The following is a 112,612-nucleotide window of genomic DNA, read 5'->3' as shown; positions in this document are numbered from 1 at the left end:
GTTGCCGCCGCTGATCCGATGGCTCTCGTCGGCGATGGTCCGGGCGACCGGAACGCCGAGTCGCCGGGCGAGCAGTTGGAACGTTCCGTCGGCGGTGAGCTGCGGCAGCCGGATGCGCTGCAGTCGCGCGGGTTGCAGCAGCTCGGCGTGCACGTCGGGCCGCCACGGCCGGGTGCGCGGCGCTTCCGTCAGGATGATCAGCACGGGCAGCCCGGAGATCCGTCGGGCCACGTAGTCGAGGCAACGCAGCGACGGCACGTCGGCGTGGTGGACGTCGTCGACCGCGATGACCAACGGCCCCTGCGCGGTCATCTCCAGCAGGGCACCACCGATCGCGGCGGTGGCCAGGGCGGTGTCCTCGTGGTCCGTGTCGTCGGCGTCGGTCCAGGTGAGGGCACCCGCGTCCAGCAGCCGCCCGAGGCGGGCCCAGAGGTCGGGGTTGCCGGCTCCACTCAACGGCGCCGCCCGCACGAGCTGCCGGATGACCTCCAGCGGGACGGTGCGTTCGGCGCGGGAGGCACTCGCGCCGAGGACCCGTGCCCCGGAGTCGCAGGCCTGCCGGGCGAAGGTCTGCAACAGCGTGGTCTTGCCGGAGCCGACCGGGCCGGTCAGCACGGCGACGGTCCGGTTGGTCGGGGAGGCCTCGCTGCTGAACAGGTCCGTCAGCCGGCGTTCCAGCATGCTGAGCAGGCACGACCGCTCGGTCAGCTCCATCGACGCGGCCCCCGGAGGAACGTGCGGTCCGCGGTCACCGGAGGGGCCGCCCGCCCTGCGCGCCCCTCGAGCTCGACGAAATCGGAGACCGGCAATTCTTGACCCATTCCATTATTAGCAAATATAGACGACCGTCGAGCATGGCCGGAGAGCCATCGACCGACTTGGCCGGCTGGCGACTCCGGGTCGCGCCCCCATCAGCGTCGGTGATAATTCCCCAGCCTCTCCGGGCCGGCCTTCCCCCTATCGACCACTGTGATGGCGAGAGTATGGCAGTTCGGCAATTGGGCGGCAAGCCGAGGTTTGTAAAGGATGGGCAAACATCGGTTCTGTCTCGCGTCGGCCCGAGCCGGCTTCGCGCGTGTGGTCGACAGCGGAAAGTCGCCGGGTGGTCCCGTAACGTGACAGTATGCCGCCGTGGCCCATTGGTCGCGCCTTTTCCGGCCCGCTCGGCGATTGGCGGACGCGTTCTTGCGTGCTAAGCGTCCGGTGCGTGTCCACGTCGTCACCGCGACGGAACTCCCGTCGTCGGCCCGTCGGCGGCGAAGCCGCCTCCCGTCGGCGGCCGTCCCGCGTCGGGTGGGCCGGAAGCCCTCGACGTCATCCCGTGTAAGCGCTGCTCAACTGAGTGTCAACATGGCCGGCGGGCGGCCCGGTGGCCATGGGCGCGGTGCGGCCCGGCGTGGGAGCGCTGACGGTCGGAAGGGGGTCGGGGGTGCCTGTCGGCCCGCGGGCCCGGACCGGCGACGGGAGGCTCCAGGGCGCGGGCGGGCGGCTCGACAATTGTTAAAGGTTCCCGATTGTTGCGGCGTGCGACATCGCCTGCCCGAAGTGCGACTGCGGGCCGCCGGGTCGCCCGGGATCGGGACTCGGCGGGCGTCGCCGATGTGCCGCCCGATTCGGACCTTTGGGAAATTCACCGATTATGTTGTTAAAAAAGAATTATGCGTCCAGGGGCCTGTCGGCGGGCGCCGGTGTCGCTGCGTGGGCGACGGAATGCGGTCGGACAACTGTAACCGACATCAATGTCTTGGTGCTTCATTACTGCTGATCTACAATTTCCCGTCAAAAGTCGACTCCAATGTCCGACACTGTCGGCGAGTCGTCGTCCATCCATAGTGTCGGCCACGGGAAAGGGTGGTCCGGCCCGCCGCTGCCGAAAGCCGGACGAGATCCTGTCCTACCTGGCCTGTCGGCCTTGCAGGGGACCCGGTCCGGGCAGCTAGGGGTTGTGCCGGGCCGATAGCCCGGCCTAATTTCGGGGCACCCGTTTCCACCATCGGGATAGTCGGATATGGGGCCGTGCCCCGTGACCTGAAGGGTTCTGTGGCCGTCGTGATGTTCCACCTGCCGCCGCGACTCGTTGCCGCCCTCCGCAGGGGATAGCGCAGATGACACTGCTGCCGGCGCTGCGGGGATTCGGCGCGGACCGGGCCGATGCTGTCACGGTGGCCGGCGGCACGCTCTCCAGCGAGGCCCTGCTCGGCTGCGTCACCGCGGTCGCCGACCGGATCAGGGGTGCGGTCGCGGTCGCCGTCGACGGCACACCGACCCTGGAGACGGTGGTGGGAATGCTCGGCGCCGTCCACGCGGGCGTCCCGCTCGTACCGCTGCCCCCCGACGCGGACGAGTGCGAACGGGGCCGCATCCTGCGGCAGTCCGGGGCGACGGTGCTCCTCGGCCGTAACTGGTCCGACACCCACCGGCTGCCCACCGTCCCGGTCGACCTGCGGGAGCGCTCCTCGACACCGCACCCCGAGCCGGCGCCGGGCACCGACGCGGTCATCCTCTACACCGGTGGCGCCGGCGGGCCGTCGCGCGGGGTACGCATCTCGCGTCGCGCCATCGCCGCCGACCTCGACCTGCTGGCCGACGCGTGGCGGTGGAGCGAGGAGGACGTCGTGGTCCAGGGCGCGCCGCTGTTCCGGGCGTACGGCCTGGTCGTCGGCCTGCTCGGCGCGTTACGGGTCGGCAGCCGCTTCGTCCACCTCGACCGCAACGCCGCCGCCGGACCGGTCGGCACCATGTACCTGGGGTTGCCCGAGCAGTGGGCGAAGATCGCGCTGAACGCCGGCTGGGCCCGGTCGCTGTCGGCGGCGCGGATCCTCATCTCCGCGGACGCCCCACTGGCCTGCGCCGTGGCCGAACGCCTCCGGCTGCTCACCTCGCACACGCCGGTCCAGGCGTACGGCACCACCGAGACGCTCATCGCGCTGACCGGGCGGGCCGACGACCCCACGGTCGCCGGTGCCGTCGGCACCCCCCTGCCCGGGGTGGAGACCCGGGTGCTGGACCGCGAGGCCCGACCGGTGCCGGCCGACGGCGAGTCGGTCGGCGAGCTGAGCATCTGCGGGCCGACGCTGTTCAGCGGCTACGTCGAGGGCGGGCGGGGCCATGCCGCCGGTCACTGGCACGCCACCGGCGACCTGGCCACCGTGGCCGCCGACGGCTCGTACCGGATCATCGGTCGGCGCGGGCTCGACGTGCTGCACTGCCGGGGCCGGCGGATGCACGCCGGGCAGATCGAGGAGGCGTTGCTGAGCCATCCCGGCGTCCGGGAGGCCGCCGTCGTCGGCACGCCGCACGACGCGCTCGGCGAGCAGGTCACCGCGTACGTCGTCGCCGAGGGGTTGACCGCGCAGGTGCTCATCGACCACGTCGGCCGGTACCTCTCCGCGGGTCAACGGCCCCGGCGGGTGCACTTCGTCGACGAGCTGCCGCGCAGCGCGCTCGGCCGGATCAGGAAGTCCCTGCTGATCGCCGCCGGTTGAGCCGGCCGGGCCGTGGGCGGCGGTCCACCGACGCCCGCCCCGCGGTCAGCCCTCCACCCAGCCGTGCCGTCGGGCCAGGTCCAGCATCCGGGCACGCACCGCCACGATCTGGGCCCCGGTCAGGTCCGACACGGAGGTGACCAGTGCCTCGGTGGTCTCCGTGCAGAAGGCCCGCTCGGAGAGCACGTCACACAGGCCCTCGTCGTCCTCCGCACCGCCCGTGGCCGGCCCGCCGTCCCTGCTGCGCCCTCCGGCGAACGCCACGCCGGCCCGGGAGGGCGCCGCGGTGCCGGCCGCCCCGTTGCGCTCCGCGCCCACGGCAGCGCCCACCACCCGCACCAGCACGGCCTTGGGGCCGCGGTCGGTCCCCACCGCCTCGTACTCCACCGGGACACCGGGCGTCAGCGCCCACTTGTCGCCGTCCAGCATGTTCGCGTGCACGAACACGTCGTCGCTGCCGTCGTCCGGGGCGATGAACCCGTAGCCCCGCACCTCGTCGAACCGCACCACCTTGCCAGTGAGCATCGCTTTTCCCGCATCCATCCGACCAAAATCCGCGTACCCCGCCCATGGAACCGGAGCCCGCCCCCAGACTGGCAGCCGCCCGCGCGGCCCGGCACCCGTACCCGACCCCTATGGTGCACCGTACCGTCGGTGCCGGCGCGGCGCGGCTCGCCGCAGCGCCTAGCATCGGCGGACGTGATCGAGCAGATCCTGCCCCCCGCCGTGGCGGTGGCCGAGGCCTTCACGGACCCCGCCGGCCTGACCCTGTTCCCCGAGGAAGAGGCGCTGGTGGCCCGGTCGGTGGAGAAGCGTCGCCGGGAGTTCACCACCGTGCGGCACTGCGCCCGCACGGCCCTCGGCGAGCTGGGCCTCGCGCCGGTGCCGATCGTCTCCGGCGCCCGCGGCGCCCCGGTCTGGCCGGCCGGCGTGGTCGGCAGCATGACGCACTGCGACGGCTACCGGGCGGCGGTCCTCGGCCGTACGACCGCGTTCGCCACCCTCGGCGTGGACGCCGAGCCGCACGCGCCGCTGCCCGACGGGGTGCTCGACGCGATCGCCCTGCCGGCCGAGCGGGTACGCACCGCCACGCTGGGCGCGGCCCGCCCCGCCGTCTGCTGGGACCGCCTGCTGTTCAGCGCGAAGGAGGCGGTGTACAAGGCGTGGTTCCCGCTCACCGGCCGGTGGCTGGACTTCTCGGAGGCGGACATCGTGATCGATCCGGCCGGCACGTTCGAGGCCCGGCTGCTGGTGCCTGGCCCGGTCCTCGACGGGATCCCGGTGACGGCCTTCGCCGGCAGGTTCCTGGTCGAGCGGGGACTGGTCGCCACCGCGATCAGCATCCCGGCCGTCCGGCCCTAGTCCGCCGTCAGCCTGGTCTTCTGCACCTTGCCGAGGGCGTTGCGGGGCAGCGCGTCGACCAGGCGCACCTCGCGTGGCCGCTTGTGCGCCGACAGGTGCCGGGCCACGAAGTCGATCAGTTCGGCCCCGTCCACCCCGTCGCCCACCACGTACGCGGTGACCTGCTGGCCGAGGTCGGGGTGCGGGGTGCCCACCACGGCGGCCTCGCGGACCCCCGGGTGCGCCAGCAGGGCGTCCTCCACCTCGCCGGCGCCGATCCGGTAGCCACCGCTCTTGATCAGGTCGGTGGACGCCCGCCCGACGATCCGGTGCCAGCCGTCCGGGTCGACGGTGGCGACGTCCCCGGTGCGGAACCAGCCGTCCGGGGTGCGGCTCGCCGCGTCGGCGTCCGGACGGTTCAGGTAGCCGTCGAACAGGGTGGGACCGTCGACCTGGAGCTCGCCCATCGCCGCCCCGTCGGCGGGGAGCGTGGCGCCGTTCTCGTCGACCAGCCGCGTACGCACCCCGGGCAGCGGCAGCCCGACGGTGCCCGGCCGGCGCGGGCCGTCCGCCCGGGCGCTTACCGTGATCAGGGTCTCGGTCATCCCGTACCGCTCGACGGGCCGGTGCCCGGTGAGGGTGGCGAGGTCCGCGAAGACGGCCGCCGGCAGCGCCGCGCTGCCCGAGACGAGCAGTCGCGCCGGACGCAGCGCCCGTGCCGACTCCGGGTCGGCGGCGATCCGGGACCACACGGTCGGCACGCCGAAGTACATCGAGCCGTTGGCGGCGGCGTACCGTTCGGGTCGCGGCCGGCCCACGTGGTGCAGCCGGCCACCCAGCCGCAGCGGCCCGAGCACGCCGAGCACCAGCCCGTGCACGTGGAACAGCGGCAGGCCGTGCACCAGCAGGTCGTCCGGCGTCCACGCCCAGGCGTCGGCCAGCCCGTCCAGGCAGGCGGCGACGGCACGTCGGGAGATCACGGCGCCCTTCGGGGCGCCGGTGGTGCCGCTAGTGTAGAGGATCACCGCGGTGCTGGCCGGGTCCGGCTCGGGATGGACGGTGTCCGAGCGCCGGCTCAGGTCGACGGGCACGACGGCCCGGCCCGTGCCCTCGGTGGTGCGCCCCGCGCCGGCCGGGACCAGTAGTGCCGTCGCGCGCGAGTCGCGCAGGATGTGGTCGCGCTCCATCGGCCCGGCGTCCGGCGGGACCGGCACGACCGCCGCCCCGGCGGTGAGGGCGCCGACCACCCCGACCACCGTCTCCAGGGTCGCCGTGGCCTCGATGGCGACCCGGTCGACGCCGTGCAGCTCGTCGGCCACCGCCGCGGCCAGGCGGCGCAGCTCCACCCAGGACACCGAGCGGTCGTCGACGCGGATGGCGTCCGGACGCTCGTCGGTGCCTCCCGCGAGCGCGCTCAACAGCGGCATGGTGCGACCCCTCTCCAGCGGCTCGGGCCCGGGCCGGTCCGGCCGGGCGTGCCGCGGCGGCCGGACGACGGGCACCCGGGACGCCGGTAGGGTCGGTGGGGCGCCGGCGGATCCAGGTGAACGCGGTGCGCCGCGCCGGCGGGCCCGGAACGACGGTCCTGACCGTAGTCGGGGGCACCCCGGCCTGCCACCCCTACCGGGCGGCGCGCCGGATCGGACGGGCGGGAGGTGACGTCGGTGGTCGCGGACGCGACGGCGTGGACGGCGGTACCGGGCGGCGTCCGGGCCGTGGTGCTCGACCTCGACGGGGTGCTGGTCGACAGCCTCGCCGTGGCCAGGGAAGCGTTCGCCCTCGCGTACGCCGAGGTGGTCGGCGACGGCGTCGCCCCGGTCGAGGAGTACTGCCGCCACCCGGGCCGGTACCTGCCGGAGGTGCTGGAGCTGATGGGCCTGCCGGCGACGCTGGCCGGGCCGTTCGTGCGGGAGAGCAACCGCCTCGCGCACCGGGTCACCCCCGTCGACGGGGTGCCGGAGCTGCTTCGTACCCTGCGCCGGCGGGGGATCGGGCTGGCCGTGGCCACCGGCCGCAGCGGGGTCCGCGCCCGCGATCTGCTCGGCCGGCTCGGCCTGCTGCCGCTGGTCGACCACGTGGTGGGCTCGGACGAGGTGCCCCGGCCGAAGCCCGCTCCGGACATCGTCCGGCGGGCGCTGCGCCTGCTCGGGGCCCGCCCCGGGGAGGCGCTGATGGTCGGCGACGCCCCCAGCGACCTGGCCAGCGCGCGGGCGGCCGGGGTGCTGGCGGTGGCCGCGCTGTGGGGCGAATCCGACGAGGAGACCCTGCGCGCCGCCGGCCCCGACGTCGTCCTGACCCGACTCGACGAGCTGCTGCCGTGCTGCCCGGCCCGCCGGTGACCGACCCGCGTGGACGGACACCTGCGGTGACCGAGCGGCACCCCTGCCCCCGCGCCGCGTTCGCGGTCGGCACCCCTGTCCCGGGCCGATTCCCGGTTCGATACCCCCGATTTGTCAGCTGATCAGTTGATCGGCACATCGGTTGGCCGGATGATGTCGGGCGTCGGTCGGCCTGGCGCCGGCCGGCCGGCCCGTTCCCGCAAGCCGACGCCGCGATCAGCCGAGGGGTCCGCCCTTCTCGACGGCAACCCGCACGTGAAGGAGGACCACCCCCAATGCCGGTCATCGAAGTCGATCATCTGCAGAAACGGTACGGCGAGAAGATCGCGGTCGACGACGTCTCCTTCACCGTGGAACAGGGCGAGATCTTCGGCGTGCTCGGCCCGAACGGGGCCGGCAAGACCACCACGGTCGAGTGCGTGCAGGGGTTGCGTCGTCCCGACGGCGGCACCATCCGGGTGCTCGGGCTCGACCCGGTCCGCGACCGCACCGAGGTTCGGCAGCGCGTCGGCGCCCAGCTCCAGGAGAGCCAGCTGCCGGACAAGGTACGGGTGTGGGAGGCGCTGGACCTGTACCGGTCCTTCTACCGCAACCGGGCCGACATCGACGAGCTGCTGACCGACCTCGGCCTGGCCGAGCAGCGCAACACCTACTTCCAGAAGCTCTCCGGCGGTCAGAAGCAGCGGCTGTCGGTGGCCCTGGCGCTGGTCGGCAGGCCGGAGGTCGCCATCCTCGACGAGCTGACCACCGGCCTCGACCCGCAGGGTCGCCGGGACACCTGGGACCTGGTCGAGCGGATCCGCGACCGGGGCGTCACCGTCGTGCTCGTCACCCACTTCATGGAGGAGGCGCAACGCCTCTGCGACCGGCTCGCGATCATCGACAAGGGTCGGGTGGTGGCCATCGACAGCCCCGCCGGCCTGCTCACCCGGGTCGGCAGCGAGCACCGGGTGCACTTCCGTCCCGCCGAGCCGGTCGAGGACGCCCTGCTGCTCGCGGCGCCCGACGTGACGGGGGTTTCCCGCTACCGCGACGAGGTGACGGTGACCGGCACGAAGGACGTGCTCCAGTCGGTCCTGTCCGTGCTCAACGGGCGCGGGATCCGCTACGACGCGCTGCGGGTCGAGCAGCCCACCCTCGACGACGCGTTCGTCTCCCTCACCGGCCGTTCGGGCCGGACCGCCGCGCAGTCCCCGACCGACGGGAGGTCGTCGTGAGCGCCCTGTCCAAGCTGATCGCCGTCGAGACGAAGCTGTTCCTGCGGGAACCGGTGTCGTTGTTCTTCGTGTTCGCCCTGCCGATCGGCCTGATGCTCGTCTTCGGGTTGCCGCAGCGCGCCGGCACGGCCGCCGACACCGGGCAGCACGCCGAGCAGACCTTCCTGCCGTCGCTGGCGCTTGCCCTCACCATCGGCATGCTCGCGCTCTTCACCCTGCCGATGGCGCTCGGCATCTACCGGGAACGCCGGGTGCTGCGCCGCCTGGCGACCACCCCGGTGCAGCCCGCGCTCCTGCTGGTGGCGCAGGTGGTGGTCAACCTGGTGATGGGCGTCCTCGGCGCGGTGGTCACCGCGATCGCCGTACGGTTCCTGCTGGACCAGCCGGCGCCGGCCAACGTTCCCGGTTTCGTGCTGGCCTTCCTGCTCGGGGTGGCGTGCCTCTTCGCCGTCGGTCTGCTGATCGCGGCGCTGGCGCCCTCCGCCCGGGCGGCGCAGTCGATCGGTCCCGCGCTGTTCTTCCCGCTGCTCTTCCTGGCGGGCGCCTGGCTGCCCCGTGACCGGATGCCGAGCGCGCTGGCCGCCATCGCCGACTACTCGCCGCTGGGTGCCACGGTGGACACCCTCGGTGCGGCGTGGGCGGGCGCCAACCCGGAGCTGCCGCAGCTGATCGCCCTGGCGGTGACGGCCGTGGTCGGCTCCGTGGCGGCCACCCGGTTCTTCCGCTGGGAGTGATCCTCCGCACCCCCCATGGCGGGTGCGGGGGACGTCGTCGCTGCCCAGGGCCGTTCCTAGGGGTGGCCTAAGGGTGTCCGCCGAATGTGATCTGGATTACGTTCGGAGCAGAACGGGCGCCCGGTCACCGGACAAGGACGTTCGACCGCGAAGCGTCCGTTCACCCGGCAACGGGTGTCGTCAGGCCTGTGTGGACGTGTCCGCCGCCATGCGGCGGCTCGTCCGAGGAGTGCGGAATGCGACGGAGGTCGTGCCATGAAGGACGTTTCGCAAGCTGATCCGGTCACCCGGGACGCAGTCGGCGTCATCGACGTCGTCCTGGAGGGCGGTCCGGTCGATCTGCCGGCCGACCTGCGCAGCCGCCAGGTGGCGCGGGCGGAGGAGAAGATCAAGGTCCTGCACTACGGCGGGTACGAGCACTTCGAACGGGGCGCCACCCCGCTGGCGGTCGACCTTCCGGTGGTCTTCCGCTGGACCGGTCGGACCCGGATCGCCGAGTAGGGGAAGGGCGGCACCAGTCACATGAGGGCACAGAACCACCGGCCGGGTCCCCACCTGACGGTCAGCGACACGAACGAGGCCATCGCCTTCTACACGGATGTCTTCGACGCCGTCGCGATCGTGCGGGAGTGTCTGCTCGACGGGCACGTCCTGCACGCGGAGCTGGCCGTCGGCGGCCACCGCCTGACCGTCAGCGAGTGGTACGAGGCGGGCGCGCCGTCGGCGGTGGAGAGCCGCGACGACGTGCTGACCATCGAGCGGACCGACCCCGAGTCGGTGCTGCGGCGGGCGGTGGCCGCCGGTGCCCGCGTCGAGACGCCGGCGGATCCGTCGCGCCAGGTGACGCTGCGCGATCCCGCCGGCCTGTGCTGGACCGTCGTCGGCCCGCAGCGGGCGGCGTAGGCGAACACCCGCGACGCCCACCGCTCCGTCGGTCATCGCACCGCGCGGGAGCGGTGGGCGTTGCGGGTGCGCAGGGCGAAGAAGAGCGCCGCGGCCCGGCGGACCTCACCCGGTCGTTGCGGATCCGCGGCGATCTCGTGCAGCAGGTCCCGGTCGGCGCGGTCCGCCGCCAGGGTGGTCAACAGCGAGAAGCACTCCCGGGCGGCGTCCCGGCCGCCGGGACCGTCCGCGCCGTCGGACCAGTGGGTGAGCAGCGCCGCCAGCACGTCCGCCCGGAACGCCGGCGCGCCGGCGGCGGCCGTGCCCCGGCCGGCGAGCAGGTGACCCGCGGCGATCGCCCCGACCGGCGCGGTCAGCCGGGCGCGCAGGAAGGCCGGGGTGACGGCGGCCCGGCTGATCGCCTGCAGCGCGACGAACCGCGCCGAGCCGGTGTTCATCAGCGTCACCCACTCGTCGGGCCGCCAGTCGCGGGCGAGCGGCCCGGCCGCCAGGTACTCCACCAGGCTGGGCCAGACCGAGGCCAGGGCGTGGCGGTCGGCCCGGAACAGGTCGGTGGCGAGCAGGATCTGCCGTACCCGCGCGGGCCAATCGGGCAGCACCGCCGCCGGGGGAGCCGGGGCGTGGGCCGCCGACCAGTCGACGACGGCCGCCACCGGGTCGCCGCCGGCGACGGCGGCGGTCGCCGCCACCTCGACGAGGTCGGTGTGCCGGGTGTCCAGCCAGGCGGCGACCGCCTCGCCGTCGGGCGGGTGGCGCCGCAGCGCCGCGCAGGCGGCGTCGAGCCTGGCCCGGCCGCCGCGCAGCAGGGCGCGGACGAACTCGTCGAGCAGGGCGGCCGGGCCCGTCGGCGTGGCCGCCTCCGCCTGCCCGCCCTCCCAGACCAGCACCGCGACGGTGGCGGTGAGCGGATTGTGCACCGGCCCGGTGATGCGCTGGGCGTGGGTCCAGTCCAGGAACCTGCGGGCCGTGGCGCCGTCGGGGAACCAGTGGGCCGCCAGCAGCGCCACGTCCGCGTCGGTGAAGTGCGCCAGGTGGTACGCCGGATAGTCGTCGCCCAGCACGGCCAGTTCGTCCTCCGCCAGGTGCCGTGTGGTCACCAGGACCCGCCAGGGCCTCGGCGGGCCGGCCGGTCCGGGGGAGCGGGCCAGCTCCGCGAGGCGGTTCAGGACGACGGCCCGCTCGTCCGGGTCGGTCACGGCGTCGAGAGCGTCGACGCAGACCAGCCACCGCCGGCCGGGGGCGGGGGCCTGCTCGACGTCGAGCGGGGCGCCGTCGCGCGGGTACGCCTCGGCGAGCGCCGCGGACAGCGGCTGGCGCACCAGGGCGGCGGCCGGCAGGCTCACCAGCACCGGCCCGGGCGGGCAGCGCCGTCGCCGCCCGCGCCCGGCGAGCCACCGTCGCGCCGAGCGGGCGCTCTCGTAGCGCACGAGCGCCGTCTTCCCGCTGCCCGGCTCTCCGATCAGCAGCACGTTGCCGGCGCCGGTGAGCAGGTCCGCCACGTCGACGCTGTCGCCGTCGCCGGACGGGGCGAGCCGTGGCACCGCGCGGCGCGGCACGTACACCTCGGACAGCGGCTTGACGTAGCCGCCGAAGCGGTGCGGGTGGACGATGCCGGCGTCGGCCTCGCCGCGCCAGACCGGGCGCAGCGCGGCCCACCAGCCGCGCCGGCCCCGGGCGCGGTGGCGGAGGGCGACGGTCGCGGTGACGAGCGCGGTGGCGAGCGTCACCGTGCCGCCGACGACACTGGCGACCTTGTCCGAGACGTCCAGGTCCATCGCCGGTCAGGACTGCCCGGCGGGCTGGTCCGCGGACAGGTGGTGGGTGCCGCATCCCTGGCAGTACGCGCCGGTCTGCTCCTCGCGGCAGTGCCGCCACGGCGCGGGCGGTCCGGCCGGCGCGACCCGCTGGGCCGGCGGCTCCTGCGGTCCCCAGCGGGACGTGTGGTGGGCCACGACCAGGGAGGACTGCGTGAGTCGGGCGTCGACGTCGGGCTTGAGGCGGACCCGGCCGTCGGCGGCGTCCAGGACGTCCACGACGCGGGCGAGCAGGGCGACGTCGTCGTCGCGGCCCGTGGCGTGGGCGAGCGCCACCGCGCGCCCGAGGTGCTCCTCCGCCTCGACGACCCGGCCCGCCCGGGCGGCGGCCAGCCCGCGCTGGACCGCCGCCGCGTAGTCCTGCTGACGGGTGTAGTACGCGACGCTCTCGTTGATCTCCGAGTACCGCAGGGCGTCCTCGGTCCACTCCACGTCGAGCGGCACCTCGACCGGCGTGGTGGCCGCACCCGCGTGGACGCTCAACCAGCCGATGCGCCGGCTCGCCCCGGGCGCCATCGCGTCGACCTCCAGGGCGACGTGGTAGTCCCGCTGGTCGTGCGGGCTCCACGCGCCGACCGGGTAGTCGGTGCCCAGCTCGCCGGCCGGCTCGCCGCGCCCGCTCAGGTCGGCCAGCGCCGGGTACACCTGCTTGACGAAGCGGACCCGGGCCAGCCCGGTGGTACGCACCCGGAGCCGGACGTCGGGGACCCGCCGGGACATCGCGCGGGTCAGCACCGCCCGGAAGTCGTCGGCGAGCCCGTTGAGGTCCTCGACCGGCACGACGGGGTTGGCGCCCAACGCCTCCGCGATGCCGAGCAGTTCCGCCGCGTCCCAGTCGTGCACGCCGTCGGCGGAGCCGATGGCGCGACAGTCGACGGTGAACCGGCCCACGCAGTCGTCCACCGCCGCCCGCAGGTCGGCGGGGAGCTGGGACTCGTTGCGCCCGTCGGTGAGCAGGATGACGTGCCCGATCGCGTCCGGCCGCGTGGCCAGCAGGTGGCGGGCCAGCAGCAGCCACGTGCCGATGGCGGTGCCGCCGTGCGGCGTCACGTGCCGCAGCGCCCTGCGGGCGGCGGCCCGGGTGGCCTCGTCGGCGACCGCCAGCCGCCGGTCGACCGGGTAGACCATCGTGGCGCGGGCGGTGCCGGCCACCACCGCGAACGCGACCCCGTCGGGCAGGGCGTCGATGGCCGCGGCGGTGGCCCGCCAGGCGGCGCGCATCTTGACCTGGGGCGCGCCCATCGAGCCCGAGGAGTCGAGCAGGATCACCTCCGCGAGGTCGTCGTGCCGGACGTCGGCGTGGACGGGTTCCTCGCCCCGGACGGTGGCGACCACGTCGAGGACCGCCCCGTCGGCGGAGACGCACTCGGTGTGGTGCGCGCGCAGCCGCAGCGGCAGATCGTTGGCGGGGGACACGGGTGACCTCTTTCCGTCGGGGCCGGCGGCCGGGATCACCACCACGTCACCGGCCGGTACGCGTTGGCCAGCTCGACGAGCGCGATCCGCTCGCGCCGGTCGGCGGTGCGCCGGGCGCGGGAGCGGCAGCGGCGCTCGAAGGCGCGGCGGAGGGCGTCCTCGTCGAGCCGGTGACCGAACAGCCGCCGGCCACCGTGGCGCTCCTCGGTCAGGTCGCAGTCCAGCGCGATCCGCAGGATGTGCGCCTCCACCTCCTCGCGTTCGCCGAACGGGGGCAGCTTGTCGACGATCGCGGCGGCGTCGAGCGCCGTGTCGAGCCGGTGCCCGTCGTCCGGCGCGTCGAGCAGGATGCGCACCGCACAGGTCACCGCCGCCGTCGAGGCGCGGGAGGACTCCGGCACCCGCAGCAGGGCGTCCGCCGCGCTGCGCGCGTCCGCCGTCTCCAGCAGGCAGCGGGCCAGCCCGAACGCCGCGCCCACCACGCCCGGGTCGGCGTCCCACACCCCCCGGTAGTGGTCGGCCGCCGTGCGCGGGTCACCGTCGAGTTCGCAGGCCACCGCGTACGCGAGCCGCGTGGACACCTCGCCGGGCAGCCAGCCGTAGACCTGCGCGAACCAGCGCCGGGCGGTGCCGGTGTCCCGCCCCACCAGGGCCAACAGGGCGCGGTGCCACCACAGCGCCCAGTCCCGCGACTCCTCGGGGAAGTCGGCGAGCAGCGGGCCGGCCTCGTCCACCCGCCCGGTGGCGAGGTGGGCCCGGACGGCGCGGTAGGTCACCTGCGCGGTGCGCTCCGGGGCGGTCCGCAACAGCTCGATGAGCTCGGCCGGGTCGGCGGCGCCGAGCGAGGCGAGGAACCCGGCGGCCGGGTCGGCGCCGTCGACCAGGGGCACGGGCAGGCCGAGCATGATCTCCACGACGTCCAGGGCGTCGCGGTCGGTGTGCAGGGCGAAGGCGCACGCGGACGGGCTGAACAGGGTGGACCGGGTCGGCCGGGGCACGCCGTCGGTCGCCGAGCTGACCTGCCGTCGCACGCCCCGGACCTGTTCGCGCATCTCGGCGGCGGCGGCGAACCGGTCCTCCGGCTCGGCGGCGGTGGCCCGGGCGAGCAGCCGCAGGAACGGGTCGAGCCGCGCGGGCACGGGCAGCCGCAGCACGTCCTGCCCCGGCGGGATCCGGGTCACCTCGGTGGACCGGGGCACCAGGGTCAGCGCGGCGAGGGTCCGGCCGACGGTGTAGAGGTCCGACCGCACGCTCGGGCCGGCAGGCCCCAGCCGCTCCACCTCCGGAGCGGTGTAGCCCGCGGTGCCCCACGCCGGGCTCACCGTGTTGTCGATGCGGCGGGCCGCGCCGAAGTCGACCAGCTTGATCGGGTCGTTGGTGCCCTGGCCGCCGACCCGCATCACGTTCTCGGGCTTCAGGTCGCAGTAGAGCCAGCCCTGGTCGTGCAGGTACTCGAAGGCGTCGAGGATCTGCACGGCGTATCCCAGTGCCTGCGCCACGTCCACGGCGGTGGAACCGCCGCCCGGGCCGGCCGCGCTGCGGGCCTCCTCCAGGGTGCCGCCGTTGACGTACTCCATCACCAGGTAGCCGGCGTCCCGGTCGGACTCGGGCCGCAGCGCGTGGGTGATGGTGACGATCCTCGGGTGGTTCAGCGCGATCAGCGCCTGCCGCTCGGCGACGAACGCCGCGATGGCCTCCCGGTCCTCCGGGTTGCGTTGCCCCTTCAGCACCCGCCAGGCGCCGTCCATGTCCTCGTCCCGGGCGAGGAACACCCAGCCGACGCCGCCGTTGCCGAGGCAGCCCTCGATCCGGTACCGCCCGGCGCGCAGGTCGCCGTCGGCCAGGGGCGGGGTGAAGGAGTACCGGGTGCCGCAGTCGGGGCAGAAACCGGCGACCCGGGGCAGCCGGGGACCGCGGTGGCGGGGGCACCTCGTGTTGCCGCAGTAGCGGGAGTGCTCGGGCACCACCGCCTGCGACACCACCGCCGTCAGAGGGTCGTGGGGCCGGGCGGTCGGCAGCACGGCCGGTCGCTCCCAGGGCCGGGACGTCGTGCGCAGCGGCCGTGGGCCGGCCTCCGCAGCCGGCACCGGCCCGCCGGGGGCGCTGAGCCCGGCGCCGGCCCCGACGCACTCGTGCCCCCACAGCCGGCAGAACCCGTCCTGGTCGACGGTGCCGGGGCAGTTGCGTTCCGCGCAGCCGCGGCTCGCCGTCATCGCGTACCCCCGTTCACGGCCTGCTGGTAGGCGCGCACCGCGCGGCTCGCGGCGGTCACGGTGAAGGCGTCGGGGCGCAGCGCGGCCAGCGCCTCCCGGTAGGCCAGCTCGACCCGCGGGTGCTCGGCCCGGCCCTCGTCGGCGGCCTTCTGCCGGTACGCCTCCAGCCGGCCGGTCAGCTCCGCGTGGCAGCCCCGGCGCAGCCGGCGCCGCGCGGTGTCGGTCCGCTCGACGGCGCGGTCGACGGCGGCCCGCAACGAGCCGTCGTCGCGTTCCGGCTGGACGTCCCCCCGCCACCACTGGCCACGGCCCGCCGCCTCGGCGGCGGTGAGCCGGTCCAGCAGCCCGTCGAGCGCGAGCGCCGCCAGGGGATCCGTCCCGTCGCCCAGCCCTTCGCCGGCGGCCTCCGTCGCGAGCTGCCGGAGCCGCTCCACCGAGGAGCGCAGCCGCTGCGCCCGGACCGCCAGCCGGTCCCGGCCGTACGCGTCGACGATCCGGCGGATCCGGGCCACGTGCTCGCGGGCCGCGACCAGGATCTCCTGGACGTCCATCGCCTGCACCTGCACCGGCTCGCCGGTGGCGGCGGTGAACCGGACCTCGCACGGGCCGGTCAGCAGCCGGGCCAGGGCCTCCTCGCCCGCGTCCGTCGACCGGTCGGTCCCGTCGAGGTCGTCGACCAGCCGGTCGAGGGCCAGCGACAGGCAGCCGAGCCGGTGCAGCAGGTCCTGGGCCTCCTGCGCGGGCGCGGCGGCCGGGCCGTCGGGCTGCCGGAAGGCGTCCGTGACCAGCTGCTGCACGTCGAGCAGGTGCTCGCAGACCCAGGCGTGCGCGGCCAGGGTGGCGTCGAGGCGTTCCCGCACGGCCATCCGCCCACCGCCCATCAGTCGGCCGGCCGGGGGGCGGCCGGCGCGGGGTCGGGGGGCGGCCAGCCGGTGGTGACCGGCCCGGGCGACGGCATGCCCCGGTCCCGGTGGCCGGCGAGCCACCGGTCGTGGGCCTGCTGCCACACCACCGCCGTACGCGGCTGCGCCAGCACGTGGTTGACGAACGCGACCAGCTCCCGGCCGTCGGTCAGGCGGAACGCGAAGGCGTGCGGCTCGTCGGTGAACCAGGTGCATTCCTCGTCCCGGTGCTGGTCGCAGGAGCGCCTCTCCGGCCGGGGCGCCTCGGTCACCAGCGTCGTGTCCGGGGCCATCCGGGCGAAGCCCAGCAGGATGTTGTCGTCGGTGCTGACCCCGTCGACCTGCTTCTGACGCAGCATGACCAGGCAGTCGACCGGGTGCGGGGCGTGCACCGGGACCGGCTGCAGGCCGCCCGCGGTGCGGTAGCCGGCGATCATCGCCAGCGAGGTGGTGTCCGTGGCGGCGCAGACCCGCCGGCCGCCGAGCTGTTCCATGCCCGCGAACTCGGGCGTGCCGTCGGCGTTCCGGCGGACCAGCACCGTCTGCCCGGAGTCGAGGTAGTCGTTGGAGAACAGCACCCGCCGGGCCCGCTCGCAGGACGCGGTCAGCGACGTGGCGACGACGTCGATCTCCCCCTTGTCGAGCATGGCGAAGGCGCCCTGACCGGGCGGCACCGCCTTGAAGGTGAGCCGGTTGCGTGGGTCGTCGGCCGGCCAGAGGGCGCGGGCCACGGCCAGCATCAGCTCGATGTTGAACCCCTCGAACCGCTGGGTGCTGGCGTCCCAGTGGCTCATGGTGGCGTCGGACGGGTCCACCCCGGCGACCAGCTCGCCCTTGTCGAGGATCCGGCGCGGGGGCGTCGGGTCGGGCGGGAGGCTGCGGCGCACCGGGCAGACCCCGCCGGTCGCGTCGGTGGTCGGCGTCGTGGCCACCCCCGGCGGCCGCGCGGGGGGCGCGGGAGCGGGTGCCGCTGGCGCGGCGCACCCGGCCAGCGCCGCCAGGAGCGCGAGCGACGCGGCCCGGCGCCGCGTCGGGGTCCGCCGGGGTGTGGTCACTGGTACTCCAGGTGGCGCTGGCGCAGCCCGGCGACCACACCGGCGGCGGCGAGCAGGGTGACCCAGGCGGCGGCGCCGCCCAGGTGGCGGCGTGCCTCGGGCAGCCCGTCGACCATCCGGGTGACCTCCTCGTTGCGGGTGGTCAGTTCGGTCAGCAGGTGGCCCTCCGCCGCGACGAACGCCCGGCCCGCCGATCCCTCGGCGAGCACGGTGTCGACCGCGTCGCGGAACGCGTCGGGCGTCTTGATCTGCCGGGCCGGCCAGACGTCCCGCTCCAGCGCGGTGCAGTCGATCCGGTCCTTCGGCGGTTCCCGCCCTGCGGCGGGCCCGGAGCAGAGGTCCCGGCTGTCGAAGTCCGCCTTGTGCCCGGCCGGGTCGACGCTCGCGCCGAGCCCCAGGTAGACGTCGGCCCGGCCGGCCAGCAGGGCGCCGAGCCGCTGCTGGGTGGCGCTCTGCGCGTCGATCGCCCGTTCCAGCTCCGGGAACCCCCGGTCGGCGTCCGGCCAGTGCCACCACGAGGAGACCAGCATGGCCAGCACGGCCGTGGTGGCCACCGAGGCCAGCAGCAGGCCCGCGTTCAGCCGGCGCCGGGTCCGCCGGCGCAGCCACACCTGCACCACCACCAGGGTGGCGAGGGCGCCCAGCGGCACCAGTACGGACGCGGCCAGCCAGGGCCGGGCGTCGGCGCGGGCGTCGAGCAGCAGCCTGGTGTCGTAGTTCCACAGGCCCTGGGCGGCGGTGAGCAGCTCGGTGGACATGTAGTGCGACGCCTCCCGCGCGTAGGCCGAGGCGAGCACCGCGCGGGCCGCCGGACTGCCCGTCCCGGCCTGCTCCGCCGCCCCGGCCGGCGGGCAGGGCTGCCGGTCGCCCGGGGCCGTCGCGGAGAGCGGACCGGCGACCCGCAGGGCGGCGCACACCACGTCGCGGTAGACCTTCAACCGGGCGGCGATGGTCGCCAGCCGGGTGAGGCGGTCCGGGTCGCCGACGGCGTTGCCCATCGAGTCGGTCAGCGTGCGCTCCACCTCGTGGACGGACGCGTCGTAGGCGGCCACCAGCGGGGCCCGCCGCTCCTCGGCCGGCGGCAGCAGGAAGACGGCGCTGGCCGCGACGTCGGCGTCGGCGAGGCCCTGGTAGATCTGGCGGGCGGTCGTGCTGGTGCCCACGGCGGTCGCCGCGGACCGCTCGCCCAGCGTGGTGGCCGACGCGCGGGACTGCACGGCGACGGCGGCGGTGGCGGCCAACGCGGCGACCAGTACGGCGCCGCTGAGCACGATCAGCGCCGGGGTCGTCCGGAGCGCGTCGCGGAGCCGGCCGGTGCCCACGGTGCGGGTCGGCCCGCTGGCCACGACGGGCCGGTCGGCCCCGGGCTCGTCCCCCGTGTGCGACGCCATGCCCGTCCTCCCGCTCGCCGGGGCCCTCCGGCGGCCTCCTGGCGGAAGGCGTCGCGGTACCGGAGGCGGCCCCGTCCGCCCCGCCGGGCGGTCACCCGGGCGGCCTGCGGTGGAGTCCGGTGGCCGGGTGGGTGATCGCGGGCGGGGGAGGACCAGGGTGGCACCGCGGGTGCACGGGTGGCACGCGTTTGTCCGGTATCTGACCTGAGCGTCACCGGTCGGCCACGCAGGGGAGCGGCCGGTCCGGTCAGAGGGCTGGGTCGTCGGCCTCGGTCCGGGGTGGGAAGGCCAGGGCGAGGGTGAGGTCGAGGACGGTCGCCGGGTCGGTCAGGCGCTCGCCGTACAGCTCGCGGAGCTTGCCCATCCGGTAGCGGACGGTCTGCGCGTGCACGAAGAGGTCGGCGGCCACGTCGTCGCGCCGGCCCTGGTGCAGCAGCCAGGAGCGCAGGGTCTCGGCGAGCCGGTCGGCGGTGCCGGGCGGCAGCGACGCGAGCGGCGCCAGGACCCGGGCGCGCAGGTCGGCGAGCCCTTCCGGGTCGGTGCTCAGCACCAGCTCGGCCAGGTGCTCCTCGGTGTCCAGCGCCGGCCCGTCGTCGGCCGGGCGCAGGCCGAGCGACAGGGCCCGGACCGCCCGCTGGTAGGAGGAGGCGACCAGGGCCCAGGGCCGGGCGGGGCCGAGCAGGGCACGGCGGCCGTGCAGCACCCGGGCGAGCTGCCGCCGCCGGTCACCGTGCGTGTCGGGCACCAGCAGCACCGCCAGGTCCTCGCCCGCCCCGCCCGCCGGAAGGTCGTCGCCGCTCTCCAGGGTGTGCGGGTGCAGCCGGGCGAGCGCCGCGCGGAGGTTGGCCCGGGGCAGCAGGACGACGGTGAGGGTCTGCGGCGGCGGCCAGTCGGCCCGCTCGGCGCTGCGCAGCAGCGCCTCCTCGGGCTCCCCGGCGAGCAGCCGCTGGGTGAGCCGCTCCAGGTTGCGTCGCCGGGCCCGCCCGGCGCTGGCCAGCTCGTCGGCGTGCCCGGCCACGCTGGCGGCGGAAAGCTCGTCGATGTACGCGAACATCAGCTCGGCGAACTCGGCGACGGTGGCGGCGGACGACCCGCCCTGCACGGTGGTGGTGGACATCTCCCGCCAGGAGACCCGGGCGCCGACGCGGTACGCGGCGAGCAGGGCGTCCATGCTCCGGCCGGAGCGCGCCTCGCCGCTGCCGAGGGCGTACGCGGCCTCCAGCGCGCCGACCAGCGGGGTGCTCGGATCGCCGCCCTGGGAACGGCCGATGAGCTGGAGGAACGTGCCGAGCGCGATCTGCACCGCGGTCTCGATCTTCTCGCGCATCTGACCGGTCAGGGCACCGGAGTAGCTGGGCACCTCGGCGGTGATGGCGGTCACCGTGCGCTCGGCGAGCAGGGGCAGCCGGGCGTGCAGCGCGCCGGCCACCCGGGCGTCCAACTCGAGGCGGGCCGCGCGCCGCGTGGCCTCCGAGCGTTCGGACACGTTTGTTCCCTCCGCACAAAAAGCCTCGTCCGGTTCACCTTCGCAGGTCAAGATTTTATGCCATTCTGCCGGCGACCATCGAATCATGACCACCACCGTCCCGAACCCCTCCGGGAAGGCGGCCCTGCGGGGCCGGATCCTTCGGCTGGCCACGTCGGTCACCACCCCGTTGCTGCCCGACGACTACCTCGACATGGTCGCCCCGCTGCGCTCCGGCGCCGATCTGCGCGGCCGGATCCTCGCCGTGCGCCCCGAGACCGCCGACGCGGCGACGCTGGTGATCCGGCCCGGCCGGGACTGGCGCGGGCACACCCCCGGGCAGTACGTCCGCCTCGGCGTCGACGTCGACGGCGTACGCCAGTGGCGGGCCTACTCGGTCACCTCGCCCCCCGCGCGCCGGGGCGGGCCGATCTCGGTCACCGTGAAGGCCATCCCCGACGGGGTCGTCAGCAACCATCTCGTCCGGCGCACCCGGCCCGGGACGCTGGTCCAGCTCGACCAGGCCCAGGGCGACTTCGTGCTGCCGGGCCGGCCGCCGGCCCGGGTGCTCTTCGTGACCGCGGGCAGCGGCGTCACCCCCGTGATGGGGATGCTGCGCGCCGACCGGCTGAGCGGCGCCGACGTCGTCGTGGTGCACTCGGCGCCCACCCCCGCCGACGTGATCTTCGGCGCCGAGCTGCGGGACCTGGCCGCGCGGGGCGCGATCCGGCTGGTCGAGCGGCACACCGACACCGACGGGCTGCTCACCGTGGCCGACCTCGACCGCCTCGTGCCCGACCACCTCGACCGGGAGACCTGGGCCTGCGGCCCGCTCGGCCTGCTCGACGCCCTGGAGGAGCACTGGACGGCCGGGGGGCGCGGCGACCGGCTGCACACCGAGCGGTTCCGGCCGACCGTCATCTCGCCCGGCGAGGGCGGCGCGGTCACCTTCGTCCGTTCGGGCGTGACCGTCGCCGCCGACGGGGCGACCCCGCTGCTCGACGCCGGCGAGAACGCCGGGGTGCTGATGCCCTCGGGCTGCCGGATGGGCATCTGCTTCGGCTGCGTCCTGCCGCTGCGCCAGGGCGCGGTTCGGGACCTGCGAAACGGGGAACTGACCACGGCGGTGCCCGGCGACGGCGTCCGCATCCAGACCTGCGTGTCGGCGGCGGCCGGCCCCTGCGACATCGACCACTGACCGGAGTACCTGACGTGACCGTGATCCAGAACAAGCCCGTGAACCCGATCGCCCACCTCACCGCCGAGGACATCGAGACCATCGGCAGGGAACTCGACGCGATCCGCGAACGGGTGGTCGCCAGCAGGGGCGAGCACGACGCCGCCTACATCCGCCGGGTCATCTCCACCCAGCGCAAGCTGGAGATCGGCAGCCGGGTGGTGCTGCTGTTCTCCCTCTTCCCGCCCGCCTGGATCGTGGGCACGGCCGGCCTGACCGTGGCCAAGATCCTGGAGAACATGGAGGTCGGCCACAACGTCCTGCACGGCCAGTGGGACTGGATGCGCGACCCGAAGATCCACTCCACCACCTGGGAGTGGGACCACGTCTCGCCCGCCGACCAGTGGAAGCACTCGCACAACGAGCTGCACCACACGTACACGAACGTCCTCGGCAAGGACAACGACCTCGGCTACGGCATCATGCGCGTCGACGAGGACCAGCGGTGGCACCCGTTCCACCTGGGGCAGCCGCTGTGGAACTTCATCAACGCCTGCTTCTTCGAGTACGGCATCGCCGCGTACGACCTGGAACTGGGGCGCAACCTGCGCAAGGGCCGGCACAAGAAGCCCGAGTTCCGGGCCCGGGCCCGGGCAGTGGGCCGCAAGATCCGCCGGCAGGTGCTCAAGGACTACGTGGTGCACCCGCTGCTGTCGGGGCCCTCGTTCCTGCACACGCTGGCCGCCACCTTCACCGCCAATCTCCTGCGCAACCTGTGGAGCCACTCGGTGATCATGTGCGGGCACTTCCCGGAGGGCGTGGAGACCTTCTCCCGGCGCTCGATCGAGGGCGAGACCCGCGGCGAGTGGTACGTGCGCCAGATGCTCGGCTCGGCCAACATCAGCGGCAGCCGGCTGATGCACATCATGACCGGCAACCTGTCGTTCCAGATCGAGCACCACCTCTTCCCGGACCTGCCCAGCAACCGCTACCAGGAGATCGCCCCCGAGGTGCGGGCACTGTTCGACCGCTACGGGCTGAAGTACACCACCGGCTCGCTGCCCCGGCAGGTCTTCTCCGCGTGGCGGAAGGTCGTCCGGCTGTCGTTGCCGAACCGGAAGGCGCCCCGCCGGGTCGACGACCGCCCCGCGCCGGCGCTCGCCACGTCCGGCGTCTGACCCGCCCCCGACGCCGCCGCCCGCCGCGAAACGCGCTGGGCGGCGGCGAGGTGTCCCCGTACAGTCGGGGCATGGAGATCAGGCACCCCTTCGCCGCCGCGGCCGCGCGAGCTTCGCGCTCGTCGGTCGCCGCCGCCTGACCTCACCATCACCCGCCGGCGACCGGAAACGGTCTGCCGGCTTTCTCGTCCCCGTCGGCCCGCCGGTCCCCGGCGGCGGACCCTTTCCGGTCGTCCCACCCGGAAAGGCCACCGCCATGACGTACGACCCGATCAGCCGCACCTTCCTCGACTTCTTCCGCGAGCGCGGCCACGAACTCGTGCCCGACGGCTCCCTGATCCCGCCGCCGGGCGACCCGGTGCTCTTCACCACCTCCGGGATGCACCCCCTGACCCCCTACCTGGAGGGTCGGCCCCACCCGCTGGGCCGGCGGCTGGTGAACGTGCAGCGCTGCCTGCGCACCACCGACCTGGACGAGGTGGGCGACTCCACCCACCTGACCCTGTTCCGGATGCTGGGCTCCTGGTCGCTCGGCGACTACGACCTGCCCCGCAGCCTGCGGTGGGGCTACGAGCTGCTGCGCGACGGCTTCGGCGTGCCGCACGACCGGATGCACGCGACGGTCTTCGGCGGCGACGACCGGGTCGGCCCGGACGAACAGTCGCTGCGCACGTGGGGCGAGCTGGGCGTGCCCGTGGAGCTGACGGGGGAGGAGAACTGGTGGTCCAACGGCCCGACGGGGCCGTGCGGACCCGACACCGAGATCTTCGTCTGGACCGGCGACGGCCCGCCCCACGGCACCCCCGGCACCGACGAGCGGTGGATGGAGGTCTGGAACCACGTGGGGATGCGCTACCACCGGCACCCCGACGGCCGACTGACGCCGCTGCGCCAGCCCAACGTGGACACCGGGATGGGCCTCGAACGGCTGGAGATGGTGCTGCGCGGGCACCGCTCGGTCCACGAGGGCGAGGGCCTCGTGCCGTGGGTGCGCGACGTGTCCGACGTGTGGGGCCTGCGCGACGCGTCGCTGCGCGTGGTCGGCGACCACCTGCGTACGGGCGTGGCGGTGGTCGGCGACGGCGTACGGCCCTCGAACACCGGCCGCGGCTACGTGCTGCGCCGGCTGTTGCGCCGGACGCTCACCATGCTGTGGCGCGACGACGCGTCCAGGACCCTGTCCGACCTGCCGACCGGGCCGGTACGGCACACCCTCGACGGGTTCCGGCAGCCCGTCGGCGTGGACGAGGTGCGGGACGTGTTCTCCGGCGAGGAACGGCGGTTCCGGGAGCTGCTGCGGCGCGGGCGGCCGGTGGTCTCCCGGCGCCGGTCCCGGGGACCGCTGACCGAGGCGGACTACCGCGATCTGCACGACACCCACGGGCTGCCGCGCGACCTCGTCGACGGCCTGCTCGCCGAGGTGGCCTGACCTTCTGGCCCGTCGCCGGGGACCGGTGGCGGCGGTGCGCGCCGCGCCGACGCCGCTGCCGCCCGGGACCGGGGTCGCCGCTGCCGTCCGGGGACCGGGGTCGCCGCTGCCGTCCGGGGACCGGGCCGCCGCTGCCGTCCGGGGACCGGGCCGCCGCTGCCGCCCGGGACCGGGACGCCGGTCCCGGACGGCAGGGGGAGCGGGGAAACTAGCTGGCGTAGGTCTCGAACTCGGCGACCTTCGGCGCGCCGCTCGAACCGGTGATCCTGAACGTGATCTTGGTCAGGGACGTCGAGGGGAAGGTGATGACGCCCGCCCCGCTGCCGGAGGCCAGGACGGCACCGGTGCCGTGGTTGACGAGCTGCCAGGACCCGATGCTGCCCTGGGTGCCCGACGGCTCACGGATGACGACCCGGGCCACGCTGGTGGCGGAACCCCACTTGATCGAGATGTCGCCGGTCGCGCCCGACGGCGACCAGTGGGTGCTCAGGCTGCCGTCGCGCACGTTGCCGTAGCTCGTGCCGTCGGCCTTGCTGGAGCCGTCGGAGCCGGCGCCGATGCTGAGGTTGCTCCCGCTGGGCGGGTTCGTCGGCCCAGGGGTGGGGCTGCTGGTCGGCCCGGGCGTCGGGCTGGTGGTCGGCCCCGGCGTGGGGGTGGTCGGCGTCGGTGCCGGCGTCTGCGGCGAGCAGCTGCCGTTCGACTCCCGCAGGCCGGTGTTGGCGCCGGCCGTCTGGCGGACGATGTCCGGCACGCAGGCGGCCCCGTCCAGGCTGTACGAGTACGGGATGCTGACGCTGGTGTTGGACACCGGGTTCGGGCCGGCCGGGTTGTTGTCGCCGCTGCGGCTGGACCAGGTCACGTTGTCGAAGACGTTTCCGGCGACCTGCCAGTAGCCGGCCTCGCTGGTGTAGAAGGTGCCGAGGACGTCCTTGGAGTTCCGGAAGTAGTTGTTCTCCACCTTGGCCCTGGCTCCGGCCCGCGAGTTGATGCCGGACTCGTGCAGGCTCACGTAGTGGTTGTTGTAGATGTGCGCGATGCCGCCGCGCAGCAGGGGCGTACGGGAGTCGATGTTCTCGTACAGGTTGTGGTGGAACGTGACGAAGCCGTTCGAGCGGTCGCTCTCGCTGGACCCGATGAGGCCGCCACGGCCGGAGTTGCGCAGGATGCTGTACGACAGCGTCACGTACTGGACGTTGTCCTTCATGTCGAAGAGGCCGTCGTACCCCTCCGACTCCCCGCCCGAGGCCTCCAGGGTGGCGTGGTCGACCCAGACGTTGCGGACGGTGCTCTCCATGCCGATGGCGTCACCGCCGTTGGACGTGGGCGAGCCCGACTTCTTGACGTTCCGGACCGTCACGTTCCGGATGATGATGTTGCTGGAATCGCGGATGTGGATGCCCAGCTGGTCGAAGACGGCTCCGGTGCCGACCCCGATGATCGTGACGTTGCTGATCTGCTTGAGCTCGATCACGCCGGCGGCGGTGTTGCAGCTGTCGCCCGACACCTTGGCGGTGTTGCCGTGGTTGATGGTCCCCTGCACCTCGATGATGATCGGGGTGCTGCTGCTGGCCCGGGTGCACAGGGCCGTGTGGATCCCGGTGCCCGTGCTGACCCGTACCGTCTGCCCGCCCGCGCCGCCGGTCGTGCCGCCGTTCTGGGTCGCGTAGCCGGTGGCGGCGCCGGCGGCTGCCGACGCCTGCGGCATCGGCAGGGCCGCCACGCCGAGCGCGGCCCCGACGGCTGTCGTGGCCAGTGCCACCTGGAGTCGCAGTGCGACTGGTCGTCTCATCCTTGCCTCACCTTCGTATGAAATTTCGGGTGTCGCTGTCACGTGCCGTGGTCGGGCCGTCGAGGCTGCCGACGTGTCGCCGGCCGCCGGACGGGTCGCTCGTCGACCCGGCTGTGGAGGTGTTCTTCTCGATGTGGAGCGGGTCGGCGGTTCCGCCTCGGCCTCGACCGTCGAGGTCGTCGGCGTCGGCCGCGAGGCCGCCAAGATCCGCTCTGGTGGTGCCGTCGCCCGTGCCCGGAAAGCGCTTTCCAGCGAGGATAGGGACCTGTCTATCGATATGGCAAGAACCTGTCCGGATTGCGGTGTGATGCCCTGCTCCGCCCGCCCCGACAGCGGCCGCCCGCGCCGCCGCCGGTAGCGGGGGCACGGGCATCGGGTGGTGCGGTGGCCGGCCGGATCAGACAGGATGACCTGCGCGAGGGCGTCGCCGGGCCGCGCCGCGGCCGACGGCCCGCCCGTCGACGGAAGGAGACCCGTGTCGTCCACCCTGCTCTCCCGTCGCGACCTGCGCTTCCTGCTGCACGACTGGCTGGACGTGACCCGGCTGACCGAGCGGCACCGCTACGCCGAGCACTCCCGGGAGACCTTCGACGCCGTGCTGGAACTCGCCGAGCGGGTCGCGGTCGAGCGGTTCGCCCCGCACAACCGGGCCGCCGACCTCGCCGAGCCCACCTTCGACGGCCGCCGGGTGCACACCATCGCGCAGGTCAAGCAGGCCCTCGACGTCTTCGCCGAGACCGGGCTGCTGGGCGCCGGCATGGACGCGTCCGTCGGCGGCATGCAACTGCCGCACGTCGTACGGGCCGCCTGCTTCGCCTGGCTCCAGGCCGCCAACGCCGGCACCTCGGCGTACCCGCTGCTGACCCTCGGCAACGCCAACCTGCTGCTGGCGCACGGCAGCCCCGAGCAGATCGACACCTGGGTCCGCCCGATGGTGCAGGGGCGTTTCTTCGGCACGATGTGCCTGTCCGAGCCGCAGGCCGGCAGCTCGCTGGCCGACATCACCACCCGCGCCGAGCCGCAGGACGACGGGACGTACCGGCTGCACGGCACCAAGATGTGGATCTCCGGCGGCGACCACGAGCTGTCGGAGAACATCGTCCACCTGGTGCTCGCCCGGATCCCCGGCGGCCCGCCCGGGGTCAAGGGGATCTCGCTGTTCATCGTCCCGAAGGTGCTGCTGGGCGACGACGGCGCGCTCGGCGCCCGCAACGACGTCGTGCTGGTCGGCCTCAACCACAAGATGGGCTACCGGGGCACCACCAACACGCTGCTCAACTTCGGCGAGGGCGTGCACCGGCCCGGCGGGCGCCCCGGCGCGGTCGGCTACCTGGTCGGTGAGCCGCACCAGGGCCTGGCGCAGATGTTCCACATGATGAACGAGGCGCGCGTCGGGGTGGGTGCCGGCGCCACCGCCCTCGGCTACACCGGCTACCTCAAGTCCCTCGCGTACGCCCGCCAGCGGCCACAGGGCCGACCGCTGGCCGACAAGGACCCGGCGACGCCGCAGGTGCCCATCGTCGCCCACCCGGACGTGCGCCGGATGCTGCTGGCGCAGAAGAGCTACGTGGAGGGCGCCCTGGCGTTCGTCCTCTACTGCGGTCGGCTGCTCGACGAGGAGAAGACCGCGCCGGACGCGGCGGACCGGGAGCGGGCGCGGCTGCTGCTGGACGTGCTCACCCCGATCGCGAAGAGCTGGCCGTCACAGTGGTGCCTGGCCGCCAACGACCTGGCCATCCAGGTGCACGGCGGCTCCGGCTACACCCGCGACTACGACGTCGAGCAGCACTGGCGCGACAACCGGCTCAACCCGATCCACGAGGGCACCCACGGCATCCAGGCGCTGGACCTGCTGGGGCGCAAGGTCACCATGCGCGACGGGGCCGGGCTGGCGCTGCTGGTGGAGACGGTCCGGGCCACGACCACCCGCGCGTGGCGGGCCGGGGGCGAGGCCGCCGAGCTGGCCGCCCCGCTCGGCGCCGCCCTCGACCGGGTCGCCCTGGTCACCCGGCGACTGTGGAGCACCGGCGACCCGGAGGTGGCGCTGGCCAACGCCAGCGTCTACCTGGAGGCGGTCGGCCACGTGGTGATCGCGTGGATGTGGCTGGAGCAGCTTCTCGTCGTCGAGGCGGCCGGCGACCCCGGCGACGGCCCGGACGCCGACCTGCACGCCGGCAAGCGGCAGGCCGCCCGGTACTTCTTCCGGCACGAGCTGCCTCGCACCGGCCCCCAGTTCGACCTGCTGGACAGCCTCGACCGGACCACGCTGGAGATGCGCGACGACTGGTTCTGACCCGCCCCCGCCGGTTCCGCTGCCCCCGGCCGGTTCCGCCGCCCTCTGCCGGTCCCGCTGCCCCGCCGGTCCGGCTGCCCTCACCGGTCCCGCCGGCCCCAGCGGGGTGCCCTGTCCCACCGGGATCGTTGGTGCGCGGCCCGCCTATCCTTGCCAGCCATGAACCCCGGTGACGTGACCGTTCCGCCGCCCGCAGACGGAGCCGGGGAACGGCTGGAGACCCTGCGGCGCTGGTGGCGGCTGCCGGCTCCCGCGCGACGCGAGGTACGGCTGCTCAGCCGCTCCGGACGGCACCACCCGGACCGGGAGATCGCCTGGGTGGCCTGGCGGTGGGCGCAGGTCGTGCTGCCACCGGGAGCGCCGGAGCCGGGCCGCGCCCGCAACATGCTCAGCGCGGCCGGCTTCTGGGCGCTCATCCTGCTGGACCTGGTCACCGGCGTCGATCCGACGGACCCGCCCGAGCCCCGGTGGCTCGACCGCCGCCGGGCCCGGCGCGTCCTGCGGGCCGGCCCGCCCGTCGCCTGACCGGTCGGCGGCCGGGGCGACGGCGCCGCCCGACGGGGTGCCGCCCGTCGGGGTGCCGCCCGTCGGGGTGCCGCCCGACGGGGTGCCGGCCGTCGGGGTGCCGGCCGACCCGATCCGCACTACCCGCCGCTGCACCGCTCGCTTGGCCCACGACACCGCCTCACCCGCCATCGCGGTGCCCGGGCCCGGCGGTCTCAGCCGTCGGCGAGCAACCGGTCGCGGACCTCGCGGCGCAGGACCTTGCCGATCTGGGACCGGGGCAGGTCCTCGACGACGACCACGCGGCGGGGCACCTTGTAGCCGGCCAGGTGCCGACGGCACGCCGCCCGCAGGCCCGCCTCGTCAGGTGGCTCGGCGCCCTCGTCCAGGACGACAGCCGCCACCACCTCCTCGCCGCCGTGCTCGCCGGGCAGGCCGACCACAGCGGCGTCGCGGACGCCGGGAACGCGGCGCAACGCGTCCTCCACCTCCGACGGGTAGACGTTGAACCCGCCGGTGATGATCAGCTCCTTGATCCGGTCGACCACGCTGACGAAGCCGTCGGCGTCGGCCACCACGACGTCCCCGGTACGCAGCCAGCCGTCGGGCAGCAGCGCCGCCGCCGTCTCCGCCGGGCGGTTCCAGTAGCCGGCGAACACCTGCGGCCCCCGGATCAGCAGCTCGCCCGCCTCACCCGGGGCGCGGTCGCGCGACGGATCCTCGGGGTCGACGATGCGGATGTCGGTGGACGGGAACGGCACGCCGACCGTGCCCGGCCGGCGGGCGGGGGAGACCGGGTTGCCGAGCGCGACGGGGGAGGTCTCGGTCATGCCGTAGCCCTCGACGAGCAGCCCGCCGGTGACCGACTCCCACAGCTCGACCGTCGCCGGGGGCAGCGCCATGGCGCCGGAGATGGCGTACCGGGCCGAGGAGAGGTCGATCCCGCGTTCCCGGGCGGTCGTGGCGAGCTTTTCGTAGATCGGCGGGACGGCGGGCAGGAAGGTCGGCGGCTGGCGACGCACCGCCGCCAGCGTCTGGTCCAGGTCGAAGCGGGGGAACAGCACCAGCGTGGCGCCGATGCCCACCGAGAAGGTGAGACAGAGCGTCAGCCCGTACGCGTGGAACAGCGGCAGCACCGCGTACACCGTCTCCTCGCCGTCGCGCAGGCCCGGCACCCAGGCGCGGCCCTGCGCCGCGTTGGTCCGCAGGTTACGGTGGCTCAGGATGGCGCCCTTCGGCGTGCCGGTGGTGCCGCCCGTGTACTGCAACAGCGCCGTGTCGTCCGGGCCGGGGGCGGGGTGCGCGGCGGCTAGCGGGCCGGCCTCGGCCACCAGCCGCTCCCAGGACAGCGCTCCGGGCGCGGGCCCGGTCATCGCCGCGCGGGTGGCCCGCGCCCGGGCCAACGGCAGCCGCAGCGCCCAGCGCTTGCGCCGGGGCAGGGCCCGGGTGAGGTCCACCGCGACCACGGTCTCGACGGCCGTCGCGCCCGCGCTGTCGCGGACGAGGGGGGCCACCTTGTCCCAGACCACCGCGACCCGGGCGCCGTGGTCGGCGAGTTGCCGGGTGAGCTCCTGCGCGGTGTAGAGCGGGTTGTGCTCCACCACCACCGCGCCGAGCCGCAGCACGGCGTAGAAGGCGACCACGTGCTGCGGGCAGTTCGGCAGCACCAGCGCCACCCGGTCGCCCCGGCCGACGCCGAGCCGGCGCAGCGCCTCGGCTCCCCGGCCCACCTGGTCGTCCAGGTCGGCGTACGTGGTGGTGGCGCCGAAGAAGTCCAGGGCGATCCGGGGGCCGAAGCGGTGGGCGGCGTCGCGCAGCAGGTCGACCAGCGACTCGTTGGACGGCGCGACGGTCGCCGGCACGCCCGGGGCGTAGCTGCGCAGCCAGGGCCGCTCGGCACTCAGGTCCATGTCTCTCCTCCGCCCGTGCCGGACCATCTCCTACTTAACGGTAACCTACGGTCGCGTAGGTAGCGTTCGGGGTCCCCCCGTCCGGCCGGCTCCGGTCGTAGACTCCGACGGTGCGGGATCGACGGGTCGTGGCGCTCTGGTCCGTGTTCGTCCTGCTCGCCGCCGCGTCGTCGGCGCTCGTCACGCTCCGCCCCGACCGCCTCTCCGACCTGCACATCTATCGTGGCGCACTGCTGCACCTGCAGGCCGGCCGGCCGCTGTACGAGTTCGCCGCCGAGAACGGCGGCCCCTTCACCTACCCGCCGTTCGCCGCGCTCGTGCTCTGGCCGGTCTCGGCCGTCGCCGAGGGTGTCGTGCAGGGGGTCTGGCTGGCGCTGATCTGCCTCGCGGTGGTCGCCATCGCGGTGCCGGTCGGCCGCGTACTGGCCGGCGGGCCGCGGCGGCACCTGGTCGTGCCGGCCGTCGCCTGCGCCCTGATGCTCTCCGCGCCGGTGCAGAGCAATCTGCGCTTCGGCCAGGTAAGCGTCTTCATCGTGCTGCTCGCGCTGCTCGACGGCATGGGCGTCCCCCCGGCCCGGCTGCGGGGCGTCCTCGTGGGGGTGGCCGCCGCGATCAAACTGACCCCGCTGCTGTTCGTTGTCTACTTCCTCGTCACGGGCCGCTACCGGGACGCCGGGCGGGCCGTCGTCACGTTCCTGGCCTGCGCCGTGCTGGGCGCGGTGGTTCTCCCGGTGGAGAGCTGGACCTACTGGACCGAGGCGGTGCGCAACACGTCCCGGATCGGCAACCTGGCCTCGCTGGGCAACCAGTCGGTGCACGGCATGCTGCTGCGCCTCGGCCTCGACCAGGCGTCGCTGCCGCTGCTCTGGGCGGCCCTGGTGGCCGTCGTCTGCGCGGTGGCCCTGCTGCGGGCCCGGCACCTGGCGGCGCACGGGCGCCCCGGCCACGCCGCCGTGCTCGTCGGCTGCGCGACCGTCGCCGCGTCCCCCGTGTCCTGGACGCACCACCAGATCTGGCCGGTGCTGGCGGCGATGCTGCTGATCGGGGCCGACGGGGTCGCCCGGCGGGTCGCCGGCGGCGCCCTGCTGGTGACCATGGTGGTCTCGCTGGGGGTGGCGCTCAGGCCGGTCTCGACCACGTCCGGGGTGCAGTTCCTCCTCGAGAACGCCCGGGCCCTCGGCGTCGCTGTGCTCTGCCTCGCCGGGTTCGGCGGGGCGGTGCTGGCCGCAGCCGGCGCGGGCCGACGGACCCCGGCGACCCGCGGCTGGCTGCGGGTGGGCACGACCGCCGCGCTGGCCGTGGCGTTCTTCGCCGTGCAGCCGCTGCCCGCAGGCGCCGATCCGACCTTCAAGGCGTACGCGCTCTCCGACGTCGCCAACCCGCGCTACTTCTTCGTCTGCCGGGGCCCGGCGGAGTGCGCCGCGTACGGCACGGACGCGCCGGTCACCTTCGGCACCCGCAGGGAGAAGACCAAGGTCCGCGTCAACGGGGTGGTGTCGCCCGCCGTCGCCCGGCTGGAATACCACTCCGCCCCCGGGGGCGCGCCCCGGGTCATTCCACTGCTCGCGCCCTACCCGGGCCCCCGGACGTTCTCGTTCCGGTCGGCGACCATGACCCACGGCCGGCTGGTCGCCTACGCGGCCGACGGGCGCCCGATCGCGACCTACGACGAGGAGTTGGCCGCCGCGCTCGCCGTCAGCGGTACCCGGCGGAATGGCGCACCGCCCGCCGGCCCTTGACCACCCCCATGACGACGACCGCGACCAGCGCCACCACGCCGATGATCACCAGCCAGCGGACCGCCTCCAGCAGCAGCCCGAGCAGGATGAGCGCGCCGGCGACGACGCCGACGGCCCAGAGCATGGCTCGCATGTCCACCTCCCGTGACTCCGGCCGCGCGGCGCGGCCTGGCCGTCTGCCTTCCCGGCCCGCACCCGGCCATGCCGCCACGACCGGCGAAGTCCTCGCGCGGCACGCCGGTGGCGCACATTTTCGCTGACATCACCGTCATGGTCCGGGCCGCCGCGTCGGCCAGCACCGCGTCCAGCGCCGCCCGGCAGCCGGCGGTACGGGAGTACGCCGCGCACGCCCGGAGGACCGCGACGCTCCGCCGACCAGCCGGCTACCTGGCGCCGGAGCTGGCGGTTACGGGAGCACGCCGCGCACGCCCAGAGGGCCGCGACGCTCCGCCGACCAGCCGGCTACCTGGCGCCGGAAGCCGGCGGTACGGGAGTACGCCGCGCACGCCCGGGAGGGCAGCGACGCTCCGCCGACCATCCGACTGACCGGCGTCCGAGGAGGCCCGGCACGGTCGCCACCGCCGCGGCCGTCCGGCGCGGCCGCTCCGCCGCCGGCCGACAGCGTGGATCTTGGACAGTTGTCGTTCTCGGGTAACGACAACTGTCCAAGATCGCGAGTGGATGTCCGCGGTGCGTGCTGCGGGCGTCGGTTCCGATCAGGCGCGGCGTTCCGCTGCCAGTTTGGCGGGGTGCTCGGCGGATCCGGCCACAGGTGGAGCAGCGGGGGGCGTCCCGTTTCCGCGGGTTGCGTCCAAAAGGCGCAGCGGTCCGGTCGCCGCCCGGCGGGGCGTCCGGTGACCGCGTCAGCGCTGGGCGACGTAGACCGTGTTGGCCGACTGCCCGCCGGTCAGCGGGTTGGGGAACGGGACGACGTGCGCCCGCGCGGTGCGGAACACCTCGGCGAGGACGGCCTCGAAGTCGGCGTCGGGCGGATCGTCCGACCAGAGGGCGAACACCCCGTCCGGGTGCAAATGGGCGGCGAGCCGGCGCAGGCCGTCGGGGGTGTAGAAGGGGGCGTGGCCGGGGTGCAGCACGTTGCGCGGCGAATGGTCCACGTCGAGCAGCACGGCGTGGAACCGCCGTTCCGGCTCCCGCGGGTCGAAGCCGGTGCCCTCGGCCACCGCGGCGAAGAAGTCGGCCCGCACGAACCGGGTACGCGGGTCGGCGGCCAGCCCGGCGGCGAAGGGCAGCAGCCCCCGGCGGTGCCAGTCGATGACGTCCTCGATCGCCTCCACCACCAGCAGCGAGCCGACCCGGTCGTCGGAGAGCGCGGTGCGGGCGGTGTAGCCGAGGCCGAGGCCGCCGACGACCACGTCGAGCCCCTGCACGGACAGGGGAGCCAGGCCCAGCCGGGCCAGCTCGATCTCCGCGACGGGGAAGAGGCTGGACATCAGGTACTCGTCGTCGAGCTTGACCTCGTACACCTCGACGTCGAGCGACGGGTCGCGGCGCCGGCGCAGGCTGATGAGGCCGATCGGGGTCTCCCGCCAGGCCAGTTCCTCGAATCGCACGCCCACGGGCCCGGATGCTACCCCCCGCCGCCCCGGGCCCCGGCGGCCGGCACGCGCATTCCTCCCGCCCGGCCGGGTATGCCCACCCCGTCGAGGGCCACCCGACCGGGGGCCGGGCAGGGGGCGCGCGGTGGCGGACATGCTGGCCGGACGGCTGCACCTGACGGAACGGGCGCTGCGGATGGACCCGCCCCGGCGAGGCGGTCGGGGTGTGGGGCGTGGGTGGGCTGGGCGCGCACGCCGTCCAACTGCTGCGACTGGTGGGTGCGGCCCCGGTGATCGCGGTGGAACCGCTGGCGGTGGCGCGGGACCGGGCGGCGGTCCTGGGGGCCGACGCGGTGCTCGACCCGGCCGACGCCGCGTTCCGCGAGACCGTGCTGGAGTTGACGGGCGGGCGGGGGCTGGACGTCGCGTTCGACTTCGCCGGGGTGACCGCCGTACGCGAGCAGGCGTTGACCGTGCTGGGCCGCCGGGGCCGGCTGGTGCTCGCGGGCATCGCCAACAAGCCGGTGACGATCGCCTCGGACAGCCCGTTCACCTACTTCCAGCAGGCGGTGCTCGGCCACTACGGCTCGGAGGGCGAGCACGTCGAGCAGTTGGTGTCCCTGGCCCGGCAGCGTCGGCTCGACCTGTCGGCGTCGGTCAGCGACGTGCTGCCGCTGGCCGACGCCGAGGAGGCGGTGCGCCGGGTGCAGACCAAGCAAGGTGACCCGATCCGGCTGATCCTGCGCCCCTGACCAATTCCGCTACGTCCGGTCGGGCCGGTCCCGCCGCTCGGGCGGGCTCCGATGGTCGGGCCGGTCCCGCCGCTCGGGTGAGCTCCGATGGTCGGGTCGGTCCCGATGGTCGGGTCGGTCGAAGCGGCGGCGCCGCACGACCGCCGTAGCCGCCGTCGCCGCCGTCACCAGGGCGACGGTCCACAGCAGGGGATCCGTCCGCAGGTGCGCGGGCAGTTGCCCGGCCAGGACGAACACGCCCATCGCCGCCACGAACCAGCCGAACGCCCGGCGTAGCACGTCCTCGCGGACGCGTCCGGCCAGCCGGCCGCCGGCCAGGCTGCCGAGCACGGCCGCGGCGGTGACGGCGGTGGCCAGGCCCGGGTCGATGTCGACGGTGGACAGGTAGCCGGCCAGCCCGGCGAACGACTTCATCGCGATGACCACGAGCGAGGTGCCGACCGCGACCGGCATCGGCAGGCCGCCCAGCAGCGCGAGGGCCGGCACCACCAGGAACCCGCCGCCCGCGCCGACCAGGCCGGTGACCAGTCCGACCACGACGCCGTCGAGGAGCACCCGCGCCACGGGCAGCTCAGGCCGCTGCCGCCCGGGGCCGTCGTGCCGGCCCCGCAGCATGGCCGTCGCGGTGGCGAGCATCATGACGGCGAAGCCGGCGAGCAGGACGGCGGGCGGGACGAACGCGGCGAGGCGTCCGCCGCCGTACGCGCCGACCATGCCAGCGGCCCCGAAGAGCAGGCCGGTGCGCCACCGGACCCGGCCGGCCCGGGCGTGCGGCAGCGCGCCGACGGCACTGGTCACCCCGACGACGAGCAGCGAGGTGGCGATCGCCTCGCGGGCCGGCAGGTCGGCCACGTAGACCAGCAGCGGCACGGCGAGGATGGACCCGCCGCCGCCGAGCAGGCCGAGGCTCATCCCGATGAGGACGGCCAGCGCGACGGTCAGCGCGAGGCTGCCGGTCACGGCAGGGGCCGGGGCGTCGGGTGGTCTCCGAGCCGACCGACGACGGTCTGCACGTCGCAGCTCGCGCCGCGGTTGTAGGGGAGCCTGCCGAGCAGCATGCCCATCGCGCAGGTGTCGGTGACGGCGGCGAAGGTGAGGCCGGCGCCGATGAGGCCGGCGACCCACTTCAGGCCGGGTACGAACACCGAACCGAGGATGCTGAGCAGGACGATCGAGCCGGCGACGAGGCGGACCTGCCGCTCCAGCTCCCAGCGAGGCGTGCCCCGGCGGACCGGTCCCTGGGCGGCCTGCCACGCGGTCATCCCGCCGTCGAGGATCCTGAGGTCGGGCAGCCCGACACCAGCGAGGGCCTGCCCGGCCCGGGTGGCGCGAGCCCCGGAGCGGCAGATGAGCACCACCGTCTCGTCGAGGTGCCGCCGCAGCTCCTCGCGGTGCTCCCTGAGCACGTCGAGCGGCACGTTGTGGGCGCCGGGGACGTGGGCCGTCTCGAACTCCGCGGGGGTGCGCACGTCCAGCATGCGCGGAGCGCGGCCGGAGTCGATCAGCTCGCGCAGCGTGGCGGCGTCGAGGGTGGGCGGGGCGCTCGGTGAAGTGGTCATCTCTCCTCGTTCAGTGCTCGATCGCCCGTGGAAGGGCAGGGTGGGTCGGCCCGGCGCCGATCGGCGGCGGGCGCGCGTCGCCGTGCGGACGACCGGTGGCGTACGCAGGGGGCGGGGCCGGCGGTGCGTGGGTCGGTCAGGCGTCGCCGGGGCTCATGGCGACCCCGGCGGCTTCGGCCCGGCCGAACTTGTCGTCGATCACGACGACCTCGCGGCCCGCGTTGGCCAGCAGGGACGCGGCGACCGTGGCCCGGTAGCCGGAGCCGCAGTGCACCCAGACGGTGCCGGCGGGCACCTCGGCGAGGCGCCCGGGCAGGTCGGGCAGGGGGATGTGCACGGCGCCCTCGACGTGACCGGCGGTCCACTCGTTGGTCATCCGGACGTCGAGCACCACGTCCGGGGCGGGCAGCCCCGCCGGGGTGTCGCCGGCCCGGGCGGCGGCCAGCGCGGGAAAGTCGGTCATCCGCAGCTCGCGGAGCTGTCCCGGCCCGGTGGACCACCGGTCGGGGTCGCCGGTGGCCTGGGCGGCCGGCCGGTCGATGCCGATGCGGACCAGTTCGCGCTGGGCGTCGGCGACCTGCTCCTCGGTCTCCGCCAGCAGGGTGAGCGGTGCGCCCCAGTCGATGAGCCAGCCGAGCCAGGTCGACATCGGGCCGTCGAGTCCGAGGGCGACCGTGCCCGCCAGGTGCGACGTGGCGTACGCCTTGCGGTGGCGCAGGTCGACGACCCACTGGCCGGCGGCGATCCGCTCCCGCAGCTCGGCGGCGTCGGCCCGGGCGACCGGGGTGAGGTCCACCGGCGCCGGGCCGGCGAGGTTCGCCACCCCCATGTGGGCGTAGTACGCCGGGTAGGCGTCGAGCCCGGCGAGGGTCTCGGTGACGAACTCGTCGGCGGCGAGCCGCAGCACGGGGTTCGCCCGCTTCTCCCGGCCGATCGTCGACTCGGGCGCGTCGGCCTGGCTGGCGGAGCAGAAGCTGCCGAAGCCGTGGGTGGGCCACACCTCGGCGCCGTCGGGCAGCAGGTCGGCCAGGCGCCGGGCCGAGGCGTGCTGGTGGTGGGCGAGTTCGTGGGCGTGCTCCCCGCCGAGCAGGTCGGTGCGCCCGGTGGTGCCGAAGAGCAGCGAGCCGCCGGTGAAGACGCCGACCGGGCGCCAGCCGGAGTCGTCGGCCTCGTCGAGCACGTACGACAGGTGGTGGAACGTGTGTCCCGGCGTGGCGAGCACCCGCAGCCGCAGCGCGCCGGAAACGGGCACGGTATCGCCGTCGGCGACCGGCGTCCGGTCGAAGTCGACCTCGTCGTCCGCGGCGACGAGGTAGCGGGCGCCGGTCAGCCGGGCCAGCTCCAGGCCGCCGGAGACGTAGTCGTTGTGGATGTGGGTCTCCACCACGTGCGTGACGCGTACGCCCTTCTCGCCCGCGAGGTACAGGATCCGGTCGATGTCGCGCTGCGGGTCGACCACGATCGCCACCGTGCCGTCGGAGGCCAGATAGCTGCGGTCGCCGAGCGAGGACGTCGCGATGACGGACACCTCAACTGCCATTGCCGTGCTCCTTGTGGGATCAAATACCCCGGGGGGTATGTGGCGGGCACACGCCGGGGTGTTGACGTGTGCAATCTGTCTACCCGCACACGCCGCTGCCACGCAACGTGTGCGGTGCGTTTCTTCAGGTGGCGGGTCAGGCGAGGGCGAGGAAGAGCTTCTCCAGCTCCTCCTCGGTCATCTCCGGGGAGTCGCCCCGCTCGCGGGCGGCGGTGCAGTGCCGCATGCCGGAGGCGATGATCTTGAAGCCGGCCCGGTCGATCGCCTTCGACACCGCCGCGAGCTGGGTCAGCGCCTCGCGGCAGTCCTGACCGGTCTCCATCATCTCGATGACCGCGTTCAGCTGACCTCGGGCCCGCTTCAGGCGGGTCAGGGCCTCGCTCGTCATCTCGGGTCGAAGCTTCACCGCGCACCTCCTCGTGTTCCTCACGATACCCCCGGGGGTACCTGGATGCCATGCTACCCCCTAGCCGGGCGGGCGGGCACGTCCGCGCGGTGATCCTGTTCGCACCGGCGGAGGCACCCCGCCGGGAATGGGGAGGCGAGGACCGCCTCCGGCCGCCTCCGCCCGCAGCACCGCGACGCAGGGTCGTCGGGCCGTCGACGCAACGCTTATCCTGTGCCCCGACCGCCACACCGGGAAGGGTTGCGATGCCGTCGCGGCAGGACCAGCTGCACTCGTACCAGTTCACCGTCCAGCGGGCCGTCGCCGCCCTGGTGATGCGGGAGACCGACCCGGCGCAGTCGCCGTTCCGGCGGCTCGCCGGCGCCGGCCTTGCCAGCGTGCTGGTCGCGGCCATCGGCCTGGGCGGTTTCGCCCTCTACGGCCTCTTCACCGGGGGCGGCAGCACGTGGCGCGACACGGGCGCGGTGATCGTGGAGAAGGAGTCCGGGGCCCGGTTCGTCTACCGGGAGGAGAAGCTGCACCCGGTGCTCAACTACGCCTCGGCCCTGCTGATCATCGGTGCCGAGCGGCCGAAGACGGTGCTCGTCTCCCGGCGCGCCATCGACGGGGTGCCGCGCGGGCTGCCGCTGGGCATCGCCGACGCCCCCGACTCGCTGCCCGCCAGGGGCCGGCTCTCCACCGCGCCGTGGACGGTCTGCTCCGCCGCCGGCGAGGCCGACCGGACGACGCCCCGCTCGGCGCTGCTGATCGGCGTGACCGCCGGAGGAGGCCGGGCCCTCGGCGAGGACGCGCTGCTGCTGCGCCACCCCGACGGCGGGCTGCATCTCGTCTGGCACCAGCGCCGCTACCTGGTGCGCGACACCAACCGGGTGCTGGCCGCCCTGGCGGCCACCCGGGCACGGGCGGTCCCGGCGGCCCCGGCCCTGCTCAACAGCCTGCCCGCCGGCGCCGACCTCGCCCCGCTCGCCCTGCCGGCCGAGGGGGAGCGCTCCGCGCGGGTGTCCGGGGCGCGCATCGGCGACGTCTACCTGGTACGTAACTCGGGCGGTGGCCGCCAGTACGCCGTCGCGCTGCGGGACGGCCTGGCCGGCATCACCGAGTTGCAGGCCGGCCTGCTGCTGGCCCGCACCGGCCAGGGCGAGCCGGAGCCGATCACGCTCGGGCGGTTCGCGGCGCTGCCCAAGCTGCCCGACCTGGCCCCGACGGGGCCCACCGCCCCGCCGACCGCGCCGCCCCGGCTGGCCGCCTCCGACGGGGTGGGGCTCTGCGCCCGGGTGGGCGACGACGGCGGCGTCACGGAGGTCCGGCTCGGCGTACGGCTGCCCGACCTCGCCGCCGCGCCGCGCACCGTCCAGGCGGCCGGGGGTGGGGTGCGCGCCGACCACGTCGTGGTGGAGCCGGGCCGTGGCGCGGTGGTCGAGGCGGTCGCGGCGCCCGGTGCGACCGGCGGCGCGGTCTCCGTGGTCACCGACCTGGGCCGACGCTACGTCCTCGCCGGCGGCGAGGTGCTCGGCACGCTCGGCTACCGCGACGTGCGGCCGGTGCGGCTGCCGGCCAGCCTGGTCGCCCTGGTGCCCGCCGGCGCCACGCTCGACCCGGCCGCCGCGCGGGTCGTCGCCGCCCCCGCCTGAGCGCGCCCTTGCCTGAGCCCGTGCTCGCCTGAGCGCGCTCCCGCCTGAGCGCGCCGCCGGCTGGGCCGGTGCCGCGCCGCTACCTCGGGTGGCCTCGGCGAGGGCGAAGCGGTCGGGCTCGGCCGGGCGGGGCTCAGCCGGCGGGGCGGCGCAGCACGGTGACGGCGAAGTCGGCGTCGTCGCGCCACGGGCGCAGGTCCCAGGTGGCGAAGCGGTGCTCCAGCCGCAGGCCGGCGGCCACCGCGTCGGCGTCGAACCCGGTCAGCGGGTAGCCCCGGTCGGTGCCGAAGCCGACCGCCAGCACGCCGTCGGGGCGCAGGTGGGCGGCGACGCGGCGCAGCACCTCCCGCTCGGTGCCGGGGGCGACGAAGGCCAGCACGTTCCCGGCCACGACCGCCGCGTCGAACGGCTCCGGCTCGCCGGCCGCCGCCAGGTCCAGCTCGCTCAGGTCGGCGACCAGCCAGCGCGGGCCCGGGTGGTCGGTGCGGGCGGCCTCCACCAGCGCCGGGTCGGCGTCCACCCCGATCACGGTGTGGCCCCGGGCGGCCAGCGCCGCGCCCACCCGGCCGGTGCCGCAGCCGGCGTCGAGGATCCGGGACCCGGGCGCGACCAGCGCGTCCAGCAGGCGGGCCTCGCCGGCCAGGTCGGCCCCCTCGGCAGCCAGCCGGCGGAACCGGTCGATGTACCACTGCGAGTGCTCCGGACCGGTCTCGGTCTCCCAACGGGTCGGGTTTGCCATGCCGCCACCGTAGCCGGGTCCCCGGTGCTCCCCGGGGGGTGGGGCGGACGGGGCGATGCCCCGCCGGTGCCGTGGACCGGGGATACCGTGGCCGCTCAGGCCGGCGGGACGTCGCCGCCCGGGCCTCCCGCCGACGAGCCGGCAGCGCCGGGCGACGGATCGACGACCCAGTGGTTGGTGCGGAAGAGGCGGCCGGCGAACTCCGTCTGCTCCTCGCCGACGAGGGCGAAGCCGACCGATCGGCAGATCGCGTTCGACGCGGCGTTGGTCGTGGCGGGGAAGGCGTGGATGAGGCCCCACCGGCCGTCCGCCCGGGCCAGGGCGAGCACGGCGCGGACGGCTCTGCCCGCCAGGCCCCTGCCCTGGAACTCCGGCACGACCATCCAGCCGATCTCGGAGAGGCCCCCGTGGGAGTACACCGTCACCGTCCCCGCCACCTGCGCGGAGTCGCCGGTAATGATCATCTTGATCCAGGCGCTACCGTCGCGGACGGTCTCGAGGTCACGCCGGAGCTGGGCGGGCACGCGCTCACGCGGCTGCGGGCCGCCCAACTCCGCCATCACGGCCGGATCGCAGCGCATCCGCACGTACGCGTCGAGGTCGCCCGGCTCCACGTCGCGCAGCCGCATCCCGACCGCGGGCGGGGCAGCCGTGGGCACGTCGTCGGGGACCGCGCCGGGGGAGGCATCCACCCGGCACATCCTCGACCAGCGCCCACCGCGCGGCAACCCCGCCCGCCGCCTCAGCCCTTCTCCGCGCCGCTGGTGAGCCCCTCGGTGAGCAGGCGCTCGCTGGCGAAGAAGAGGATCACGATGGGCAGGGTGAGGATCACCGAGCCGGCCATCAGCACCGTCTTGGGCACCTCGACGCCGTCCGCGAGCTGCGCCAGCCCCAGCGACACCGTCCACCGGTGCGGCTTGTCGACCAGGAACAGCAGGGCGAACAGGAACTCGTTCCAGGCGATCATGAAGTCGTACAGGGCGACGGCCATGATGGACGGCGCCGCCAGGGGGAGGCTGACCCGGCGGATGATGCCGAGCCGCCCGGCGCCGTCGATGGCGGCCGACTCCTCCAGGCTGACCGGGATCGTCTCGAAATAGTTGCGCAGCATGTAGACCGAGACCGGCAGGGTCTGCGAGATGTAGACCAGCACCAGGCCGAGCAGCGAGCCGCGCAGCCCGGCCCGGGTGAAGACCACGAAGAGCGGGATGGCGATGACGATCGACGGGAACAGGTAGACCGCCAGGAAGAGGAAGTCGACCTGCCGCCGGCCGAAGAACCGCAGCCGGGCGACCGCGTACGCGCCGGGGATCGCCACGGCCAGCGTCAGCAGCGTCGCCGCGACGGCGACCAGGCCGCTGTTGCGCATGAAGGTCAGGAATCCCTGGCCGCCGTCGTCGACGGCCTTCACCACCTCGGCGTACGTGTCGAAGGTCAGCTCGCCCAGCCCCACGACCAGCGAGCCGGGGTCGAGCAGCAGCCGCTCGATGGGGCGCACCGAGAGCACCAGCATGTAGTAGAAGGGAAAGACGGTGACCAGCAGGAACGCGGCGATCACCAGCCGGCGCAGCCAGCGCAGGCCCACCGTCTCGATCCGGTCCCGGTCCATCAGCCGTCCCTCCGTCCGCCGAAGAAGCGCAGGTACACCACCACGAACACGATGAGCACCACGGCGAGCACGACCGCCTGCGCCGCCGCCGCGCCGATGTCCGTACGCGCGGTCAGGAACTCGTAGACCCGGACGCTCACCACCTCGGTGCCGGCGGCCCCGCCGGTGAGCAGGTAGACGTCGTCGAACTTGTTGAACGTCATGATGAAGCGCAGCACCCCCAGCAGGCCGATCACGGGCAGCAGCTGCGGCAGCAGGATGTGCCGGAACCGCTGGGTCGGCGTGGCCCCGTCGACCCGGGCCGCCTCCTCCAGTTCGCCCGGCACCGCCTGGAGCCGGGCGAGCAGGAACAGGAACGCGAAGGGGAAGTAGCGCCACGCCTCGAAGGCGACGACCGTGGCCAGGGCCGTCGACTCCTGGGACAGGAACGGCACCGGGGTGTCCCAGCCGAGGAACCGCCGCCCCCAGTCGTTGACGATGCCGAGCTGCGGGTCGAGCATCACCTGCCAGACGAAGGTGACCGCGACGACCGGCGCCACGTACGGCAGCAGCATCGACGCGCGCACCAGGGTGCGGCCCCGGAACGGCCGGCGTACGACCAGCGCCGCCACCAGGCCGAGCACGATCGAGCCGGCGGTGCTGGCCACGGCGTAGACCAGCGTGGTCCACAGCGTGTCGGCGAAGCCGGGGGTGTTCAGCACCCGCTCGACGTTGTCCATCGTGAACTCGCCGAACAGCCCGGTACGCCGCAGCGTCGCCAGGCGTACCCGCTGGAAGGCCAGCACGACGGTCCAGACGATGGGGATGCCGATCACGGCGACCACGACGAGCAGGGTCGGGGCGACCAGCGCGAGCCCGGCGCGGGACTCGCGGCGGCGCAGGGTCAGTGGTCTGCGGCGGCGGGCCGGGGCCGGCCGCTCCCGGGCGGGGGAGCGGCCGGTGTCCGGTGGGGCGGTGGTCAATTGACGCCCGCCTTGATCGCCTCCACGTCCTTCTTCGCCCGTCCGGCGGCCGCGGCGGCGTCGGTCTTGCCGGCGACCACGTCGTTCAGGGCCTTGGGCACCGGCAGCTCGCCGAGGATCGCGCCGACGAGTTTGCCCTGGCCCTGGGTGAGCCCCCACCGCTGGAAGGTGTCGGGGCTGCGGCGCAGACTGGCGAGCACCTCCTCGCCGTAGACCTCGGCGAGCGGCTTGCGGGTGTCGACGCCGGCCTGGCTGGTGTTCCAGGCGGTGAGGAACTTCTCCGGCTCCTGCCCGGTGCCCTTGCGGACGGGGAAGCGCCCTTCGGGGGACATGCCGAACCAGCGCGGGTAGCCGTCGCCGAGCATGTGCTCCACGAAGGACCTCGCCGGGTCGGCGGCGGCGCCGTCGAGCACGGCCCAGGAGCTGATCTCGCCGTACTGGGCGGGTTCGACGCCGTTCGGGCCCTTGATCGCGGTGACGAAGCCGCTGTTCTTCGCGAGGAACGCCGGGTCGGCCTGGCACTGCGGGCAGGTCGGCCTGGCGTCGTCGCGCAGGCCGGCCAGCTCGTCGAGGATGAACGGCGACCAGACCAGCATGGCCGCCTTGCCGGCGAAGTAGGTGGCCCGGGTGGTGTCGACGTCCTGCGCGCCCCTGACCGAGCTGGTGCGCATCAGGTCGCCGTAGAACCGGAACGCCTCGACGCACTCCGGGGAGTCCAGCTTCACGGCCCCGGAGTCGTCGGTGAGCTGGCAGTTGTTGGCCAGCGCGAGATGCTCGAAGGTCTGCTGGGTGAACACGTCGCCGGGGGCGGTGGCGGCGGTGACGCCCGCGACGCCGCCGGCGTTGAGCCTCGTCGCGGCGGTGGCGATCCTCTCGTACGTGTCGGGGGCGGGCAGCCCTGCGGCGGCGAACAGGTCCTTGCGGTAGACGAGCAGCTGGCCCCAGCCGTCGCTGGGCACGGCGAGCTGCCTGCCGTCGTCCGCGGTCAGCTCCAGGGCCCGCGGCGAGAAGGTCTGCCTGCCGAGCTTGTCGACGACCTCCGCGTTCGCCGAGGAGTGCAGCAGTTCGTTGCCGGCGAGGGTACGCACGCCGGCGAGCGACACCGAACCGACCACGTCGGGCAGTTCGCCGGCGGCAGCGCTGGTGGCGATCAGGGCGGGGAACTGGTCCTCGTTGACGGTGACCAGGTCGACGGCGATCCCGGTGCTGGCGGTGAAGTCCGCGATGATCGCCTTGGTGGCGGTGACCCGGTCGGCCACGTCCTCCAGGCTCCACACGGTGATCTTCCTGCTGTCGCTGTCGGATCCTTCGTCGCCGCAGCCCAGCAGAGTGGCCCCGGTGACTGCCATGATCAGGGTGGCGGCGAGTATCCGCATCGGAGGTGCTGGCATCGGTGGCACTCCTCTCGAAGGGTATACAAGGGATTCAACCCCTTCGATTGATCAATTACAAGACATATGCCGATTTATTGCCTACACTGGAGCCCAGTGCTACCGGGATGTGACTCATGGTCAACTGGGTTGTCTCACTCGCCGGGCCCCGACGGATCAGCCTCGAGCCCTGCCCCCCGGACCCGCTCGGCCCCGGTCGGGTCCGCGTCCGCACCTGCTACTCCGGCATCTCGGCCGGCACGGAGCTCACCCTCTACCGGGGCAGCAACCCCCGGCTGAGCAAGGACTGGGACGACGTCAGCCGGATGTTCGTGCCCCGGCAGACCGCCGTGCCGTACCCGCTGGTGGGCTTCGGCTACGAGGAGGTCGGCGAGATCGTCGAGGTCGCGCCCGACGTGGCCGACCGCCGGGCCGGGCAGGTCGTCTGGGGCATCTGGGGGCACCGCGCCGAGGCCGTCGTGCCCGCCGACACGGTGCACCCGCTGCCCGCCGGGCTGGATCCCCTCGCGGCGGTCTTCGCCCGTCCGGGGGCGATCGCCCTCACCGCCGTACTCGCCGGCGACCTGCACCTGGGCGACTGGGTCGCGGTCTTCGGGCAGGGCGTCATCGGCCTGCTCGCCACCCGCCTCGCCGCCCTCTCCGGCGCGCGCGTGGTCGCCGTCGACCGGGTGCCCGCCCGGCTGGCGCACGCCACCCGACTCGGCGCCCGGCTCGTCGTCGACGCGGGCGCCGAGTCCGCCGCGGCCGTGCTGCGCCGGGCCACCGGCGGCCGGGGCGCGGACGTCTGCCTGGAACTGTCCGGGGCGTACCCGGCGCTGCACGAGGCGATCCGCTCCACCGCCCACGCCGGTCGCGTCGTGGCCGCCGGCTTCTACCAGGGACAGGCCGACGCGCTCGGCCTCGGTGAGGAGTTCCACCACAACCGGATCCAGCTGGTGGCGGCCCAGGTCTCCGGGCCGACCCCGGCGCCCGGCATGGCCGGCCGGTGGACCGGGGCCCGCGTCGCACACACCTTCATGGCCCTGGTGGCCGAGGGCAGCGTCGACCCGCTGCCGCTCGTGAGCCACGTCGTCGACGCGAGCGCGGTGGCCGACGCGTTGGCGCTGCTCGACCGCGGTGACGCGGACGCCCTCCAAGTGGTGCTGAGGTTCCCATGACGATTCCCCTGGCCTGCCAGGAACAACTCCTGCCGGGCACCGACCTGATCCAGAAGTACGCGCTCGCCACCGCGCTCGGCTACGACGCGATCGAGCTGCGCGGCTCCGGCGACCTCGGCCTCGCCCGCCGGCTGCCCGAGCTGCGCCGGGCCCGCGCCGCCGGGGTGGTCATGCCCACCGTCTGCGTGGAGATGGACCACTTCATCGGCGACTTCGACCCCGAGCGCTCCCGCGACGCCGTACGCAACCTGCGCTCCCAGCTCTCCGTAATCGCCGAGCTGGGCGGCGTCGGCGCGATGACCCCGGCCGCGTGGGGAATGTTCTCCCGGCGGCTGCCGCCGTTCGAGCCGCCCCGCCCACCCGCCGCCGACCGGCAGGTGCTCGTCGACGCCCTGGGCGAGCTGGGGGAGCACGCGCGCGCCGAGGGGGTCACCCTCTTCCTGGAACCGCTCAACCGGTACGAGGACCACATGGTCAACCGGCTCGCCGACGCGGTCGCCCTCTGCGCGGCCGTCGGGCTGCCCACGGTGCGGGTGGTGGCGGACACCTTCCACATGAACATCGAGGAGGACGACGTGCACCGGGCGCTGCGCGCCGCCGCCCCGTACCTCGGGCACGTGCAGGTCAGCGACTCCAACCGCTACCAGCCCGGCGCCGGGCACCTCGCCTGGCCGGCGCTGCTCCGCACCCTGCTGGAGATCGACTACCGGGGCTGGCTGGCGCTGGAGTGCCGGCTGCGCGGCGACCCCGTACGCGCCCTGCACCAGGCCGCCGCCGTGCTGCGCCACGCCCAGCCCCGGCAGGCGGCGGCGTGAGCACCGGGACCGCCGGCGGCCCGCCCACCGCCGTCGACCCCGGCGCCCACGACCGGGGGGCCCTGCGCCGCCTCGCCGTCGCCACCCTCGACGCCAACTGGGAACACGACCACACGGTGCCCTCGCGCACCCTCTACCCGCACCAGTGGAGCTGGGACTCGGCGTTCATCGCCATCGGCTGGTCCCACGTCCGCCCCGAGCGCGCCTGGTGCGAGCTGGCCAGCCTGTTCCGCGCCCAGTGGGTCGACGGGCGGGTGCCGCACATCGTGTTCAACCCGGCCCTGCGCGTCGGCTCGTACTTCCCGGGGCCGGAGTTCTGGGAGTCGGGGCTCGCCGAGGGCGCCCCGGCGGCCACCACCTCCGGGCTGATCCAGCCGCCCGTGCACGCGCCCGCCGCCTGGCTCGCGTACCGGCGGTGCCCCTCGGAGCAGGCGCGGGCCGCGCTGCGCCGGCTCTACCCCCGGCTGGTGGCCCAGCAGCGTTACCTCGCCACCCGCCGGGACGTCGGCGGGGGCGGGCTGGCCTGCATCGTCCACCCGTGGGAGTCTGGGCTGGACAACAGCCCCGCCTGGGACGCGCCGATGGCGGCGGTGCCCGCCGACGCGGCCGTCATGCGCGCGTACCGCCGGCACGACACCGCGCACGCCGACGCCGCGCACCGACCCACGGACCTCGACTACGCGCGCTACGTCGCGATCGTGGCGTCCTACCGCGAGCGCCGCTACCGCGACGACGACCTCGCCGGCCGGCACCCGTTCCTGGTGGAGTGCCCGCTGGTCAACGCCGCCATGGGCGCCGCCGAGCACGCCCTCGCCCGGATCGCGCCGCTGGTCGGCGCCGACCCCGGCCCGCACCGGGAGCGCGCCGCGCGGATCACCGAGGCCCTGGTGCGCCGGCTGTACGACCCGGCGACGGGCGTCTTCCACCCCCGGGACCTGCGCGCCGACCGCCTCGTGCCGGCCCGGACGGTGCTCGGCCTGGCCCCGCTGGTCCTGCCCGACCTGCCCGCGCGGCAGGTGTCGGCGCTGGTCGCCGAGGCCTGCTCGCCGCGCTTCGGGCTGGCCGCCCGGATGGACCGGCCGCTGCCCAGCCACGACCGCACCGCGCCGGACTTCGAGCCGCTGCGCTACTGGCGCGGGCCGAGCTGGATGAACGTCAACTGGCTGGTACGCCGGGGACTGCTGCGCCACGGCCGCCCCGACCTGGCCGCGGGCCTGCGCGACTCGATGATCGAGCTGGTGGCCGGCGCCGGCTGCCACGAGTACTTCCACCCCGACACCGGGGCCGGGCTGGGCTCGCCGGCGTTCGGCTGGACGGCCGCGCTGCTGCTCGACGTCCTCGCCGACGACCCGGCCGGCTGATCCCGGCCGGGCGTCCCCGGTCAGCCGGCGGGTACGACGTCCGTCGACGGCCCCGCGCCCCAGGGCCGGCCGGACGGCGGGGTCGTTTGCCGGTGCCGGGCGCGGGTAAGCGCGGGGCCGCTGACGACAGGAGGCTGCCGTGCGGTTCCCCCTCTTCGTCGACGCGGTGTCCCGCCGCGCCGGACTACCCACCGCCCAGGCCGCCACGATCGCCCGCGCCGTGTTGCAGACCATGGTGGAACGGATGAGCGGCGGCGCGACCGGTCGCCTCCCCGACGAACTCGACGGCTATCTCGCGGAGGCTGGTGCCGGCGACGGCCCGCCCGGCGCGACCGGTCCGGCGGACTTCGTGCGACGGGTGGGGGAGCGGGCCGGGACGGACGAGGCCACCGCCCGGGCGGGAACCGGTGCCGTCTTCGCCACCCTGCGGGAGGCGGTCACCGTCGACGAGTTCCGCGACATGGTGGCCCGGCTGCCCCGGGACTTCGACGGCATGACCCAACCGATCCCCCGACCCGACGACGCCTGACCGGCCACCCGCCACCGCCCGCGCACCGTTGCGGCGGCCCGCCACGTGGATCCTCGCGGGCGGGCATCGCGCCTTATGCTGCTTCCGACCCGAAGGTATAGGCAGATCATGAGGCCCCTCCTGGAGCATGGTGGTCGGCCCGAACGCGGTCGGCCCGCCGATGCCTCGGAGGGCGCCGCACCTCGGGTCGCTCCGGCACGCCGGAGCGACCCACCACCCGTTCCGGCGCCAGCGGCACCGGAGCGGCCCCTCTCGACGAAAGGCGCGCGGTGACCTGGTTCCTCTCCGCCGGCGGCTGGCACCCGGCGCCGGTCCAACTCTTCTGCCTGCCCTACGCGGGCGGGGGCGCGACCGTCTTCCGGCGCTGGCAGGACGAGCTCGGCCCCGACGTCGAGGTGCTGCCGGTGCAACTGCCCGGCCGCGAGAACCGGATCAGCGAGAACCCGGTGTTCAAGGTCGTCGACGTCGCGTACGCCATCGCCGAGCGGGCCCGTGGCCCGTACGCGATCTACGGCCACTCGATGGGCGGCAGGGTCGCCTTCGAGGTCGTCCGCGAGCTGCGCCGCGCCGGGCGTCCACTGCCGCTGCGGCTCTACGTCGGCGGCGCCCGCGCCCCGCACGTCAACGCGCCCAGCCACTTCGACGGGCTGTCCCGGGTGGACGACGACGAACTGCTGCGTCGCCTGGCGGCCGGCGGCGGACTGCCGGCGGGGCTGCTGGACTACCCGGAGCTGGTCGAGCTGCTGCTGCCCCTGCTGCGCGCCGACCTCGCCCGGGTGGACGACTACCGCTACACCCCCGAGGAGCCGCTGCCGATGCCGATCGTGGCGTTCAGCGGGCGCGGCGACGACACCGTCTACCGGGAGCACAGCGCCGGCTGGCGGGAGCACACCGCCGCCGGCTTCACCCTGCACGAGATCGACGGCGGGCACTTCTTCCTCAACGAGCGGCTGCCCGACCTGCTCGCCGTGATCCGGGCGGACCTCACCGCCGCCCGCACCGACGCGGCCCCCCGCCAGCACGGGTGAGCCGCCCACCACGGCCGCCGTCCGGGCCGCCATCCCGCTGTCCCGCGGCCGCCCGCCGCGACGGCGGGCGACGACAGGAGCGAGAGCATGAGTGACCGGATCGCCACGCTGCCGATCGTCGTCGAGAACGACGGCCGCGAGCTGACCGAGCTGATCGCCGCCCGCCGCGCGGAGCTGCGGGCGGGCCTGGTCGAGCACGGCGGGCTGCTGTTCCGCGGGTTCGACGTCGGCGGCGTCGAGGGCTTCGACCGGGCGGTGCGGGCGCTGTCCGGCGAGCCGCTGGTCTACACCGAGCGTTCGTCGCCCCGGCACGCCATCGCCGGCCGGGTCTACACCTCGACCGACTACCCGCCGGACGAGGAGATCTTCCTGCACAACGAGAACTCGTACCAGGCCCGCTGGCCGTTGACGTTGTTCTTCTACTGCATCACCGCGCCGCAGACGCGGGGCGCCACCCCGCTGGCCGACGTCCGCCGGGTGTACGCCGAGATCGATCCGGCGGTACGCGAGGAGTTCGTCCGCCGCCGCTGGATGCTGGTGCGCAACTTCCACGGTGACTTCGGCACCCCGTGGCAGCACGTCTTCGGCACCGACGACCGGGCCGAGGTCGAGGCGTACGCGGCGGCGAACCGGATCGAGCTGGAGTGGCGGGGCGCCGGCGGGCTGCGTACCCGCGCGGTGCGCGACGTCGTGCACCACCGGCCCGGCTCGGACACCCCGCGCTGGTTCAACCACGCCACGTTCTTCCACGTGAGCACCCTCGCCAAGGACCTCCAGGAGGGGCTGCTGGCCATGTTCGGCACCGACGGGCTGCCGGCCAACACGTACTACGGCGACGGCGGCGAGATACCCGCCGACGTCATGGACCACCTGCGGGCCGCGTACCGGGCGGCCAGCGTCCGCTTCGACTACCGGCGCGACGACGTGCTGGTCGTGGACAACATGACCGCCGCGCACGGCCGGGAGCCGTTCACCGGCCCTCGCAAGATCGCCGTCGCGATGGCTGAGCCGCACACCCCCTGATCCGCGTCGCGGCTACCCGTTCCCGTGGCGGCCCGCGGCGTCGGCCTCCGACAGCTCCTGCGGGTCGGTGACCCAGGCGGAGAAGACCGGCAACCCGTGCCACGGGCCGGCCGCGCCGCCGTCGCCCCGCCCGTCGGTGGCGACCGCCACCACGGCGTACGGGTGGCCGAAGCGCAGCTCCGCGACGCGGGCCACCCCCTCCGGCGGCAGGCTGACCGCCGAGGCGAAGCCGGTGACGGCCGCCGCCTCGAAGCCGTACCGGCCGTAGCTGGCCGTCGCCGCCTGGGCCGCCTCGAACTCGAGCCCCGGCGAGCCCAGCAACTCGCCGAACATACCGGCGACGGCGGGGAAGCCCAGCCCGGGGGCGGTCAGCTCGTGCCGGCTGCGGGCCGACCAGCAGGGCAGCACCGCCGTCACCCGCTCCTCCCGGCCGTCCGGCGCGTACGTGTGGGTCGGCTCCTCGCGCAGCGTCCAGAGCGGGCCCTCGCCCAGCGGCACGTCGAACAGGGAACGCCGCTGTGCGGGCAGCTCATGCTCCGGCGTGCCGGCGACGGCCGTCGTCAGCTCCTGGGCCGCCGCGAGGACGTCCCCGGCCGGCACGTCGGGTGCCGCGACGACGGAGACCACCAGCAGCCCGGCCCCGCCGCCGTCGGCCCCCGCAGACTGGGCGGGGGCGGCGTGCACGGCGACGGTGCCGGCCCGCGCGGTGTCGGCGATCCAGCAGCGGTGGCCGTACTCAGGGCTGCGCAGCACCCGGCGCAGCCCGCCGGCCCAGGCGCTGCCGGGCCCGAGCGCACCGCCCGGCGCCACCTCGAACGGGGCCGCCCACGAGACCCGGGTGGCCAGGGCGCTGGCCAGCACCAGCAGCACCCGCGGCGAGACCTTCAGCGGGAACCCCTCGACGAGGCCGAGCGTGTGCTCGCGGGCCCACGCGTCGAGCGCCGCCTGGTCCGGCAGCGCCCCGGTCGCGGTCGACGCGGGCAGGGCGGCCCGCCACCCGTCGAGCCCGTGCGTCCCGACGCCGGGCCGGTGCCAGAACGCGGTCGCCGAGGGCACCAGCGGATGCGGCGCCGCCAGCAGGGCGTCGGCGGCCGTGGCGGCGGCCTCCACGTCGGTGCCGAGCACCTCCTCCAGCGCCGTGCGGGTCGGGCCGGTGGCGGCCGGTGCGGCGAGCGCCAGCAGCAGCCACGCGCCGAGCGGGGAGGCGACGTGGTGCCCGTCGCCGATCACGGCGTGCAGGCGGTCGGCGTAGCGGGCCAGGGGGGTACGGATGTCGGTGGTCACCGCTTCACTGTGCCCGCTCGGCGGGCTGCCGTCACCACCGGTCGGTCAGCCGCACAAGCCGCGACGGCCGCGCGGGGACCACGGTCGGGGGCGTCGAGGCACCCGGGTGGGGCAGCCGCTCGGGGCGACGACCGGGCCGGTACTCGAAGTGCCACCACTCGTTGTCGTACACCCGGTGCAGGTGGTGGCGCGCGCCGTACGTCTCCAACCAGCGCGCGCCCTCGGCGGGTCGTACGTCGAGGGCCGTGCCCGCGACGTGCCGCGACTCGTGCGGCGGCAGTACCCGCAGCCGGGCCGCCTCCGGGGACCCGGCGCACCGGACCGCCTCGGCGAACAGGCGTGCCTGCTCCTCGGCGGTCCGGTGCCCGGACGTGAGCCCGATCAGCTCACCGTCGCGCCACAGGGCCTGCGCCCGGGCGGCCTCGAAGGCCGCGCGCGTGGCGGGCGTCAGGCCGGTCAGGTCCTCGGCCGGAAAACGCGTCGCCAGCGCCCACTGGCAGGCCACATGCTTCGCCCGCCCGCGCGCGACGACGAACGCCACCGGCAGGAGCACCACCGCGAGAGTCAGCGTGACGGCCTCGTACACGCGATCGCGGCGCCGGGCGGACCGGGCCGCGCTCATGATGTTCGTCTGCCGGGCCAGGCGGACGACGACGGACCTGACCCGTGGCCCGGCCGGCGCCCGCCGTCGACCAGGAAGCCGTCGCCTCGTCGATGCCCCTGACCCGTGGCACTCCACGTCATCGACCGAAATCATGGAGTCAGACTTCCGCAACCGTCACGCGTCGGCCTGAGTACGACTACTCAGCGCGCGGTCGCGGGTCGGTCGGTTTTGTCACCGGACTGTCATGAGACCGAAGGGTCACCTCCAACATCGACGCCGAGAGTGATCGCCGGTCGTCGCCGACGTCCGTGGCGGCCGAGCCCCGGCTGACCCGGACGCCCGCCGCAACGACGTCGGCACCGGCGGCGACAACTTTCCGAGTTCCCGGGCCCCGGACGGGGCGCGGGACAACCCGACATGCGGGCCGACCGGCGCGCGCGGAGCCGGGAACGCGGCCCGCGGACCGGGCAGCCCACGGAGGTCCACAGACCATGACCGTGTCCGCGACAGGTCCGGCAACCGACGACAACACCCCGCCGGGCGACGCACCACCTGAGCCTGGCCGCCCCGCGCAGGGCATCGACCGGACGGTGCTGGGCGTCGCCGCAGCGGTGACCGTTCTCTTCGTCGCGTGGGGCATCGTCGCCACCGACAACCTCGCCTCGGTCACCGACACCGCGCTCGACTGGGTGGTCCGGTCGTTCGGCTGGGTCTTCGTGCTGGCCAGCACCGGCTTCGTGGTGCTGTCGGTCTGGCTGGCGCTCAGCCGGTACGGCCGGATCAAGCTCGGCCGCGACGACGACGAGCCCGAGTTCTCCACCGTCTCCTGGGTGGCGATGATGTTCAGCGCCGGCATGGGCATCGGCCTGATGTTCTGGGGCGCCGCCGAGCCGCTGTCGCACCTGGCGACCCCGCCGCGTGGCCTCAACGAACCGAACTCCCCGCAGGCCGCGCGGGTGGCCATGGAGTACTCCTTCTTCCACTGGGCGCTGCACCCGTGGGCGATCTACGCCGTGGTGGGTCTCGCGCTGGCCTACTTCACCTTCCGCAAGGGTCGGCGCGGCCTGATCAGCAGCGCCTTCTTCCCGCTCATCGGGGAGCGCGCCAACCGGGGACCCGGCCGGGCCATCGACATCTTCGCGATCTTCGCGACGCTGTTCGGGTCGGCCGTCTCCCTCGGGCTGGGCGCCCTGCAGATCAACAGCGGCCTGACGAACCTCTGGGACGTGCCGAAGTCCACCCCACTGGCGATCGGCATCATCGCGGTGCTCACCGTGGCGTTCGTGGTCTCCGCCGTCACGGGCGTCAAGCGGGGCATCCAGTTCCTGTCGAACACCAACATGGTGCTCGCGGTGGCGCTGATGTTCTTCCTGCTCGTGGTGGGCCCGACGGTCTTCGTCCTCAACACGCTCACCGCGTCGACCGGCGGGTACCTCTACGACCTCATCCCGATGAGCTTCCGCACCGGCGCCTTCGGCGGCGAGCAGTGGATGGCGGGCTGGACCATCTTCTACTGGGCGTGGTGGATCTCCTGGACCCCGTTCGTCGGCGCCTTCATCGCCCGCATCTCCAAGGGCCGCACCATCCGCCAGTTCGTCCTCGGTGTGGTGGCCATCCCGAGCCTCGTCAGCTTCGTCTGGTTCTCGGTGTTCGGCGGTACCGCCATCAACCTGCAACTCAACGGCACCGACCTGTCGGCCGCGGTGAAGGAGAGCCCGGAGGCGGCGCTCTTCGCGGTCCTGCGGGAGTTCCCGTTCTTCACCGTCACCGCGATCCTGGTCATGGTGCTGGTGGCGCTCTTCTTCGTCAGCGGCGCCGACGCCGCCTCGGTGGTGATGGGCACGCTCTCCTCGCGCGGCAGCCTGGAGCCGAAGGCCTGGCTCGTCTCCATGTGGGGCGTGCTGACCGGCCTGGTGGCCGCGGTGCTGCTGCTCGCCGGCGGACTGTCCGCACTGCAGTCGCTGACCATCCTCGCCGCGCTGCCGTTCCTGTTCGTCATGGTCGGCATGGTCGTCGGCCTGCTCCGCGAGCTGCGTCGCGAGCCGGACAGTGCCACGATGGCCCCGGAGCTGCGGGCCCTCGTGTCCGCCAGCACGTCACCGGCCGCCACGAGGCCCGAGTCCTCCTGACCCGGCGCGTGCGGCGCGGGCCGTCCCTTCGAACCCGGGGACGGCCCGCGCCGCACGTGGGTTCCGGCCCGTGGACGTACCATCGTGGACGTCCGTACGGCGGCGACGGGCCGAGCGAGGAGGCATGTCGTGACAGAGGCCCAGCCGGCTGCCGCGCGGGCGCCGCGCCTGATCGTGCTCAACGGGCCACCCGGCTGCGGCAAGTCGACGCTGGCCCGCAGGTACGTCGAGGACCACCCCCTCGCGCTCGACCTCGACATCGACCGGATCCGTGATCTCATCGGGCGGTGGCGTGATCATGCCGGTCCCGCCGGTCTCCTCGCCCGCGCCGTCACGCTGGCGGCGGCCCGGGCACACCTGGCTGGCCGCCACGACGTGATCATCCCGCAGTTCCTCGGCCGTCCCGAGTTCATCGAGCAGGCCGAGCGCGTGGCGCACGACACCGGCGCCCGGTTCCACGAGATCGTCCTGCTCGACGGCAAGGAGAACGCGCTGTGGCGGTTCGCCGAACGTAGCCGTACCTCCACGGATCCGGCGCATCTCGACGCTCAGCGCCTGCTCGACCGGCATGGCGGGACCACCGAGCTGGCGGCGATGTACGACCGACTGCTCGCCGTCGTCGCCGCCCGGCCCGGGACGAGCGTGGTGCGCAGCGAGCACGGCAGGGAGGACGAGGCCTACCGCCAACTCCTCGCCTGTCTCAGCTAGCCGCCGGCCGCTCACGCCACCATGCGCTCCTCGGCCAGCTCTGTCAGCCGGACGGTGCACAGGCCGTTGCGTTCCGCCTTCACGTCGGTCACCGTGAGCTGCGTGCCGGGGGCCAGGATGACCTCCTCCTCGCCGGTGAAGGCGGAGAACCGCCGGATGCCCACGGCCCGCACGGGCAGCACCTCGAAGAGCGTCCGCTTGCCGCGACCGCCGAGGAACGCCTGGGCCACGCCGAGCTTCGACGTGCACGACGAGACGCCCCACCACGTGACGGTCTGCCCGATCGGGTACTGCGCCCGCAGGTCCAGCGACACCCCGCGCCACAGCGGCTCCGTGCGGGCCGGGAGCCGTGACACGGCCGAGAACAACAGCCGCAGGTACGGCAGGTACGGGACGATCCGGCCACGGTCCGGGTGGCGCAGCGTGGCGTTGATCTGCCGGTAGAAGGCCGACTCGCAGGTGTAGAGGTAGAGGGCCGCGACCTCGTCGGCCGACAGGGCGTCGGCCCCGCCGTCCACCTGCTTCTCGCCGAACCGGTGTGACTGCTCGACGTGCCAGTCGAGCCCGGGCAGCAGCGCGGCCACCGGGGCGACGGCCGCACGGAAGTCCATCAGCGGGGTGGCGGACACGCCGGTGATCGCGGGAAGGGCCAGCCCCTCGTCCTTGACGCTGGCGAGCCGCTCGAGGTAGAGCTTGTGCAACTCCATCGTGGAGGCGATGAACGCCCCCATGCGCTCGGCCGTGTCCGCGTCGGCGCCGCCCGCGTGCGCCGCCGAGCCGCTCCATCCCTTGCGGGGCAGCCAGTCGATCTCGTCGGCGCCCAGCGTCCGGAGCGCCTCGTTGACGTCGGCGAAGTGGTTCCCGTCGCAGAAGATGTCGCCCTGCGCCGCCGGATTGGGGTGGTCGAGGTGGCGGACCTCCACGTCCGGGTACTTCTTCTCGAGCCGCTGCACCACCCGCTTGAGGCTGCGCGCGTGCGCGCCCCACCACGCGAACACCACGCCCCGGTCCTCCTCGTCGGCGTGTTGCTTGGCCTTCAGGATCTCCTCGACCAGGGCCTCGACGACCGGCCGCCAGAACGCGGTGTGCCGGTCGGTGGCCATCGCCCCGTCGCCGCTGGCGGTGAGCGCCGCGTTCAACAGCAGCACGCCCTGGGTGAGCATCGCCTGGAACCACTCCGGTGGCTGCACCGTGTCGTGCTCGCGCAGCAGGGCACGGATGTCGGCGATCGGCGTCTTCTTGGCGATGCCGTGCTTCCACATCGCCGCCGCCTTGATGATGCAGCGGATGGTGACGACCCTGCCGAACTGGCTGTCGTTCCAGTCGTGGAAGGTGTTGTCGAACATGGCGATGCCGGTGGCGCTCTCGCTGCGCGGGTACGGGTTCTGCCCGAAGACGACGACCTTCCACTTGTGCGGCGGGTGGGGCTTGAGCGCCTGGAAGGTCAGTTCCCGCACGGGCACGACCATCGGGCTGCGGCCCGGGCCGATGAAGGTGGCGGCGTCCGGCTGCGCCTCGATGACCGGCTTGACCAGCGGCAGCCACGGCTCGCCGCCGCCGGTGAACAGATCGGCGAGGGCCAGCGGGTCGTTCGGGTCGGGCGGGGTGGGGGCGGTGGTGTCGCTCATCGCGGGCTCCCGGAGTGGCGGGCCGTGCCGGTCCGACGGCACGGGTGATCGAGGTGGGGGCATTCTGCCGCCAGCGGGCGACAGTTACGGCGCCGGCGACCGGCGCGGGCCCCAACGCCGGCGGTTCCGGTGCCGGGCGCCGTGCGTGGCGCGACGCCGAAGGTTGTCGGTGGGCGGGGATAGCGTGCTCCACGTCGGAGACAACCCCTTTCCCACCGGAGTGAACCATGACCCTCGACCGCGAGAAGCCGCTGCTCAGGGTGGTGCTGACGGACGTCAACGCGAATGTGGTGCAGGCGTGGCGGGCGGCGTTCGCCGACACCCCCGAGGTCGAGATCCACAAGGGGTCGATCCTCACCCGGCAGGCCGACGCCTGGGTCAGCCCGACCAACTCCCGGGGGCGGATGGACGGCGGCGTCGACGCGGTCGTCAAGCGGCACCTCGGGGCGGGGATCCAGCTGCGCGTCCAGCGGGCGATCCGCGACCAGTTCGGCGCGGCGATGCCGGTGGGCAGCGCCGTCTGCGTGCCGTCGGGGGCCACCAACCCCAGGTTCCTGATCTCGACCCCGACCATGGAGCAGTCGGCGCAGGACGTCAGCGAGACGCTGAACGTGGCGCTGGCCTGCGCCGCCGCGTTCCAGGCCATCCATACCCAGAACGAGAGGGAGCCGGGCAGCATCTCGTCGGTGGCGCTGGTCGGCATGGGCGCGGCGACCGGCCGGGTGCCGGCGCGGGTCTGCGCCAACCTGATGTGGACCGGCTACACGCTGTTCAACGACTACCACTTCCGCGACTACGACGACCTGCGGAGGACCATCCGCACGCAGCTCGACGACATCGACAGCCGCCCGCAGGAGGAGCGTGTGCGGGTGACGGTGCCGACGGCGGCCGGCTCCCGCCGGTCACGAGGCTGACGCGTCCCGCCGGCGGGGTGGGCGCCCCCGGCGCGTCCGCTGCGGTGGACCCGCCTCCTGCCCCGACGGGTCCGGGCGTTCGACGCGGGTGGGGTCGCCGCGGACGAGTTCGTCGTGGATGCGCCACCGGGCCGTGTCGGCGGCGCGCTCGGCGGTCTCGTCGCCGCGTGCGATCCGCTGCCGCAGCAGCTGGATGGCGAGGCGCCGGTTGAGGCTGAACTGCCGCTCGGTGTCGACCACCACGACGATGCCCGACGGGCGGTGGGTCGCCCGTACCGCCGTGCTGGCCTTGTTCCGGTGCTGGCCGCCGGGGCCGCCGGTACGGCAGGCCACGATGTCGACGTCCGCCTCTGCGAACGCCGTGGTCGGGCTGTCGAGCTGGCACGGTCGGGCGACGACGTACCAGTTCTTCCGGCCGGTGCCCGCCCGGTAGGGGCTGGGGGCCTGCCAGCACAGGGTGCCGGTCCACGAGGCGGCGAACGCCTCGGCGCCGTCGCCGGAGATCCGGATCAGTGCCGACCGGTAGGTGTCGGGCCGTTCGCCGGGCACGGTCCGGACCCGGTGGGTCGTCAGGCCCCGCCGGGCGGCCTCGGTCTCCAGGCGGTGCAGCAGCCGGGCCAGCGCCCAGGCGCACTCCTGCGGGCCACGCCCGGCCGACACGAGCAGGTGCAGGCTCATGCCCGGCCCCGCTTACGGCGGTCGTCGCGGCGGTCCGACCGGCTGGTGGACCCCACGTCGGGCGTCTTGTAGGTGACCAGGGGGACCGTGGTGGCCACGGGCGTGGCCAGGTCGTGGTCGACGAGATCCGTGATCACGCGTTCGATGCGCTTGTAGGCCGTGGGCGCCTCCTCGAAGAGCAGTTGGCGGTCGCCGCACACCACCAGCGACCCCACCGGCGTGCGCCGTAGTTCCTCGACGGTGTGCTTGGCCCGGCTGCGCCGCAGGGCGTCGGCGCGGGACATCTTGCGGCCCGCGCCGTGCGCCACCGAGTGGTTGGCGTCCGGGCCGGCGTGGGCGGCCACGAGGTAGGAGGCGGTGCCCCGGGTGCCGGCGACGAGCACGTCGCGGCCGTCGCCCGGCGCCGCGCCCTTGCGGTGCAGGTAGACCCCGTCGTTGACCTCCACCAGGTTGTGGCACTGGTCGACGACGGGCTCGGTGGGCTCGGCCCCCAGGGCGTGGGCGACCCGGGCGGCCAGCAGCCGCCGGTTGAGCGAGCCCCACCGTACGGCGTCGTCGTGCGCCGCCAGGTAGGCGGCGGGATCAGGGGCGGGGCCCGCGCCGTGGGCCTCGGTGTGCGCCCGCAGGATCCGCTCGCCCAGGCCCCGGGAGCCGGTGTGGACGATGAGCACGAGGTCGCCCGCGTCGAGCCCGAGCCGGCCGGCGTGACCCGGCTCGAAGACCGTGTCGACGCGCGCCAGCTCGACGAAGTGGTTGCCGCGGCCGACCGTCCCCAGTCCGTCGACATGACCGGCGGGGATGTCGCCCGTCACGACGGCCCAGGCGGGGTCGTCGGCGTCCCGCTCGGGGTCGAGGGGGCGGTCGAGGTCGGGGAACCGGGCGGCGAGCCGCTCCGGCACGGCCCGCTTGAGCCTGATGGGGAACACGGCGATGCCGCAGCCGATGTCGGAGCCCACCAGGAACGGGTACAGCACGGTCGACGCCATGGCGGCGCCGATGGGGGCACCCTTGCCCGGGTGCAGGTCCGGCATGGCGGCGACGTGGATCATGCCGGGAAGGGCGGCCACCTGCTGGCACTGCGTCAGGGCCTCGGACTCGATCCAGCTCGTGGGGGAGGCGAACACGGTGACGGTGGCGGGGGTGGACTGCGGCGGGGACTGGTGCGGAGACAAGGACGCTCGCTTCTCGCTAGAACAGCATGGACGGACGGCACCACGACACCGGTCGGTGCCGCGCGCCTCGGCGATGGGGATGCTGCCCGTCAGAACGTCATGGACGACACTGTTGCGGAGCCGACCGGGTGCGGCAACCGACTTTCCGCCGCCCCGGCAATTTGTTCGACGCCCTGCCAGGGTTGCGCCCCCTGGCTGCGGGTCGTCGCGACGGTGGGCGGACGGTCAGGGGGTGGGCAGGGCGCCGAGGCGGTGCAGCAGTTGCCGGCCCAGCGGCAGGCGCTTGTCGGCGTCGCCGTCCGTGTGGACGTCCACGTTCAGCGCGAAGCAGTACAGCCGGTCGCCGCGTTCGACCCAACCGACCCACCATCCCGTGCCCGGGTCGGTGGCGTCCGTCCAGCCGGTCTTGCCGTGGAGGGCGTACCCGGCGGTGCGCTCCAGGCGCAGGATGTCCCGGACGGTGGCCTGGTGCCCCCGGTCGGCCGGCAGCTCGCCCCGGGCCAGCCGGGCCAGCCACCGCGCCTGCTCGTCGGCCGAGATCTCCAGCGGCCCGTCCAACCAGAACCGGTCCACGGCCGGCCCGACCTCGCCGTTGCCGTAGCCGAGCCGGTGCAGCCACTTCCGCTCCCGGTCCGGTCCGATGCGGCGGGCCAGCTCCTGGAAGACCGGCACGTTGGAGACCCGGACCGCGTCGCGCAGCCCCATGTCCCGCTCCCAAGCGGCGACGCGCTGCGGCCGACCGCCGTAGGGGACCGTCTCCCGCTCGTCGCGCACCACGCCGGTCTCCAGCGCGACCAAACTGTGTGCGATCTTGAACGTCGAGGCGGGGACGAACCGCCGCTCGGCCCGCTCCCGGTCGACCATGACGACGCGGCCGGCCGCCACGTCGTACATCACGAAGGTGCCCCGCAGGCCGGCCTGCCGGAACAGGCCCGCCAGGTCGTCGCGGACCTCGATCGCCGGCGCGGTCGGCGTGGGGGACGGGTCCATCGCGGCGGTGGCGGACGCGGCGCCGGCCGGCGGCGGCTGCGGACGCCCGCTGCCGGTGCAACCGGTCGCGCCGGCCAGTAGGATCAGGGCGACGGCCGCGGCGCCCGCGACCCGCCGCCGGGCGCCCGCGCCGACCGCCGTCGGTCGCGCGGGCAGGCTCCGCGTCCGTGCCTCGAAGATCACCGCCACCGCCTCCGTCCGTGCCGGCACCGACGCCCCAGTCAAGCACGTTGCGGGGGTACGGCATCGCCCCGTCGGTCGGCTCACGGCTCAGCCGTCGCGCCGATCACGGCGGCCACGTCGGGCGGCAGCGGGTACGGGCGCTCCGGGGGCAACAGCGCCCCGGCGGCGGTGTCGTCGCCGGCGTCGAGCGCCGCGCGCACCGCGTGGGCGGTCGGGGTCACGTCGGTGAGACCGACCAGCCACTCGTCGACGTACCGGCGCACCGCCTCGCCGGAGAGCCCCACCTGTAGGGACCGGTGCGGCAGCGGCGCCAGGCGCAGCGACCGTTCCGGATCCCACTGCACCCGCACCGGGCTGGCCCGCAGCCGTCGCGACCAGTCCTCCCGGTTCTGGTGGCGGTCTCGCTCGAAGCTGCTCAGGCACGAGTTGGTCAGCGCCCACTCGAAGCCGGCGCGGGTGATCTCGACGGCCAGCACCCGCTCCTGCCCGGGCTTCGTGCCCCAGCCGCAGCGGTACATCATCCAGCGGAACGACGGCTTGATCCAGGTCATCCGTTCCCGCTTGAACGGCGGCACGAAGCGGCCGGCGGCCAGCGCCGGGCGGGCGATCTCCGGCGGGTACGCCTGGTACACGGTCACGGTGTCGGCGGTGAAGCGGGCGCGGACCTGGTGGGCGGGGACCTGCATGGCGCCGATCCTGGCCGATCGTCCGGGCCCGGTCCATCGGATTGTCCCGCCCGGGCCGGCGGCCCCGGTGGGGGATAGGCTGCCGGTCGTGGCAGGTCTTTTCAGGAGTGTGGCGGCCCGTATCGGCGGGGTGATCCCGTCGCCGCGCCGGCCCGGGCCGGGCCCGGCGCGGGTCGCCCGCCCCCGCCAGGTCGCGGCGTTGCAGCGCCGGCAGTTGGCGTACGCGCCGGAGCTCGACGGGCACGCCGATCCGGGCGAGATCGTCTGGACCTGGGTGCAGTACGAGGACGACCCGCGCCAGGGCAAGGACCGTCCCGTGCTGGTGGTGGGCCGGCACAGCCGGACGCTGTTCGGGCTGATGCTGTCCAGTCAGAGCGAGCGCGACGGGCAGCGGCACTGGCTGGCGCTCGGCCCGGGCGAGTGGGACCGGGACAACCGGCCGAGCTGGGTGCGGCTGGACCGGGTGCTGACCATGCGGGAGGACGGCATCCGCCGGGAGGGCGCGGTGCTGGACCGGGCCCGTTTCGACCGGGTCGGCCGGGCCCTGCGCGCCGGCTACGGCTGGCGCTGACCCGTCAGGCCGGCTCGCGGCTCGGGCCGATCCCGGCGTCGCGGGCGTCCGGCGGCGGGTACGGCTGCTCGGCCAGCAGCCGGGCCAGGTGCGCGCTGTTGAGCGCCAACGCCTTGGTCGTGCGTCCCGTGGTGTCGGGCTTGGGCCGGGCGTCGATGTAGTCCACCTTGTGCAGCGCCTCGCCGACCCAGTAGGTGGCGCCCGCCGCGGGGCAGGTGAAGCCGACCTCGTTGAGGGCCTGCTGGACCTCGCCGATGGTGTGGTGCGCGCCGTCCTCGTTGCCGACGACCGCGACCCCGCCCACCTTGCCGTAGGTGAGCAGCCGGCCCTCGGCGTCGGTCTCGGAGAGCTCGGCGTCGAGCCGTTCGAGGACCATCTTGCACACGGCGGACGGCTGACCGAGCCAGATCGGCGTGGCGATGACGAGGATCTGCGCGGCCATCAGCCTGGACCGGACGACTGGCCAGCCGTCGCCGTCGCCCTCGTCGGTGGAGACGCCGAAGCGCACGTCGTGGTCGACGACCCGGATCAGGTCGCCCGCCACGCCCTGGTCGGCGAGGGCGTCGAGCACCTCGCGCCCGAGCACCTCGGCGCTCGACGGGGCGGGGGACCGCTTGAGGGTGCAGTTCAGGACCAGGGCCCGGATGCTCGCCACGGTGTTCCTCCCTCGGCCGGTGCGGCGCTGATCCTGCCGGCATACCCGGCAACCGGCGCGAGACACGTCGAAACGCGTCGTGCCCCGACCGGCGGTCCGCTGGCGTGGGCCTGCGCGCTCAGCACTCCGCCAGGTGGGCGCTGTCGACGAGTTGCCGGGGCGGGCGGGCCACCCCGAGGCTCTTGGCCCGGTACATGGCGGCGTCGGCCCGGTCGAGCGCCTCGGTGAGCTGGGCGGGCCCGGTGACGGGGGCGAGCCCCACGGAGGCGGTCACCCGGACGCTGAGCCCGCCCAGCGGGATCGGCGCGGCGAGGCTGTCGCAGAGCCGCCGGGTGGCGTGCTCGATCCACCGCCGGTCGATCGTGGGGCTGGCCAGCAGGCCGGCGAACTCGTCGCCGCCGAGCCGGGCGACCAGGTTGTCCCCGGCGAAGGCGGCGAGCCGTTGGGCGACGCTGACCAGCACCTGGTCGCCGGCGGCGTGGCCGTAGCGGTCGTTGATCTGCTTGAAGTCGTCGAGGTCGAGCACCACGGCGATCAGCGGCTGCCCGGCCGCGTCGGTGAGCAGCGTGGCGGCCAGGCGGTAGAACGCGCGGCGGTTGGGCAGGCCCGTCAGGGGGTCGTGGCTGGCGGCGTGCCGCTCGGCGGCGAGCTCGGCCTGGAGGTGCCGGATCTCGACCTCGGCCTGGATCGCGCGGCGCCGCAGCTGCCAGGAGGTGACGAGTGCCCCGGCGGCACAGATGCCGGACGCGATGGTCAACGGATCCGGCACGAGACCTCCCATCAGCACGTCGCCGCCGGCCCCCGCGCGCGGCGGTCCGCGCCCGCGTGTCGGGCCCCGTCCGGCCTGGTGGCAGCCCCAGGTCGGGTCACTCAGAGTGAACAGATGGGCACTGTCCACGTGCGTTATCATGCTCGCTGTCCGGTGCAGATGCAATAGCAGATGCACGTGCAGGAAGCCCTTCGTCGATATCGTGCCCCCTCATCAGGCGCCGCTGCCCGGCATCGCGGGGCTCGCGAGAGAAAGACGTCCATGCAGCAGCCTCCGAACGGCGTTCCCACCACCCAGCTGCCCCCGCTCGCCTGGCAGAAGAGCCGCCGGAGCAATCCCAGCGGCAACTGCGTAGAGCTGGCCGAACTGCCCGGCGGCGCCGGCATCGCCCTGCGCAACTCCCGGCACCCGGAGGGGCCGGCGTTGATCTACACGGTGGACGAGATCGCCGCCTTCGTGCTCGGCGCGCGCGACGGGGACTTCGACAACCTCATCGCCTGACCGCGTCCCGCCGACCGGGACGAATTGTCCGCACCGAGGAAGTTCACCTCACTCACGGTTCATGGCATGCTTACACGTCGGCCGCGCGAGGGCACCCGGTCGACACGAACCGGCATGTGGAGGTCGGCTGTGACGATGGGCCCCGCCGAGGGCGGTCCGGGGACCGGCCCGACCGTGCTGCGCATGCTGCTCGGCGCCCAACTGCGCCGGCTGCGCGAGTCCAGCGGGGTGACCCGGGAGGGCGCCGGCTGGGAGATCCGCGCCTCCGAGTCGAAGATCAGCCGGATGGAGCTGGGCCGGGTCGGCTTCAAGGAACGCGACGTCGCGGACCTGCTCACCCTCTACGGCGTCACCGCGTCCGAGGAGCGGGAGGCGCTGCTCAAGCTCGCCCGCGACGCCAACAGCCCGGGCTGGTGGCACCGCTACGGCGACGTGCTGCCGAACTGGTTCCAGTCGTACCTCGGGCTGGAGGCGGCCGCCGCGCTCATCCGCAGCTACGAGGTCCAGTTCGTCCCCGGCCTGCTCCAGACCCGGGAGTACGCCCGGGCGGTGGTGCTGCTCGGGCACGGCCGGGCCGCACCGGCGGAGATCGAGCGACGGGTCGCACTGCGCATGCAGCGCCAGCGGTTGCTGCACCGCGAGAACCCGCCGCAGCTCTGGGCGGTGGTGGACGAGGCCGCGCTGCGCCGGCCGATCGGCGGCCCACGGGTGATGCGCGAGCAGGTGGCGGCGTTGATCGAGGCCACCAAGTCGCCGAACATCCGGCTCCAGGTCATCCCGTTCGCCGCCGGTGGGCACGCCGCCGCGGGTGGGGCCTTCACCATCCTGCGCTTCGGTGACCGGGAACTGCCCGACATCGTCTACATCGAGCAGCTCACCAGCGCGCTCTACCTCGACAAGCGCGACGACCTCGACTACTACGCGGTCGCGATGGAACGGCTCTGCGTGGAGGCCGAGCCGCCGGAGCGTACGCCGGAGATCCTCGGCGCGATCCTGGACGACCTCTACCCGGGGTGACCCCGGCGGGGCCTCGCCCGGACGGCGGTGCGGCTACCATGGTCGCCGACCGGCGACAGTGGACGGACGCCCCCGGTCGCGGGTGGCGCAGAGTCGTGGAGGCTGCCTTGACCACCGATGCCCCGGGTACGACGACCGGCCCCGCGCACCCGAGCGACCGCATCGACACCTCGGTGGCCCACCCCGCGCGCCGGTACAACTACTGGCTCGGTGGCAAGGACAACTTCCAGGCCGACCGGGACTCCGGCGACATGGTGGCGGCGTCCTTCCCGACCATCCGCACCGCCGCGCTGGAGAACCGCCGTTTCCTCCAGCGGGCCGTGCGGCACCTCGCCCGGGAGGAGGGCATCCGCCAGTTCCTCGACATCGGCACCGGCATTCCGACCGCCGACAACACCCACGAGGTCGCGCAGGCGATCGCCCCCGAGTCACGGGTGGTCTACGTCGACAACGACCCGATCGTGCTCGCGCACGCCCGGGCGCTGCTGACCAGCTCGCCCGAGGGCGCCACCGCCTACATCGACGCCGACCTGCGCGACCCGGAGCGGATCCTGCGCCACCCCGACCTGCTGCGCACCATCGACCTGTCCCGGCCGGTCGCCCTGATGCTGGTCGCGATCCTGCACTTCGTCGGCGACGACGACGACCCGTACGCCGTGGTCACGCGGCTGCTCGACGCGCTGCCGCCGGGCAGCTACCTGGCGGCCTCGCACGCCACCCACGACTACCTCCCCCCGCACGTGGCCCAGGAGGCGAAGGCGGCGGCCCGGGGCGGCAGCCCGCACGGCCTGATCAACCTGCGCACCCGGGCCGAGTTCACCCGGTTCTTCGACGGGCTGGAGCTGTTGGAGCCCGGCGTCACGTCGGTCGCCGAGTGGCGTGCCGAGGACGCGCCGCAGCCCCGCCCGGCGGCGGCCGAGGTCAGCATGTACGGCGGGGTGGCCCGCAAGGGCTGACCGCGCACCTGCGCACCCGCCGGCCCGGACCACCACGGTCCGGGCCGGCGCTGCTGCGCGGCAGCACCCTCGACGTTGCCCCGCGCTGCTGCGCGGGGCCACCCTCGACGTCTCGTGCGCTCGGCGTCACCGTGGCCGGGTCGGGCGTGGTGGGCCGCGTCGGTGTTCCTGTCGCGCGCGCTCCCGAGCCGGATCGCCGCCTGCGGCGTTGACGAGAGCGGCCCGCTCCGCCTAGTCTCTGTATCGATCCAGTCTGAATCGATACAGAGAGGCCGCGGTGAAGCCGACCCTGCAAGCCGTCGCGGACGCCGTCGGCGTGTCCCGCAGCACCGTCTCCAACGCCTACAGCCGACCCGATCAGCTCTCCGCCGCCCTGCGCCAGCGGATCCTGGACGCCGCCCGGCAGCTCGGCTACCCCGGCCCCAACCCCACCGCCCGGTCGCTGCGGCGCGGGTACGTGGGCGCCATCGGAGTGCTCTTCGAGTCGCGGCTGTCGTACGCCTTCACCGACCCCTTCGCGGTCCGCTTCCTGGCCGGCGTCGCCGAGGCGGCCGAGCGGCACGGCACCAGCCTGCTGCTCGTGCCGCTGCCGGCCGACGAGCCCGCCGCGCGGCGGGCGGTGGAGAACGCCGCCGTCGACGGCTTCTGCGTCTACTGCGTCGGCGACGAGGGCTGGGTCGTCGACGTGCTCCGCGAGCGCGGCCTGCCCGTCGTCACGACCGCCCCCCGCGACGACGCCGGCCCCGACGACCGCTACGTCGGCATCGACGAGCGGGCCGCCGCCCGGGCCGTCGCCGCCCACGTGGCGGGGCTCGGGCACCGGCGGGTCGCCCTGCTCGGCGACGCCGTGCGCCCCGGCACGGCCCCGGGCGAACTGCGCCTCGCCGACGTGGCCGACGTCGCCCACCCGACGACCCGGGCGCGGCTGGCCGGATTCGCCGACGCCTTCGCCGAGGTGGGCGTCGCCTGGCCCGAGCTGACCGTGCTCGCCGCCACCGACAACAGCCGGTCGGCGGGCGCCACGGCCGTCGCCGCCGCCCTCGCCGCCCCCGAACCGCCCACGGCGGTACTGGCCTGCGCGGACGTGCTCGCCCTCGGCGTCCTCGACGCGCTCGCCGAGGCCGGCCGGCCGCCCGTGTCGGTAACCGGCTTCGACGACATCGCCGAGGCCGCCACCGCCGGCCTCACCACCGTGCGGCAACCAGCCGAGGAGAAGGGGCGCATCGCCGCCCGACTCCTGCTCGACCCGCCCGCCGACCCGGCGGCCGGCCACGTCCTGCTACCCACCGCACTCGTCGTCCGGTCCTCCACCGGACCCGTCCCAAGGAGCTGACCATGGAACAGCCCACCGGCTTCGTCCTCGCCGTCGACGCGGTGACCCGACACGTCAACTCCGCCCGGCCGGACGCCCCCATCCGCCCGGAGCGGCCCCGCGTCGCGCGACTCGCCCCCACCCGGCTGGCCGCCGCCGCCGTCCTGCGCCGGCTCGCCGACCGCATCCAGCCGCCGCCGGTCGCCGCCACGCCGCGCTGCTCCTGACCGTCGGCGCGGGCCGGTAGCCCGCTGCTCCTGACCGTCGGCTTGCGGGACGGTCGTCGCCGCCGAACCGCGACGACCGGCCCGCAACCGGGCACCGCGCTGGTGGCAGACCCCGCCGGCAGGGCAGACTGAACGGCTATGTCGCCGTTCTCGCCCACCCTGCGGTTGCACGACCGCTACGTCCTGCGCGAGCGCATCGGCCTCGGCGGGATGTCCGAGGTGTGGCGCGCCGACGACGAGGTGCTGCACCGGCCCGTCGCCGTCAAGGCCCTCACCCGGGAGTTCGCCACCGACCCGCAACTGCGGGCCACCATCCAGCGCGAGGCCCGCGCCGCCGCGCGGCTGACCCACCCGCACGTCACCCAGGTGTACGACTACGGCGAGGCGGCCCTGGAGGGCGGCATCGTCGTCCCGTACCTGGTGATGGAGCTGGTGCAGGGGCGCAACCTCGCCGACCGGCTCGCCGACGGGCCGCTGCCCTGGCCGGAGGCGGTGCGGATGGCCGGCCAGATCGCCGCGGCGCTCGCCGCCGCCCACCGCATCGGCGTGGTGCACCGCGACGTCAAGCCCGGCAACGTGATGCTCACCGAGACCGGCGCCAAGGTGCTCGACTTCGGCATCGCCGCGCTCGCCGGGCCGCACCACCCGCGGGCGGGGCAGACCGGCGAACTGCTGATGGGCACGCCCGCGTACTTCGCCCCGGAGCGGATGCGGCCCGGGCCGCCGAACCCGGCCAGCGACGTCTACGCCCTCGGCGCGCTGCTCTACCGCACCCTCACCGGCCGGGCCCCACTGCCCGTGCAGACCTGGGAGGACGCGCTGGAGGTGCACGCCGGGCACCCGCCGGTGCCGCCCCCGCAGGTCCCCGGGCTGCCGCCCGACATCGCCGAGCTGACCCTGGCCTGCCTGGCCACCGATCCGGCGCGCCGGCCGGGCGCGGCCCAGCTCGCCACCCACTTCGCTTCGGGGGCACCGAATCACCCGCCCACGGCCGTCCTGCCGACCCCGTCCGGCAGCGCATCGTCTGCGACGTCCCCCTCGTCGGCGGGTGCCGAGCACCCGCCGACCCTGATCGACCGCTCACCGCCGTCCCCGAACCCCACCGGCCGCGCGGGGGTGCCGTACCCCGCCCCGCCGGGCGGGCGCCATCCCGTGGTCGCCCGCACCAGCCGTCCCGCCCCGGCCGGCGGGGCGGGGACCACGCGCAGCAGGCCTGTCACCGCGCTGGTCGCCGTCGGCGTCGCGCTGCTCGTCGGGCTCGTCGGGGCGCTCGTCATCGGCGACGGCGGAAGTCCGCCCCCGGCGGCGGCCCCCGTCACCGGCACACCGGCCGGGAAGCCGACCTCGGCCAGACCGACTCCGTCGGCCAGGACCTCCGCCCCGCCGCCGGTGACCGCGCGGCCCGACCCGATCGGCCTGCCGCAGTTCGTCGCCGAGTTCGCCGCGGTGCTCGCCTGGGCGCAGGCCCGCGGCGACATCGACCGCAAGACGGTCGAGGGGCTGCGGGACAAGCTCGCGGACCTGAGCCGGGGCAAGGAGAAGGACCGGGCCAAGCGGGTCGAGAAGCTGCGGGAGCGCCTCGCCGAGGCGGCCGAGGAGGGGCAGCTCCCGCCCGACACGGTGGCCCGACTCGACGCCCTGCTCGACCGGATCGACACGCCGTCGCCGGACGACGACGAGGGCGACGACTGAACCGGCTCAGCCGACCTCGACCGAGGACCCCTGCGCCACCCGGCCGCCCCGCACCACCTGCGCGTACGCGCCCACGCACGGCTGCGCGCCGAGCTGCGGCAGCGGCGCGACCCGGTTGAGGCGGGCCGGGACACGCAACGCCTCGCTCTGCCGAGGGAGCGACCCGTGCGCCAGGGTCGGCACCGCGCACCGCGGGGTCGGGGCGAGTACCCGCAGCACCAGCTCGGGGCCGACCCGCAGCTCGCGACCGACCCAGTCGTTCTCGGCGAAGCCGTCCACGCCGACGTCGAGCACGAGGTTGGGCCGGTAGCGGACCGCCTCGACGGTGCCGCCCGGAAGCTCGGCGGCCACCCGGGCCAGGGTGGCCGTCGTGACCAGGTGCACCGGGGCGAAGTCGAAGAAGGTGCCCGGCGCCGCCGCCCCGAGCGGGTTGGCGTCGACCGGCACCTCGGCGGCCAGACCGGCCGCCAGCACCGCGTCCGGGTCGGCCCGGTCCAGGAGCGCCCCGGCGGGCGGCCGGTCGATCAGCGTCACCGGGACGCCCAGCACCCGGGACAGCACGTCGTCGACGCCGGGGTCCACGCTGGACAATGCCCGCCCATCGGGCAGCGTGATCCGTACCTCATCTGGTGCGGCGCCGGCCGCGCGGAGCGTGAGCAGGTCGCGCCAGAGCCGGGGATGCTTAGCGCTGGCCACCCGCCCGGTGTCCCGGTGCCGCAGGGCCAGCCGCCGGTCGCCCGCCACCCCCGCCGGGCCGACGTCGGCGTGGGGCAGCCGCTCACCCAGCATCGACTTCACCGGGTAACGCCACAGCTGCGCCAGCCGGCCGGTCATCCTGCCGCCGCCCCGGCGCGGGGCGCCGCGACCCGGACCGGGGCCGCGCCGGCGGTCGTGGTGCGCGTCGTCACGGCGCCACCCTAGTGCGAACCCCCGCCGCTGTGGACGGTCCGTGGGACGCATGGGCCGGCCCATTGGCGGACTCCCAGGATCGGTTCGTAGCGTGTGGGCCATGATTCGTACCGCGCACGCCCTGCTCGCCTCCGGCACCGCCCCCGAAAAGGCCGCGCCGCCCGAGGACGGGCTGGTCGGCTTCGTCATCGGCCTGGTCGAGCGGCTCGGCGGCCCCGGCGCGGGTCTGGCCGTCGCCCTGGAGAACCTCTTCCCGCCGATCCCCAGCGAGGTGATCCTGCCGCTGGCCGGCTTCGTCGCCGGCCAGGGTCGGATGAGCGTGGTCAGCGCGATCTTCTGGACCACGCTCGGCTCGCTGCTCGGCGCCCTCGCCCTGTACTGGATCGGCGCCGCGCTGGGCCGGGAGCGGATCCGGGCGATCGCGCAGCGGCTGCCGCTGATCAAGCTCAGCGACGTGGACCGCACCGAGGAGTGGTTCCTGCGGCACGGGGTGAAGGCCGTCTTCTTCGGGCGGATGATTCCGATCTTCCGGAGCCTGATCTCCATCCCGGCCGGCGTGGAGCGGATGCCGGTGCTGACCTTCGCGGTCTACACGACGCTCGGCAGCCTGATCTGGAACACCACCTTCGTGATGGCCGGCTACCTGCTCGGCGACAACTGGCACCTCGTCGAGGGGTACGCCGGCGTGCTGCAGAAGGTGGTCATCGTCGCCAGCGTGGCGGCCGCCGGCTGGTTCGTGGTCTCCCGGATCATCCGGGCGCGGCGCGGTGCGGCGGAGGCTGTCGACCCCGTCCCGCCCGTCGACCCCGCCCCGCTGCCCCACGCGCCGGACCCGACGGGGCGGGGCACGATCTACCGCAGCGCGTACTCGGACGGGCAGGCACCAGACCGCGACCTGTCCCGCTGAACCGGGGCGCGGCCACGGCGGGCGCCACCACGCCCGCCGGGCCCCTGTCGTGGTGGCCCTCGGAATCCGCGCCGCCGCCGCTGCGCGCTCCGCACGATCGCCGCGGGCACCCGCCCCGACCTCGATCGGCCCCGGGACGCGGAAGTCCACCCGCGGGTTTGACCCCTGCGTCGGGCACGGCGGGCCACACCCCGTCGGGGCCACTCTCGCGTCCGTCCGCCCGGCTCCTACCGGAGATCTTGGTAGAAAACGGCCCCTCCAAGGGCCGTTTTCTACCAAGATCTCCACGGTGGTCCGGTGGCCCGGTGGTCCGGTGGTCCGGTGGCCCTGTCTGTGAACGGTGTCCGGTTTCGTGTGGCTGTCCGGTGCGGTTAGGGGTGAGTGGGTCGTCAGCGGGGTGGCGTGGCGTGCCGAATGTGCGGTTTGGGGGTGTGACCGGGGGCATCGTGGGGGCGGAATCGTGGCGGGGGCGGGGTCGTTACACCCTGCGTACGACCGAGCAAGACCACCCCCGCCGAGGTCACGCCGCCCCCATGGATGGCGGACCCGGGGCCCCCGGAATGATGGCGGGCCGGCGGTGGTTACACATGGTCCGGCCGACGCGAGGGCAACCCCCGCCCCGCTCGACAGCCGGCCCTCTTCCGGCCCGCACGGGTCGGACATCCGGCCGGCACGGCCGAATCTGATCTTCCCTCTGATCTTCGCAACTCCGGCTTGATCGTCGGAGATCCTCTCCATGCCTCGTTGGAGATCCTCTCCGGTTTCGCTGGAGACCCCGCTTGAGTTTGCATGAGTCCCCTTTGAGTTCGTATGAGCGCCGGACGGTGCTTGCACCCGCGTGAAAGCCGATCCCCCTTCGGCGTGTGGGTGCCAACCCCCGAATGGAGCGTTTCTGATGAACACGATCATCCGTAAGAGCGTTCTCGGTATTGCTGGTCTCGCGTTTGCCGGTGGCGTGTTTGCCGGTCCCGCGACCGCGCACGCGGCCCCGTCGGTGGAGTCCACGCCGGTGGCAGTGGCCGTGCAGGCCGACACGCCGTCGGTCGACAAGGCCAAGCTGATCCCGCACGGTGTGCAGGGCGCCCAGTCGCACGTCGACCTGTCCGACGAGCAGGTCACCAACGTGAAGGCGATCATCGCGGCGACGAAGAAGGCCGGCATGGACGAGCGCGCCGCCGTCGTGTCGATCGCCACCGCACTGCAGGAGTCGAAGCTGGAGAACCTGGGTCATCTGGGTGACCGCAACGACCACGACTCGCAGGGCCTGTTCCAGCAGCGCCCGTCCTCCGGGTGGGGCACGGTCGAGCAGATCACCGACCCCGAGTACTCGACGATGGCGTTCCTGAAGGGTCTGAAGCAGGTCGACGGGTGGCAGGACATGCCGCTGACCAAGGCCGCGCAGACGGTGCAGGTGTCGGCCTACCCGGACCACTACGCCCAGTGGGAGCAGCAGGCCGCCGACCTGGTCGCCGAGCACTGGAACAGCTGACACACAGACTTTCCACCACAAGGGGGATCGCTGGCCGGCACCCGAACACGGGGTGCCGGCCAGACGCATGTCCGGAGTCCCCGGGCCTCACCCGCCGAAGCTCGCGGGCGGCGCCTACCGGAGCCCCCGGGCCTCACCCATTGGAGTTCACCCGGGCCTCGCCCACCGGAGTTCCGGGGCGTGGCGAACCGGAGACGACCCGACTGAGCGGGACGTCGGAGTGGGCTGAGCGGTGGGGGAGGCCGACGGGTTCGTGGCCTGTCCGGGCGTACAGTCGGGCGGTGGAGCGCACCGAGAAGATGCCCGCGGAGACCCGACCACCCGGCGTGGCGACCGCCGATCCCGGCAGCGTTCTGCTGCCGGGCCACGACGTGCCGCTGGGCCGCTACACGACCGTTCGTCGGCTGCTTCCGCAGCGGCAGCGGCGGATGGTCGGCGCCTGGTGCTTCGTGGACCACTTCGGCCCGGACGACGTGGCCGAGCGGCCCGGCATGGAGGTGCCGCCGCATCCGCACACCGGTTTGCAGACCGTGACCTGGCTGCTCGACGGGGAGATCCTGCACCGCGACAGCCTGGGCAACGTCCAACCGATCCGCCCCGGCCAGCTCAACGTGATGACCTCGGGGCACGGCATCGCGCATTCGGAGCGGTCGCCCGAGCGGCATCCGCCGCTGATGCACGGCTTACAGCTCTGGGTGGCGCTGCCGGACCCGGCCCGCGCCGGGGCCGCCGACTTCGCCCACCACGCCGACCTGCCGCGCTGGCGCGACGGTGAACTGGACGTCACCCTGCTGGTCGGCGAGCTCGCCGGCGAGCGGTCCCCGGCCCTGACGCACACCCCGCTGCTCGGCGCGCAGGTGGAGCTGCGCGGACCCGCGCCGGCCACGCTGCCACTGCGGCCCGATTTCGAGTACGGGCTGCTGGCCATGTCCGGCACCGCCGAGATCGACGGGGTGCCGTTGACCCCGGGGGCGCTGCTCTACGTGGGCACCGGTCGGGAGCGGCTCACCCTGACGGGCGCGCCGGGGAGCCGGCTGCTGCTGCTCGGCGGGGCCCCGTTCGAGGAGCCGCTGGTGATGTGGTGGAACTTCGTCGGCCGCTCGCACGAGGAGGTGGCCGCCGCGCGGGAGGACTGGATGGCCGGGCGGCGTTTCGGCGTCGTCGCCGACGATCCCGCCCCGCCGTTGCCCGCCCCGGCGCTGCCGACCACCCGCCTCAAGGCGCGCGACCGTAGCGGCGGGCTGCACGGCTGAGGCGGGCAGGCGTGGCCGGGCGCGGCGCGGGTAGTCGCCGGCATGCCGACCACATCCACTTCCCGTGTCGAGGACAGGAAACGCCTGGTACGCCGGCTGGCCGGCAGTGGGCGCGGCTTCGCCGAGCAGTACGGCTTCCGGGTCGTCAACAACCCGTCGAGCCTGTTCCAGGTGCTCTGTCTCGCCGTACTGCTGGCCCGCCGGGGCGACTTCCGGCGGGCCGTGGACAGCGCGCACGCCCTGCCCGCCGCCGGCTGGGACAGCGCCGCCCGGCTGGCCCGGTCCCTGCACGGTGACCGGGTACGCGTGCTTCGCGACAGCGGCCAGCGTGGTGACGTCGACGCGCTCGCCGACACGCTCGGCGACCTGGCGCGTGCCGTGGTGGAGCGCTACCGGGGCGACCTGCGCCGCCTGCGCGCGGTGGCCCACCACGACCCGGCCCGGGAGCGGGAACTGCTCACCGAACTGCCCGGGGTGGACGCCACGGTGGTCGACCTGTTCCTGCGCGAGGCCCAGGCGCTGTGGCGCGAGGTGGCGCCGGTGGCCGACCGCAGGGCGCTCGTCGCGGCCCGCCGGCTGGGGCTGGGCCGCTCCGCCGACGACCTGGCGGGCCTGGCCGGCAGCGGGGAGTCCGAGCGCCTGGCCTGGCTGGTCGGGGCGTTGGCCCGGGTGGACCTGGAGAAGCGGTACGCGGAGTTGGCCGCCTGACGCGGTGGTGGGCTGGCCCACACTTCCTTCGTAATCGTCCGAACGGGTGATGTTTCATCGTATGATGGTCGCGGCACTGATGCCCGCCCGGTTCGGGCGTGCATCGACCGCCTGGTGGTCGCGGCCCGGTTCGGGCCCGACCGGCCACCGGACAGGTTCTGTGTGGCGCCCCGGTCGCGGTTCGCGACAGGGGCGCCCGCCTGTCCGGCAACTCCCGCACCTCGCCGGGCGTCGGCCCACTCCACGCGGATGCCGGCTCATCTCGCCAGGCCGGCCAGCAGGTTCACCGTGACCGCGATGATGAACGCCCCGAACAGGTACGACACCATCGAGTGTCGCAGGGCCGTTCGGCGCATCTCGTTGCTGGTCAGTGCCGTGTCGGAGACCTGGAAGGTCATCCCGACGGTGAACGCCAGGTAGGCGAAGTCCGAGTAGCGGGGCGGCTCCGACTGGTTGAAGTCGATCCCACCGTCGGGCCCCGTGTAGTAGATCCGCGCGTACCGGGCGGCGAACACGGTGTGCACCACCAGCCAGGACAGCAGCACGCTCAGCACGGCCAGCCCGCCATAGGCGTTGCGGGCGGGCGTGGCGGACGCCCCGTGCGTGCTGGTCACCACGACGCCGACGGCCAGCAGGCTGGCCAGGCAGGCGGCGAGCAGCAGGGCGTCACGCGCCGCCCGGTTCGGGTCCTCGTACACGGCCAGTCGGGCCGTCCCCCGCGCGTCCAACGGCCACAGCCGGTGCCAGACCAGCACCAGCCAGCTCAGCGCCGCGGCGTCCCAGCCGGCCAGCGGCGCCAGCGCCGGCGTGACGGCCAGCGCGGTGAGCCCGCCGACCACCAGGCCGATCGCGCCCATCACGGTGAGCTGGACCGCGGCCGGGGTGTGCCCGACCGGCCCGCGCGTCGTCATCCGTCACCGGCGCGGGCCCGCCCGGCGCGGGCGCCACGCACCGGCCCGAACGTGCCCAGTGTGGACGTGCCCGGCGTGCCCCGCCCGGGCGCGTCGGCGGCCCGCGACAGCAAGGGTCAGATGCCGCGCAGGTGCTGCGACACGCGCTGGTGCCGCTTGTCCCGGGCCTGCGCCGCCCGTTGCGCGGAGTCGACCTCCGGGGCCGCCTCGATGCCCGCGGAGCGGGCCACCTCGTTGCCGTTGGCGTAGTCGACCGGCGGCAGGGCCCGCAACGCGCGCAGCACGTCCGGCGGGGCGCCCTCCCGCTCGGCCTGGCGTACCACGTCGTCCTTCTCGGCCGGGTAGTCCAGGCTCGACAGGTACTGCAGCACGTCGGCGTAACTCGCCATGGTGTCGGCTCCTCCGGGGCATCGATCCGGTCACGACCGGCGGCGGTTACCCGCCCGGCGGGCCGTCACGCGCCGACCCGCGCGGAAATCCCCGTCGTTTCCCGGCCGCGCCGGCGGGTACGCGCAGGCCCCGACGCAGCCTGAAGGAGCCCGGATGAACTACGACACCTTCGTCGACCAGGTCGCCCAGCGCACCCGTACCTCCTCGGAGCAGGCGGTGACGCTGACCCGGGCGACGCTCGAGACCCTCGCCGAGCGGCTGACCGGCGGGGAGGTGCTGGACCTGGCGGCCCAGCTGCCCAAGCCGTTGCAGCTCGTGCTGAAGCCCAGCCCGGGTACCGAGTCGGCGGAGCGGTTCGGCGCGGCCGAGTTCGTCGCCCGCGTCGCCGTACGGGCCGGCGTCACCGAGCCGGCGGCGCGCGACGCCGCCCGGGCGGTCTTCGTCACCCTGCGCGAGGCGATCAGCGGCGGCGAGTTCGACGACGTGGTGGTGCAGCTCCCGCGCGACTTCCGGGACATGGTCGAGCCCGCGATGGCGCCGGGCGCCACCCTACGCCGCTCCTGACCCTGCCGCCCACCCGGCGACGCCGGCCGGACGCCCACCCGGCGACGCCGGACGCCCACCCGGCGGTGCCGGCCGGGACGACGGGGCGGTGGTGCTGGCGGTGCCGGCCGCCCGGTGGTGCCGGCCGGGCCGACGGGGCGGTGGTGTGCCGCCTCAGGCGACGGCGCCGGCGGCGCGCAGGGCGGCGACCCGCTCCGGGGCGAAGCCCGCCCCGGCCAGCAGTTCGTCGGTGTGCTCGCCCGGCTGGGGCGGGGGGCGGCGCAGCGCGGTGGGAGTGCCCGAGAAACGGGGTGCCGGCGCCGGCTGGGTGACCCCGTCCCGCTGGACGAAGGTGCCCCGCGCGGCCAGGTGTGGGTGCTCCGGCGCCTCCCGCCAGTCCAGCACCGGCGCCACGCAGGCGTCCGAGGAGCCCAGCAGCGCCGTCCACTCGTCCCTGGTCCGGGTGCGGAACAGCCGCGCCCACGATTGGTGCAGCGCCGGCCAGTTCGCCGGGTCGGTGCGGTCCAGCGCCTCGTCCGGGGCCAGCGGGAAGCCGGAGCGCCGGACGAGCTCGTCGTAGAACCGCGGTTCCAGCGCGCCGACCGCCAGATGCCGGCCGTCGGCGCACTCGTACGTGTCGTAGAAGGGAGCGCCACCGTCGAGCAGGTTCACCCCGCGCGCGTCCTGCCACATGCCGAGCCGGCGCAGCGCGTGGATCTGGGTGCTGAGCACCGCCACGCCGTCGACGATGGCCGCGTCGACCACCTGGCCCCGTGCGCCGCCGCGCACCGCGTACAGGGCGGAGACCAGGCCGAGGGCGAGCATCATCCCGCCGCCGCCGAAGTCGCCGAGCAGGTTCATCGGCGGCACCGGGCGCTCGCCGGCCCGGCCGATCCCGTGCAGCGCGCCCGTCAACGCCAGGTAGTCGATGTCGTGCCCCGCGTACGGCGCCGCCGGACCGTCCTGGCCCCAGCCGGTCATCCGGCCGTAGATCAGCCGGGGGTTCGCCGCGAGGCAGTCCGCCGGGCCGACCCCGAGGCGCTCGGTGACCCCCGGGCGGAACCCCTCGATGAGCGCGTCGGCGTCGGCGACCAGGGCCAGCACCACCTCCCGCCCGCCGGGGGACTTCAGGTCGACCCCGATCGAGCGGCGTCCCCGGTTGAGCAGATCCGGGTGCGGGGTGCCGAAGGCGTCCGGGTCGACGTCCGTGGCCCGGTCCACCCGGACCACGTCCGCGCCCAGGTCGGCCAGCATCATCGCGGCGAACGGGCCGGGACCGATGCCGGCCAGCTCGATCACCCGTACGCCGGCCAGCGGGCCGGCCGGGACGTCCTCGGTCATCGGCACACCATAGGCGAGGCGCGTTTGCGTCGTAAGGGGCCGGGAACCCGCCCGCCGAGAAGCGGGAGGTGGCGTGGTCGACGACCGGATCAGGGTGGCCATGCTGCACGGTCCCGGTCGGCCCGACGCCGACGGCGTCAGCGACTACGTGACGCACCTGGTCGAGGCGCTCGACGGCGTCGGTGTCGAGGTGACCCCGGTGCCGGTGCGCCCCGACGCCGACCGGGAACGCTGGCGGGCCGCCACCGCCCGGGCCGCCCGCCGGGTCCGCGAGCTGGCCCCCGACGTGGTGCACGTGCAGTTCGCCCCGTCGGCGTACCGGTTCTCGGGCCAGCCCGGACTGCTGCCGTGGCGGCTGCCCCGGCGGGTGCCGCTGGTCACCACCCTGCACGAGTACGGCTGGTGGGCCTGCCCCGGCTGGCTGCCGACCCGGCTCTGGTCGGCGCTGGAGCGGGCCCGCTGCTGGGACCGGGAGTCCGGCCGGCTGGTGCCGGCCAGCGCGGCCGTGGTCGTCACGAATCCCGGCCACGGCGACGTGGTCCACGCGCGTACCGGCCGGCGGGCCACGCACATCCCGATCGCGCCGAACGTCGTCGACCGCGTCGGCGCGTCCACCGCGGGGGCGCGGCTGCGGGCGGAGTTGGGCCTGCGGGAGGGCGCGCCGCTGCTGGCCTTCTTCGGTTTCGTGCACCCGGTGAAGGGACTGCGGTACCTGATCGAGGCACTGCCGGAGCTGCGTCGCGACCATCCGGACCTGCGGCTGCTGGTGGTCGGCGGGTTCACCTCGCAGGCGCTGCCCGAGCGGGAGGCGCGCGCGTTCCGCGCCGAGCTGACCGGGCTGGCCCACCGGTGCGGGGTGGCCGACGCGGTGACGTTCACCGGGCACCTGCCCGCCGAGCGGGTCTCCGCCGCGCTGCACGCCGCCGACGTGGCGGTGCTGCCGTTCACCACGGGGGTGAGCACGAAGAGCGGCGCCCTGCTCGCCGCGCTCGCGCACGGCGTGCCGACCGCCGTGACGCGGGCCGACGCCGGCGACGACGGGCCGCACCGCAGCGGCGCGGTGGCGGTGATCGGCGCTCGCCGGGACAGCGCCGCGATCGCGCGTACCGTCGGCAGGCTGCTCGCCGATCCGGTGCTACGCCGCCGGCTCGCCGAGCGCGGGCGGGCCTTCGCCGCCGCGTACTCCTGGCCGAGGGTGGCCGCCGCGCACCGTGACCTCTACGCGCGGACCCTGGGGCGCGTGGATGCCTGACCGGTACGCGGACATCCTGGTGGTCGACCTGCTCGGCGGGATCGGCGACCTGCTGATGCTGCTGCCGGCGGTGCACGGCCTGGCCCGCCGCAACCCCGGCGCGCGGCTGCGGGTGCTCACCCACGATCCCGGGGCGGACCTGGTGCGCGCCGACCCGGCGGTCGCGGAGGTGCGCACCCCCCGGCACGGCCGGCCGGGCGCCGAGCGGGAGGCGGTCGTCGAGGCGCTCGCCGCCTGCCGGCCGGACCTGGCGGTCGCCACCACCCGCTACGACGGCATCCCCGACCTGCTCGAGGCCGGCGCCGGGCGGGCCGTGACGAACCTGTGGCGCGATCCGCCGCCGGAGCAGCCGGTCGGCGACCGCTACCTGGAGATCCTCTGCGCCGAAGGGCTACTTGGCGCGACCGACCGGGCCGCCCGGCCCCGGGTCCACCTGGGCGACGAGGCCCGGCGCGCGGGGGAGCGGGCGGTGGCCCGGCTGGTGGGGGAGCCCCTCGCGCCGCCGGTGGTGCTCGTCACCGACGCCGGGATGGCGGTCAAGCGCTGGCCGGAGAGGCGCTGGCGGGGACTGGCCCGTGCCCTGACCCGGCGCGGACACCCGGTGCTGACCGTCGGCCCGGTCGACCCCGCCGCGCCGGTCGGGGTGCCGCTGCCCCGAGCCGACCTGCCCACCCTCGCCGGCCAGCTCGCGGCCGTGGGCCGGCGCGGCGGGGTGGTGGTCGGGCCGGACACCGGGCCGGTGCGTCTCGCCGCCGCGACGGGCGCCGCGTCGGTGGCGCTGTTCGGCCCCACCGACGCCCGGCGGTACGGGATGGGCGGCACCGACCTGCAGGGCCTGCCCGGCTGCGGGCACCGGCGGCCCACCGCCATCACCGAACAGCCCTGCTGGTGGGAGTCGCGCTGCCCGCTCGACGCGGCCGGCCCGGCGTGCATGGCCGACCTCGACGTGGCGGCCGTGCTCGCCGCCGTCACCGCCCGCTGAGCTGGGACGAAAGCCCCTCGACGCCCCAGATCACGCCTTGCGCGCGTGATCTGGCGTGCCCCGTTTGCCGAGCCCACGGGCCTGCCCTAACCTTGTCGCGACGAGGGGAGTACTTCCCACGAGCCATCCCGGTCAGTACGGCGTGCCCGGAGCACGCCTCGGGTGGCTGCCCACGAAAAGTGGGTGAAGGAGACCTCGAACATGACAGGGTGTTCGAGGAGGCTCCATGTCCGATTTGCCATATCTTGCTGCCACCGGTCTCCAGTCGGTGGGCACGCCCACGCTGTGGGGCGTCACCATCGCCGCCGTGATCGCCCTGCTGGTGCTGGACTTCCTGGTCACCCGGAAGCCGCACGAGGTGTCGATGCGGGAGGCGCTGGGCTGGTCCGCCTTCTACATCGCCCTGCCGCTGGCCTTCGGCGCCTGGATCTGGGCCCGCTTCGGCTCCAACCAGGGCGTGGAGTACCTCACCGGTTACCTGGTGGAAAAGTCCCTCTCGGTCGACAACCTGTTCGTCTTCATGCTGCTGCTGGCCGCGTTCGCGGTGCCGGCCGAGCTGGCCCAGCGGGCCCTGCTCTACGGCATCACCGGCGCGCTCCTGCTGCGCGCGGTGTTCATCGCCATCGGCGCGGCGGCCCTGCAGACCCTGGACTTCGCGTTCCTGCTCTTCGCGATCATCCTGCTGCTCACGGCGGCGAAGCTGCTGCGTGACGCCGTCACCGGGCACGAGCAGGAAGTCGACATCAGCAAGATGCGTTCGGTGCGGCTGCTGCGCAAGTTCATGCCGGTCACCGAGGAATACCACGGCCCGAAGATGGTCGTGCGCCTCTCCGGCCGGCGTACGCTCACCCCGTTCGCCCTCGTGGTGACGGCGCTGCTCGCCACGGACATCGTCTTCGCCGTCGACTCGGTGCCCGCCGTCTACGGCATCACCGAGGACCCGTACCTGGTCTTCGCCACCAACGCGTTCGCCCTGCTGGGGCTGCGGGCGCTCTACTTCGTGCTGCACGCCGCGCTCAGCCGGCTGGTGCACCTCAGCTACGGCCTGGCGATCATCCTGGCGTTCATCGGCGTCAAGCTCGGCCTGCACTGGGCGCACGGCATCTGGCCGGGCGTGCCGGAGATCCCGACCCTCGCCTCCCTGGGCGTCATCATCGGCGTCCTGGTGATCGTCACCCTCACCAGCCTGCGGGCCACCAGCAAGGCCGGCCGGGGCGAGAAGGAAGTCGTGGTCGAGCGGAACTGAGGCGTCACCCGTCGCGGTGCGGATCCGCCGACCGCGCCTCGCCACCCGCCCCGGGTGGTACGACTGACGGGTGGGAATCGTGTCACCGGGCTTCCAGGGCCGGCCCCGCTCCGCGGAGCCGGCCCTGCCGCCGGGGCAGTACCTGACGCAGGACTTTCCGGTGCTCTCCGCCGGCCCGACGCCGAGGGTGCCGCTGGAGACCTGGGAGTTCGTCATCTCCACCGAGTCCGGCGCCGAGTTCCGCTGGAGCTGGGACGAGCTGATGGCGCTGCCGCAGGAGACCTCGGCGGTGGACATCCACTGCGTCACCCGCTGGTCGAAGCGGGACACCGACTGGCAGGGGGTCTCCCTGGACACCCTGCTGGAGGGCGTCGACACCGACGCCCGCTACGCGCAGGCCCACTCGTACGGCGGCTACACCACGAACCTGCCGCTGGCCGACCTGCGCGGCGGGCGGGCCTGGATCGCGCACCGCTACGACGGCGGCCCGCTGCCGGCCGAACACGGCGGCCCGGCCCGGCTGCTCGTGCCGCACCTGTACTTCTGGAAGTCCGCCAAGTGGGTGCGCGGCATCCGGCTCACCACGGAGGACCAGCCCGGATTCTGGGAGACCGCCGGCTACCACGACTACGGGGACCCGTGGCGTGAGCAGCGGTACCAGGGCGATTGACCGCCCCGCTGCGCTGGCGGGTGGCCCGGCTGTGCGAGCGCCGGGTGGAGACGCCCACCGCGCACACGCTGGTGCTGGAGGCGCCCGGCTGGCCGGGGCACCTGCCCGGGCAGCACGTCGACGTGCGGCTGACCGCCCCCGACGGCTACCAGGCGGCGCGGTCGTACTCGCTGGCCGGCCCGGCCGAGGGCGACCGGATCACGCTGACCGTGCAGCGGGTGCCCGACGGCGAGGTGTCGCCGTACCTGATCGACGTCTACGCCGAGGGCGACCCGGTGGAGGTGCGCGGCCCGGTCGGCGGCTGGTTCGTCTGGCGGCCGGAGGAGACCGCCCCGGTGCTGCTGGTGGCCGGCGGGTCGGGCGTCGTGCCGCTGATGGCGATGGTGCGCGCCCGCCGCGCCGCCGGCAGCCGGGTGCCGTTCCGGCTGCTCTACTCGGTGCGCACCCCGGCCGACGTGTTCTACGCCGACGAGCTGCGCCGCCGGGTCCGCGACGACCTGGGCCTGGACGTCGCGTACGTGTACACCCGCGAGGCGCCGCAGGACTGGCGGGGCGAGCCGCACCGGATCGGGCTGGCCGACGTGAACAGCTGCGGCTGGCCGCCCGAGCTGGAGCCGCTCTGCTACGTCTGCGGGCCGACCGGCTTCGTGGAGACGGTGGCGGACCTGCTCGTCGGGCTCGGCCACCAGAGCCGGCGGGTGAAGACCGAACGGTTCGGCCCGACCGGCTGAGCGTCGAGGAGGAGCGCCCGATGACCGACACGTCGTACCTGGACGGCAACATGCTCGACGGCCCGCTGCGGGAGTTGTTCGCCGTCGACCTGAGCACCGCCGCCGGGCGGTGCGAGCACTGCCGCACGCAGGGCCCGCTGGCCGGCCTGCGGGTCTACCCGCACGCCCCCGGCCTCGTCGGCCGCTGCCCGAACTGCGCCGAGGTGATGCTGCGGCTGGTCCGCTCGCCCGGGCACGCCTGGCTGGACCTGCGCGGGGCCACCTTCCTGCGGGTGCCGATGCCGCCGGAGCAGCCGTACCCGGGTCCGCTGTGACGGCGGGGGAGGGCGACGCGGCAGCGGCGGCCGGGTCGGACAAGGGTCCGGCGGTGCGCGAGGACCTGCGGGCGCGGTCGGCGTCGGAGGTGTTCGACGACCACCTGCGGCTGGCCGCCGAGCACCGGTTCGCCGAGGACCTGGCGCGCAACGTGTCGCCGTCGTGCGTAGTCCTGGAACGGCGCGGCGTGTTCCGCGGGCACGCGGGCGTCGGGGAGCTGGCGCGCCTGCTGGAGGAGGAGTTGCCCGGCGCCCGCTACGTGTACACGAACCGGATGGTCGAGGGCCGGGTGGCGTTCCTGGAGTGGACGGCGCGGATCGAGGGCGTACGGGTCTGCGACGGGGCGGACTCGTTCCTCATCGAAGAGGGCTGGATCGTCGCCCAGACCATCCACTACACGCTGGAGCGGGTCGACGACGGGGCGGACCGGCCGGCCGGTCCGTGAGGGCCGCGCCCACCGGCGAACAGGCCGGTGGCGGCACGTCACGACCGCTACCGGCCGCCGGGTCAGCGCCCGGGCCGGCGTGCCTCGGGCCGCTGGCCGTCGAGGCGTACGAACCGCCCCTGCTTGTGCTCGACGCGCCGGCGCTGCCGGGCCGTGAGCTGCGGGCGACCGCTCTGTCGCAGGTAGATCGGCTGCCGCCGGTCGTTCGACATCGGTGTGCTCATGGCGCTGCCTCCCGTCGCTCGGTGGCGGTGGAGCACCACCGTGCCGCCGGGGCGGGTGAGGTGAACCCACCCGCCCCGGGTGATCCGGCGCGGCCCATTCGGCCACGGTCGCGTCGACGCGAAAGATCGCTGTGGTCGCGTCAGACGGCGGGCGGCGGTCGTGTCGCGTCAGACGCGGGAGGTTAAGGTCGCCAGGAACCGGTGCGGGGTGACCACCCCGGCGTTGTCGAAGCAGATCACGTCCACCTCGACGTCGAGCGCGGTCGACCAGGGCTGGGTCAGGTGGCAGTAGTTCGACCCGACGCCCTGCGCCACCACCTGGGCGTGCGTCTGGCTGACTCCGAGCTGCGGGAACTTCGCCAGGTAGCGGCCGGCCGGGGCGATCGCCGCGACGGTGTTGGCGCCGACGCCGAGCACCGAGTTGTCGTTGGTCGGCCCGCCGACCGCGGTGCCCAGGTAGCCGAAGCGCGAGGGCGGGGCGAGCGAGCCGATCACCGGCCGCCGACGGTGGTAGGACAGGGCGAAGTCGGTGGCCGCCGGCGCGCCCGCCTGGTCGAAGCAGGACACGTTCGCGGCCACGTCGACGCCGGAGAAGGACCAGCTGTCGATCTTGCAGCGGCGCGGTGCCGCGTTCGGCTGGACCGCGGTGACCTGCACGTCACCGGCCAGCGCGCCGGCGAGCCCGACGCCCGGCAGCTTCACCGCCCACTGGCCGACCCCCAGCGGGCCGAGGCCGTTCGCCGCCCCCGTCGAGTTGTACGACTGGACCAGCGCCCCGCCGGCCTGCTGGACGTACGCGTGGGCGGTGCCCGCCGGCAGCACGCCGCTGCTGGTGGTCCACAGGACGGTGAACGGGGTGTCGTCGCGGTCCCCGCCCGGCTTGTGGCACTGCACGTCGACGATCTGGTCGGCGCCGGAGGAGTACCAGCGGACGACCTCGCAGTAGTGGCCGGTCCGGTTGACCGGGGTCACGTGCGGCACGCCCCGGGCGCCGGAGGCGACCTGCGGGAAGCGCACCAGGAACCGGCCGGGCGCGACCTTCGCGCCCTGCGCCCAGGCGGCGGGGAAGGCGGTCTTCCAACTGCCCCACTGCCGGGTGGTGTCGAGCACCGTCCAGGCCGGCACGGTCGGGTCCTTGACGTAGGCGAAGCCCCATCGGTCGGCGGTGGCCGCCACGGCCGGGCCGGCCGGCGCGAGCGCGCCGGCGGCCAGCACGGCGGTCAGCGCGGCGGCGGCGAGCGAACGGAGTCGCATCTTTCCTCCTGATGACGACGGTCGGGTCGGCAAGCAGCGTGCGCCGCCATCGGGGCCGTCACTGTCGGCAACCGCACAGTCGCGTGTCGCAAGTCCGCCGCTGTCGGCACCCGGCCTCGGGCCCGTCGGCCGTGGTTCCACGCCGCGTCCCCCGCGAACGGTCCGCGCCGCTTCACCCGGAGCGGGTGATGACGGACAGCGACGGTCTTCCTACGGTGGAGGCATGGCTGTCGTCCGTCCGACCCCCGCCGACCCCACACCCGGCCTGCGGGCCGCCGCCGGGCAGAGCGGCGACCAGCGGGCCATGCCGCCCGAGCTGGGCCCGGACTCCATCGCCGTGCTCAGCGGCCCGACCTTCATGTACTCCGACCCGTGCGGGGACGTGCCGCCGGGCAGCATCGGCGGGCTGGTGCACCTGGACACCCGGCTGCTCAGCGGCTGGGTGCTCACCGTCAACGGCGAGCAGCTGCTGGTGCTGCGCGCCGAGACCATCGACCACTACTCGGCCCAGTACGTGCTGACCAACCCGGCCCAGTCCGGCCTGCCGCCGGACAGCCTGGGCATGCGGCGGCTGCGGTACGTCGGCGACGGCTTCCACGAGCGGGTGGAGATGGTGTCCTTCCGGCCGGAGCCGGTCCGGTTGGAGCTGCGGCTGGCCGTGGGCACCGACTTCGCCGACCTGTTCGAGGTCAAGTCGGGGGTTCGGGACCGCTCCGCCGAGATCACCCGCAGCCACGCGCAGGACGGCTCGGAACTGTGCTTCACGTACGCCCGGGGCGACTTCGCCGCCGAGACCCGGGTCTGCTGCTCCCGGCCGGCGGACCGGGTCGAGGGCGACGACCTCGTCTGGGACATCACCCTGCACAGACGCGAGGAGTGGTACGTCGACCTGCACGTGCCACTGCCACCGGGGATGGGGGTGGTGGAGCCGGTCCGGGGCGACATCGCCGACGTGTTCCACCGCCGCGCCGACGACCCGGTGCGCCGCTGGGCCCTCGGGCGGGCGGTGCTGCGCAGCGACAACCAGGCGCTGGCGCGGACGCTTGCGCAGACCCGCGACGACCTGGCGGCGCTGCGCCTCGACCTGGAGGTCAAGGGGCAGCGCATCATGCTCCCCGGCGCCGGCCTGCCCTGGTTCCTCTCCGTCTTCGGCCGCGACACCCTCATCACCGCGTACCAGACGCTGGTCGCGGGCCCGGCCCTGGCCAAGGGCGCGCTGCTCGCGTTGGCCCGGTTGCAGGGCGAGACGTGCGACGACTTCACCGACGAGGAGCCCGGCAAGATCCTGCACGAGGTGCGCAGCGGCGAGTTGACCCGGACAGGAGTGAAGCCGTACGGGCCGTACTACGGCTCTGCCGACGCCACCCAGCTCTGGCTGGTCCTGCTGTCGGAGTACTGGCGGTGGACCGGCGACGACGAGACCGTGCGCTTCCTGCGCGACAACGCGCTCGCCGCGCTGCACTGGATCGACCGGTACGGCGACCGCGACGACGACGGCTACGTCGAGTACGCGACGCGCTCCCCGGAAGGGCTGGGCAACCAGTGCTGGCGCGACTCCCCGGACGGCGTCTGCTTCGCCGACGGGCGTATCCCCGTGCTGCCGATCGCCACCAGCGACCTGCAGGGCTACACCTACGACGCGAAGCTGCGCCTGGCCGAGCTGGCCGACGGGCCGCTCGCCGACCCCGACCTGGCCCGCCGGCTGCGCGCCGAGGCCGAGGCGCTGTACGAGCGCTTCAACCGCGACTTCTGGATCGACGCCCGGGGCGGCTTCTACGCGGTCGGGTTGGACGGCGACAAGAACCCGATCGACTCGAAGACCTCCAACATGGGGCACCTGCTGTGGAGCGGGATCGTGCCGCCGGAGCGGGCCGGCACGGTGGTGCGGCAGCTGATGGGCGAGGACATGTTCTCCGGTTGGGGGATCCGCACGCTCTCCTGGGACGATCGGCTCTACAACGCCCTCGGCTACCACCTGGGCACCGTCTGGCCGCACGACAACTCGCTGGCGGCGCTCGGCATGGCCCGCTACGGCTACCGGGCGGAGGCGAACCGGGTCAGCCTTGCCCTGCTCGAGGCGGCCGAGCAGTTCGGTCACCGGCTGCCGGAGGCGATGAGCGGGTTCCCCCGGGAGCGGCTGCTCTTCGCGATCCCGTACCCGACCGCGTGCAGCCCGCAGGCGTGGGCGGCCGGCGCACCGCTGGCCTTCGTCCGGGCGATGCTCAACCTGAACCCGGTGGACGGCCGGCTGGTCCTCGACCCCGACATCCCGCACGAGATCGGGCGGATCGCCGCCGAGCGGGTGCGGGCGTTCGGGCGCTGCTGGGAGGTGGAGGCGGTCGGGCAGACCGGGCACGTCCGGCTGGCCGAGTGCTGAATCGTCCGACCCGCCACGTTTGCCCCGCTCCGGGGTGGGAACGGGGCGGCAATGACGAAACCTCGTGTGGTGATCGTGGGGGCCGGGTTCGCCGGTTACCACGCGGCGAAGACGTTGAGCCGGCTGGCCCGGGGCCGGGCCGAGATCGTGGTGCTGAACTCCACCGACTACTTCCTCTACCTGCCGCTGCTGCCCGAGGTGGCCGCCGGCGTGGTCGAGCCCCGACGGATCTCCGTGCCGCTGACCGGGACGCTCGACGGGGTGCGGGTGCTCATCGGTGAGGCCGACCACGTGGACCTGCAGAACCGCTGGGTCGGCTTCACCCAGCCGGAGGGGGACCGCAACCGGATCGCGTACGACCGGCTGGTGCTGGCCGTCGGCAGCGTCAACAAGCTGCTGCCGATCCCCGGTGTGACCGAGTACGCCCACGGCTTCCGTGGCCTGCCCGAGGCCCTCTACCTGCACGACCACGTGATCCGGCAGATCGAGCTGGCCGAGCAGACCGACGACCCGGCCGAGCAGCAGGCGCGCGCCACCTTCGTGGTCGTCGGCGCCGGCTACACCGGGACGGAGGTGGCCGCGCACGGCCAGCTCTTCACCGACGAGCTGGTCTCCCAGCGCCCCCGACTCAAGATCCGCCCGAAGTGGATGCTGCTCGACGTCGCGCCCCGGGTGCTGCCGGAGCTGGACCAGCGGATGTCGGAGACCGCCGACCGCGTGCTGCGCCGCCGGGGCGTGGACGTGCGGATGGGCACCTCGGTGGCCGTGGCGACCGCCGACGGGGTGACGCTCACCGACGGCGACTACGTGCCCACCTGCACCCTGGTCTGGTGCGTCGGCGTGCGTCCCGACCCGTTCGTCGCCGAGCTGGGACTGCGCACCGAGCGGGGCCGCCTGGTCGTCGACGAGTACCTCAGTGTCCCCGGCTTCCCCGAGGTGTACGCCTGCGGCGACGCGGCCGCCGTGCCGGACCTGGCCCGCCCGGGGCAGATCTGCACCATGACGGCGCAGCACGCCCAGCGGCAGGGCAAGCTGGCCGCGCACAACATCGCCGCCTCCTACGGGCAGGGGCGACGCAGGCCGTACAAGCACCACGACCTGGGCTGGGTGGTCGACCTGGGCGGCAAGGACGCGGCGGCGAACCCGTTGAAGGTGTCGCTGTCCGGGCTGCCCGCCAAGGCGGTCACCCGCGGCTACCACCTGCTGGCGATGCCGGGCAACCGGATCCGGGTGGGCGCCGACTGGATGCTCGACGCCGCGCTGCCGCGCCCGGCCGTGCAACTCGGCCTGGTCCCGGCCAACGCCGTGCCGCTGGAGAGCTCCTCGCCGGAGGTGGCCGTCCGGGCCCGCTGACCGCCCGCTCGGTGCGCTCGCGGCGATCGCCGACACGTTCCGCCCGCAGGGGCGGGTCGCCTCAGCGCGGGGCGAGGGCGGCGTCCGTGGCGGGACGGGCGCCGGCGACGAACGCGTCCAGGGCCGGCCCGTGCAGCACCCCGCCGGGCACCGGATCCCGTGCGGCCCGGGCGGACAACCGGGCCACCGGCAGCCGCCCGGGGCGCAGCGCGGCGGCGAACACCACGTTGCCGTACCGCCGCCCGCGCAGCATCCGGCGGTCGGCGACCAGGCAGACGTCGGCGAAGACCACCCGCAGGGTGGCCGCCTGGACCCGGGCGAAGACCAGCGGCGGTAGGTCGGTCACGTTGACCAGGTAGATGCCGTCGGGGCGCAGCGTCCGGGCCACCTCGGCGACGAACTCGACGCTGCGCACGTGCGCCGGCATCCGCGCCGCCCGGTAGATGTCGGCGAGCACCAGGTCGTAGCCGGCCGGCGGCGCGTCGACCAACGCCTCCCGGGCGTCCGCCACCCGCACCTCGACCTCGGCGGGCAGCGCCGGTAGCTCCCGCGCCACGAGGTCGACCACCGCCGGGTCGCGTTCCACGACCAGTTGCGCCGACCCGGGCCGGGTCGCGGCCAGGTAGCGCGGCAGGGTCTGCGCGCCGCCGCCGAGGTGCAACACGTCCAGCGGCCGGCCGGGTGGCGCCACCAGGTCGGCCACGACGGCCATCCGCCGCACGTACTCGAAGTGCAGGTGCCGGGGGTCGGCCACGTCCACGTAGGACTGCTCCACGCCGGCGGCGAGGAGCGTACGCCCGGTGGGGCGGGCCGGGTCGACGACCAGTTCCAGCCGGGGCGCGTCGGAGGGGTCCACCCCGGCAGGCTAGCCGAGCCGGGGCGGGCCGGCGGGTGGACGTCCGCCGGCCCGTACGCCGGTTCAGCCGGTCGCCATCCCGGCGCCCGCCTCGTCGATCGCGTCGTCGACGGCGTGCGCGAGATCCACGTCCATCGCGGTCACCGCGCCGGCCTGCCGGGACCGAACGGTCAGCACGGCGGTGCCCGGGTCGGGACGGCCGATGCGCGGGCCGCGACCGGTCTCCTGGCGCAGCCGGTCGATCCGGTCCAGCACCCGGTCCAGGTTGTCCGCCGGCAGTTCCAGCGTGCGGGACAACGCCTCGCCGTCGCCGGACCAGTAGGGCAGCGCGCTGAGCGCCTCCCGCAGGTCGGTGTCGCTCAGCGGGGGCGTCGCGCTGGCCGCGCCGACCACCCCGCCGCCGACGGACGGCGGCTCCAGCAGGTCACGCAGGCCGTCCGGCACGTGCAGCGACTCGATCAGGTCGCCGTCGTGGTCGGCCAGCGCCGCCACGGTCGCCTCCGCCTGGTAGCGGGCCTGCTCCGGGGTACGGCCGCTGATCCGGCCCACCTCGGCCAGGAAGCCGGGCAGGTCCGGGCTTCGCCTGATGCCGTCCACGGGGAGGACGTCGTGCAGCTTCGTCGGCACCGCCGCCAGCAGCCGCCGGCGTTCCGCCTCGCCGAGGGCGAAGGCCAGGACCAGCACGGTCGACTCGACGCCCACCTTGGCGGTCCGGAAGTCGGCGCCGGTACGGCGGACGACGTCGTCGACAAGCGCGTGGTAGCCCAGCGGGGTCCCCTCCGGCGCACCCGAGCCGCGGTCGGGCAGGGGGCGGGGGGACTCCGGGACGCCCGCCGGTGGCGGCGCGGGCCCACCCCGCGTGCTGTCCGGCTTGTGGCGGCTGCCGGCCGGCGGCGGACCGGCGCGCTTGCCCTGCTCCAGGTGGGTGAGCTGCTTGGAGGCGCTCAGGCTGGCCCCCGTCTCGCTGGCCTGCATGCCACGCTCGCGGGCCTGGCGGGCCAGCGCGCGGCGACGTTGGTTGTCGCCTTCCATCTGCTTGCGCATGGTGACACCTCGCTTCCGCTGGTGTTCCCTCGCTTCCGCCGGTCGCCTTCCCGTCGGCGCCGGCACCGAAACGGACGCCGACGGCCGAGCCGGTGACGCCCGGATGGGCGGCGGGACAGCTTCATCCGGCGGGGGTGAGGGGCGGTCACCCGGCGGGAGCCGACGATCGCAGCGGACCGGAGAACTTCCGAGCACGCGGAAGGACAGGTCGTGATGAAGCGGATCGTCGAGATCGTTCCCGCCCGACCCGGCTGGTACGCCCGCTGGCGCCTCTCGCCCGAGGACACCCGCTGCTACCCGGTGAGCCTGTGGGCGCTGCTGGAAGAGGGCGACGGCTCGGGTCGTGAGGTGGTCGGGGTCGACTGCATCGGGCAGTGGCCCGGGGCGGACGACAACGAGGCGGGTGGGGTGTTCGTCCGCTATCTCTTCCAGACTCCCGATTCCGGGCCGCCGGAGGACGCCGAGCCGCCGACGACGGGGCAGCGGCAGACCACCGGGCCCCGGCTGCAACCGCTCACCGCGCCCTGATCCTCACTCCGGCCCCCGGCCCCTGGTCCCAGGGTCGGGGGCCACCCCTCGCCCGCGCGGAGCCCGGCCGGCCTCAGCCCGCCCGGCGGGCGGCGCCGTCGCTGCCGCGTTCCACCGCGAGCAGCTCGGTCAGGCCGGTGCGGTCGAGCAACTGCTGGAGCTGGGGGCCGACTCCGGTGAGTCGGACCGCGCCCGTGCCGTCGTGATGGGCGGTCAGGAACGCGCTGAGCCCGGACGAGTCGCACAGGCTGACCCCGCTCAGGTCGAACAGGAGCTCCTGGTAGCCGTCCCGGCGCAGCTCGGCGGCGGCGGCGACGAGCTCCGGGGCGGTGTCGAAGTCCAGCTCACCGGCCAGCCGGAGCCGGGCGCGCCCGGCGTCGAGCCGGGTCACCTCGATGGTCAACAGCTGAGCGGCCATGCGCCCATGTTCCCAGCCGCGGGCCCGGGTGCAAAGCCGGGGGGCCGGGCGGAGCGCGTCAGGCCGTGCCGGCGGTGCCCTCCGACGCCACCAGGCCCTCGCCGAGCGGCCGGGCGAGCAGGCCCGTGACGCCGGTCATGTCGAGGATCGTCGCCAGGAACCGGGGCACGGCGCACAGCCGGAGGGCGGTGCCGCACTGCTGCCCCTCGCGCCACGCGTGCACGATCACTCCCAGGCCGGTGCTGTCGATGAAGAGCAGGCCGGTGAAGTCGAGGACGAGGGCCGGCGGGGCGTCGGCGAGGATCCGGTCGACCTCGGCGCGTAGCGGCCCGGCGGTGGTGTAGGCGAGGTCGCCCCCGACCCGGATGAGCGGTGCGGCGGGATCCGACCGGTCGATGGTCATGCTCAACGGAGTCGCCTCGGGTTGGCTCCCACGGGACAGCACGATCACGCCCTTTCGCAGGCCGCCGACGGGCGGGGATGCAGGGATCGTAACAACGCGCCGCAGGTCCCGCCGGGCACCGAGCGCCGACCGCACGACGGGCGTCGGGTGGCGTTCGCGGCACACGGGCGTAGGGTGGGTGCGAGAGATCCGACCACCTGTGCTGCCTCCCGGTGGTACGGGTTTCGACAAGGAGTGGGGCTCAGCCGGTGACTGCTGCGGACGTCCGGGACTCAGATCCCGGCGACGGGCGGGTCTCCACCCCGAGTGCCGCACGGGCCACGGCGTGGTCCGCCGGCGCCCCGGCACGCCCGGCCTCCGCGCTCCCCGCACTGGCGGCCGACCGGGAGCACGCGGCGCCCGACTGGTCCGAGGTCGTCGAGCACTTCCGCGAGGGTCTCGTCGTCTGCGACGCGCAAGGCGTCGTCCGGCACGTCAGCCCGGTGGCCGAGCGGCTGCTGCCCGAGGTCACCCCGGGCGAGCTGCTCGTGGCGGCCAACCTTGCCGGGCTGACCGCCGACGGCGAGTTCACCCACCGCGACCGCCGGCTGCGCGTGCGCCGGGTGCCGCTGTCGGCCGCCCGCTGCTGCTGGTATGTCGAGGACGTCACCGAGAGCGTCACCCGCGCCGACGCCCTGCTGGCCGAGCGGGCCCGCTCGGCGTTCCTGGCGGTCGTCGGCGAGAAGCTCGGCAATCCCCTGCACCCGGACCGGGCCGCCGCGGCGGTGGTCCGCCTCGCCGTGCCGACGCTGGCCGAGGTGGCGGTGCTGGTGCTGGCACCCCGTTCCGGTCGGGCGCGCTGGTGGCGGGCCGCCCGCAGCGACGACGACGCCCCGGTGGTGGACAGCGGCATCCTGCCCGCCGTCGACCTGCCCGCGGCGATCACCGAGGGGCTGGACGGCGGGGAACCGCACACCCTCGACTGGCTGGCGGAGCAGGCAGCGGAGGCCGGCTGGCTGCCCGGGCTGACCGCGGCGGAGGCCTGCGTACGGGTGGTGCCGCTGCCCGGTCGCGACGCCCCGGCCGGCGTGCTGCTGGTCGCGCGGCGCGTCGAGCGCTGGTACGACGAGGCCGACGTGGACCTGGCCCGTGCCTTCGCGGCCCGGGCGGGGGCGGCGCTGACCACGGCGCTGCTCTACCGCGACCAGGCCGAGGTCGCCGACACGCTCCAGGCGAGCCTGGTGCCGGTGGAGCCGGCCGAGGCGACCGGGGTGCAGTGGGGCACCGCCTACCGGCCGGCCCAGGCCGGGTTGCGCATCGGCGGCGACTTCTACGGCTCGCACCGGCTGGCCGACGGCGGCTCCGTGTTCTTCCTGGGCGACGTCTCCGGCAAGGGCGTCGAGGCGGCGGTCTTCACCGGCCAGCTGCGTCAGTGCCTCCAGGCGCTGCACCGGGTCGAGTCGCAGCCGGGGCGCCTGCTGAAGCTGCTCAACGACGCGCTGCTGGAGACCAGCCAGGCGCAGGGGCAGGGGCGTTTCGCGACAATGGTGCTGGGAGTGGTCCGCGCGCACCGCGAGGGCGGCCTGACCCTGACCCTGGCCGGCGGCGGGCATCTGCCGCCGCTGGTGCTGCGCGGCTCCGGCGAGGTCGAGCCGGTCCCGCTGTCGGGCATGCTGGTCGGCGTGGTGCCTGATCCCCGGATCGGGGAGGTGACCGTCCGGCTGGAGCCGGGGGAGACCTGCCTGCTCTACAGCGACGGGGTGACCGAGGCGCGCGGCGGTCGCCGCGGCAACGAGCAGTTCGGCACGGAGCGGCTGGTGCACGCGGTCACCGGCTGCCAGCGGATGCCCGCGCCCGCCCTGGCCGAGCGCGTCGAGCAGGTGACCTGCGACTGGCTGGCCCACGGCGACCACGACGACATCGCCGTGCTCGCGCTGCGCGCGACCGGTCCGGGCGGGCGTACGGCCAGGCACCTGCACGCGGTGCCCGACGCGAGCGGCGCCGCCGAGGCGAGGGAGACCCGGCCGTGACCGCCGCCCCGACCGCCGACGCCACCCCGGCAGGCGCCTGGCCCGGATACCTGGACTCCCTCCAGGAGGCGGACGAGTACGCCGCCATCGAGGTGGCCACCGGCCTGCTCGAGGCCGGCGTGCCCGCCGAGCGCGTCCTGCTCGACCTGGTCGCCCCGGCGCAGGCCGAGGTGGGGGAGCGGTGGGCACGCAACGAGTGGAGCGTCGCCCAGGAGCACGCCGCGACGCACATCAGCGAGCGGGTGGTGGCGGCGGTGGCCGCGTACGCGAATCCGCGCCCGACGCGGGGCAGGGTGGTGGTGGCCTGCATGGACGGCGAGTGGCACGCCCTGCCGCCCCGGCTGGTCGCCGAGGTGCTGCGGCTGCGGGGCTGGCAGGTCACCTTCCTCGGCGCGAGCGTCCCCGCCCCGCACCTGGTGTCGTACCTGCACCGGCACGACGCCCACGCGGTCGCGCTCGCCTGTGCGCTGCCGATGCGCCTGCCGCACGCGCACCGCATGATCGAGGCGTGCCGGCGCGTGGACGTCCCCGTGGTGGTGGGGGGCCGGGGGTTCGGCGCGGACGGCCGCTGGGCCCGGCGGCTCGGTGTGGCCTGGGCGCCCGACGCCCCGACCGCCGCGAACCTGATCGGCGACGAGCGCGCGCTGCGCCGCGTCCCCCCGGCGGAGTTGAGCCACCTGGCCGACGACGAGTACACCAGCCTGCTCAAGCGGCGCGGTGAGCTGATCGACGGCGCGCTGGCGGACCTGCGGGAACACGACCCGGGGACGCGTGACTACACGCCCAGTCAGCTGGACTCCACCGTCAGCGACCTGGGCTACATCGTGGACTTCCTGGCCGCCGCGCTCTATGTCGACGACGGCTCGCTGTTCACCGAGTTCGTCGACTGGCTGGTCGAGATCCTCACCAGTCGGGGTGTGCCGGCCCCCGCCCTGGGGTCGACTCTGGAACACTACGGGCGGGTCCTGCGCGACTTTCCGCGGGCCGCGCGGTTCCTCGGGGCGGCGCGGTCGTCCCTGGTCAGGGCGGGCGACTCCGGGGCGCGATGAGCGCCGGTGCGGCCGTGTCGGGTGCCCCTGCTTATACTTGCCACACTGCAAGCATCCGCCTGCGGTGAAGCGAGGGGGTCCAGGGGTGACGTTCACGGTCACGTACGCCGACCGCGACGGCGGGGCGACGCGCCTGCGGCTGGCCGGCGAACTCGACCTGAGCACCGCGCCCGAGCTCAACGCCGCCATCGACCGGCTTGTCGACGCCGGCGAGCGCCGCCTGCTGGTGGACCTGACGGAGCTCACCTTCTGCGACTCCACCGGGATCGCCGCCTTCGTCCGGGGCGACAACCGGGTCGCCGTTGACGGCGGGTGGCTGCGGGTCACCGGCGCTACCGGCCGGGTCGACCGCGTGCTCCAGGTGACAGGGCTGGCCGAGGTGCTGAGACACGAGTCCGGCAGGGCCGACCCGACGGCGCGGTCCGCCAGTTGATGGGCTAGATTTCCCCGCCGGCACAGAGCGCCTCGCGATTCTCCGTTCCACCGACCCGAAGCAGGTAGTGATGGGTGCAGACACCCCGAGTCCGGTTCGCATCCTGGTGGTGGACGACGACCCGGGCGACGTGTTGATGATCGAGGAGGCCCTCGCGGACTCCGACGTCGAGAAGGTCATCGACGTCGTCAGCGACGGCCAGGAGGCGATGGAGTTCCTGCGCCGCGAGGGGCGGCACACCGACGCCCGGCGGCCGGACGTCATCCTGCTCGACCTGAACATGCCCCGGATGGACGGGCGTCAGGTGCTCGGCGAGGTCAAGGGCGACGAGGACCTGCGTACGATCCCGATCGTCGTGCTGACCACCTCCAACGCCGACACGGACATCGTGGGCAGCTACACGCTCCAGGCCAACGCCTACGTCACCAAGCCGATCGACCTGGACGACTTCAACGACGTGGTGCGCCGGATCGACGAGTTCTTCGGCCGGGTGGTCGTGCTCCCGAAGCGCTCCTGAGGCGCCCCCGGGCGGATCGGCCCCGTCGGGTCGCGGCGACGCGCCCGGCCTTGCGGGCGTCCGCATGGTGAACATTTTTCCCGAAGCCCCTCCGCTGCCGCCCCCAGCGCCGAGGATCCAGGGTGGGGAAGGAAACCACCGGCTGCCTGGGGGGCGACAGTATGAGGTTCTGCGTCGTGGAGACCGGCTACGACCAGCGGCAGGTCGATTCCTGCCTGGACGAGATCGGCGTCCGGCTGGCCCGGCTCGCCGCCCGGACGGAGGGCGCCGCGAGGGCCGGTCGCGAGTGGGACGAGATCCGTGACGAGGCGACGGCGCTGCGCGGCCTGCTCGAACGGCTGGACCTCGGCGACGCGGACCGGGCCCGGCGCGGCGCGCACGACGCCGATCGCGAGGCGGTCGACCTGCTGGCCCGGGCGCGGGTCGAGCTCGACGCGGCCCGGGAGGAGGCCCGGCAGGTGCGCGAGCGCGTCTACGCCGAGGCCGTGCAGGCCCGCCGGGACTTCGAGGAGGCGCTGTACGCCCGGCGCAGGCGCGAGGCCCGGGTGGACCGGATCCTCGACGGGCTGACCGTCGAACCGGTCCCGGCGGACACTCCGACCGCCGCGGCCGGCGTGCCCGGCAGCGGGGTGCCGGCGACCCGGATCGCCGCCCGGGGCGGCGCGGACGCGTCCAGCGAGCCGCCGGGCGGCCGCGCCGGCATCCGCTGACCCTCGCCCGCCGGGGACCGGCGCGGTCAGCCGGCCGCCGTCAGGTCAGCGCGGCGACGACCGTGGTGGCCAGGCCCTCGTGCTGGGCGTACGCGTCGGGGAAGGCCGAGACCTGCACGGCCTGGGCGGCGCCGGCCACGCTCATCTGCTGCCAGCCAGGGACGTCCCGCAGCGCCTCGTAGAAGGCCCGCGCGGCGTACGACGGGCGCATGAGCTCGCGTACGGTGCCCCAGCCGCTGCTCGGGCGCTGCTGGAACAGGCCCACGGAGTCGTGGTCGGAGCCGCTGCCCTGGTGCGGGTACCGGCTGGACTCCGGAAGCACGTCGCTGGCGAGGTTGTAGAGCCGGCTCTCCTGCATCGCGGTCGCCACAGCCACCACCATGGCGCGGCGGGGCATCTTCAGTTCGGCGCCCACGTCGACGATGATCTTCGCGTTGTCCATCTGCGCCTGGGTGAGCCCGGCGACCGGTCGTGGGCGGGGTGGCGGGGCCGGCTTGCGCGGGGCCTTGCGGGTGGCCGAGGGGGTCGGCTTCGGCGTCGGGCTGGGGCTGAGCGTCGGCGAGGGCGAGACGGCCCGGTCCAGGGACCGCGAGGCGCGGTCGTCGTCGACGGCCCGCTCGGCCAGCGCCTCGGCCACGGGTTCCCGCGCGGCGTCGGCGTCATCGCGCGTGCCGGCGAACGCGGCCACGCCGAGGCAGCAGGTCACGCCGGTGGCGAGCGCGACCCGGACGGGGGTCGAGGAGAGCAGGGCCCGGCCGCCGCGACGCTGCCGTTCCGCAGCGCGATGACGGCCGGTCGTCCGTTCGGTCGAGGCGGGATCGTCCGGGCGGGTGGCCGGGCGATCCTGGGTCAGCTTCTGGTCGAGGGGATCGTCGGGGTGCACCCGCCGAGGCTAGAAAGGCGAGCGCGTCTTGCCATCGGCCTGGTTGGTGGCATGCGCCACAATTTGCGCCGATCTGCGGGCCGATTACCCCCGGCGGGTCATCAACGCCGCCAACCGCCCTTGTCGACTCTTTCGCATATATCCGATTAGGGATAGCTAAGCGGGCGGAGAGCCGATAGCGGGCTCGGGTGCCGGGCCGCCGCCGAGCCTCCACCGAACGGTGGAGGCCGCCGTGGGCCACCCGCCCGACCGCCCGTCGGCCCCCGAGGCGACGGCGCAGGCCGTCCCGGCGGCGGTGGTGCGGGTCGTCCCGGCGGTGGTGGTGCGGGTCGTACCGGCGGCGGTGGTGGAGCTGCCGCGCGTCGTAGGGACCTGGGACCGCCGGCAGGCCGGGTCAGTGCCGGCCGTTCTCCGCCGGGGTGACGGTGAGCCGGTGCCGGCTGCCGTCGCCGCTGGAGAAGGGCCACAACCGGTCCGCGTGCTCGACCAGCTCGGCCAGCTGTTGCCGGCTCAGCCCCGCCGACGAGATGGAGGCGTGCACGTCGGCCCGGTACCGGCCGTCGTCGTCGCGCCCGAGCTTCGCCTCCGCGCGTACCTGCACGGTGTGCGCCTCGTCCGTGATCTCGCCCGCCGCCTCCACCGCCGCGTGGTGCAGGCAGGACGCGAAGGCGGCGGCGAGCAGTTGCTCCGGGGTCAGCCCCGAGCAGTGCGGCGCCAGTGGGGACGCCAGGGCCGTGGACAGGCTCCCGTCGTCGGTGCGTACGTGGCCGCCCTCGGCGGTCGCGGTGGCCGTCTCGTTCAGCCAGGAGCTCGATTCCGGCATCGCGTTCCTCCCGTCGCTCACCCGCCCGGCTACCCGGCCCCCGGACGGTGAAACGCGGGCGACCGGTGGGCGGCCCGACGGACGCCGGACGGAAGCGGCCCCACGACGCCGGCCTGGCCGGACCGCGCAAGGAGGCTCAGCCGGCGCAGGAGGGGGCTCAGCCGGCCTGGGTGGACCAGTCGGGAACGGGGGCCGCCTCGGTCGCCTCGGTCGCCGCCCGCTCGGTCCACGGCGACATCGACCCGACGCGCTGTCGGGGCGCCATGGGCAGCCCCAGCGGCACGTACACGCGGGCGTCCACCGCCTCCGCCAGCAGCAGGGCCGCCATCAGGCTGGACGGCCGGTCGGCCGGGTCGTCGGCCAGGCAGCTCGCGCACAGGTCGGCCACCTCCGGCGGCAGCCCCTCGATCTCCGGCAGCGGCAGCGGCGGTTGCCGCAGGCGCGCGCCGAGCAGCTGGGTCGGGGTCGTGGTGCCCGCCTGGTACGGCAGCCGCCCGGTCAGGCAGTAGTAGAGCAGGACGCCGAGGGCGTACATGTCGGCGGCGGGTGTGACGGGCGCCCGTTCCAGCTGCTCCGGCGCGAGGTAGGCGGGCGTGCCGACCACCATCCCCTCCGGTGACCGGTCCGGGGTGCCGGACGGGGTGGCGATGCCGAAGTCGAGCACCTTCACGCCGGCCGGGGTCAGGATCACGTTCGCCGGCTTGACGTCGCGGTGCACGATGCCGTGCGCGTGCGCCGCGGCCAGCGCGGCGCTCACCTCGGCGCAGACCCGTACGGCGATGCGCCAGTCCAGCGGCCCGGCCCGCAGGTGCGCGGCCAGCGTCTCGCCCTCGGCGAGTTCCATGACGATGTAGGGCAGCTGGCCCTCGGGGCCCGGCCCGCAGGTGCCGAAGTCGTGCACGGAGGCCACGTTAGGGTGCACCAGCCGGGCGGCGGAGCGGGCCTCCGCGCGGATGCGCTCCACAGAGGTGTCCTGGCCCTCCTGCCCGGGGGACATCACCTTCACCGCGACCGGCCGGTCCAGCACCGCGTCGTGGGCCCGCCAGACCTCCGACATGCCGCCGATGCCGATGCGCTGTTCGAGCCGGTATCGCCCGTCCAGCGTTCTCATCGACCGCTCCCTGCTCTTCCTGGCCCGTCCCTCGACAGGTCCCCAGGGCAGCGGTACCCGACCTCCGATCAGGGCAAACCGCTGCCGGATCCGGGCGGGGCCGCCCACCGCTGCGGTAGCTTGCGAGCCAGGGCCGCTGCGGGGCGGCACTGCGGGAAGGCGGGCGCGCGGATGAGCGAGGTGACCGTACGCTTCGTCGGCGGCCCGGCCCACGACCTGGTCCGGGCGGTGCCCGCCGAGCCGGACGGCTCCCCGCCGGCGCACTGGATCCTGCGTCACCCCGACGGCGCCGGGCCGGCCACGGCCGGCGGACCGGACCACCTCTACCAGCGCGAGCAGCCCACCGGCGGCGGCACCTGGACGATGCGCTTCGTGCACACCTACCCGGTGGGCATGACCGAGTGAGCTCGCCCGTCGCCCGTCGGGTGGGGCGGCCAGCGGTCGTGGTCGGGCCACCACGGCGGCGACGACCACCGCCACGTACCGGGCGGCGGGTCGCCCGGCGCCGGACGGGGCGGCCGGCACACAGCGGGGGCACAGGTGGCGTACAAGCCGGACACAGCGGCCCGGCGCACGATGGGGGCCATGGTGACGGACGGGCAGGTCGGGGCGGGCCGGGTCGAGCTGCGCCGCCCCGACGGGGAGCCGGTGCGGGTGCTGGTGGTCGACGACGAGCCGACCCTGGCCGACCTGCTGTCGATGGCGTTGCGCTACGAGGGCTGGCAGGTGCGTACGGCGGGCGACGGCACGTCGGCGCTGAATGCGGCGCGGCAGTTCCGGCCGGACGCCGTGGTGCTCGACGTGATGCTGCCCGACCTGGACGGCTTCCAGGTGCTGCGCCGGCTGCGTGAGCAGGCCCCGACGGTGCCGGTGCTCTTCCTGACGGCGCGGGACGCGGTGGAGGAACGGATCGCCGGGCTGACCGTCGGCGGCGACGACTACGTCACCAAGCCGTTCAGCCTGGAGGAGGTGATCGCCCGGCTGCGGGCGCTGCTGCGCCGCTCGGGCTTCGCCGTCGCCGCCCACCCGGACGCGGTGCTGACCGTCGGCGACCTCAGCCTCGACGAGGACAGCCACGAGGTACGCCGCGGCGGCTGCCCCGTCACGCTGACCGCCACCGAGTTCGAGCTGCTGCGCTACCTCATGCGCAACCCGCGCCGGGTGCTCAGCAAGGCGCAGATCCTCGACCACGTCTGGAACTACGACTTCGGCGGCCAGGCCAACGTGGTGGAGCTGTACATCTCGTACCTGCGGAAGAAGATCGACGCGGGCCGGAAGCCGATGATCCACACGCTGCGTGGCGCGGGGTATGTCCTCCGGCCGGCGGAGTGAGCGGGCCGCCGGCCGGCTGCGCCACCGGCTGGCCGGGGTGTCGCTGCGGACCCGCCTGGTGGTCATCCTGGTAGCCCTGCTGGCCCTGGTCAGCGTGGCCATCGGCGGGATCACCACGGTCGCGCTGCGGCAGTTCCTGATCGACCGCGTCGACGACCAGTTGACGCCGATGCGGACCGGTCCCGGTCGGGGCGTGCCGTCGCCCTTCGAGGCGCCACCCTTCGGGCCGGACGCCCGGATTCCCCGGGGCCTACCGCCGGGGACCGTCGCCGCCGAGGTGGCCGACGGCCGGGTGGTCCGGGCCTGGACCCTCGCCGACCGGGAGGAACGCGCCGTCCCCGCCGGGGACCTGGCCGGCCTCGCGGACCTGCCCACGGACGGCCGGCCCCGCACCCGTGAGCTGGGCGAGCGCGGTGCCTACCGGGTGGTGGCGCGCCAGCTTCCGGGCGGGACCGTGCGGGTGCTCGGCCTGCCGCTGTCGGGCGTGTCGGAGACCGTCTGGTGGCTGGTCGCCGCGCAGGCCGGCGTGGCGACCGCGGGGCTGCTCGTCGCCGGCGGGGCCGGCGCCCTGATCGTGCGGGCGACCCTGCGCCCGCTGCGCCGGGTCGCCACCACCGCCGGCCGGGTCAGCGAGCTGCCCCTGGACCGCGGCGAGGTCGCGCTGTCGGTGCGGGTGCCGGCCGCCGACACCGACCCGCGCACCGAGGTGGGGCAGGTGGGCGCGGCGCTGAACCGGATGCTGGGGCACGTCGGCGCCGCGCTCGCCGCCCGCCAGGCCAGCGAGACCCGGGTACGCCAGTTCGTCGCCGACGCCAGCCACGAGCTGCGTACGCCGCTCGCGGCCATCCGGGGGTACGCCGAGGTCGCCCGGCGCGGCCGGGACGAGGTGCCGCCCGACGTGGCCCACGCGTTGCGCCGGGTCGAGTCCGAGAGCACCCGGATGACCCGCCTCGTCGACGACCTGCTGCTGCTCGCCCGGCTCGACTCGGGCCGGCCCCTCGTGGTCGAGCCGGTGGACCTGTCCGCGCTGGTGGTGGACGCGGTCGGCGACGCCCACGTGGCGGGGCCGGAGCACCGGTGGCGGCTCGACCTGCCGGACACCGTGGTCCGCGTCCCCGGCGACCCGGCCCGGCTGCACCAGGTGCTGGCGAACCTGCTGGCCAACGCCCGGGTGCACACCCCGCCCGGCACCACGGTCACCACCACCCTGCGGGTCGACGGCGACGTCGCCGTGCTCGGCGTCGCCGACGACGGGCCGGGCGTGCCGCCAGCGCTGCGGGCCGAGGTGTTCGAACGCTTCTCCCGGGGCGACAGCTCCCGGTCCCGGGCGCAGGGCAGCACCGGCCTGGGCCTGGCGATCGTGGCCGCCGTGGTGGAGGCCCACCACGGCACGGTCGAGCTGGACGGTCGGCCCGGCCGGACGGTGTTCACCGTCCGGCTGCCGGGAGCCAGCTCCGGCGGGTGACCCGTGCCGGGCCGCGCCACGGGCCGGCTCCGGCGGGTGACCCGTGCCGTGCCGGGCCACGGGCCGGCGCCGCGGTGACCGTCGGGCGGGCCGGACGGGCGGCGGTCAGTCGGCCAGCAGTTCGGCGAGGGCCTGCCCGACACGCTCCGCGTGCCGCCCGTCGGGGTCCTCGTCGGCGTTGAAGTCGGTGACGCTCATCCCGATCAGCCGACCCGAGCGGACCAGTGGTCGGGCCAGCGCGATGAGGTCGGCCCAGTCCAGCCCGTCCGGCTCGGGATAGCTGACCGCCGGGAGCACCAGCGGGTCGAGCACGTCGAGGTCGAGGTGCAGCCAGGCCGGCGTCGTACCGACGGCGAGATCCCGGCCCACCGCCGCCGCGTCGGCGCCCCGCAGCCGGGTGGCCGGCACCAGGTGCACGGCGGGGTCGATCCGGGAGGCCTCCTTCCCGTCCGTCGCGGCCCGGTCGAGCGGCCGGTGGCCGAGCAGGTGCACCTGGTCGGGGTCGACCAGCGGCCCCTCCCGGTCGAGGACCCCCGCCGGGCCGTGGTCGGTGACGATCGACAGGTCCATGTCCGCCGCCTCACCGGTGGGTGAGGTGCGGCCGTCCTCGAAGTCGAGGTGGGCGTCGAGGAACCACAGGTCGAAGCCGGCGGGCAGCCCCGCCAGGATGCCGGGCAGGATCGCGCAGTCGCCGCCGAGCACCAGCGGATGCCGTCCCGAGCCGATCAGCGTCGTCGTGCTGGCGGCGATCGCCCGGCCGGCGCGGCGCACCTGGTCGACGCCGATCACCCCGGTCTCCGGGTCCCGTACCGGGTCGGTGATCAGGGCGTCGACCGCGCCGGCGTCGGCCGCGCCCAGCCGGCCCAGCAGCCCGGCGGACCGCAGCGCGGCGGGCGCCCGGTGCTCGCCCCGGCCGCGTCCGGAGGAGTCGAGGGGAGCGTCCAGCACCGACCATCGCACACCCGGAGGCTAGCCCGGCCGTGGCAGGCTGGGCGGCATGTACCGGGAACGTCCGGCCGGGTTCGCCGGCGCGGTGCTCTGGACCAGCGCCACGACGGCGGGCGCCGCACCGACCAGGGTGCTCCCCGACGGCTGCCTCGACCTGCTCTGGTCGAGTCGCGTCGGGCTGCTGGTGGCCGGGCCGGACCGCAGGGCGCACCTCAGCGGTGGCGGGCCGGCGGAGCGCTGGGTGGGGCTGCGGTTCCCGCCGGGCACCGGGCCCGCCGTGCTTGGCGTACCGGCCGTCGAGCTGTGCGACCGCAGGCTCGCCCTGGCCGACCTGTGGGGCGAACGGGAGGCCGCCCGGCTGACCCGGCGGGTGGAGGCGGATCCGGTCGCCGCGCTGACGGAGATCGCCGTACGGCGGCTGGGCGCGGCCGGCGGGCCCGATCCGCTGGGAACCCGGGTCGCCGCCGCGCTGGCCGCCGGCGGCACCGTCGCCGCGATCGCCGCCGGGGCGGGCCTCGATCCGCGCGCCCTGCACCGCCGCTGCCGGCACCTGTTCGGGTACGGCCCGAAGACCCTGGCCCGGATCCTGCGGATGCGGCGGGCGCTGGCGCTGGCCCGCGCCGGCACCCCGCTGGCGGAGGTGGCGGCCCGCTGCGGCTATGCCGACCAGGCCCATCTCACGCGGGACGTGCGCGACCTGGCCGGGGTGCCGCCGACCGCCCTGTTGCGCTGAACCCTCGGCGATCTTCCCGGCCGGGCGAGCGCTGACGCTCCGCGCGTTCCCGGTGCGGTGCCGCGTGGATCCGCACCATCGCCCACGGGGCCCGACGGGTCGAGTGCCGGTGTCCGGCGGGGTCGATCCGCGTTCAGCTCGCGGCGAGCGGGGCGAACAGGTCCACGCCGTTGCCGTCGGGGTCGAGCACCACCGCGTACCGCTGGCCCCAGTAGGCGTCCCACGGGGGCAGGTGACCCTCGTGGCCCTCGGCCACCAGCTCCGCGTAGAGCCGGTCCACCTCCGCCGGGTCGGCGCACAGGAAGGCGAGGCTTGCCCCGCCGCCGCCCCCGGGCTTCCAGTCGGGGTCGAACGCGCGGACGGTGTCGGCGGTGTCCCAGGCCAGCCGGATGCCGCCGGGCAGGGTGACCTCCACGTGCGGCGCGGTGTCTGCGTCGGCGGGGATGTCGAGGCCGAGCCGCCGGTAGAAGGCGAGGGAGCGGGACAGGTCGCTGCTGACCATGCCGATGAGATCGAGTCTGGGTGCCATGGCTCCCACCGTAGGGAGGCTCCCGGCGCCCGTCTTGAACGAAACGGACAACCGGGCGGAGTGTCGGGTGTGCCCTTCACGACCGGGACGATCGGCGTAGCGTGTCAGACAAGTCCGGCTTTACGGGCAAATCCCTCAAGGATCCTGCCCGCGTACGCCGACATCGAGACGCGAGGGAAGGAGCGGTCGGTGGAACACCTGGCCTACCTGGACGCGGGGTCCGGCAGCCTGATCGTGCAGGCGGTGGTCGGCGGGGTGGCCGGCGCCGCGGTGGCGGCCAAGCTCTACTGGCGGCGACTGGTCGACCGGTTCCGCCGCCAGCCCACCGACCAGCGCTGACCCCGGCCGATGGCGAACTCCCGCACCGGCCTGCGCGCCGAGCCAGCCTCCTTCCGCGACCCCGCCAACCGGGTCTTCCACCTCGACGGCGACGTGCTGCGCGGGTTGGACGAGCAGGCCGCCGGGGAGTGGCGCGCGCTGACCGCCAGCGAGTTCTTCCCACCGCTGCTCGCCGCCGGCAAGGTGTGCGGCACCGAGGCGGTCGACTCGCCGGCCGTGCCGTCGGCCGACCGGTGGGCAGCAGTCCTGCGCCACGAGCGCATCCCGTTCGTCTCCCACCCGTACGAGTGGTCCTTCACCATGCTGCGCGACGCGGCGCTGCTGCACCTGGAGATCCTGCGGGCGGCCCTGCCGGCCGGGTTCACCACGAAGGACGGGTCGGCCTACAACCTCCAGTGGCGGGGCGCCGAACCGGTGTTCATCGACGTCGGCTCGTTCACCCCGGCCCGCGACGGCGAGCCCTGGGCCGGCTACCGGCAGTTCTGCCAGACGCTGCTCTACCCGCTGCTGCTCGGCGCCCACCTCGGGGTGGACTTCCAGCCCTGGCTGCGCGCCCGAGTCGACGGCATCGAGCCCGAGCAGATGCGCAGGCTGTTCGGCGGCGTCCGGCGGCTGCTGCCCGGCGTGCCCACCCACGTGCACCTGCACGACGCCATGCAGCGACGCAACGCCCGGGCCAGCACCGCCGACGTGCGGTCCCAACTGCGGGCCGCCGGCTACTCGCGGGAGTTGGCGCTGGCCACCGTACGCGGCATCGAGAAGCTCGTCCGGCGGCTGGAGCCCCGCCGCACGGCCAGCCACTGGGTCGACTACCAGCGCACCTGCGCGTACACCGCCGACGACCGGGCCGCGAAGGAACGCTTCGTCGCCGAGGCGCTGGCCGACGGACCACGACCCCGCCTGGCGCTGGACCTCGGCGCCAACGACGGCCGGTACGCCCGCCTCGCCGCCCGGCACGCCGACTACGTCGTCGCGGTCGAGCAGGACCCGGGCGTCGTCGACGGGTTCTACCGGGACCTGCGCGCGGCGGGGGAGCGGCGGATCCTGCCCCTGGTGATGGATCTCGCCGACCCGTCGCCCGGCGGCGGCTGGCGCGGCGTCGAGCGGGCCTCGTTCGCGGACCGGGTGGAGGCGGACGCGGTCCTCGCCCTGGCCGTGGTGCACCACCTGGCGATCGGGCGCAACGTGCCGCTGCCCGAGGTGCTGGACTGGCTCGTCGGGCTCGCCGCCCCGGGCGCCCGGGTGGTGGTGGAGTTCGTCCATCCCGAGGACCCGATGGCCCGGCGGCTGCTGGCCAACAAGCCCGAGGGGCTCTTCCCCGACTACCGGCCGGCCGAGTTCGAGCGGCTGCTCGCCGCGCGCTGCCGGATCGCGCGACGACTCGACCTGCCCTCGGGCACCCGGACGCTCTACGCGGCGGTCGTGGGTGGCTGAGCCGGCGCCCCCGGACGGCACGTGCGGCGACCGGCTGTCGGGCGACGGGCCGTCGGGCGAGCGGGTGTCGGGCGAGCGGCCGTCGGGCGAGCGGGTGTCGGGCGAGCCGTCGTCGGGCGACCGGGTTTCCGAAGGCCGGGTTTTCGGTGGCCGGCCGGGCGGCTGGCGTACCGAGTTGGGTCGGTTGGCCGAGGTGGCGGGGCTCGTCGGGCTCGTGGTCACCCAGCCGCTGCTGGACGTCCTCGGGCGCAGCCCCGACTTCTTCCTGTTCCACCGGGCCGACCGTGGGGAGATCATGCTGCTGGTGGCGTTGGTCGCGCTGGTGCCCACCGCCGCCGTCGCGCTGCCCGGCGCGCTGTCCCGCCTGGCCGGACGCACCGCCCGCTCGGCCACGCACACCCTGCTGGTCGGCCTGCTGCTCGCCGCGCTGGCCGTGCAGATCGGCCGGCACGGTACGCCGCTGCGGGGCGTACCGCTGCTGCTGCTCGCCGCGGTGGCCGGGGCCGCCGGGGCCGCCGCGCACCAGCGCTGGCGCGCGCCCGGGCGGATGCTGCGGCTGGCCGCGGCCGGGCCGCTGCTGTTCGTGGGGCTGTTCGTGTTCGCCTCGCCCACCTCCACGGTGGTGCTGCCCCGCGGCGAGGGCGGCGCCGCCGGGGTGGCCGGGCCCGGCAACCACCCGCCCGTGGTCGTGCTGGTCCTCGACGAGTTGCCCCTGGTCTCCCTGCTCGGCGCGGACGGGCGGATCGACGCCGCCCGGTTCCCGCACTTCGCGGAGCTGGCCGGCGGCTCCACCTGGTACCGCAACGCCACCGGCGTCAGCGGCTGGACGCCCTACGCGCTGCCGGCCATGCTCACCGGCCGCTACCCGCAGCGGGCGGCGGCGCCGCACTACTCGCAGTACCCGGACAACCTCTTCACCGCCCTCGGTGGCCTGTACGACGTCCGCGCCGAGGAGAGCATCACCCGGCTCTGCCCGCCCAGCCGCTGCGAGCAGCCGGTCAGCCCGGAGCAGGGGATGGGCGTGCTGATCCGGCAGGCCGGCGGGCTGCTGCGCCAGGTCACCGCCCCCGTCGACAGCCGCGTCGACCCGGAGGACTCGTACCGCGAGCAGACCCGCGCGGAGGCGGGCATCGACGCCGCCGAACCGGTGCCGGCGGACCCGAAGTTCCGCTGGGACAGCCTCGACGACAACCAGCCGGCCCGCTTCACCAGCTTCCTCGCCGGGCTGCGGCCGGCACCCCGGCCCACCCTGCACTTCCTGCACCTGCTGATGCCCCACTCGCCGTGGGCGTACCTGCCGTCAGGGGCGCGCTACGACGCCCCGCCGGACCTGCCGAACGACGGCGACGGCTGGGCCGAGCTGGCCCGTCGGCGGCACCTCGCGCAGCTCGGCTACACCGACCGGCTGATCGGGGAAACCCTGCGTACGCTGCGGTCCACCGGCCTCTACGACCAGGCCCTGCTGGTGGTCACCGCCGACCACGGCGTCAGCTTCACCCCCGGCGCCCAGGGCCGGGGCATGGGCGCCATCCTGACCGCCCCCGACGAGGTCGCCTGGGTGCCGACGTTCGTCAAGACCCCTGGCCAGCGCGCCGGCCGGATCGACGACCGGAACTGGCAGCACGTCGACCTGCTGCCCACCATCGCCGACGAGGCGGCCATCCGGCTCCCGGGGCCCGTCGACGGCCGGTCCGCCCGGCAGACCCCGCGCGCCGAGGCGGGCAAGGTCTTCTACGACCGCCCCGGCCAGCCGACCGCCGTCGCGGGCGGCGTGCCGGCCCCGATCGCGCCGCCCGCGCCCCACCCGCTGGTGGGCGCCGCCGTCGGCGACCGCCCGACGGGCGGCACCGCCCGGGTCGCCGACCTGGCCGCATTCGGCGCGGTGGACCCGGACACCGGACGGCTGCCGGCCGCCGTCTGGGGCGACGTGCCGGACGACGTACCCGACGGCACACCCCTCGCGATCGCCGTCAACGGCCGGATCGGCGCGGTCGTTCCCGTGGTACCCCGCGACGCGGGCGGCCGCCGCTTCGCCGCCCTGCTCGCCGACGACCGCCTCTTCCACGCTGGCGCCAACCGCCTCACCGTCTACCGCGTGGCCCCCGACAACACCCTCCTCACCCTCACCCTCACCTGACTCCACCGCCCCGCCCCGGGCCCCGCCCAGATCTGCCCCACTCCGCCCGGACCCGGCCTGGGCCCAGCTCCGCCTCAGCCCCGGCCCCGCCCAGGCCCGGCCCCGCCCTGCCGAGGCCCTGCCCGGCCTGCGCTTCCGCCCGGCCCGCGCTTTCCGCGCCCTTCCCCAGCGTTGATCATGAGGTTGTTGCCCTGGAATGCGTTTTCCGTAGGCAAAAACTTCATGATCAACCTGCGCGGCGCGCGCGGCGCGGCGCGGGGTGGGGTGGGGCGGGGCGGGGCGGGCAGTGCGGGGCGGCGCGGGCAGTGCGGGACGGCGGGGCAGTGTGGGGCGGCGGGGCGGCGCGGGGCAGTGCGGGGCGGCGGGGTGGGGTGGCGCGGACAGTGCGGGGAGGGGTGGCAGCGAGGGCGGGGCGGTGGGTGGTGTGGTGTGAGGTGGGGTTGGTTGGCGGTTGTGCGTCCGGATTGCGCGGGTTTCCCGGGTCGCTGGTCGGGAATCGGGTGACGCATGCCTCACCGTCGAACCACGACGGGCGGTATCTCCTCGACCGTGATTACGGTAAAAGCGAAGGCAATTCAACGCAGATCTGCCGGCGAAGCGAGGGAAACATGACGGAAGTCAAGCTCGATCACCCCGGTGGGCAGCTTTCGATGCCGGTGCAATCCGCGGTCGAGGGCCCCGCCGGCATCGGGGTGGGCAAGCTGCTGAAGGAAACCGGGATGACGACGTACGACCCCGGTTTCGTCAACACCGCGGCCTGCTCGTCCGACATCACCTACATCGACGGCGACGCGGGGATCCTGCGTTACCGTGGGTACCCGATCGAGCAGCTCGCGGAGAAGTCCTCCTTCCTGGAGGTCTCCTACCTGCTGATCTACGGTGAGCTGCCGACCCAGCAGCAGTTGACCGAGTTCACCGAGCGGATCCGCCGGCACTCGCTGCTGCACGAGGAGATGCGCCGCTTCTTCGACGGCTTCCCGCGCGACGCGCACCCGATGGCCGTGCTCTCGTCGGCCGTCAGCGCCATCTCCACCTTCTACCAGGACAGCCTGGACCCGTTCGACTCCTCGCACGTCGAGATGTCCACGGTGCGGCTGATGGCGAAGGTGCCCACCATCGCCTCGTACGCGTACAAGAAGTCGATCGGCCAGCCGCTGCTGTACCCGGACAACTCGCTGGGCTACGTGGAGAACTTCCTGCGGATGACCTTCGGCGTGCCGGCGGAGCCGTACGAGGTCGACCCGGTGATGGCCAAGGTGCTGGACATGCTGTTCATCCTGCACGCCGACCACGAGCAGAACTGCTCCACCTCGACCGTGCGGCTGGTCGGCTCCAGCAACGCGAACCTCTTCGCCTCGGTCTCGGCGGGCGTGAACGCGCTCTTCGGCCCGCTGCACGGCGGCGCCAACCAGGCCGTGCTGGAGATGCTGGAGAAGATCCAGGCCGACGGCGGCGACGTCCAGTCCTTCGTACGCAAGGTGAAGGACAAGCAGGACGGCGTGAAGCTCATGGGCTTCGGCCACCGGGTCTACAAGAACTACGACCCGCGCGCGGCGATCGTGAAGAAGGCGGCCCAGGACGTGCTCGGCCGGATGGCCAAGCCCGACCCGCTGCTGGACATCGCCATGCAGCTGGAGGAGATCGCCCTCGCCGACGAGTTCTTCGTCTCCCGCAAGCTCTACCCGAACGTGGACTTCTACACCGGCCTGATCTACAAGGCCATGGGCTTCCCGACCAAGATGTTCACGGTGCTCTTCGCGCTGGGCCGGCTCCCCGGCTGGATCGCACAGTGGCGCGAGATGATCAACGACCCGGAGACCAAGATCGGCCGGCCGCGGCAGATCTACACCGGTGCCCCCGAGCGGGCGTACACCCCGTTCTCGGAGCGCTGAGTTCCGGCCGTACCGACGCCGAAGGCCGCCGACCCCGCACGGGTCGGCGGCCTTCGGCGTGTCGTACCCACCGCCGTCGCGCCCGACGGGGTGTAGGGAAGGGCCCCGTCCTATGCGAAAAACGATAGGAAGGGGCCCTTCCCTGCACCGTCAGCGGAGGCCGGCGGCGGCGAGCAGGTTACCCTCGGCGATCGACGGCACGGCGCGTCCCCGGGTCACCCGCTCGGCGGCGAATGCCGGCGCGGTGGCGATCGCGGCCGCGTAGGCGGTGGCCGTACGCTGCGCGATGGCCGACCAGCCGTAGCGCTCGTGCACCATGACGCGGGCCCGGCGGGCGAGCTGGCGGGCCCGCTCCCGGTCCGACAGCAGCGCGTCGATCGCGTCGGTCAGCCCGTCCGGGTCGTGCGGCCGGAAGGTCATCCCGGTCACCCCGGGCTCGACGATCTCGGCGAGCCCGCCGGTCGCGGCGACGGCCAGGGGCGCGCCGGCGGCGGCGCCCTCCAGGGCCACCATGCCGAACGGCTCGTAGATGCTCGGCACGGCGAAGCAGTCCGACGCGGCCATCACGGCGGGCAGGTCGGTGCCGCCGAGGAAGCCCGGCAGGCTGACCGTGCCGCCGAGGCCCAGGCGGTGCACCTCGGCCTCCAGTTCCGCGCGGTACGGCCCGTCGCCGACGATGACGGCGCGCAGCCCGGGGTGCCGCTCGCGCAGCCGGGGCAGCCCGGCGATCAGGTGCTGCACGCCCTTCTCGTAGACCAGCCGGCCGGCGAAGGTGACAAGCGGCCCGTCCCCGGCGAAGCGGGCGCGGGCCTGCGCCACCGCGGCGGCCGGGACGCGCCAGCGGTGCGGCTCCACGCCGTTGGGCACCACGTCGACCCGGCCCGTCGGCACGCCGAACAGCCCCGTCACCTCGTCACGCATGTAACCGGAGCAGACGATCACCCGGCCCGACTCGCCGGCCAGCCAGTGCTCGACGCCGTGGATGGTGCGGTTCATCTCTTCGGGCAGCCAGCCCTGGTGTCGGCCGGCTTCGGTGGCGTGGATGGTGCTGACGAGGGGGATGTCGAGGTGTTCGCGCAGGGTCATGGCGGTGTGGGCGACGAGCCAGTCGTGGGCGTGGATGACGTCGTAGGTGCCGGCTTCGGTGGCGCGTAGGGCGGCGCGGGTGAGGGTGTGGTTGAAGGCCATGGTCCAGGCGAGCAGGGAGGAGGTGGCCAGGGGGAAGGTGACGGGGTCTTCGGCGGCGCGGACGATGCGGACGCCGTCGGCGTACTCCTCGAGGGGTGCGCCGTCGGTGTGGCGGGTGACGACGGTGACCTCGTGGCCGGCGGTGGCGAGGGCGACGGAGAGGGCGTGCACGTGCCGGCCGAGTCCGCCGACGAGGACCGGCGGGTACTCCCAGGAGAGCATGAGGATGCGGCGGGTCTGCGGGGGCGTGCCCGTCGTTCCGGACTGCGTCGGGACCTGGGGCCGGGAGGTGAGGGTGGGCCGGTGGACCCGACCCGGGGTGCTGGTGGGCTGCTCGTCGACCCGCAGGGTCGTCACAATCGATCTCCGTCCGTGCATGGTGGGACGCGCCGGCAGCGGTGGCGGCGGAACGGTGCTGAGGAATGGCCGAATGGCCGGGCCGGGACGCGCGGGCGCGCCCCTGGGAACAAGCAAAGGGCATGACGACCGTTCCCGCATCTCGAAAGGGGCCAAGGTGACGGAGGACACCTGAAAGTGCCGGTTCGTGTCAGTCGGGTGGATTCCGGTCGTCGGCCGACCGGGTGCGGAGGCGGCGGGACCTGCGGCGACCGCCCCGGGGACGGGGACGGCCGCCGACCCCCTTGTGCGGGGTCGACGGCCGTCCGTCGGGCAGCACCGCTCAGTGGGCGTGGTCCTCCTCGTGGGCGGTCTCCGGCAGGTTGCCGAGCACCTTGTCGATCACGTGGATCCGGGCGCCACCGGCCCGGTAGTCGGCGCAGATCGTCTCGGCCCGGTCGGCCAGCCGGACGCCCGACCCGGCCGGGGCGACGGCGAGGGTGGTGCCCGCCAGGGTGGTGACGGTACCGGCGGACGCCAGGTCGGCCACCGGGCGGGCCCCCGCGACCAGGTGCTCCTTCAACAGCCCGCGCAGTGTCGCGGTGTCCTTGAGCAGCAGTTGGTCCAGGTTGGCGGTGGAGAACCTGGCCCGGAAGGCGTCGTCGGTGGGGGCGAGGATGGTGAGCCCGCCCGCGGCGGACAGCTCCTCGGTCATCCCGGTGGCCCGCACCGCCGCCTCGAACATGGTGAGCACGGGAATCCAGGTCAGGGCCTGGGCGGGGGACCGGTCCACCAGCGAGCCCGGACTACCCGGCTCGGTCCCCGAGGGCAGCGCGTCGCACAGCGGTCCGGTGACCGCGACCGGTGTGCTGCCGCCGGTGCGGTCCGCCGCGGCGGGGGACTCCTGCGAGCCGGTGCATCCGGTCACCGCGACCAGGAGGGCCAGGGCCGCCCCGGCCGCCGCCCGCCGACGGCGGGCGGCCCGGGGCACAGGGCCGGGGATGAGGGTCTCGGACACGGTCTCTCCACTCCAGTACCGGTACGGCAGGTGCCGGGGGGGGGGGGGGGGGGCGGCCGCCCCCCGCCCCCCGGGGGGGGGGCCCCGGGCGCAACAGACGGCCCAGGCCCACCGCACGGACGCACAACGGCGTTTGGGAGAGCAGCTGA

107 protein-coding genes and 1 pseudogene (1 of these 108 cut by a window edge) are annotated in these 112,612 nt (G+C 74.7%); 59 read left to right on the top strand and 49 right to left on the bottom strand.

Annotated elements, in window-relative coordinates:
- Positions 1-714, bottom strand: the 5' end (the start) of a protein-coding gene (locus ACGFNF_RS19290; RefSeq protein WP_393169479.1) for an AAA family ATPase. Its footprint begins 2,139 nt before the window's first position; only the first 714 of its 2,853 coding nucleotides appear in the window; it begins with the start codon at positions 712-714; its stop codon lies beyond the left edge, outside the window.
- A gap of 1,391 nt (positions 715-2,105) precedes the next feature.
- Here ACGFNF_RS19290 and ACGFNF_RS19285 point away from each other — a divergent pair.
- Complete coding sequence (locus tag ACGFNF_RS19285; protein WP_393169477.1) at positions 2,106-3,485, top strand: AMP-binding protein; 1,380 nt, start codon at positions 2,106-2,108, stop codon at positions 3,483-3,485.
- A gap of 45 nt (positions 3,486-3,530) precedes the next feature.
- Here ACGFNF_RS19285 and ACGFNF_RS19280 read toward each other — a convergent pair whose 3' ends face one another.
- On the bottom strand, positions 3,531-4,010 hold the full coding sequence (locus ACGFNF_RS19280) for a cold-shock protein (protein ID WP_393169475.1): 480 nt from the start codon (positions 4,008-4,010) through the stop codon (positions 3,531-3,533).
- A 174-nt stretch (positions 4,011-4,184) separates the two neighbouring features.
- Between ACGFNF_RS19280 and ACGFNF_RS19275 the strand changes: the two genes are divergently transcribed.
- Entirely contained in the window at positions 4,185-4,847 is a 663-nt protein-coding gene (locus tag ACGFNF_RS19275) for a 4'-phosphopantetheinyl transferase (protein ID WP_393169473.1), read from the top strand.
- On the opposite strand, the gene ACGFNF_RS19270 is transcribed toward ACGFNF_RS19275, so the two are convergent.
- Complete coding sequence (locus ACGFNF_RS19270; protein WP_393169471.1) at positions 4,844-6,253, bottom strand: acyl-CoA synthetase; 1,410 nt, start codon at positions 6,251-6,253, stop codon at positions 4,844-4,846. The genes ACGFNF_RS19275 and ACGFNF_RS19270 overlap by 4 nt on opposite strands.
- A gap of 237 nt (positions 6,254-6,490) precedes the next feature.
- Here ACGFNF_RS19270 and ACGFNF_RS19265 point away from each other — a divergent pair, with 237 nt between their 5' ends.
- From ACGFNF_RS19265 to ACGFNF_RS19245, 5 genes are all read left to right on the top strand, one after another.
- On the top strand, positions 6,491-7,165 hold the full coding sequence (locus tag ACGFNF_RS19265; RefSeq protein WP_393169469.1) for an HAD-IA family hydrolase: 675 nt from the start codon (positions 6,491-6,493) through the stop codon (positions 7,163-7,165).
- A gap of 275 nt (positions 7,166-7,440) precedes the next feature.
- A complete protein-coding gene (locus ACGFNF_RS19260; RefSeq protein ID WP_311410136.1) occupies positions 7,441-8,382 on the top strand; it encodes an ABC transporter ATP-binding protein in 942 nt (313 codons plus the stop codon).
- The gene (locus ACGFNF_RS19255) at positions 8,379-9,116 is read left to right on the top strand and encodes an ABC transporter permease (protein ID WP_311410137.1); all 738 of its coding nucleotides are present in this window, start codon (positions 8,379-8,381) and stop codon (positions 9,114-9,116) included. Before ACGFNF_RS19260 ends, ACGFNF_RS19255 begins: the two co-directional genes overlap by 4 nt.
- A 255-nt stretch (positions 9,117-9,371) precedes the next feature.
- Positions 9,372-9,617: a DUF5988 family protein gene (locus ACGFNF_RS19250; protein WP_311410138.1), complete on the top strand. Its 246-nt coding sequence runs from the start codon at positions 9,372-9,374 to the stop codon at positions 9,615-9,617.
- A 21-nt stretch (positions 9,618-9,638) separates the two neighbouring features.
- Complete coding sequence (locus ACGFNF_RS19245) at positions 9,639-10,019, top strand: glyoxalase/bleomycin resistance/extradiol dioxygenase family protein (protein WP_151452392.1); 381 nt, start codon at positions 9,639-9,641, stop codon at positions 10,017-10,019.
- A 32-nt stretch (positions 10,020-10,051) separates the two neighbouring features.
- Here ACGFNF_RS19245 and ACGFNF_RS19240 read toward each other — a convergent pair whose 3' ends face one another.
- The 7 genes from ACGFNF_RS19240 to ACGFNF_RS19210 all read right to left on the bottom strand — a co-directional run bounded on the left by ACGFNF_RS19240 (position 10,052) and on the right by ACGFNF_RS19210 (position 20,296).
- Positions 10,052-11,794, bottom strand: a complete 1,743-nt coding sequence (locus tag ACGFNF_RS19240) for a hypothetical protein (protein WP_393169466.1) — start codon at positions 11,792-11,794, stop codon at positions 10,052-10,054.
- 6 nt (positions 11,795-11,800) lie between these two features.
- Positions 11,801-13,249 (bottom strand): VWA domain-containing protein, encoded by a 1,449-nt coding sequence (locus ACGFNF_RS19235; protein WP_393169464.1) that lies wholly within the window; start codon positions 13,247-13,249, stop codon positions 11,801-11,803.
- 35 nt (positions 13,250-13,284) lie between these two features.
- Entirely contained in the window at positions 13,285-15,462 is a 2,178-nt protein-coding gene (locus ACGFNF_RS19230; RefSeq protein ID WP_393169462.1) for a tetratricopeptide repeat protein, read from the bottom strand.
- Entirely contained in the window at positions 15,459-16,328 is an 870-nt protein-coding gene (locus ACGFNF_RS19225; RefSeq protein ID WP_357578026.1) for a hypothetical protein, read from the bottom strand. Before ACGFNF_RS19225 ends, ACGFNF_RS19230 begins: the two co-directional genes overlap by 4 nt.
- Before the next feature lie 14 nt (positions 16,329-16,342).
- The gene (locus ACGFNF_RS19220) at positions 16,343-17,419 is read right to left on the bottom strand and encodes a transporter substrate-binding domain-containing protein (protein ID WP_357578027.1); all 1,077 of its coding nucleotides are present in this window, start codon (positions 17,417-17,419) and stop codon (positions 16,343-16,345) included.
- Entirely contained in the window at positions 17,416-18,810 is a 1,395-nt protein-coding gene (locus tag ACGFNF_RS19215; RefSeq protein ID WP_357578028.1) for a hypothetical protein, read from the bottom strand. Before ACGFNF_RS19215 ends, ACGFNF_RS19220 begins: the two co-directional genes overlap by 4 nt.
- Positions 18,811-19,057: 247 nt before the next feature.
- Positions 19,058-20,296 (bottom strand): PucR family transcriptional regulator, encoded by a 1,239-nt coding sequence (locus tag ACGFNF_RS19210; protein ID WP_393169459.1) that lies wholly within the window; start codon positions 20,294-20,296, stop codon positions 19,058-19,060.
- Between the two features lie 85 nt (positions 20,297-20,381).
- On the opposite strand from ACGFNF_RS19210, the gene ACGFNF_RS19205 reads away from it, so the two are divergent.
- The 3 genes from ACGFNF_RS19205 (at position 20,382) to ACGFNF_RS19195 (ending at position 24,059) form a co-directional block, all read left to right on the top strand.
- Positions 20,382-21,473: a ferredoxin reductase gene (locus tag ACGFNF_RS19205; RefSeq protein WP_393169457.1), complete on the top strand. Its 1,092-nt coding sequence runs from the start codon at positions 20,382-20,384 to the stop codon at positions 21,471-21,473.
- Positions 21,474-21,487: 14 nt separating this feature from the next.
- Positions 21,488-22,630, top strand: coding sequence for an acyl-CoA desaturase (locus ACGFNF_RS19200; protein WP_357578031.1), 1,143 nt, complete (start codon positions 21,488-21,490; stop codon positions 22,628-22,630).
- Between the two features lie 256 nt (positions 22,631-22,886).
- Entirely contained in the window at positions 22,887-24,059 is a 1,173-nt protein-coding gene (locus ACGFNF_RS19195; protein WP_393169455.1) for an alanine--tRNA ligase-related protein, read from the top strand.
- A gap of 208 nt (positions 24,060-24,267) precedes the next feature.
- On the opposite strand, the gene ACGFNF_RS19190 is transcribed toward ACGFNF_RS19195, so the two are convergent.
- Positions 24,268-25,848, bottom strand: coding sequence for a polysaccharide lyase family 1 protein (locus ACGFNF_RS19190; RefSeq protein WP_393169453.1), 1,581 nt, complete (start codon positions 25,846-25,848; stop codon positions 24,268-24,270).
- Positions 25,849-26,323: 475 nt separating this feature from the next.
- Here ACGFNF_RS19190 and ACGFNF_RS19185 point away from each other — a divergent pair, with 475 nt between their 5' ends.
- Together ACGFNF_RS19185 and ACGFNF_RS19180 are read left to right on the top strand one after the other, a co-directional pair.
- Positions 26,324-28,141 (top strand): acyl-CoA dehydrogenase, encoded by a 1,818-nt coding sequence (locus ACGFNF_RS19185; protein WP_357578034.1) that lies wholly within the window; start codon positions 26,324-26,326, stop codon positions 28,139-28,141.
- Between the two features lie 159 nt (positions 28,142-28,300).
- On the top strand, positions 28,301-28,666 hold the full coding sequence (locus tag ACGFNF_RS19180; RefSeq protein ID WP_357578035.1) for a hypothetical protein: 366 nt from the start codon (positions 28,301-28,303) through the stop codon (positions 28,664-28,666).
- Between the two features lie 194 nt (positions 28,667-28,860).
- Here the strand turns inward: ACGFNF_RS19180 and ACGFNF_RS19175 are convergent, their stop codons facing one another.
- Positions 28,861-30,555, bottom strand: a complete 1,695-nt coding sequence (locus tag ACGFNF_RS19175; RefSeq protein ID WP_357578036.1) for a long-chain-fatty-acid--CoA ligase — start codon at positions 30,553-30,555, stop codon at positions 28,861-28,863.
- Positions 30,556-30,665: 110 nt separating this feature from the next.
- On the opposite strand from ACGFNF_RS19175, the gene ACGFNF_RS19170 reads away from it, so the two are divergent.
- Complete coding sequence (locus ACGFNF_RS19170; RefSeq protein ID WP_357578037.1) at positions 30,666-32,294, top strand: glycosyltransferase 87 family protein; 1,629 nt, start codon at positions 30,666-30,668, stop codon at positions 32,292-32,294.
- Here the strand turns inward: ACGFNF_RS19170 and ACGFNF_RS19165 are convergent.
- Together ACGFNF_RS19165 and ACGFNF_RS19160 are read right to left on the bottom strand one after the other, a co-directional pair.
- On the bottom strand, positions 32,251-32,427 hold the full coding sequence (locus ACGFNF_RS19165) for a hypothetical protein (RefSeq protein WP_357578038.1): 177 nt from the start codon (positions 32,425-32,427) through the stop codon (positions 32,251-32,253). The genes ACGFNF_RS19170 and ACGFNF_RS19165 overlap by 44 nt on opposite strands.
- Before the next feature lie 730 nt (positions 32,428-33,157).
- The gene (locus ACGFNF_RS19160) at positions 33,158-33,871 is read right to left on the bottom strand and encodes a spermidine synthase (protein WP_393169449.1); all 714 of its coding nucleotides are present in this window, start codon (positions 33,869-33,871) and stop codon (positions 33,158-33,160) included.
- Positions 33,872-34,083: 212 nt separating this feature from the next.
- Here ACGFNF_RS19160 and ACGFNF_RS19155 point away from each other — a divergent pair, with 212 nt between their 5' ends.
- Complete coding sequence (locus ACGFNF_RS19155) at positions 34,084-34,602, top strand: zinc-binding dehydrogenase (RefSeq protein WP_393169447.1); 519 nt, start codon at positions 34,084-34,086, stop codon at positions 34,600-34,602.
- Between the two features lie 9 nt (positions 34,603-34,611).
- Here the strand turns inward: ACGFNF_RS19155 and ACGFNF_RS19150 are convergent, their stop codons facing one another.
- From ACGFNF_RS19150 to ACGFNF_RS19135, 4 genes are all read right to left on the bottom strand, one after another.
- Complete coding sequence (locus ACGFNF_RS19150; RefSeq protein ID WP_393169445.1) at positions 34,612-35,562, bottom strand: sulfite exporter TauE/SafE family protein; 951 nt, start codon at positions 35,560-35,562, stop codon at positions 34,612-34,614.
- Complete coding sequence (locus ACGFNF_RS19145; RefSeq protein WP_357578042.1) at positions 35,559-36,161, bottom strand: rhodanese-like domain-containing protein; 603 nt, start codon at positions 36,159-36,161, stop codon at positions 35,559-35,561. The genes ACGFNF_RS19150 and ACGFNF_RS19145 overlap by 4 nt, the downstream gene beginning before the upstream one ends.
- Positions 36,162-36,297: 136 nt before the next feature.
- A complete protein-coding gene (locus ACGFNF_RS19140) occupies positions 36,298-37,701 on the bottom strand; it encodes an MBL fold metallo-hydrolase (protein ID WP_357578043.1) in 1,404 nt (467 codons plus the stop codon).
- A 136-nt stretch (positions 37,702-37,837) separates the two neighbouring features.
- Positions 37,838-38,107, bottom strand: coding sequence for a metal-sensitive transcriptional regulator (locus ACGFNF_RS19135; RefSeq protein ID WP_089000744.1), 270 nt, complete (start codon positions 38,105-38,107; stop codon positions 37,838-37,840).
- A 245-nt stretch (positions 38,108-38,352) separates the two neighbouring features.
- Between ACGFNF_RS19135 and eccB the strand changes: the two genes are divergently transcribed.
- Positions 38,353-39,738, top strand: coding sequence for a type VII secretion protein EccB (eccB, locus tag ACGFNF_RS19130; RefSeq protein WP_357578044.1), 1,386 nt, complete (start codon positions 38,353-38,355; stop codon positions 39,736-39,738).
- Between the two features lie 133 nt (positions 39,739-39,871).
- On the opposite strand, the gene ACGFNF_RS19125 is transcribed toward eccB, so the two are convergent.
- The 5 genes from ACGFNF_RS19125 to ACGFNF_RS19105 all read right to left on the bottom strand — a co-directional run bounded on the left by ACGFNF_RS19125 (position 39,872) and on the right by ACGFNF_RS19105 (position 44,439).
- Complete coding sequence (locus ACGFNF_RS19125; protein ID WP_393169443.1) at positions 39,872-40,477, bottom strand: class I SAM-dependent methyltransferase; 606 nt, start codon at positions 40,475-40,477, stop codon at positions 39,872-39,874.
- Between the two features lie 95 nt (positions 40,478-40,572).
- Entirely contained in the window at positions 40,573-41,169 is a 597-nt protein-coding gene (locus ACGFNF_RS19120) for a GNAT family N-acetyltransferase (protein WP_393169441.1), read from the bottom strand.
- A gap of 50 nt (positions 41,170-41,219) precedes the next feature.
- A complete protein-coding gene (locus ACGFNF_RS19115; RefSeq protein WP_132240245.1) occupies positions 41,220-42,086 on the bottom strand; it encodes a carbohydrate ABC transporter permease in 867 nt (288 codons plus the stop codon).
- A complete protein-coding gene (locus ACGFNF_RS19110) occupies positions 42,086-43,048 on the bottom strand; it encodes a carbohydrate ABC transporter permease (protein WP_151454691.1) in 963 nt (320 codons plus the stop codon). The genes ACGFNF_RS19115 and ACGFNF_RS19110 overlap by 1 nt, the downstream gene beginning before the upstream one ends.
- Complete coding sequence (locus ACGFNF_RS19105) at positions 43,045-44,439, bottom strand: ABC transporter substrate-binding protein (protein ID WP_393169438.1); 1,395 nt, start codon at positions 44,437-44,439, stop codon at positions 43,045-43,047. Before ACGFNF_RS19105 ends, ACGFNF_RS19110 begins: the two co-directional genes overlap by 4 nt.
- A gap of 116 nt (positions 44,440-44,555) precedes the next feature.
- Between ACGFNF_RS19105 and ACGFNF_RS19100 the strand changes: the two genes are divergently transcribed.
- The 6 genes from ACGFNF_RS19100 (at position 44,556) to ACGFNF_RS19075 (ending at position 50,352) form a co-directional block, all read left to right on the top strand.
- A complete protein-coding gene (locus ACGFNF_RS19100) occupies positions 44,556-45,596 on the top strand; it encodes a zinc-binding dehydrogenase (RefSeq protein WP_393169436.1) in 1,041 nt (346 codons plus the stop codon).
- Positions 45,593-46,411 carry a TIM barrel protein gene (locus ACGFNF_RS19095; RefSeq protein ID WP_393169434.1) on the top strand — a complete coding sequence of 273 codons (819 nt, stop codon included), beginning with the start codon at positions 45,593-45,595 and terminating at the stop codon, positions 46,409-46,411. The genes ACGFNF_RS19100 and ACGFNF_RS19095 overlap by 4 nt, the downstream gene beginning before the upstream one ends.
- A gap of 62 nt (positions 46,412-46,473) precedes the next feature.
- Positions 46,474-47,772, top strand: coding sequence for a hypothetical protein (locus ACGFNF_RS19090; protein ID WP_393169518.1), 1,299 nt, complete (start codon positions 46,474-46,476; stop codon positions 47,770-47,772).
- A 139-nt stretch (positions 47,773-47,911) separates the two neighbouring features.
- Complete coding sequence (locus ACGFNF_RS19085; protein WP_393169432.1) at positions 47,912-48,301, top strand: DUF2267 domain-containing protein; 390 nt, start codon at positions 47,912-47,914, stop codon at positions 48,299-48,301.
- Between the two features lie 269 nt (positions 48,302-48,570).
- The gene (locus ACGFNF_RS19080) at positions 48,571-49,329 is read left to right on the top strand and encodes an alpha/beta fold hydrolase (protein ID WP_357578051.1); all 759 of its coding nucleotides are present in this window, start codon (positions 48,571-48,573) and stop codon (positions 49,327-49,329) included.
- An 87-nt stretch (positions 49,330-49,416) separates the two neighbouring features.
- Positions 49,417-50,352, top strand: coding sequence for a TauD/TfdA family dioxygenase (locus tag ACGFNF_RS19075; RefSeq protein ID WP_393169430.1), 936 nt, complete (start codon positions 49,417-49,419; stop codon positions 50,350-50,352).
- A gap of 12 nt (positions 50,353-50,364) precedes the next feature.
- Here the strand turns inward: ACGFNF_RS19075 and ACGFNF_RS19070 are convergent, their stop codons facing one another.
- Both ACGFNF_RS19070 and ACGFNF_RS19065 read right to left on the bottom strand, forming a co-directional pair.
- Positions 50,365-51,636 carry a hypothetical protein gene (locus ACGFNF_RS19070; protein ID WP_393169428.1) on the bottom strand — a complete coding sequence of 424 codons (1,272 nt, stop codon included), beginning with the start codon at positions 51,634-51,636 and terminating at the stop codon, positions 50,365-50,367.
- A gap of 31 nt (positions 51,637-51,667) precedes the next feature.
- Positions 51,668-52,258, bottom strand: a complete 591-nt coding sequence (locus ACGFNF_RS19065; RefSeq protein ID WP_357578054.1) for a D-alanyl-D-alanine carboxypeptidase family protein — start codon at positions 52,256-52,258, stop codon at positions 51,668-51,670.
- A gap of 473 nt (positions 52,259-52,731) precedes the next feature.
- On the opposite strand from ACGFNF_RS19065, the gene ACGFNF_RS19060 reads away from it, so the two are divergent.
- Both ACGFNF_RS19060 and ACGFNF_RS19055 read left to right on the top strand, forming a co-directional pair.
- A complete protein-coding gene (locus tag ACGFNF_RS19060) occupies positions 52,732-54,369 on the top strand; it encodes a BCCT family transporter (protein ID WP_393169426.1) in 1,638 nt (545 codons plus the stop codon).
- A 129-nt stretch (positions 54,370-54,498) separates the two neighbouring features.
- Positions 54,499-55,077 carry an AAA family ATPase gene (locus ACGFNF_RS19055; RefSeq protein WP_393169424.1) on the top strand — a complete coding sequence of 193 codons (579 nt, stop codon included), beginning with the start codon at positions 54,499-54,501 and terminating at the stop codon, positions 55,075-55,077.
- 11 nt (positions 55,078-55,088) lie between these two features.
- Here ACGFNF_RS19055 and ACGFNF_RS19050 read toward each other — a convergent pair whose 3' ends face one another.
- A complete protein-coding gene (locus ACGFNF_RS19050) occupies positions 55,089-56,705 on the bottom strand; it encodes an ADP-ribosyltransferase domain-containing protein (protein ID WP_393169422.1) in 1,617 nt (538 codons plus the stop codon).
- Positions 56,706-56,932: 227 nt separating this feature from the next.
- Between ACGFNF_RS19050 and ACGFNF_RS19045 the strand changes: the two genes are divergently transcribed.
- Entirely contained in the window at positions 56,933-57,619 is a 687-nt protein-coding gene (locus tag ACGFNF_RS19045; protein ID WP_393169420.1) for a macro domain-containing protein, read from the top strand.
- Here ACGFNF_RS19045 and prfH read toward each other — a convergent pair.
- The 4 genes and pseudogenes from prfH to ACGFNF_RS19025 all read right to left on the bottom strand — a co-directional run bounded on the left by prfH (position 57,608) and on the right by ACGFNF_RS19025 (position 61,328).
- On the bottom strand, positions 57,608-58,297 hold the full coding sequence (prfH, locus tag ACGFNF_RS19040) for a peptide chain release factor H (protein ID WP_357578059.1): 690 nt from the start codon (positions 58,295-58,297) through the stop codon (positions 57,608-57,610). The genes ACGFNF_RS19045 and prfH overlap by 12 nt on opposite strands.
- The gene (locus ACGFNF_RS19035; protein ID WP_357578060.1) at positions 58,294-59,469 is read right to left on the bottom strand and encodes an RNA ligase RtcB family protein; all 1,176 of its coding nucleotides are present in this window, start codon (positions 59,467-59,469) and stop codon (positions 58,294-58,296) included. The genes prfH and ACGFNF_RS19035 overlap by 4 nt, the downstream gene beginning before the upstream one ends.
- Positions 59,470-59,694: 225 nt before the next feature.
- Positions 59,695-60,399: pseudogene (blaOXA, locus tag ACGFNF_RS19030) on the bottom strand (class D beta-lactamase); the annotation flags it as partial.
- A 323-nt stretch (positions 60,400-60,722) separates the two neighbouring features.
- Complete coding sequence (locus ACGFNF_RS19025) at positions 60,723-61,328, bottom strand: DUF4291 domain-containing protein (RefSeq protein ID WP_393169417.1); 606 nt, start codon at positions 61,326-61,328, stop codon at positions 60,723-60,725.
- A gap of 88 nt (positions 61,329-61,416) precedes the next feature.
- Here ACGFNF_RS19025 and ACGFNF_RS19020 point away from each other — a divergent pair, with 88 nt between their 5' ends.
- Positions 61,417-61,899 carry a type II toxin-antitoxin system PemK/MazF family toxin gene (locus ACGFNF_RS19020; protein WP_393169415.1) on the top strand — a complete coding sequence of 161 codons (483 nt, stop codon included), beginning with the start codon at positions 61,417-61,419 and terminating at the stop codon, positions 61,897-61,899.
- A 4-nt stretch (positions 61,900-61,903) separates the two neighbouring features.
- Here the strand turns inward: ACGFNF_RS19020 and ACGFNF_RS19015 are convergent, their stop codons facing one another.
- Entirely contained in the window at positions 61,904-62,554 is a 651-nt protein-coding gene (locus tag ACGFNF_RS19015; RefSeq protein WP_393169413.1) for a flavodoxin family protein, read from the bottom strand.
- Between the two features lie 118 nt (positions 62,555-62,672).
- Complete coding sequence (locus ACGFNF_RS19010) at positions 62,673-63,323, bottom strand: GGDEF domain-containing protein (protein WP_132240227.1); 651 nt, start codon at positions 63,321-63,323, stop codon at positions 62,673-62,675.
- A 261-nt stretch (positions 63,324-63,584) separates the two neighbouring features.
- Between ACGFNF_RS19010 and ACGFNF_RS19005 the strand changes: the two genes are divergently transcribed.
- The 6 genes from ACGFNF_RS19005 (at position 63,585) to ACGFNF_RS18980 (ending at position 69,028) form a co-directional block, all read left to right on the top strand.
- Entirely contained in the window at positions 63,585-63,824 is a 240-nt protein-coding gene (locus ACGFNF_RS19005) for a DUF397 domain-containing protein (RefSeq protein ID WP_132240226.1), read from the top strand.
- 135 nt (positions 63,825-63,959) lie between these two features.
- Positions 63,960-64,841 carry a helix-turn-helix transcriptional regulator gene (locus ACGFNF_RS19000; protein ID WP_151456401.1) on the top strand — a complete coding sequence of 294 codons (882 nt, stop codon included), beginning with the start codon at positions 63,960-63,962 and terminating at the stop codon, positions 64,839-64,841.
- Between the two features lie 107 nt (positions 64,842-64,948).
- Positions 64,949-65,797: an SAM-dependent methyltransferase gene (locus ACGFNF_RS18995; RefSeq protein ID WP_393169410.1), complete on the top strand. Its 849-nt coding sequence runs from the start codon at positions 64,949-64,951 to the stop codon at positions 65,795-65,797.
- 277 nt (positions 65,798-66,074) lie between these two features.
- On the top strand, positions 66,075-67,130 hold the full coding sequence (locus ACGFNF_RS18990) for a LacI family DNA-binding transcriptional regulator (protein WP_393169408.1): 1,056 nt from the start codon (positions 66,075-66,077) through the stop codon (positions 67,128-67,130).
- Positions 67,131-67,132: 2 nt separating this feature from the next.
- Positions 67,133-67,336, top strand: coding sequence for a hypothetical protein (locus ACGFNF_RS18985; protein ID WP_393169406.1), 204 nt, complete (start codon positions 67,133-67,135; stop codon positions 67,334-67,336).
- 138 nt (positions 67,337-67,474) lie between these two features.
- Positions 67,475-69,028 (top strand): protein kinase, encoded by a 1,554-nt coding sequence (locus ACGFNF_RS18980; RefSeq protein WP_393169404.1) that lies wholly within the window; start codon positions 67,475-67,477, stop codon positions 69,026-69,028.
- A gap of 6 nt (positions 69,029-69,034) precedes the next feature.
- On the opposite strand, the gene ACGFNF_RS18975 is transcribed toward ACGFNF_RS18980, so the two are convergent.
- Positions 69,035-69,862, bottom strand: a complete 828-nt coding sequence (locus ACGFNF_RS18975) for an MOSC domain-containing protein (RefSeq protein ID WP_393169402.1) — start codon at positions 69,860-69,862, stop codon at positions 69,035-69,037.
- Positions 69,863-70,037: 175 nt separating this feature from the next.
- Between ACGFNF_RS18975 and ACGFNF_RS18970 the strand changes: the two genes are divergently transcribed.
- The 4 genes from ACGFNF_RS18970 to ACGFNF_RS18955 all read left to right on the top strand — a co-directional run bounded on the left by ACGFNF_RS18970 (position 70,038) and on the right by ACGFNF_RS18955 (position 74,294).
- Positions 70,038-70,844, top strand: coding sequence for a DedA family protein (locus tag ACGFNF_RS18970; RefSeq protein WP_393169400.1), 807 nt, complete (start codon positions 70,038-70,040; stop codon positions 70,842-70,844).
- Between the two features lie 895 nt (positions 70,845-71,739).
- Positions 71,740-72,333 (top strand): hypothetical protein, encoded by a 594-nt coding sequence (locus tag ACGFNF_RS18965; protein ID WP_393169398.1) that lies wholly within the window; start codon positions 71,740-71,742, stop codon positions 72,331-72,333.
- 281 nt (positions 72,334-72,614) lie between these two features.
- Positions 72,615-73,586 carry a pirin family protein gene (locus ACGFNF_RS18960; protein WP_393169396.1) on the top strand — a complete coding sequence of 324 codons (972 nt, stop codon included), beginning with the start codon at positions 72,615-72,617 and terminating at the stop codon, positions 73,584-73,586.
- A gap of 42 nt (positions 73,587-73,628) precedes the next feature.
- Entirely contained in the window at positions 73,629-74,294 is a 666-nt protein-coding gene (locus tag ACGFNF_RS18955) for a hypothetical protein (protein ID WP_357579782.1), read from the top strand.
- 257 nt (positions 74,295-74,551) lie between these two features.
- On the opposite strand, the gene ACGFNF_RS18950 is transcribed toward ACGFNF_RS18955, so the two are convergent.
- The gene (locus ACGFNF_RS18950) at positions 74,552-75,205 is read right to left on the bottom strand and encodes a DUF1345 domain-containing protein (RefSeq protein WP_393169394.1); all 654 of its coding nucleotides are present in this window, start codon (positions 75,203-75,205) and stop codon (positions 74,552-74,554) included.
- Between the two features lie 116 nt (positions 75,206-75,321).
- Positions 75,322-75,594, bottom strand: a complete 273-nt coding sequence (locus ACGFNF_RS18945; RefSeq protein WP_357579784.1) for a DUF2795 domain-containing protein — start codon at positions 75,592-75,594, stop codon at positions 75,322-75,324.
- A gap of 154 nt (positions 75,595-75,748) precedes the next feature.
- On the opposite strand from ACGFNF_RS18945, the gene ACGFNF_RS18940 reads away from it, so the two are divergent.
- Positions 75,749-76,159 (top strand): DUF2267 domain-containing protein, encoded by a 411-nt coding sequence (locus ACGFNF_RS18940; protein WP_311410195.1) that lies wholly within the window; start codon positions 75,749-75,751, stop codon positions 76,157-76,159.
- Positions 76,160-76,312: 153 nt separating this feature from the next.
- Here ACGFNF_RS18940 and ACGFNF_RS18935 read toward each other — a convergent pair whose 3' ends face one another.
- Entirely contained in the window at positions 76,313-77,479 is a 1,167-nt protein-coding gene (locus ACGFNF_RS18935) for a CaiB/BaiF CoA transferase family protein (protein WP_393169391.1), read from the bottom strand.
- A gap of 73 nt (positions 77,480-77,552) precedes the next feature.
- Between ACGFNF_RS18935 and ACGFNF_RS18930 the strand changes: the two genes are divergently transcribed.
- From ACGFNF_RS18930 to ACGFNF_RS18900, 7 genes are all read left to right on the top strand, one after another.
- Entirely contained in the window at positions 77,553-78,731 is a 1,179-nt protein-coding gene (locus ACGFNF_RS18930; RefSeq protein WP_393169389.1) for a glycosyltransferase, read from the top strand.
- The gene (locus tag ACGFNF_RS18925; RefSeq protein ID WP_393169387.1) at positions 78,724-79,713 is read left to right on the top strand and encodes a glycosyltransferase family 9 protein; all 990 of its coding nucleotides are present in this window, start codon (positions 78,724-78,726) and stop codon (positions 79,711-79,713) included. The genes ACGFNF_RS18930 and ACGFNF_RS18925 overlap by 8 nt, the downstream gene beginning before the upstream one ends.
- A gap of 226 nt (positions 79,714-79,939) precedes the next feature.
- A complete protein-coding gene (locus ACGFNF_RS18920; RefSeq protein WP_311410199.1) occupies positions 79,940-80,959 on the top strand; it encodes a TerC/Alx family metal homeostasis membrane protein in 1,020 nt (339 codons plus the stop codon).
- A 79-nt stretch (positions 80,960-81,038) separates the two neighbouring features.
- Complete coding sequence (locus ACGFNF_RS18915) at positions 81,039-81,629, top strand: sulfite oxidase-like oxidoreductase (protein WP_393169516.1); 591 nt, start codon at positions 81,039-81,041, stop codon at positions 81,627-81,629.
- Complete coding sequence (locus ACGFNF_RS18910) at positions 81,626-82,360, top strand: ferredoxin reductase (RefSeq protein ID WP_393169385.1); 735 nt, start codon at positions 81,626-81,628, stop codon at positions 82,358-82,360. Before ACGFNF_RS18915 ends, ACGFNF_RS18910 begins: the two co-directional genes overlap by 4 nt.
- Before the next feature lie 20 nt (positions 82,361-82,380).
- A complete protein-coding gene (locus ACGFNF_RS18905; RefSeq protein WP_393169383.1) occupies positions 82,381-82,674 on the top strand; it encodes a DUF6510 family protein in 294 nt (97 codons plus the stop codon).
- Positions 82,671-83,120 (top strand): hypothetical protein, encoded by a 450-nt coding sequence (locus ACGFNF_RS18900; RefSeq protein ID WP_393169381.1) that lies wholly within the window; start codon positions 82,671-82,673, stop codon positions 83,118-83,120. Before ACGFNF_RS18905 ends, ACGFNF_RS18900 begins: the two co-directional genes overlap by 4 nt.
- Positions 83,121-83,182: 62 nt before the next feature.
- On the opposite strand, the gene ACGFNF_RS18895 is transcribed toward ACGFNF_RS18900, so the two are convergent.
- Both ACGFNF_RS18895 and ACGFNF_RS18890 read right to left on the bottom strand, forming a co-directional pair.
- Entirely contained in the window at positions 83,183-83,344 is a 162-nt protein-coding gene (locus ACGFNF_RS18895; RefSeq protein WP_165947859.1) for a hypothetical protein, read from the bottom strand.
- Between the two features lie 168 nt (positions 83,345-83,512).
- The gene (locus ACGFNF_RS18890; protein WP_393169378.1) at positions 83,513-84,598 is read right to left on the bottom strand and encodes a hypothetical protein; all 1,086 of its coding nucleotides are present in this window, start codon (positions 84,596-84,598) and stop codon (positions 83,513-83,515) included.
- 223 nt (positions 84,599-84,821) lie between these two features.
- On the opposite strand from ACGFNF_RS18890, the gene ACGFNF_RS18885 reads away from it, so the two are divergent.
- Together ACGFNF_RS18885 and ACGFNF_RS18880 are read left to right on the top strand one after the other, a co-directional pair.
- Positions 84,822-86,975, top strand: a complete 2,154-nt coding sequence (locus tag ACGFNF_RS18885) for a glycogen debranching N-terminal domain-containing protein (protein ID WP_393169376.1) — start codon at positions 84,822-84,824, stop codon at positions 86,973-86,975.
- A gap of 51 nt (positions 86,976-87,026) precedes the next feature.
- The gene (locus tag ACGFNF_RS18880; protein WP_151454800.1) at positions 87,027-88,328 is read left to right on the top strand and encodes an NAD(P)/FAD-dependent oxidoreductase; all 1,302 of its coding nucleotides are present in this window, start codon (positions 87,027-87,029) and stop codon (positions 88,326-88,328) included.
- Positions 88,329-88,389: 61 nt separating this feature from the next.
- Here ACGFNF_RS18880 and ACGFNF_RS18875 read toward each other — a convergent pair whose 3' ends face one another.
- The gene (locus tag ACGFNF_RS18875) at positions 88,390-89,184 is read right to left on the bottom strand and encodes a spermidine synthase (protein WP_393169374.1); all 795 of its coding nucleotides are present in this window, start codon (positions 89,182-89,184) and stop codon (positions 88,390-88,392) included.
- A 63-nt stretch (positions 89,185-89,247) separates the two neighbouring features.
- Complete coding sequence (locus ACGFNF_RS18870) at positions 89,248-90,228, bottom strand: DUF2267 domain-containing protein (RefSeq protein ID WP_393169372.1); 981 nt, start codon at positions 90,226-90,228, stop codon at positions 89,248-89,250.
- A 213-nt stretch (positions 90,229-90,441) separates the two neighbouring features.
- On the opposite strand from ACGFNF_RS18870, the gene ACGFNF_RS18865 reads away from it, so the two are divergent.
- Entirely contained in the window at positions 90,442-90,756 is a 315-nt protein-coding gene (locus ACGFNF_RS18865; protein ID WP_393169514.1) for a hypothetical protein, read from the top strand.
- A 73-nt stretch (positions 90,757-90,829) separates the two neighbouring features.
- Here ACGFNF_RS18865 and ACGFNF_RS18860 read toward each other — a convergent pair whose 3' ends face one another.
- Entirely contained in the window at positions 90,830-91,174 is a 345-nt protein-coding gene (locus ACGFNF_RS18860) for an STAS domain-containing protein (RefSeq protein WP_357579797.1), read from the bottom strand.
- Between the two features lie 58 nt (positions 91,175-91,232).
- Positions 91,233-91,577, bottom strand: coding sequence for an STAS domain-containing protein (locus ACGFNF_RS18855; RefSeq protein ID WP_393169512.1), 345 nt, complete (start codon positions 91,575-91,577; stop codon positions 91,233-91,235).
- A 248-nt stretch (positions 91,578-91,825) separates the two neighbouring features.
- Between ACGFNF_RS18855 and ACGFNF_RS18850 the strand changes: the two genes are divergently transcribed.
- The 5 genes from ACGFNF_RS18850 (at position 91,826) to ACGFNF_RS18830 (ending at position 96,295) form a co-directional block, all read left to right on the top strand.
- Positions 91,826-93,586, top strand: a complete 1,761-nt coding sequence (locus ACGFNF_RS18850; protein WP_393169369.1) for a PP2C family protein-serine/threonine phosphatase — start codon at positions 91,826-91,828, stop codon at positions 93,584-93,586.
- The gene (locus tag ACGFNF_RS18845; RefSeq protein ID WP_393169367.1) at positions 93,583-94,635 is read left to right on the top strand and encodes a B12-binding domain-containing protein; all 1,053 of its coding nucleotides are present in this window, start codon (positions 93,583-93,585) and stop codon (positions 94,633-94,635) included. The genes ACGFNF_RS18850 and ACGFNF_RS18845 overlap by 4 nt, the downstream gene beginning before the upstream one ends.
- A gap of 85 nt (positions 94,636-94,720) precedes the next feature.
- Entirely contained in the window at positions 94,721-95,068 is a 348-nt protein-coding gene (locus ACGFNF_RS18840; RefSeq protein ID WP_393169365.1) for an STAS domain-containing protein, read from the top strand.
- A gap of 70 nt (positions 95,069-95,138) precedes the next feature.
- Positions 95,139-95,585, top strand: a complete 447-nt coding sequence (locus ACGFNF_RS18835; RefSeq protein WP_151454808.1) for a response regulator — start codon at positions 95,139-95,141, stop codon at positions 95,583-95,585.
- A 161-nt stretch (positions 95,586-95,746) separates the two neighbouring features.
- Positions 95,747-96,295, top strand: coding sequence for an ATPase (locus ACGFNF_RS18830; RefSeq protein WP_393169363.1), 549 nt, complete (start codon positions 95,747-95,749; stop codon positions 96,293-96,295).
- A gap of 40 nt (positions 96,296-96,335) precedes the next feature.
- Here ACGFNF_RS18830 and ACGFNF_RS18825 read toward each other — a convergent pair whose 3' ends face one another.
- From ACGFNF_RS18825 to ACGFNF_RS18815, 3 genes are all read right to left on the bottom strand, one after another.
- Positions 96,336-97,178, bottom strand: coding sequence for a hypothetical protein (locus ACGFNF_RS18825; RefSeq protein ID WP_393169361.1), 843 nt, complete (start codon positions 97,176-97,178; stop codon positions 96,336-96,338).
- Positions 97,179-97,572: 394 nt separating this feature from the next.
- Positions 97,573-98,001 (bottom strand): OsmC family protein, encoded by a 429-nt coding sequence (locus ACGFNF_RS18820; RefSeq protein WP_089000686.1) that lies wholly within the window; start codon positions 97,999-98,001, stop codon positions 97,573-97,575.
- Between the two features lie 157 nt (positions 98,002-98,158).
- Positions 98,159-99,112, bottom strand: a complete 954-nt coding sequence (locus ACGFNF_RS18815; protein ID WP_393169359.1) for a serine/threonine-protein kinase — start codon at positions 99,110-99,112, stop codon at positions 98,159-98,161.
- A 171-nt stretch (positions 99,113-99,283) separates the two neighbouring features.
- Here ACGFNF_RS18815 and ACGFNF_RS18810 point away from each other — a divergent pair, with 171 nt between their 5' ends.
- The 3 genes from ACGFNF_RS18810 (at position 99,284) to ACGFNF_RS18800 (ending at position 101,909) form a co-directional block, all read left to right on the top strand.
- On the top strand, positions 99,284-99,517 hold the full coding sequence (locus tag ACGFNF_RS18810) for a hypothetical protein (protein ID WP_327028105.1): 234 nt from the start codon (positions 99,284-99,286) through the stop codon (positions 99,515-99,517).
- A gap of 180 nt (positions 99,518-99,697) precedes the next feature.
- Complete coding sequence (locus ACGFNF_RS18805) at positions 99,698-100,444, top strand: response regulator transcription factor (protein WP_393169356.1); 747 nt, start codon at positions 99,698-99,700, stop codon at positions 100,442-100,444.
- Between the two features lie 28 nt (positions 100,445-100,472).
- The gene (locus tag ACGFNF_RS18800; protein ID WP_393169510.1) at positions 100,473-101,909 is read left to right on the top strand and encodes a sensor histidine kinase; all 1,437 of its coding nucleotides are present in this window, start codon (positions 100,473-100,475) and stop codon (positions 101,907-101,909) included.
- A 105-nt stretch (positions 101,910-102,014) separates the two neighbouring features.
- Here ACGFNF_RS18800 and ACGFNF_RS18795 read toward each other — a convergent pair whose 3' ends face one another.
- Positions 102,015-102,869 (bottom strand): arginase family protein, encoded by an 855-nt coding sequence (locus ACGFNF_RS18795; RefSeq protein ID WP_393169354.1) that lies wholly within the window; start codon positions 102,867-102,869, stop codon positions 102,015-102,017.
- A gap of 37 nt (positions 102,870-102,906) precedes the next feature.
- On the opposite strand from ACGFNF_RS18795, the gene ACGFNF_RS18790 reads away from it, so the two are divergent.
- Positions 102,907-103,590, top strand: a complete 684-nt coding sequence (locus tag ACGFNF_RS18790) for a helix-turn-helix domain-containing protein (RefSeq protein WP_393169352.1) — start codon at positions 102,907-102,909, stop codon at positions 103,588-103,590.
- A gap of 133 nt (positions 103,591-103,723) precedes the next feature.
- Here ACGFNF_RS18790 and ACGFNF_RS18785 read toward each other — a convergent pair whose 3' ends face one another.
- Positions 103,724-104,170 carry a VOC family protein gene (locus tag ACGFNF_RS18785; protein ID WP_393169350.1) on the bottom strand — a complete coding sequence of 149 codons (447 nt, stop codon included), beginning with the start codon at positions 104,168-104,170 and terminating at the stop codon, positions 103,724-103,726.
- A 138-nt stretch (positions 104,171-104,308) separates the two neighbouring features.
- On the opposite strand from ACGFNF_RS18785, the gene ACGFNF_RS18780 reads away from it, so the two are divergent.
- The 4 genes from ACGFNF_RS18780 (at position 104,309) to ACGFNF_RS18765 (ending at position 109,921) form a co-directional block, all read left to right on the top strand.
- Positions 104,309-104,458 carry a hypothetical protein gene (locus ACGFNF_RS18780; RefSeq protein WP_165947858.1) on the top strand — a complete coding sequence of 50 codons (150 nt, stop codon included), beginning with the start codon at positions 104,309-104,311 and terminating at the stop codon, positions 104,456-104,458.
- A 9-nt stretch (positions 104,459-104,467) separates the two neighbouring features.
- Complete coding sequence (locus ACGFNF_RS18775) at positions 104,468-105,892, top strand: methyltransferase (RefSeq protein WP_393169348.1); 1,425 nt, start codon at positions 104,468-104,470, stop codon at positions 105,890-105,892.
- A 94-nt stretch (positions 105,893-105,986) separates the two neighbouring features.
- Positions 105,987-108,029 carry a sulfatase-like hydrolase/transferase gene (locus tag ACGFNF_RS18770; RefSeq protein ID WP_393169508.1) on the top strand — a complete coding sequence of 681 codons (2,043 nt, stop codon included), beginning with the start codon at positions 105,987-105,989 and terminating at the stop codon, positions 108,027-108,029.
- A gap of 608 nt (positions 108,030-108,637) precedes the next feature.
- A complete protein-coding gene (locus ACGFNF_RS18765; RefSeq protein ID WP_357580978.1) occupies positions 108,638-109,921 on the top strand; it encodes a citrate synthase in 1,284 nt (427 codons plus the stop codon).
- Between the two features lie 150 nt (positions 109,922-110,071).
- Here the strand turns inward: ACGFNF_RS18765 and ACGFNF_RS18760 are convergent, their stop codons facing one another.
- Together ACGFNF_RS18760 and ACGFNF_RS18755 are read right to left on the bottom strand one after the other, a co-directional pair.
- Positions 110,072-111,466, bottom strand: a complete 1,395-nt coding sequence (locus tag ACGFNF_RS18760) for a glycosyltransferase family 4 protein (RefSeq protein ID WP_393169345.1) — start codon at positions 111,464-111,466, stop codon at positions 110,072-110,074.
- Between the two features lie 322 nt (positions 111,467-111,788).
- Positions 111,789-112,463 carry a fasciclin domain-containing protein gene (locus ACGFNF_RS18755; protein WP_393169343.1) on the bottom strand — a complete coding sequence of 225 codons (675 nt, stop codon included), beginning with the start codon at positions 112,461-112,463 and terminating at the stop codon, positions 111,789-111,791.
- Positions 112,464-112,612 lie beyond the last annotated feature (149 nt).

This window comes from Micromonospora sp. NPDC048868 (assembly GCF_043198195.1).
GTDB lineage: Bacteria > Actinomycetota > Actinomycetes > Mycobacteriales > Micromonosporaceae > Micromonospora > Micromonospora reichwaldensis.
This window is presented reverse-complemented; position numbering and strand designations above follow the sequence as displayed.

Bases quoted from the DNA above. Each gene is read 5' to 3' on its own strand.
- ACGFNF_RS18830 (WP_393169363.1), top strand. From the start codon at position 95,747: ATGAGGTTCTGCGTCGTGGAGACCGGCTACGACCAGCGGCAGGTCGAT.
- ACGFNF_RS19190 (WP_393169453.1), bottom strand. From the start codon at position 25,848: ATGAGACGACCAGTCGCACTGCGACTCCAGGTGGCACTGGCCACGACA.
- ACGFNF_RS18870 (WP_393169372.1), bottom strand. From the start codon at position 90,228: ATGCGCAAGCAGATGGAAGGCGACAACCAACGTCGCCGCGCGCTGGCC.
- ACGFNF_RS18775 (WP_393169348.1), top strand. From the start codon at position 104,468: ATGGCGAACTCCCGCACCGGCCTGCGCGCCGAGCCAGCCTCCTTCCGC.
- ACGFNF_RS18935 (WP_393169391.1), bottom strand. From the start codon at position 77,479: ATGACCGAGGACGTCCCGGCCGGCCCGCTGGCCGGCGTACGGGTGATC.
- ACGFNF_RS19180 (WP_357578035.1), top strand. From the start codon at position 28,301: ATGAACCCCGGTGACGTGACCGTTCCGCCGCCCGCAGACGGAGCCGGG.
- ACGFNF_RS19195 (WP_393169455.1), top strand. From the start codon at position 22,887: ATGACGTACGACCCGATCAGCCGCACCTTCCTCGACTTCTTCCGCGAG.
- ACGFNF_RS19205 (WP_393169457.1), top strand. From the start codon at position 20,382: ATGACCACCACCGTCCCGAACCCCTCCGGGAAGGCGGCCCTGCGGGGC.
- ACGFNF_RS19215 (WP_357578028.1), bottom strand. From the start codon at position 18,810: ATGGCGTCGCACACGGGGGACGAGCCCGGGGCCGACCGGCCCGTCGTG.
- ACGFNF_RS19175 (WP_357578036.1), bottom strand. From the start codon at position 30,555: ATGGACCTGAGTGCCGAGCGGCCCTGGCTGCGCAGCTACGCCCCGGGC.
- ACGFNF_RS19270 (WP_393169471.1), bottom strand. From the start codon at position 6,253: ATGCCGCTGTTGAGCGCGCTCGCGGGAGGCACCGACGAGCGTCCGGAC.
- ACGFNF_RS18985 (WP_393169406.1), top strand. From the start codon at position 67,133: ATGGAACAGCCCACCGGCTTCGTCCTCGCCGTCGACGCGGTGACCCGA.
- ACGFNF_RS18965 (WP_393169398.1), top strand. From the start codon at position 71,740: ATGAACACGATCATCCGTAAGAGCGTTCTCGGTATTGCTGGTCTCGCG.
- ACGFNF_RS19145 (WP_357578042.1), bottom strand. From the start codon at position 36,161: ATGACCACTTCACCGAGCGCCCCGCCCACCCTCGACGCCGCCACGCTG.
- ACGFNF_RS18920 (WP_311410199.1), top strand. From the start codon at position 79,940: ATGTCCGATTTGCCATATCTTGCTGCCACCGGTCTCCAGTCGGTGGGC.
- ACGFNF_RS19095 (WP_393169434.1), top strand. From the start codon at position 45,593: ATGACGATTCCCCTGGCCTGCCAGGAACAACTCCTGCCGGGCACCGAC.
- ACGFNF_RS18980 (WP_393169404.1), top strand. From the start codon at position 67,475: ATGTCGCCGTTCTCGCCCACCCTGCGGTTGCACGACCGCTACGTCCTG.
- ACGFNF_RS18955 (WP_357579782.1), top strand. From the start codon at position 73,629: ATGCCGACCACATCCACTTCCCGTGTCGAGGACAGGAAACGCCTGGTA.
- ACGFNF_RS18885 (WP_393169376.1), top strand. From the start codon at position 84,822: ATGGCTGTCGTCCGTCCGACCCCCGCCGACCCCACACCCGGCCTGCGG.
- ACGFNF_RS18855 (WP_393169512.1), bottom strand. From the start codon at position 91,577: ATGACCATCGACCGGTCGGATCCCGCCGCACCGCTCATCCGGGTCGGG.
- prfH (WP_357578059.1), bottom strand. From the start codon at position 58,297: ATGAGCCTGCACCTGCTCGTGTCGGCCGGGCGTGGCCCGCAGGAGTGC.
- eccB (WP_357578044.1), top strand. From the start codon at position 38,353: ATGCCGTCGCGGCAGGACCAGCTGCACTCGTACCAGTTCACCGTCCAG.
- ACGFNF_RS19075 (WP_393169430.1), top strand. From the start codon at position 49,417: ATGAGTGACCGGATCGCCACGCTGCCGATCGTCGTCGAGAACGACGGC.
- ACGFNF_RS18895 (WP_165947859.1), bottom strand. From the start codon at position 83,344: ATGAGCACACCGATGTCGAACGACCGGCGGCAGCCGATCTACCTGCGA.
- ACGFNF_RS19045 (WP_393169420.1), top strand. From the start codon at position 56,933: ATGACCCTCGACCGCGAGAAGCCGCTGCTCAGGGTGGTGCTGACGGAC.
- ACGFNF_RS19260 (WP_311410136.1), top strand. From the start codon at position 7,441: ATGCCGGTCATCGAAGTCGATCATCTGCAGAAACGGTACGGCGAGAAG.
- ACGFNF_RS19165 (WP_357578038.1), bottom strand. From the start codon at position 32,427: ATGCGAGCCATGCTCTGGGCCGTCGGCGTCGTCGCCGGCGCGCTCATC.
- ACGFNF_RS18925 (WP_393169387.1), top strand. From the start codon at position 78,724: ATGCCTGACCGGTACGCGGACATCCTGGTGGTCGACCTGCTCGGCGGG.
- ACGFNF_RS19245 (WP_151452392.1), top strand. From the start codon at position 9,639: ATGAGGGCACAGAACCACCGGCCGGGTCCCCACCTGACGGTCAGCGAC.
- ACGFNF_RS19060 (WP_393169426.1), top strand. From the start codon at position 52,732: ATGACCGTGTCCGCGACAGGTCCGGCAACCGACGACAACACCCCGCCG.
- ACGFNF_RS19050 (WP_393169422.1), bottom strand. From the start codon at position 56,705: ATGAGCGACACCACCGCCCCCACCCCGCCCGACCCGAACGACCCGCTG.
- ACGFNF_RS18880 (WP_151454800.1), top strand. From the start codon at position 87,027: ATGACGAAACCTCGTGTGGTGATCGTGGGGGCCGGGTTCGCCGGTTAC.
- ACGFNF_RS18945 (WP_357579784.1), bottom strand. From the start codon at position 75,594: ATGGCGAGTTACGCCGACGTGCTGCAGTACCTGTCGAGCCTGGACTAC.
- ACGFNF_RS19115 (WP_132240245.1), bottom strand. From the start codon at position 42,086: ATGGACCGGGACCGGATCGAGACGGTGGGCCTGCGCTGGCTGCGCCGG.
- ACGFNF_RS18890 (WP_393169378.1), bottom strand. From the start codon at position 84,598: ATGCGACTCCGTTCGCTCGCCGCCGCCGCGCTGACCGCCGTGCTGGCC.
- ACGFNF_RS18815 (WP_393169359.1), bottom strand. From the start codon at position 99,112: ATGAGAACGCTGGACGGGCGATACCGGCTCGAACAGCGCATCGGCATC.
- ACGFNF_RS19065 (WP_357578054.1), bottom strand. From the start codon at position 52,258: ATGAGCGCGGCCCGGTCCGCCCGGCGCCGCGATCGCGTGTACGAGGCC.
- ACGFNF_RS18970 (WP_393169400.1), top strand. From the start codon at position 70,038: ATGATTCGTACCGCGCACGCCCTGCTCGCCTCCGGCACCGCCCCCGAA.
- ACGFNF_RS18805 (WP_393169356.1), top strand. From the start codon at position 99,698: ATGGTGACGGACGGGCAGGTCGGGGCGGGCCGGGTCGAGCTGCGCCGC.
- ACGFNF_RS18835 (WP_151454808.1), top strand. From the start codon at position 95,139: ATGGGTGCAGACACCCCGAGTCCGGTTCGCATCCTGGTGGTGGACGAC.
- ACGFNF_RS19230 (WP_393169462.1), bottom strand. From the start codon at position 15,462: ATGACGGCGAGCCGCGGCTGCGCGGAACGCAACTGCCCCGGCACCGTC.
- ACGFNF_RS18950 (WP_393169394.1), bottom strand. From the start codon at position 75,205: ATGACGACGCGCGGGCCGGTCGGGCACACCCCGGCCGCGGTCCAGCTC.
- ACGFNF_RS18790 (WP_393169352.1), top strand. From the start codon at position 102,907: ATGTACCGGGAACGTCCGGCCGGGTTCGCCGGCGCGGTGCTCTGGACC.
- ACGFNF_RS19225 (WP_357578026.1), bottom strand. From the start codon at position 16,328: ATGGCCGTGCGGGAACGCCTCGACGCCACCCTGGCCGCGCACGCCTGG.
- ACGFNF_RS19280 (WP_393169475.1), bottom strand. From the start codon at position 4,010: ATGCTCACTGGCAAGGTGGTGCGGTTCGACGAGGTGCGGGGCTACGGG.
- ACGFNF_RS19000 (WP_151456401.1), top strand. From the start codon at position 63,960: ATGGGCCCCGCCGAGGGCGGTCCGGGGACCGGCCCGACCGTGCTGCGC.
- ACGFNF_RS18975 (WP_393169402.1), bottom strand. From the start codon at position 69,862: ATGACCGGCCGGCTGGCGCAGCTGTGGCGTTACCCGGTGAAGTCGATG.
- ACGFNF_RS18820 (WP_089000686.1), bottom strand. From the start codon at position 98,001: ATGCCGGAATCGAGCTCCTGGCTGAACGAGACGGCCACCGCGACCGCC.
- ACGFNF_RS18860 (WP_357579797.1), bottom strand. From the start codon at position 91,174: ATGGCCGCTCAGCTGTTGACCATCGAGGTGACCCGGCTCGACGCCGGG.
- ACGFNF_RS19140 (WP_357578043.1), bottom strand. From the start codon at position 37,701: ATGGCAGTTGAGGTGTCCGTCATCGCGACGTCCTCGCTCGGCGACCGC.
- ACGFNF_RS18765 (WP_357580978.1), top strand. From the start codon at position 108,638: ATGACGGAAGTCAAGCTCGATCACCCCGGTGGGCAGCTTTCGATGCCG.
- ACGFNF_RS19285 (WP_393169477.1), top strand. From the start codon at position 2,106: ATGACACTGCTGCCGGCGCTGCGGGGATTCGGCGCGGACCGGGCCGAT.
- ACGFNF_RS19240 (WP_393169466.1), bottom strand. From the start codon at position 11,794: ATGGACCTGGACGTCTCGGACAAGGTCGCCAGTGTCGTCGGCGGCACG.
- ACGFNF_RS19005 (WP_132240226.1), top strand. From the start codon at position 63,585: ATGCAGCAGCCTCCGAACGGCGTTCCCACCACCCAGCTGCCCCCGCTC.
- ACGFNF_RS18865 (WP_393169514.1), top strand. From the start codon at position 90,442: ATGAAGCGGATCGTCGAGATCGTTCCCGCCCGACCCGGCTGGTACGCC.
- ACGFNF_RS19100 (WP_393169436.1), top strand. From the start codon at position 44,556: ATGGTCAACTGGGTTGTCTCACTCGCCGGGCCCCGACGGATCAGCCTC.
- ACGFNF_RS18905 (WP_393169383.1), top strand. From the start codon at position 82,381: ATGACCGACACGTCGTACCTGGACGGCAACATGCTCGACGGCCCGCTG.
- ACGFNF_RS18940 (WP_311410195.1), top strand. From the start codon at position 75,749: ATGAACTACGACACCTTCGTCGACCAGGTCGCCCAGCGCACCCGTACC.
- ACGFNF_RS19250 (WP_311410138.1), top strand. From the start codon at position 9,372: ATGAAGGACGTTTCGCAAGCTGATCCGGTCACCCGGGACGCAGTCGGC.
- ACGFNF_RS19025 (WP_393169417.1), bottom strand. From the start codon at position 61,328: ATGCAGGTCCCCGCCCACCAGGTCCGCGCCCGCTTCACCGCCGACACC.
- ACGFNF_RS19105 (WP_393169438.1), bottom strand. From the start codon at position 44,439: ATGCCAGCACCTCCGATGCGGATACTCGCCGCCACCCTGATCATGGCA.
- ACGFNF_RS18810 (WP_327028105.1), top strand. From the start codon at position 99,284: ATGAGCGAGGTGACCGTACGCTTCGTCGGCGGCCCGGCCCACGACCTG.
- ACGFNF_RS19125 (WP_393169443.1), bottom strand. From the start codon at position 40,477: ATGGCAAACCCGACCCGTTGGGAGACCGAGACCGGTCCGGAGCACTCG.